At 71.6% G+C, this 114339-nt stretch carries 100 protein-coding genes (2 of these 100 running past the window's edge); 58 read left to right on the top strand and 42 right to left on the bottom strand.

The features are described 5' to 3' along the window. Together WMF14_RS32045 and WMF14_RS32040 are read left to right on the top strand one after the other, a co-directional pair. On the top strand, positions 1–1419 hold the 3' portion of the coding sequence (locus WMF14_RS32045) for a sigma-54-dependent transcriptional regulator (protein ID WP_437792401.1). The gene continues 9 nt to the left of window position 1, outside the view; 1419 of the gene's 1428 nt are visible here — the last part of the coding sequence; its start codon lies beyond the left edge, outside the window; the stop codon is at positions 1417–1419. Next, positions 1416–2423, top strand: a complete 1008-nt coding sequence (locus WMF14_RS32040; protein WP_437792398.1) for an ABC transporter ATP-binding protein — start codon at positions 1416–1418, stop codon at positions 2421–2423. The genes WMF14_RS32045 and WMF14_RS32040 overlap by 4 nt, the downstream gene beginning before the upstream one ends. An 87-nt stretch (positions 2424–2510) precedes the next feature. Here the strand turns inward: WMF14_RS32040 and glmM are convergent, their stop codons facing one another. The 6 genes from glmM to WMF14_RS32010 all read right to left on the bottom strand — a co-directional run bounded on the left by glmM (position 2511) and on the right by WMF14_RS32010 (position 9019). After that, positions 2511–3953 (bottom strand): phosphoglucosamine mutase, encoded by a 1443-nt coding sequence (gene glmM, locus WMF14_RS32035; protein ID WP_437792396.1) that lies wholly within the window; start codon positions 3951–3953, stop codon positions 2511–2513. A gap of 306 nt (positions 3954–4259) precedes the next feature. Next, positions 4260–5285, bottom strand: coding sequence for an SDR family NAD(P)-dependent oxidoreductase (locus WMF14_RS32030; RefSeq protein WP_437792394.1), 1026 nt, complete (start codon positions 5283–5285; stop codon positions 4260–4262). 111 nt (positions 5286–5396) lie between these two features. Next, complete coding sequence (locus WMF14_RS32025) at positions 5397–6710, bottom strand: bifunctional folylpolyglutamate synthase/dihydrofolate synthase (protein ID WP_437792392.1); 1314 nt, start codon at positions 6708–6710, stop codon at positions 5397–5399. Continuing rightward, entirely contained in the window at positions 6707–7564 is an 858-nt protein-coding gene (accD, locus tag WMF14_RS32020; protein ID WP_272094709.1) for an acetyl-CoA carboxylase, carboxyltransferase subunit beta, read from the bottom strand. Before accD ends, WMF14_RS32025 begins: the two co-directional genes overlap by 4 nt. 10 nt (positions 7565–7574) lie before the next feature. Next, on the bottom strand, positions 7575–8240 hold the full coding sequence (locus WMF14_RS32015; RefSeq protein WP_272094708.1) for a CoA transferase subunit B: 666 nt from the start codon (positions 8238–8240) through the stop codon (positions 7575–7577). Positions 8241–8260: 20 nt separating this feature from the next. Next, the gene (locus WMF14_RS32010) at positions 8261–9019 is read right to left on the bottom strand and encodes a CoA transferase subunit A (RefSeq protein ID WP_272094707.1); all 759 of its coding nucleotides are present in this window, start codon (positions 9017–9019) and stop codon (positions 8261–8263) included. Positions 9020–9370: 351 nt separating this feature from the next. Here WMF14_RS32010 and WMF14_RS32005 point away from each other — a divergent pair, with 351 nt between their 5' ends. Both WMF14_RS32005 and WMF14_RS32000 read left to right on the top strand, forming a co-directional pair. Further along, positions 9371–10696: a penicillin-insensitive murein endopeptidase gene (locus WMF14_RS32005; protein WP_437792389.1), complete on the top strand. Its 1326-nt coding sequence runs from the start codon at positions 9371–9373 to the stop codon at positions 10694–10696. A gap of 150 nt (positions 10697–10846) precedes the next feature. Continuing rightward, entirely contained in the window at positions 10847–11473 is a 627-nt protein-coding gene (locus tag WMF14_RS32000; RefSeq protein WP_437792387.1) for a hypothetical protein, read from the top strand. Between the two features lie 15 nt (positions 11474–11488). Here WMF14_RS32000 and WMF14_RS31995 read toward each other — a convergent pair whose 3' ends face one another. Next, on the bottom strand, positions 11489–12664 hold the full coding sequence (locus WMF14_RS31995) for a hypothetical protein (RefSeq protein WP_437792385.1): 1176 nt from the start codon (positions 12662–12664) through the stop codon (positions 11489–11491). Positions 12665–12706: 42 nt separating this feature from the next. Here WMF14_RS31995 and WMF14_RS31990 point away from each other — a divergent pair, with 42 nt between their 5' ends. Beyond that, positions 12707–15559 (top strand): ATP-binding protein, encoded by a 2853-nt coding sequence (locus WMF14_RS31990; RefSeq protein WP_437792384.1) that lies wholly within the window; start codon positions 12707–12709, stop codon positions 15557–15559. Positions 15560–15624: 65 nt separating this feature from the next. Continuing rightward, positions 15625–16113: an acyl-CoA thioesterase gene (locus tag WMF14_RS31985; protein ID WP_272094701.1), complete on the top strand. Its 489-nt coding sequence runs from the start codon at positions 15625–15627 to the stop codon at positions 16111–16113. Between the two features lie 10 nt (positions 16114–16123). Here WMF14_RS31985 and WMF14_RS31980 read toward each other — a convergent pair whose 3' ends face one another. After that, entirely contained in the window at positions 16124–16861 is a 738-nt protein-coding gene (locus WMF14_RS31980; protein WP_437323789.1) for a M15 family metallopeptidase, read from the bottom strand. A 195-nt stretch (positions 16862–17056) separates the two neighbouring features. Then, positions 17057–17452, bottom strand: coding sequence for a VOC family protein (locus WMF14_RS31975; RefSeq protein WP_272094699.1), 396 nt, complete (start codon positions 17450–17452; stop codon positions 17057–17059). Positions 17453–18452: 1000 nt separating this feature from the next. Between WMF14_RS31975 and WMF14_RS31970 the strand changes: the two genes are divergently transcribed. The 3 genes from WMF14_RS31970 (at position 18453) to WMF14_RS31960 (ending at position 22239) form a co-directional block, all read left to right on the top strand. After that, on the top strand, positions 18453–19037 hold the full coding sequence (locus tag WMF14_RS31970; RefSeq protein WP_437792381.1) for a DUF2378 family protein: 585 nt from the start codon (positions 18453–18455) through the stop codon (positions 19035–19037). An 838-nt stretch (positions 19038–19875) separates the two neighbouring features. Next, the gene (locus WMF14_RS31965) at positions 19876–20319 is read left to right on the top strand and encodes a gamma-glutamylcyclotransferase family protein (protein WP_437792378.1); all 444 of its coding nucleotides are present in this window, start codon (positions 19876–19878) and stop codon (positions 20317–20319) included. 180 nt (positions 20320–20499) lie between these two features. Further along, entirely contained in the window at positions 20500–22239 is a 1740-nt protein-coding gene (locus tag WMF14_RS31960; RefSeq protein WP_437792376.1) for an ATP-binding protein, read from the top strand. Between the two features lie 66 nt (positions 22240–22305). Here WMF14_RS31960 and WMF14_RS31955 read toward each other — a convergent pair whose 3' ends face one another. Continuing rightward, complete coding sequence (locus WMF14_RS31955) at positions 22306–23337, bottom strand: isocitrate/isopropylmalate dehydrogenase family protein (RefSeq protein ID WP_437792374.1); 1032 nt, start codon at positions 23335–23337, stop codon at positions 22306–22308. Positions 23338–23501: 164 nt separating this feature from the next. On the opposite strand from WMF14_RS31955, the gene WMF14_RS31950 reads away from it, so the two are divergent. Then, positions 23502–24557 (top strand): serine/threonine-protein kinase, encoded by a 1056-nt coding sequence (locus WMF14_RS31950; RefSeq protein ID WP_272094694.1) that lies wholly within the window; start codon positions 23502–23504, stop codon positions 24555–24557. 63 nt (positions 24558–24620) lie between these two features. Here WMF14_RS31950 and WMF14_RS31945 read toward each other — a convergent pair whose 3' ends face one another. Further along, on the bottom strand, positions 24621–25487 hold the full coding sequence (locus tag WMF14_RS31945) for an oxygenase MpaB family protein (RefSeq protein ID WP_437792370.1): 867 nt from the start codon (positions 25485–25487) through the stop codon (positions 24621–24623). A gap of 348 nt (positions 25488–25835) precedes the next feature. Here WMF14_RS31945 and WMF14_RS31940 point away from each other — a divergent pair, with 348 nt between their 5' ends. From WMF14_RS31940 to WMF14_RS31895, 10 genes are all read left to right on the top strand, one after another. Continuing rightward, a complete protein-coding gene (locus tag WMF14_RS31940) occupies positions 25836–26180 on the top strand; it encodes a sigma-70 domain-containing protein (RefSeq protein WP_272094692.1) in 345 nt (114 codons plus the stop codon). Positions 26181–26460: 280 nt separating this feature from the next. Further along, positions 26461–26829 carry a ribosome hibernation-promoting factor, HPF/YfiA family gene (gene hpf, locus WMF14_RS31935; protein ID WP_272094691.1) on the top strand — a complete coding sequence of 123 codons (369 nt, stop codon included), beginning with the start codon at positions 26461–26463 and terminating at the stop codon, positions 26827–26829. A gap of 478 nt (positions 26830–27307) precedes the next feature. Next, entirely contained in the window at positions 27308–27787 is a 480-nt protein-coding gene (locus tag WMF14_RS31930) for a PTS sugar transporter subunit IIA (RefSeq protein ID WP_272094690.1), read from the top strand. A 44-nt stretch (positions 27788–27831) separates the two neighbouring features. Further along, positions 27832–29079 (top strand): HPr(Ser) kinase/phosphatase, encoded by a 1248-nt coding sequence (gene hprK / locus WMF14_RS31925; protein ID WP_437792367.1) that lies wholly within the window; start codon positions 27832–27834, stop codon positions 29077–29079. Further along, positions 29076–30137 (top strand): RNase adapter RapZ, encoded by a 1062-nt coding sequence (gene rapZ, locus WMF14_RS31920; protein WP_272094688.1) that lies wholly within the window; start codon positions 29076–29078, stop codon positions 30135–30137. Before hprK ends, rapZ begins: the two co-directional genes overlap by 4 nt. Then, a complete protein-coding gene (locus WMF14_RS31915; RefSeq protein ID WP_437792365.1) occupies positions 30134–30418 on the top strand; it encodes an HPr family phosphocarrier protein in 285 nt (94 codons plus the stop codon). Before rapZ ends, WMF14_RS31915 begins: the two co-directional genes overlap by 4 nt. After that, positions 30415–32385 (top strand): phosphoenolpyruvate--protein phosphotransferase, encoded by a 1971-nt coding sequence (ptsP, locus tag WMF14_RS31910; protein WP_437792362.1) that lies wholly within the window; start codon positions 30415–30417, stop codon positions 32383–32385. Before WMF14_RS31915 ends, ptsP begins: the two co-directional genes overlap by 4 nt. A 5-nt stretch (positions 32386–32390) precedes the next feature. Then, the gene (locus tag WMF14_RS31905) at positions 32391–34601 is read left to right on the top strand and encodes a bifunctional metallophosphatase/5'-nucleotidase (RefSeq protein ID WP_437792359.1); all 2211 of its coding nucleotides are present in this window, start codon (positions 32391–32393) and stop codon (positions 34599–34601) included. After that, the gene (locus WMF14_RS31900; RefSeq protein WP_437792356.1) at positions 34598–36043 is read left to right on the top strand and encodes a hypothetical protein; all 1446 of its coding nucleotides are present in this window, start codon (positions 34598–34600) and stop codon (positions 36041–36043) included. The genes WMF14_RS31905 and WMF14_RS31900 overlap by 4 nt, the downstream gene beginning before the upstream one ends. A 73-nt stretch (positions 36044–36116) precedes the next feature. Further along, on the top strand, positions 36117–37931 hold the full coding sequence (locus WMF14_RS31895) for a hypothetical protein (protein ID WP_437792354.1): 1815 nt from the start codon (positions 36117–36119) through the stop codon (positions 37929–37931). An 85-nt stretch (positions 37932–38016) separates the two neighbouring features. On the opposite strand, the gene WMF14_RS31890 is transcribed toward WMF14_RS31895, so the two are convergent. Continuing rightward, positions 38017–38823, bottom strand: a complete 807-nt coding sequence (locus tag WMF14_RS31890; RefSeq protein ID WP_437792351.1) for a helix-turn-helix domain-containing protein — start codon at positions 38821–38823, stop codon at positions 38017–38019. A gap of 498 nt (positions 38824–39321) precedes the next feature. Then, the gene (locus WMF14_RS31885; protein WP_272094679.1) at positions 39322–41010 is read right to left on the bottom strand and encodes an acyl-CoA dehydrogenase family protein; all 1689 of its coding nucleotides are present in this window, start codon (positions 41008–41010) and stop codon (positions 39322–39324) included. A 296-nt stretch (positions 41011–41306) separates the two neighbouring features. On the opposite strand from WMF14_RS31885, the gene WMF14_RS31880 reads away from it, so the two are divergent. The 9 genes from WMF14_RS31880 to WMF14_RS31840 all read left to right on the top strand — a co-directional run bounded on the left by WMF14_RS31880 (position 41307) and on the right by WMF14_RS31840 (position 49286). Continuing rightward, positions 41307–41786 carry an RrF2 family transcriptional regulator gene (locus WMF14_RS31880; RefSeq protein WP_272094678.1) on the top strand — a complete coding sequence of 160 codons (480 nt, stop codon included), beginning with the start codon at positions 41307–41309 and terminating at the stop codon, positions 41784–41786. Between the two features lie 9 nt (positions 41787–41795). Then, a complete protein-coding gene (gene cysK, locus WMF14_RS31875; RefSeq protein ID WP_437792349.1) occupies positions 41796–42857 on the top strand; it encodes a cysteine synthase A in 1062 nt (353 codons plus the stop codon). Continuing rightward, positions 42854–43852 carry a HesA/MoeB/ThiF family protein gene (locus WMF14_RS31870; protein WP_437792347.1) on the top strand — a complete coding sequence of 333 codons (999 nt, stop codon included), beginning with the start codon at positions 42854–42856 and terminating at the stop codon, positions 43850–43852. Before cysK ends, WMF14_RS31870 begins: the two co-directional genes overlap by 4 nt. Continuing rightward, entirely contained in the window at positions 43845–44123 is a 279-nt protein-coding gene (locus WMF14_RS31865) for a MoaD/ThiS family protein (protein ID WP_012238383.1), read from the top strand. Before WMF14_RS31870 ends, WMF14_RS31865 begins: the two co-directional genes overlap by 8 nt. Position 44124: 1 nt before the next feature. After that, positions 44125–44484, top strand: a complete 360-nt coding sequence (locus WMF14_RS31860; protein WP_437792345.1) for a hypothetical protein — start codon at positions 44125–44127, stop codon at positions 44482–44484. Beyond that, positions 44481–45431, top strand: coding sequence for a PLP-dependent cysteine synthase family protein (locus WMF14_RS31855; protein ID WP_437792343.1), 951 nt, complete (start codon positions 44481–44483; stop codon positions 45429–45431). Before WMF14_RS31860 ends, WMF14_RS31855 begins: the two co-directional genes overlap by 4 nt. After that, positions 45425–45997, top strand: coding sequence for a Mov34/MPN/PAD-1 family protein (locus WMF14_RS31850; RefSeq protein ID WP_272094673.1), 573 nt, complete (start codon positions 45425–45427; stop codon positions 45995–45997). Before WMF14_RS31855 ends, WMF14_RS31850 begins: the two co-directional genes overlap by 7 nt. Before the next feature lie 129 nt (positions 45998–46126). After that, positions 46127–47872 (top strand): sulfate adenylyltransferase, encoded by a 1746-nt coding sequence (sat, locus tag WMF14_RS31845; RefSeq protein ID WP_272094672.1) that lies wholly within the window; start codon positions 46127–46129, stop codon positions 47870–47872. Between the two features lie 70 nt (positions 47873–47942). Continuing rightward, positions 47943–49286, top strand: a complete 1344-nt coding sequence (locus WMF14_RS31840; RefSeq protein ID WP_437792340.1) for a hypothetical protein — start codon at positions 47943–47945, stop codon at positions 49284–49286. A gap of 7 nt (positions 49287–49293) precedes the next feature. Here WMF14_RS31840 and WMF14_RS31835 read toward each other — a convergent pair whose 3' ends face one another. The 5 genes from WMF14_RS31835 to WMF14_RS31815 form a co-directional block, all read right to left on the bottom strand. After that, positions 49294–51267, bottom strand: a complete 1974-nt coding sequence (locus WMF14_RS31835) for a serine/threonine protein kinase (RefSeq protein ID WP_437792339.1) — start codon at positions 51265–51267, stop codon at positions 49294–49296. A 430-nt stretch (positions 51268–51697) separates the two neighbouring features. Further along, a complete protein-coding gene (gene trxA, locus WMF14_RS31830; RefSeq protein WP_272094669.1) occupies positions 51698–52024 on the bottom strand; it encodes a thioredoxin in 327 nt (108 codons plus the stop codon). A gap of 224 nt (positions 52025–52248) precedes the next feature. After that, on the bottom strand, positions 52249–52695 hold the full coding sequence (locus WMF14_RS31825; RefSeq protein WP_437792337.1) for an Rrf2 family transcriptional regulator: 447 nt from the start codon (positions 52693–52695) through the stop codon (positions 52249–52251). Between the two features lie 118 nt (positions 52696–52813). Next, complete coding sequence (locus tag WMF14_RS31820; RefSeq protein ID WP_437792335.1) at positions 52814–54535, bottom strand: hypothetical protein; 1722 nt, start codon at positions 54533–54535, stop codon at positions 52814–52816. A 106-nt stretch (positions 54536–54641) separates the two neighbouring features. After that, positions 54642–56102 (bottom strand): PLP-dependent aminotransferase family protein, encoded by a 1461-nt coding sequence (locus WMF14_RS31815; RefSeq protein WP_437792333.1) that lies wholly within the window; start codon positions 56100–56102, stop codon positions 54642–54644. 154 nt (positions 56103–56256) lie between these two features. Here WMF14_RS31815 and yedA point away from each other — a divergent pair, with 154 nt between their 5' ends. Together yedA and WMF14_RS31805 are read left to right on the top strand one after the other, a co-directional pair. Then, complete coding sequence (gene yedA, locus WMF14_RS31810; RefSeq protein ID WP_437792331.1) at positions 56257–57441, top strand: drug/metabolite exporter YedA; 1185 nt, start codon at positions 56257–56259, stop codon at positions 57439–57441. Positions 57442–57579: 138 nt separating this feature from the next. After that, complete coding sequence (locus WMF14_RS31805) at positions 57580–58671, top strand: SMP-30/gluconolactonase/LRE family protein (protein WP_437792330.1); 1092 nt, start codon at positions 57580–57582, stop codon at positions 58669–58671. 34 nt (positions 58672–58705) lie between these two features. On the opposite strand, the gene WMF14_RS31800 is transcribed toward WMF14_RS31805, so the two are convergent. Continuing rightward, positions 58706–58990: a hypothetical protein gene (locus WMF14_RS31800; protein ID WP_437792329.1), complete on the bottom strand. Its 285-nt coding sequence runs from the start codon at positions 58988–58990 to the stop codon at positions 58706–58708. Positions 58991–59373: 383 nt separating this feature from the next. On the opposite strand from WMF14_RS31800, the gene WMF14_RS31795 reads away from it, so the two are divergent. Continuing rightward, a complete protein-coding gene (locus WMF14_RS31795; RefSeq protein WP_437792327.1) occupies positions 59374–61599 on the top strand; it encodes a hypothetical protein in 2226 nt (741 codons plus the stop codon). Between the two features lie 15 nt (positions 61600–61614). Further along, positions 61615–63906, top strand: coding sequence for a M20/M25/M40 family metallo-hydrolase (locus tag WMF14_RS31790; RefSeq protein WP_437792326.1), 2292 nt, complete (start codon positions 61615–61617; stop codon positions 63904–63906). A gap of 86 nt (positions 63907–63992) precedes the next feature. On the opposite strand, the gene WMF14_RS31785 is transcribed toward WMF14_RS31790, so the two are convergent. The 6 genes from WMF14_RS31785 to WMF14_RS31760 form a co-directional block, all read right to left on the bottom strand. Continuing rightward, positions 63993–64853: a fibro-slime domain-containing protein gene (locus WMF14_RS31785; protein WP_437792324.1), complete on the bottom strand. Its 861-nt coding sequence runs from the start codon at positions 64851–64853 to the stop codon at positions 63993–63995. A gap of 274 nt (positions 64854–65127) precedes the next feature. Further along, positions 65128–66192 carry a 1-aminocyclopropane-1-carboxylate deaminase/D-cysteine desulfhydrase gene (locus WMF14_RS31780; protein WP_437792321.1) on the bottom strand — a complete coding sequence of 355 codons (1065 nt, stop codon included), beginning with the start codon at positions 66190–66192 and terminating at the stop codon, positions 65128–65130. Between the two features lie 140 nt (positions 66193–66332). Further along, positions 66333–66794 (bottom strand): PaaI family thioesterase, encoded by a 462-nt coding sequence (locus WMF14_RS31775; protein WP_437792319.1) that lies wholly within the window; start codon positions 66792–66794, stop codon positions 66333–66335. Positions 66795–66859: 65 nt separating this feature from the next. Continuing rightward, positions 66860–68506, bottom strand: coding sequence for a long-chain fatty acid--CoA ligase (locus WMF14_RS31770; RefSeq protein WP_437792318.1), 1647 nt, complete (start codon positions 68504–68506; stop codon positions 66860–66862). A 111-nt stretch (positions 68507–68617) separates the two neighbouring features. Further along, the gene (locus tag WMF14_RS31765) at positions 68618–69307 is read right to left on the bottom strand and encodes a hypothetical protein (protein WP_437792315.1); all 690 of its coding nucleotides are present in this window, start codon (positions 69305–69307) and stop codon (positions 68618–68620) included. A 51-nt stretch (positions 69308–69358) separates the two neighbouring features. Then, the gene (locus WMF14_RS31760; protein WP_437792313.1) at positions 69359–70420 is read right to left on the bottom strand and encodes a GH12 family glycosyl hydrolase domain-containing protein; all 1062 of its coding nucleotides are present in this window, start codon (positions 70418–70420) and stop codon (positions 69359–69361) included. 530 nt (positions 70421–70950) lie between these two features. On the opposite strand from WMF14_RS31760, the gene WMF14_RS31755 reads away from it, so the two are divergent. The 11 genes from WMF14_RS31755 to WMF14_RS31705 all read left to right on the top strand — a co-directional run bounded on the left by WMF14_RS31755 (position 70951) and on the right by WMF14_RS31705 (position 82721). Then, complete coding sequence (locus tag WMF14_RS31755; RefSeq protein ID WP_272094652.1) at positions 70951–71640, top strand: RibD family protein; 690 nt, start codon at positions 70951–70953, stop codon at positions 71638–71640. Between the two features lie 136 nt (positions 71641–71776). After that, complete coding sequence (locus WMF14_RS31750) at positions 71777–72700, top strand: zinc-dependent alcohol dehydrogenase (protein WP_437792309.1); 924 nt, start codon at positions 71777–71779, stop codon at positions 72698–72700. Positions 72701–72722: 22 nt separating this feature from the next. After that, complete coding sequence (locus tag WMF14_RS31745; protein WP_437323747.1) at positions 72723–73121, top strand: 6-pyruvoyl trahydropterin synthase family protein; 399 nt, start codon at positions 72723–72725, stop codon at positions 73119–73121. Positions 73122–73853: 732 nt separating this feature from the next. After that, entirely contained in the window at positions 73854–76301 is a 2448-nt protein-coding gene (nirB, locus tag WMF14_RS31740; RefSeq protein WP_437792306.1) for a nitrite reductase large subunit NirB, read from the top strand. 104 nt (positions 76302–76405) lie between these two features. Beyond that, the gene (locus WMF14_RS31735; RefSeq protein WP_437792305.1) at positions 76406–76828 is read left to right on the top strand and encodes a Rieske (2Fe-2S) protein; all 423 of its coding nucleotides are present in this window, start codon (positions 76406–76408) and stop codon (positions 76826–76828) included. Next, entirely contained in the window at positions 76825–77910 is a 1086-nt protein-coding gene (locus tag WMF14_RS31730; protein ID WP_437792303.1) for an MFS transporter, read from the top strand. The genes WMF14_RS31735 and WMF14_RS31730 overlap by 4 nt, the downstream gene beginning before the upstream one ends. A gap of 24 nt (positions 77911–77934) precedes the next feature. After that, positions 77935–80160, top strand: coding sequence for a molybdopterin oxidoreductase family protein (locus tag WMF14_RS31725; protein WP_437792301.1), 2226 nt, complete (start codon positions 77935–77937; stop codon positions 80158–80160). Further along, a complete protein-coding gene (locus WMF14_RS31720; RefSeq protein ID WP_437323742.1) occupies positions 80157–80825 on the top strand; it encodes a 4Fe-4S dicluster domain-containing protein in 669 nt (222 codons plus the stop codon). The genes WMF14_RS31725 and WMF14_RS31720 overlap by 4 nt, the downstream gene beginning before the upstream one ends. Next, entirely contained in the window at positions 80825–81340 is a 516-nt protein-coding gene (locus WMF14_RS31715) for a ubiquinol-cytochrome c reductase iron-sulfur subunit (protein ID WP_437792299.1), read from the top strand. Before WMF14_RS31720 ends, WMF14_RS31715 begins: the two co-directional genes overlap by 1 nt. 8 nt (positions 81341–81348) lie before the next feature. Next, complete coding sequence (locus tag WMF14_RS31710; protein ID WP_437792297.1) at positions 81349–81612, top strand: DUF6755 family protein; 264 nt, start codon at positions 81349–81351, stop codon at positions 81610–81612. Positions 81613–81677: 65 nt separating this feature from the next. Then, a complete protein-coding gene (locus WMF14_RS31705; RefSeq protein ID WP_437792295.1) occupies positions 81678–82721 on the top strand; it encodes a glycosyltransferase family 4 protein in 1044 nt (347 codons plus the stop codon). 72 nt (positions 82722–82793) lie between these two features. On the opposite strand, the gene WMF14_RS31700 is transcribed toward WMF14_RS31705, so the two are convergent. Further along, a complete protein-coding gene (locus tag WMF14_RS31700) occupies positions 82794–83672 on the bottom strand; it encodes a 1-acyl-sn-glycerol-3-phosphate acyltransferase (protein ID WP_437792293.1) in 879 nt (292 codons plus the stop codon). A 185-nt stretch (positions 83673–83857) separates the two neighbouring features. On the opposite strand from WMF14_RS31700, the gene WMF14_RS31695 reads away from it, so the two are divergent. Next, positions 83858–85327, top strand: a complete 1470-nt coding sequence (locus WMF14_RS31695; RefSeq protein WP_437792290.1) for a cytochrome P450 — start codon at positions 83858–83860, stop codon at positions 85325–85327. Positions 85328–85375: 48 nt separating this feature from the next. Here WMF14_RS31695 and tpx read toward each other — a convergent pair whose 3' ends face one another. The 5 genes from tpx to WMF14_RS31670 all read right to left on the bottom strand — a co-directional run bounded on the left by tpx (position 85376) and on the right by WMF14_RS31670 (position 91131). Beyond that, on the bottom strand, positions 85376–85870 hold the full coding sequence (gene tpx, locus WMF14_RS31690) for a thiol peroxidase (protein WP_437323736.1): 495 nt from the start codon (positions 85868–85870) through the stop codon (positions 85376–85378). Between the two features lie 193 nt (positions 85871–86063). Beyond that, the gene (locus WMF14_RS31685) at positions 86064–86435 is read right to left on the bottom strand and encodes a hypothetical protein (RefSeq protein ID WP_272094637.1); all 372 of its coding nucleotides are present in this window, start codon (positions 86433–86435) and stop codon (positions 86064–86066) included. Positions 86436–86687: 252 nt separating this feature from the next. Further along, entirely contained in the window at positions 86688–87986 is a 1299-nt protein-coding gene (locus tag WMF14_RS31680; RefSeq protein ID WP_437792287.1) for an SGNH/GDSL hydrolase family protein, read from the bottom strand. 106 nt (positions 87987–88092) lie between these two features. Next, positions 88093–89433 carry a hypothetical protein gene (locus WMF14_RS31675; protein WP_437792284.1) on the bottom strand — a complete coding sequence of 447 codons (1341 nt, stop codon included), beginning with the start codon at positions 89431–89433 and terminating at the stop codon, positions 88093–88095. 357 nt (positions 89434–89790) lie between these two features. Then, entirely contained in the window at positions 89791–91131 is a 1341-nt protein-coding gene (locus WMF14_RS31670; RefSeq protein WP_437792281.1) for an endo-1,4-beta-glucanase, read from the bottom strand. On the opposite strand from WMF14_RS31670, the gene WMF14_RS31665 reads away from it, so the two are divergent. Continuing rightward, entirely contained in the window at positions 91130–91258 is a 129-nt protein-coding gene (locus WMF14_RS31665) for a hypothetical protein (RefSeq protein WP_437792279.1), read from the top strand. The genes WMF14_RS31670 and WMF14_RS31665 overlap by 2 nt on opposite strands. A 29-nt stretch (positions 91259–91287) precedes the next feature. Here WMF14_RS31665 and WMF14_RS31660 read toward each other — a convergent pair whose 3' ends face one another. Next, positions 91288–91827, bottom strand: coding sequence for a hypothetical protein (locus tag WMF14_RS31660; protein ID WP_437792277.1), 540 nt, complete (start codon positions 91825–91827; stop codon positions 91288–91290). Between the two features lie 361 nt (positions 91828–92188). On the opposite strand from WMF14_RS31660, the gene WMF14_RS31655 reads away from it, so the two are divergent. The 3 genes from WMF14_RS31655 to WMF14_RS31645 all read left to right on the top strand — a co-directional run bounded on the left by WMF14_RS31655 (position 92189) and on the right by WMF14_RS31645 (position 93446). Further along, positions 92189–92491 carry a hypothetical protein gene (locus WMF14_RS31655; protein ID WP_437792274.1) on the top strand — a complete coding sequence of 101 codons (303 nt, stop codon included), beginning with the start codon at positions 92189–92191 and terminating at the stop codon, positions 92489–92491. Positions 92492–92535: 44 nt separating this feature from the next. After that, a complete protein-coding gene (locus tag WMF14_RS31650; RefSeq protein WP_437792272.1) occupies positions 92536–92895 on the top strand; it encodes an immunity 8 family protein in 360 nt (119 codons plus the stop codon). Positions 92896–93056: 161 nt separating this feature from the next. After that, the gene (locus tag WMF14_RS31645; protein WP_437792270.1) at positions 93057–93446 is read left to right on the top strand and encodes a hypothetical protein; all 390 of its coding nucleotides are present in this window, start codon (positions 93057–93059) and stop codon (positions 93444–93446) included. A 656-nt stretch (positions 93447–94102) separates the two neighbouring features. Here the strand turns inward: WMF14_RS31645 and WMF14_RS31640 are convergent. Both WMF14_RS31640 and WMF14_RS31635 read right to left on the bottom strand, forming a co-directional pair. After that, positions 94103–94876 (bottom strand): SRPBCC domain-containing protein, encoded by a 774-nt coding sequence (locus tag WMF14_RS31640; protein ID WP_272094626.1) that lies wholly within the window; start codon positions 94874–94876, stop codon positions 94103–94105. After that, positions 94873–95193, bottom strand: a complete 321-nt coding sequence (locus WMF14_RS31635; protein ID WP_272094624.1) for an ArsR/SmtB family transcription factor — start codon at positions 95191–95193, stop codon at positions 94873–94875. Before WMF14_RS31635 ends, WMF14_RS31640 begins: the two co-directional genes overlap by 4 nt. A 563-nt stretch (positions 95194–95756) precedes the next feature. Between WMF14_RS31635 and WMF14_RS31630 the strand changes: the two genes are divergently transcribed. The 6 genes from WMF14_RS31630 to WMF14_RS31605 all read left to right on the top strand — a co-directional run bounded on the left by WMF14_RS31630 (position 95757) and on the right by WMF14_RS31605 (position 100133). Beyond that, positions 95757–96218 (top strand): hypothetical protein, encoded by a 462-nt coding sequence (locus tag WMF14_RS31630; RefSeq protein WP_437792267.1) that lies wholly within the window; start codon positions 95757–95759, stop codon positions 96216–96218. A 91-nt stretch (positions 96219–96309) separates the two neighbouring features. Next, positions 96310–96810 (top strand): hypothetical protein, encoded by a 501-nt coding sequence (locus WMF14_RS31625; RefSeq protein WP_437792264.1) that lies wholly within the window; start codon positions 96310–96312, stop codon positions 96808–96810. A 309-nt stretch (positions 96811–97119) separates the two neighbouring features. After that, positions 97120–97461, top strand: a complete 342-nt coding sequence (locus WMF14_RS31620) for an alpha-ketoglutarate-dependent dioxygenase AlkB (RefSeq protein WP_437792261.1) — start codon at positions 97120–97122, stop codon at positions 97459–97461. A 95-nt stretch (positions 97462–97556) separates the two neighbouring features. Further along, on the top strand, positions 97557–98198 hold the full coding sequence (locus tag WMF14_RS31615; protein ID WP_437792259.1) for a hypothetical protein: 642 nt from the start codon (positions 97557–97559) through the stop codon (positions 98196–98198). A 160-nt stretch (positions 98199–98358) separates the two neighbouring features. Beyond that, positions 98359–99129 carry a hypothetical protein gene (locus WMF14_RS31610; RefSeq protein ID WP_437792257.1) on the top strand — a complete coding sequence of 257 codons (771 nt, stop codon included), beginning with the start codon at positions 98359–98361 and terminating at the stop codon, positions 99127–99129. Positions 99130–99275: 146 nt separating this feature from the next. After that, the gene (locus WMF14_RS31605) at positions 99276–100133 is read left to right on the top strand and encodes a class I SAM-dependent methyltransferase (RefSeq protein ID WP_437792255.1); all 858 of its coding nucleotides are present in this window, start codon (positions 99276–99278) and stop codon (positions 100131–100133) included. 128 nt (positions 100134–100261) lie between these two features. Here WMF14_RS31605 and WMF14_RS31600 read toward each other — a convergent pair whose 3' ends face one another. Continuing rightward, on the bottom strand, positions 100262–100849 hold the full coding sequence (locus WMF14_RS31600) for a DUF6368 family protein (RefSeq protein WP_437792253.1): 588 nt from the start codon (positions 100847–100849) through the stop codon (positions 100262–100264). A gap of 65 nt (positions 100850–100914) precedes the next feature. Here WMF14_RS31600 and WMF14_RS31595 point away from each other — a divergent pair, with 65 nt between their 5' ends. Together WMF14_RS31595 and WMF14_RS31590 are read left to right on the top strand one after the other, a co-directional pair. Next, positions 100915–101091, top strand: coding sequence for a hypothetical protein (locus tag WMF14_RS31595; protein ID WP_272094615.1), 177 nt, complete (start codon positions 100915–100917; stop codon positions 101089–101091). A 331-nt stretch (positions 101092–101422) separates the two neighbouring features. Then, positions 101423–103162: a hypothetical protein gene (locus WMF14_RS31590; RefSeq protein ID WP_437792252.1), complete on the top strand. Its 1740-nt coding sequence runs from the start codon at positions 101423–101425 to the stop codon at positions 103160–103162. 178 nt (positions 103163–103340) lie between these two features. Here WMF14_RS31590 and WMF14_RS31585 read toward each other — a convergent pair whose 3' ends face one another. The 3 genes from WMF14_RS31585 to WMF14_RS31575 form a co-directional block, all read right to left on the bottom strand. Beyond that, positions 103341–104825, bottom strand: a complete 1485-nt coding sequence (locus tag WMF14_RS31585; protein ID WP_437792250.1) for an IS4 family transposase — start codon at positions 104823–104825, stop codon at positions 103341–103343. 223 nt (positions 104826–105048) lie between these two features. Continuing rightward, positions 105049–106473, bottom strand: coding sequence for a proteinase inhibitor (locus WMF14_RS31580; protein WP_437792247.1), 1425 nt, complete (start codon positions 106471–106473; stop codon positions 105049–105051). Positions 106474–106719: 246 nt separating this feature from the next. After that, the gene (locus tag WMF14_RS31575; protein ID WP_437792244.1) at positions 106720–107853 is read right to left on the bottom strand and encodes a hypothetical protein; all 1134 of its coding nucleotides are present in this window, start codon (positions 107851–107853) and stop codon (positions 106720–106722) included. A gap of 492 nt (positions 107854–108345) precedes the next feature. On the opposite strand from WMF14_RS31575, the gene WMF14_RS31570 reads away from it, so the two are divergent. Continuing rightward, a complete protein-coding gene (locus WMF14_RS31570) occupies positions 108346–109770 on the top strand; it encodes a peptide MFS transporter (RefSeq protein WP_276596403.1) in 1425 nt (474 codons plus the stop codon). A gap of 55 nt (positions 109771–109825) precedes the next feature. Here the strand turns inward: WMF14_RS31570 and WMF14_RS31565 are convergent, their stop codons facing one another. The 4 genes from WMF14_RS31565 to WMF14_RS31550 form a co-directional block, all read right to left on the bottom strand. Then, positions 109826–110185 carry an S-adenosylmethionine decarboxylase family protein gene (locus WMF14_RS31565; protein ID WP_437792241.1) on the bottom strand — a complete coding sequence of 120 codons (360 nt, stop codon included), beginning with the start codon at positions 110183–110185 and terminating at the stop codon, positions 109826–109828. 457 nt (positions 110186–110642) lie between these two features. Next, a complete protein-coding gene (locus tag WMF14_RS31560) occupies positions 110643–111365 on the bottom strand; it encodes a hypothetical protein (RefSeq protein WP_437792240.1) in 723 nt (240 codons plus the stop codon). A gap of 225 nt (positions 111366–111590) precedes the next feature. Further along, positions 111591–112061: a PaaI family thioesterase gene (locus tag WMF14_RS31555; RefSeq protein WP_437792238.1), complete on the bottom strand. Its 471-nt coding sequence runs from the start codon at positions 112059–112061 to the stop codon at positions 111591–111593. Next, a protein-coding gene (locus WMF14_RS31550; RefSeq protein ID WP_437792237.1) for a 2-oxoglutarate dehydrogenase E1 component crosses the window boundary here: on the bottom strand, positions 112058–114339 show its 3' portion. 658 nt of this gene lie beyond the right edge of the window; only the last 2282 of its 2940 coding nucleotides appear in the window; its start codon lies off the right edge, out of view; the stop codon is at positions 112058–112060. The genes WMF14_RS31555 and WMF14_RS31550 overlap by 4 nt, the downstream gene beginning before the upstream one ends.

Here is a 114339-nt window from a genome sequence, read left to right as displayed (position 1 = left end):
CGGGGGCGCATCCTGATCGTCGACGACGAGGCCAACGCGCGCGCGGCGCTCTCCGAGATCCTCCGCGAGGAGGGGTACACGACCGAGACCGCGGCCGACGGCTTCAAGGCGCTCGGCAAGCTCGAGGAGTTCGCGCCCGACGTGGTCCTGACCGATCTGAAGATGCCCGGGCTCGACGGCATCCGGATGATGGAGAAGGCGCAGCTCGCGCTGCCGGACGCGACCTTCGTCGTGATGACGGCGTTCGGCACCATCTCGAGCGCGGTCGAGGCGGTGAAGAAGGGCGCGTACAACTACCTGACGAAGCCGCTCGATTTCTCGGTGCTCGCGGTCGTGGTCGAGCGCGCGGTGGAGCGGGCGCGGCTGCTCCAGGAGAACTCGCGCCTGCGCGAGCGGCTGCGCGAGCGCAACGCGTTCGGGCACGTGATCGCGAGCCACCCGAGCATGGCGAAGGTCCTCCGGCTGGTCGAGCAGGTGGCCCCGAGCCGCGCGAGCGTGCTGATCGTGGGCGAGACGGGCACGGGCAAGGAGCTCATCGCCGAGATGATCCACCGCGCCAGCCCGCGGGCGAAGGCGCCGCTCGTCCGGCTGAACTGCGCCGCGCTGAGCGAGTCGCTCCTCGAGAGCGAGCTGTTCGGCCACGAGCGCGGGGCCTTCACCGGCGCCGTCGGCCGCCGCGAGGGCCGCTTCGAGCAGGCGAGCGGCGGCACCCTGTTCCTGGACGAGGTGAGCGAGATCCCGCTCGCCACGCAGGTGAAGCTCCTGCGCTTCCTGCAGGAGCGGACGCTCGAGCGGGTGGGCGGCAACGAGACGCTCAAGGTCGACGTGCGGATCCTCGCCGCGTCGAACCGCGATCTGCGCCAGCGCATCGCCGAGGGTCTGTTCCGCGAGGACCTCTATTACCGGCTCAACGTCGTCACCCTGGAGATCCCGCCGCTCCGCGAGCGCCGGAGCGACATCCCCGAGCTCGCGACGTTCTTCCTCGGCCGCTATGCGCAGGAGAACGGCAAGCGGATCGAGGGCTTCACCGACGAGGCGCTGTCGGCGCTGACGTCCTACTCGTTCCCCGGCAACGTCCGCGAGCTGGAGAACGCGATCGAGCGGGCGGCGGTGCTCTGCGACGGCGCGCGGATCGAGCTCCGGCACCTGCCGGCGCAGATGTCGTCCGAGCCGACCGAGGCCGTCGACGCGATGCCGCGCGTCCCCGGGAGCACCATCTACGACCTGGAGCGCTACGCGATCTTGCGCACGCTCGAGGCGTGCAAGGGCTCGACCTCGAAGGCGGCGACGATCCTCGGGATCAGCCCGCGCAAGATCCAGTACAAGCTGCACGAGTACAGCGCGGCGAACGCGCGTGGCCGGGCGCGGCCGGGGGACGGTGCGCCCGGCGAGATCCCCGAGGGGGAGGAGGGCGCATGAGCAACGCAGCCGAGCGCATCGTCGAGCCGAGCGACCGGGGTGCCGCGCCGGCCAGCTCCGTCGAGGAAGGGGCGCCGGACGGCGAGCTGCTGATCGACGTCCGCGGCCTCCTGAAGACGTTCCAGGTGGGGTTCCTGCGCCGGAAGGCGGTCGAGGCCGTCAAGGGGGTGAGCTTCGGCGTACGGCGCGGCGAGATCTTCGGCTTCCTCGGGCCGAACGGGGCCGGCAAGACGACGACGATCAAGATGCTGACGGGCCTCATCGCCCCGACCGGCGGCGAGGCGTACCTGTTCGGCGCGCGCGTGCCGTCGCCCGAGGCGCGCCGGAAGATCGGCTTTCTTCCGGAGAACCCGTACGTCTACCCCTACCTCACCCCGCGCGAGTTCGTGGAGCTCTGCGGCCGCCTCTCCGGGATGCGCGGCGCGGCGCTGCGCAGGCGGGCGATGGAGGTGCTCGATCAGGTGAAGATCGGGTACGCCGCGGATCGTCAGGTGCGCCGGCTGTCGAAGGGGATGCTGCAGCGCACGGGGCTGGCGGCCGCGCTGGTCGCCGATCCGGAGATGCTGATCCTGGACGAGCCCATGAGCGGCCTCGATCCGGTCGGCCGCAAGGAGGTGCGCGATCTCATCTTCGCCGAGCGCGATCAGGGCCGGACGATCTTCTTCTCGACGCACATCCTGAGCGACGTCGAGGCGATGTGCGATCGCGTGGCGATCCTGCGCGAGGGCCAGGTGGTGGTGAGCGGCGCGATCCGCCAGCTGCTGCGGGGCGACGTGCTGCGCACCGAGGTCACGCTGGCGGGCGCGAGCGAACGCCTCCTGGCCGATCTCGGCGCGAAGGGCTTCGCGACCACGCGCCGGGGCGACGTCGTGGTGGTCGATGTGGAGGGCGAGGCGCGCGTGCGCGACGTGCTGCAGGCGTCGCTCGCGGCGGGCGCGCAGGTCGTCGAGGTGGCGCCGCGCCGCGAGACGCTGGAAGACCTCTTCATGCGCCGCGCGCTTTAGCCAGCGCCGTGGCCTCCGTCAGACAGCCGTAGGCCCCCGCAGAGGACACCCTCTCCGGGGGCCGGTCAGCCCCAGCCACGCCCCTGGCTACGCCGATGCCCCAGCGACGTCCTGCTTCGCGGCCTCGATGATCTCGAGCGCGTACGCCCCGATGGTCGAAGCGTCCTCGCCCTCGACCATGACGCGGAGCTTCGGCTCCGTCCCGCTCCAGCGCACGAGGATGCGCCCCTTGTCGCCCAGCGTCTTCTCGATGCGATCCACGGTGACCCGCGTCCGCTGCATGCTGTCGAGCGGAAGCCGCGTCGCGAACGTCGCGTTCTCCAGGACCTGAGGCACCCGCTGCATCGCCTTCGAGGCGAGCTCGCTCAGCGGCTTGTCCTCCTCCATCATGATGGCGAGCACCTGCAGCGCCGCCACGATGCCGTCGCCCGTCGTCGCGTGATCCAGGAAGATGAGGTGCCCCGACTGCTCGCCGCCGAACGAGTAGCCGCCGTTCCGCATGGCCTCGACGACGTAGCGATCCCCGACCGCCGTGCGGACGACGTGCCCGCTATGGGCCTTGAGCGCCCGCTCGAGCCCGAGGTTCGACATCACCGTCGTCACGATCGTGTTCCGCGGCAGCTTGCCGGTGCGCAGCATCCGGAGCGCGCAGAGCGCCATGATTGCGTCGCCGTCCACGACCTCGCCGCGCTCGTCGACCATGATCACCCGGTCCGCGTCGCCGTCGAGCGCGATGCCGATGGCCGCGCCGCGCTTCAGCACCTCGGCCTTCACGTGCTCCGGGTGCAGGGCGCCGGTCTCGCGGTTGATGTTGCGGCCGTTCGGCTTCACGCCGAGCGCCGTCACGTTCGCGCCGAGCTCGGTGAACACCGAGGGCGCCACGCGGTACGCCGCCCCGTGCGCCGCGTCGACGACGACCTTCACGCCGTCGAGCGAGAGCGCCGTGGGGAACGTGCTCTTGCAGAACACGACGTACCGACCGCGCGCGTCGTCGAGCTTCACCGCGCTGCCGATCGCCGCCCCGACCACCCGCGCCTCGTCGAGCTCGTGGCTCTCCATGAGCCGCTCGATCTCCTCCTCCGCGGTGTCGGGCAGCTTGTAGCCGTCGGGGCCGAAGATCTTGATGCCGTTGTCCTGATACGGGTTATGGCTCGCGCTGATCACGACCCCGGCGTCTGCCCGCATGCTCTGCGTGAGCTGCGCGACCGCCGGCGTGGGGATCGGCCCGCTCAGCATCACGCGCCCGCCCATGGCGCACACGCCCGACGCGATCGCGGTCTCGAGCATGTAGCCGGACAGGCGCGTGTCCTTCCCGATCACCACCCGCACCTGCCGCGACTTCCCGTGGCTCGCGACGAACGCGATCGCGCGCCCGAGCCGCAGCGCCATCTCGGGCGTCATCGGCGGCTGGTTCGCCACGCCGCGCACCCCGTCGGTGCCGAAGAGCTTGCGGCCTGTGGCCTGCTTCTGCGGTTCGCCCGTCGCCGACGGAGCGCCCTCCCTAGGATCCTTCTTGGTGTGCTTCGGCACGGTCCCTCTCTGTGGTGTGGGGCTGAGGAGACCACCCTTAGCAACCTTTGCCAAGACAGCCTACGGCCAATCGCCGCCGCGGCGACGGTGACGCAGCCTTCATCGCGCGTCTTTTGTGGCGTGGCCGCTATCGTGCCGCGTCTGCGCCGCTTTTGCGCGGCGGTCGCTATCGAGCCGCTGTTACAGCGCGGTCGCTATCGCACTGCTGTTACAGCGCGGTCGCTATCGAGCCGCTGTTACAGCGCGGTCGCTATCGCGCCGCTGTTACAGCGCGGTCGCTATCGCGCCGCTGTTACAGCGCGGTCGCTATCGCGCCGCTTCCGGCGGCGCCTCGTTGTTGCGCCGAGCGGCCTCGTTGCTCAGGCGCAGCAAGACCGACCCCTGCGCCGGCGTGCGCAGGTCTCGGCCCCTCGTCGTGCCCTCGCCGCCGCCGGGCGGCGGAAGGAGCGCGTTGATGAGGCCCATCAGCCTCACCGTCGCCTGTGGCGCGATGCCGTGCGCCCAGCTCAGCAGGTGCGACGACAGCCCGAGCTTCACCTCGGCGCGCCCCTCGCGCGCCGCCGCCACAACCCGCCGCGCCGCGCGCCGCGCGTCGATCGTCGCGATCGGCAGGGACGAGGCCAGGCCGAACCAGCCGAACTCGTGCTGCGGGCTGCCGCCGAACGTGGCGTTGTAGATCGACCCCGTGCGCATCGGCCCCGGGATCACCGTCGTGACGCGCGGGCCCCTCGCGCCGCCGTGCGTGAGCTCCGCCTGCACGCTCTCCGAGAAGCCCATCATCGCGAACTTCGACGCGTTGTACCCGAGCAGGTGCGGCACGGCGACGCGCCCGCCGATGGACACCACGTTCACGATGCGCGCCGCGCGCCCCTGCCGCCTCAGGTGCGGCAGCGCGCGCAGCGTCGTGTGGACCGCGCTCCAGAAGTTCGAGCGCATCGCCTCGTCGAGCTCCTCCACCCGGAGGTCCTGCATCGGCGCGACCTGGATCACGCCGGCGTTGTTGACGAGCACGTCGATCCGGCCGAACGCCCTCGCCACGCCGTCGATGAACGCCTCGGCCGCGGCGCGGTCGCCGAGATCGCACGCCGCCGCGTGCACCTCGACGCCGAGTGCCTGCAGCCGCTGCTCCGCCCGGTAGAGCGCCTCCGCGTCGCGGCCGGCGATCGCCACCCGGGCGCCGTGCCGGCCGAACTCCTCGGCCAGCAGCAGCCCCAGGCCGCGAGAGCCGCCCGTGATGACCACGACCCGGCCGCGCAGATCGAGCTGCCGCAGGGCGCGGAACGCCGTCCGCGCGAGCGCGGCCGCCACGAGGGCCGCCGCAGAGAAGAGCACCGGAGAACGCCGTTTCCTGAACGCCATGCCGCGGAGGACGGCATCGCCCGTGCCACGCTGCGCGCGCCGGCGGCAGCGACGCGCCTGCACATCGCGCTGCTCGAGCCCGCTTCAGAGCGTGACGACCGGATCCGCCGCGATGCCGAGCAGCGCCGAGCGCACCTCGCCGACCAGGTAGATCGAGCCGGCCACGACGACGAGCCCGCCCGGCCCGGCGGTCTCGATCGCGCGCGCCACCGCGGCGCGCGGATCGCCGATCGCCTCGCCCGGCGCGACCTCGCGCAGCGCATCGAGCGGGGCGGCCGCGCGGCCCTTCGGCGTCACATAGAGCCGACGGTGCGCTCGTGGCGCGAGCATCTGTAGCATTTCGCCCCACCCCTTGTCGGCCATCGCGCCGAACACGAGCGTGGTGAGCGCTGCCCCCGGACCCTCCTCGTCGAGCCACGCCGCGAGCGCCTGCGCGCCGTGCGGGTTGTGCGCACAGTCGAGCAGGACACGGGCGCCGCCCGCGTCGATCCGCTCCAGGCGACCGGGCCAGCGGGCCGCGGCGAGCCCACCCGCGAGCGCCCGCTCGACCTCGGGCCACCGCTCGGCGAGCTGCCACGCGATGCCGCATGCCACGCCCGCGTTCTCGGCCTGGTGCGCGCCGCGGAGGCCGAGCTCCACCTCGATCTCGCGGCGCCCCGGCCCGGCGACGCGCGCCCCGCGACCGCCGCGCCCCACCGCGATCTCGCCCGCGCTCCCGACGCGCTCCGCCCGCGCGACGCGGAGGCGAGGCCCGGCGCCGATCGCCTGTGCCGCCGCCTCGATCGCGGCGTCGGCCTCCGGATCGAGCGGGCCGAGCACCGCGGGCGCGCCCGGCTTGAGGATGCCCGCCTTCTCCCGGGCGATGTCCGCCAGCGTCGGGCCGAGCACGGCCTGGTGGTCGAGCGCGATCGACGTGATCGCCGTGCAGAGCGGCGCCGAGATCACGTTCGTCGCGTCGAGCCGCCCGCCGAGGCCCACCTCGAGGATCGCGAGGTCGACGTCCGCCTCGCGGAAGGCCACGAACGCGGCCACCGTCAGCGCCTCGAAGAACGTGAGCGGCGAGGGGACACGCTCGAGCGCGGCGGCGAGCGCGCGCTCGAGCGCCGCGTCGCCGATCGTCTCTCCCTCGACGCGGATGCGCTCGGCGAAGCGGGACAGGTGCGGCGACGTGTAAAGGCCGGTCCGCAGCCCGGCCTTGCGCGCGATCGACTCGACCATCGCGCACACGCTGCCCTTGCCGTTCGTGCCGGCGACGTGCACCGCGGGGAGGCCTTCGTGGGGATCGCCGAGCGCGGAGAGCGCCTCGCGGACCCGGCCGAGCCCGAGCTCCATCCCCCGCGGCGCCCGCTGCCCGAGCGCCTCGATCAGCGCGGGCAGCCGCGGCGCCGCCGAGGTCATCGCCGCGCCCGGCGGTTGGACGTGAGGTGCTGGAGCAGCGTCCCGATGTACGCCTTCATCTCGGGGCGCGGGACGATGGCGTCGACCATCCCGTGGTCGAGCAGGAACTCGGATCGCTGGAAGCCCGCCGGCAGCGTCTGCCGGATCGTGTTCTCGATGACCCGCGGGCCGGCGAAGCCGATGAGCGCCTTGGGCTCGGCGATGTTCGCGTCGCCCAGGAAGGCGAAGCTCGCCGCGACGCCGCCCGTCGTCGGGTGGAGCAGCACCGACAGGAACGGCAGCCGCGCCTTTCGGTACCGCTCGAGCGCGGCGACGCTCTTCGCCATCTGCATCAGCGAGAGGATGCCCTCCTGCATCCGCGCGCCGCCCGACGCCTGGAGGAGCACCACGGGGAGCTCCTCGCGCGTCGCGCGCTCGAACAGGCGGGTGATCTTCTCGCCGACGACCGAGCCCATGCTCCCGCCCATGAAGGCGAAGACGAACGCGCCGTAGGCGATGTCGCGGCCGCCCAGCCTGCCGCGGCCGATCTCGATCGCCTCCTTCGCGCGGCCCTTCTTGTGGAGCGCCGCGACGCGGTCCCTGTAGCTCTTGCCGTCGCTGAACCGGAGCGGGTCGTTCGGGACGAGGTGCTCGTCCCACGCGGCGAGCTCGCCGTCGTCGAGCAAGAGCCTCCGCCAGCCGTCGGCGTCGAGCTTGTGGTGGTGGCCGCACTGCGAGCACACCTCGAAGGTGCGCGCGAGCTCGGCGGCGTCGTGCGTGTGCGAGCAGCCGTCGCAGCGACGGAACACGCCCGCTCCCAGCGAGCGCTTCTCGCTCGCGTCGGTCGTCGGCAGGGTCTTTTCAGGCCAGGTCATCGGCGAGCCCTCAGGCGCTCCGCAGGTCCATCTCCTTCACGTCGGAGGGGACCCGGAGCGTTGGTTGTGTCTTCTCCTGCACCTCTCGGGCGCTCACGCCGGGCGCGAGCTCGCGCAGCACGAGCCCCTCGGGCGTCACATCGAGCACGGCGAGATCGGTGATGATCCGGTGGACGACGCCCCGCCCGGTGAGGGGCAGCGAGCACTCGTCCAGGATCTTCGGCGCGCCGTTCTTCGCCGCGTGATCCATGATCACGACGACGCGCTTCGCGCTCACCACGAGATCCATCGCCCCGCCCATCCCCTTCACCATCTTGCCGGGGATCATCCAGTTGGCGAGATCGCCCTTCTCGGAGACCTCCATGGCCCCGAGGATCGCGAGATCGATGTGGCCGCCCCGGATCTGCGCGAAGGACTCGGCGCTCGAGAAGATCGCGGAGCCGGCGAGCATCGTCACGGTCTCCTTGCCGGCGTTGATGAGATCCGGGTCCTCCGCGCCCTCGATCGGGTAGGGGCCGATGCCGAGCAGCCCGTTCTCGCTCTGGAGCACCACCTCGATCCCCGCGGGGATGTAGTTGGCGACGAGCGTCGGCATCCCGATGCCGAGGTTGACGTAGTAGCCGTCCCTGAGCTCCAGCGCGGCGCGCTGCGCGATCTGTTCCCGCGTGAGTCCCATCGTGTCCCCTGTCCCCGCGCCTAGGCGGCCGACGCCTTGCGCACCGTCCGCCGCTCGATCCGCTTCTCGTAGCGCTCGCCCTGGAAGATCCGGTGCACGAAGATCCCGGGCGTGTGGATGTGGTCCGGGTCGAGCGAGCCGACGTCGACGAGCTCCTCCACCTCGGCGATCGTCACCTTCGCGGCCATCGCCATCATCGGGTTGAAGTTCATGGCCGTGTGGCGGTAGACGAGGTTGCCGAACCGGTCGCCCTTCCAGGCCTTCACGAGCGCGTAGTCGCCGCGGATGGCGGGCTCGAGCACGTAGTCGCGGCCGTCGAACTGGCGCACTTCCTTCTTCTCGGAGTACCTCTTCACCGCGCCGCCCGGGCCATAGAGCACGGGCAGCCCGCCCTCGCTGATGGCCGTGCCCGCCCCGGTCGGGGTGTAGAACGCAGGGATCCCGGCGCCTCCGGCGCGGATGCGCTCGGCCAGCGTGCCCTGCGGCGTGAGCTCGACCTCGAGCTCGCCGCTCAGGTACTGGCGCTCGAACTCCTTGTTCTCGCCGACGTACGACGAGATCATCTTCCGGATCTGCCGGTTCTGAAGGAGGATCCCGAGGCCGAAGGCGTCGACTCCGCAGTTGTTGGACACGACCACGAGATCCTTCGTGCCGAGCTCCCGGAGCGCCGCGATGCAGTGCTCCGGGATGCCGCAGAGGCCGAAGCCGCCCGAGAGGATCGTGGCGCCGCCCGGGATGTCCCCCACGGCATCCAGCGCGCTCTTGTAGACCTTGTCCATGGCCGACCGAGAGGTAGCCCAACTGGCCGCGAGGCAAAAGCCTCCGCTGCCGCCGCGGTATGCCGTGGCGCCGGCGCCGCAGCGCGGCACAGGGGCCGGGCGGCGCCGGCCGCGACGCGGCGCCGCGCGGTGATCCGCGCTTCCGGCGAACGACGGAAGCTCGCGTGTGTCCCGGGTGCATGAGGCTCTCGTCGCGTCCGCCAGCGCTCATTCAGCCAGCGCTCGTTCAGCGCTCGTTCAGCGCACATTCGGCGCACGCTCGGTGCACGTTTCAGGAGCGGCCCTCGGAGGGCGCGGCCAGGCGGCGCCGGCTTCTTGGCCCGGCCCACCGAAACCCCGTAACGCACCGGTGTGCCTCGACCGCTCTCCGTGCTGTTCACGATCCTGGCGCTCTCCCTCTCCGGCTCCCGGGCGGCCGCCGCGGCGCCGGATGCGCCGGCGCGCTCGCACGCGCGCCCCACCGCGGAAGCAAAGCCGCGGGACGCCGCCGCCGCCGCCGGGGCGCGCGGGGCGACGAAGCGCGCGCCGCGCGCGCGGCTCGCGAAGGACGACGTCAAGGGCCACCGCCCCCGCGCCGGCGACGCGGGCCCGCGCTCGCCCGAGCCGGCCACGAAGAAGGCCGCGCCCCAGGCGCCCGCCTCGTCGGTCGGCCATCCCAACGAAGGGCGCCTCGAGGGCGGCGTGCGGCTCGACACCTCGCGCAAGGACATCCGCGTCGTGCCCGCCTACGCCGGCGCCGACGTCCGCTGGGGGCTGCCGGCGCTCGTCGGCATGATCGAGCGCGCGGCGCGCGGCGTGGCCAAGCGCTTCCCGGGCGCCGTGCTCGGCGTCGGCGATCTGTCGCGCCAGCGCGGCGGCGACGTCCACCGCCACAACTCCCACGAGAGCGGCCGCGACGTCGACCTCGGCTTCTACGCGCTCGACGCGCGCGGCAAGCAGGTCCACGCGCCGGTCTTCCTGCGGTTCGACGCCCGGCTCGTCTCGACCAACGTGCCCGGGGCGCGCTTCGACCTGCCGCGCAACTGGCTGCTCGTGCAGCACCTGCTCACCGATCCCCGCGCCCGCGTGAGCCACATCTTCATCTCCGATCCGCTCCGGTCCGCGCTGATCGCCCACGCCAAGCGGATCGGCGTCTCCCGCGCGCTGCTCGTCCGCGCGCAGCTCGCGATGATGCAGCCCACGGGCGCCGAGGCGCACGACGACCACATGCACGTCCGCATCTCCTGCCCCGCGGCCATGCGCGGCAGCTGCATCGAGCTCGCGAAGAACGCTCCCTCCCACGCCCGCGCGCGCATGGCGAGGAAGACGGACAGGGCGCTCCGGACGCCGTCACCGCCCGCGCGCGCGGAGGCCGCGCGCCCCTCGAAGGCCGCCGCGGCGCCCGCGCCCGAGCGGCCCCGCGAGGCCGGCGCCGGCCGGCGCGACCCGGCGCAGCCCTCGCGCCGCGACGACAGGCGACCTGAACGGGAAGCCCGCCGCGCCGCCCCGCGCGCCGCTGCCGACGCCGAGGCGCTGCCGCTCGCCGCCTCGCGCGCGGCGGCGCAGCAGCCGATGGGCGGCCTCGATCTGTCGTTCCTGCGTCCTGCTGCGTCCGAGGTGGAGATCGAGGCCGATTCGGACGGCGCCGACGCGAGCGGCGCGCTCGACGACAGCGGGGTGCTCAAGATCACGGACTGAGATCTGCCGGGTGCCGTTCACTACAAAAGCGGCAAAGAGTAGGTAACGCAATGCATTGCAGGAAGTTCCGCAATCTCTGACCTGGGCGCCGTCGCGCCTGGACCCGGAGAGAAGTCCTCGGGCAGACTGGGGCGGATCAAGGGGGTGTTCATGCCGCAAGAGGACTCCCACACCTCGATTCCCACGCTGCCGTCCGCGGCATCGCTCATCGCCAGCGATCACGATCGCCGCGCGCTGCTCGCGGCGCTCACGTTCGTCGGCAGGCCCCCCCGGAGCGCGGAGGCGCTCTCGACCTGGTTCGAGAAGCACCTCGTGGCAGCCGGGAGGATGCAGCCGCCGGCCTACGTGACCGAGGGCTTCTCCAAGCAGGTAGCGCTCGGCCCTCAGGTCCCGGCGGCCCCCGATGCATCGGAGATAGAGCAGCTCGTCGACGCGGCGCGGCTCCGGGTGCTCGCCTCGCTTCGCGCCTTCATGCCGCCCGTCGCAGACGATCGCTTCCTCGCCGCGGCCATCGACGGCGGGCGCGTGCGCCGCGCCGGAGGCGTCGCGCCGTGGGAGCCGTGCCCGTGCGAGGAAGACCTGCTCAGCGACATCGTCCTGAGCCTCTTCGCCGCGGACATCCTCAACTTCCGCGAGTTCCACGACGCCTATCTCTGCGTCTGCAAGACCTGCTTTCGCATCGACTTCGACCCGAGCCAGTCCGGTCGCACCGGCTGCCCCGAGCACGAGCCGACCGTCACCGTCAACGTGATGCGCCGCAGCCGTCCGTCGCTCTGACGCGTCTCCCTGGGCTCAGAGGCAGCCGAGGCGGCACTTGGACGCCTGCTCCAGGCAATCCGACAGGCAGCCCTGATAACGCTGGTACTGCGTGCTCTGCGTGGGCTCTCTACCGCACTGCGTCGCCCTGCACGCCTGGTGTCGCCGCTCGCACGCACCCAGGCACCCGGTATTGCCGCCGGCGGGCGCAAGGCCAGCCGCGGCCGCCGCACGGGGCACCGCCCCCGGAGACGCCGGCGGCGCGCCCGGCGCCTGCGCGGCAGGCGGATCGCTCCGCTGCGCCGGGGTGGTCCGGTACCCCGCCGAGGCAGGCGACGGCCCGCAGCGCTCGAAGGCGCGGCGCATCACGTCCTCCGCCGAGCCGGGCTGGATCTCGCACGCGCGCGCGAGGCTCTCGATCCTGCGGTCGATCGCGGCGGCCGCGCGCGACGCGACCCCGTCCGGCCGCGTCGCCGGCGGTGGGGCGCCCCTCTGCGTGGCGCTCGCGGACGCGGTGATCCCGCGCACAGCGTCGTCCCCCGTCGCGCTCGACGCCCTGCCGATGAGGAAGGCCACGATGAGGCTCACCGCCACGAGCCCCAGGGCGGCGAGCGCGAGCCGCGAATCGATGCGGCGCGGCCCGCGCGCCGGCGCGCCGGCGCGCGGGGGGCCGGCCGGGAGATGCGCCGGCCCCGCGGCGCCGGGCTGCGGCGCCTTTTCGGGCTGCGGCCCGGTGACGTTCGGCGTCCGCGGGGTAGGCGCGATCGCCGGCGGCGCCAGCGTCGCGACCTCCAGGGGAGGCGATGGGGCCACCATCGGCGAGAGGTTCGGCAGCGGCGCCGGCCGGGGGATGTCCGTGTGCGCCGGTTCGCTCGACGCAGCGGACGGCACCGTCGGCGTGTCGGGCCACTCCACGAGCGGCCTCGCCGCGCGGAGCCTGTCGACGAGCGGCCCGAGCTCGCGCCGCTGCTCGAAGCGCCGGACGAGCTCGTACGCCGCTCCCTGGATCCCCCGCTCCCAGGGGATGTCCGGCACGCCGAGCTCCTCCGCGAAGCGGCGCAGCTCGGCCAGGCTGAAGCAAGCCGTGATACGCCCGCGGATCTCCGCGGCGCTGCGCGCCGTGCTCCCCGACGTCCCCGTGCCCTCGCCGTCCACGCTCGGCAGCTTACCGCACACGCCACCGAAGCCGAACCTGGTATAGGCTCCGGACATCGTGTCCGGCGCTGCGGCACCCGGGGACGTGGAGGCCAGGAGATGAGCCGAGAGGACAGTGCAATTGGCGCGGCGCCGCCCGCCCTCGCGCCGCTGATCGGGCGCGAGGCGGAGCTGTCGGCCCTGGCCCGCGCGCTCGACGCGGTGGAGAGGGAGCGCTCCACGCGGACCGTGACGCTCGTCGGCCCGCCGGGCATCGGCAAGAGCAGGCTCGTGCGCGAGTTCCTCGAGCGGCGGCGCCAGGGCTCCGCCGCGCTGCGCGTCACCTCGGGCAGCGCGGGCGACATGGCGTCCGCGTACGGCGTCTTCACCCGGCTCCTGCGCGCCCGCTTCGGCCTCTCCGACGGCATGGACAAGGACGCGGCCCGCGCCGAGGTCCGCTCGCAGGTCGCGCACGTGATGGGCGACCGCAAGGTCGGCGACGTCATCTACTTCCTCGGCCAGTTCATCGGGCTCGCGTTCGGCGACAGCCCGCTCACCCGCGCGGTGCAGGACGATCCCGCGCAGGCCGACCTCATCCGCCGCGCCGTCCTGAAGGCGTTCCTCGAGGCGGACGCAGTCCACGGCCCCCTGTGCCTCGTCTTCGAGGACCTCCACGCGGCCCACGACGACTCCCTCGCGCTCCTGCGCTACCTCATCGAGTACCTCACAGGCCCGGTCCTGATCGTCTGCGCCGCCCGCCCCGAGCTGCTCACCCGCCAGGACGACTGGGGCAAGGTCGGCGACCGGCGCCACGCGCTCCTGGAGCTCACGCCGCTCGGCGAGGCCGCCGCGGCGGAGCTGGCGAGGGCGCTGCTCGCGCCCTGCGCGCCGCGCGGGAGCGACGACCTCGTCATCATCGACGTCGTCGACGTCGTCGACGCGAAGCGCCCCGACTCGCAGCCCCAGCCGGGCGTGCCGTCGGAGCTCGTCGAGGCGGCCTGCTCCTTCGCGAACGGCAACCCGGCGCTGCTCGAGCAGATGGTCCGCATCTGCCACGAGCAGGGCGTGATCGAGGAGCTCTCGCCCGACTCCGCGGGCGGGCCGCGCTGGCGCGTGCACCTCGGGAAGCTGTCGACGGCGCGCCTGCCGATGACGGTCGAGGACGCCGTGAACGTCCGCCTCGCCGCGCTCGATCACGACGGCCGGCAGCTGCTCGAGCAGGCCGCGACGATCGGCCCGGTGTTCTGGAGCGGCGCGCTGTTCGTCCTCGGCAGGGCCGGCTGTCAGGCCCCCGAGCTGTGGGGGGAGGAGCAGAGCGACAAGGATCTCGACCGGATCAACGCCGCGCTGCGCTCGCTGTGCGACCGCGGCTACCTGCGCAAGCAGAGCGAGTCGAGCTTCGCGGGCTCGGACGAGTATGTGTTCGTGCACGCCAAGGAGCGCGAGGCGCTCCAGAAGCGGATGAGCGCCGCGGCCCAGCGGCGGTACCACCACGCGATCGCCGAGTGGCTGGAGCAGCAGGTGGCGGTGCGCGCGAGCGAGGAGTTCCTCGCCGAGCTCGCGACGCACCGCGAGCGCATCGGCGACGCGGTGCGGGCGGGGCTCTCGCTGCTCGACGCCGGGGACGTGGCGCGCGGGCGCTACTCGAACGCGAAGGCGGCGGAGTACTACGCGCGCGGGCTCTCGCTGCTCGGCGACGCGCACGTCGCGCGGCGCATCGACGCGCTCCACGACTACGGCGACGTCCTCCAGCTCGCCGGGCGCATCGACGACGCGCTCGCCGCGTTCCGCGAGATGCTGACGCTCGCCTACCGGCTCGACAACCGGCGCAAGGGCGGGGCCGCGCACAACCGCATCGGGCGCCTCTACCGCGAGAGCGGCTCGCTCGACGAGGCCGGCAAGCACCTCACGACCGCGCTCCGCCTCTTCGAGGGCGCGCGGGACGAGCGGGGGATCGCCTCGACGATCGACGACATCGGCAAGCTGCACTGGCTCCGGGGCGAGTACCAGGAGGCGCTGAAATGGCTGCGCGACGCGCTCGCCCGCCGCGAGCGGATGGGGGATCGCCGCTCGATCGCGCTGTCGCTGAACAACCTCGGCCTCGCCCTGCAGGACTCCGGCGAGTTCAAGCAGGCGCTCAACACGTTCGAGCGGTCGCTCGCGATCCGGCGCGAGATATCGGACCTGCTCGGCGTCATGATGAGCCTGAACAACCTCGGCATGATCGCGCAGGACCAGCGCGATCACCGCCACGCCCTCGAGCTCTTCGAGGAGGCGCTGGAGGTGGCGCGGCAGGTCGGCGATCGCAACCGCACGGCGCTGATCCTGACGAACATCGGCGGGACGCTCTACCGGAGCGGCGATCCCGACGAGGCGGTGCGCGTGCTGCAGCAGGCCGAGGAGCTCTGCGACGGGCTCGGCGACCGGCTCGGCCTGGCCGAGGTGCGGCGCGCCCTCGGGAAGGCCTACATGCTCCGGGGCGATCTGGAGAAGGCGCGCGACTCGATCAGCCGGGCGGTGGACCTGTTCGCGTCGGTCCGGAGCAAGGTGCACCTCGGCATCGCGCTCCGGACGCTCGGCGAGATCACGGCGGCGGGCGGCTGGGGCAGCGCGCACACGAAGAGCGCGCGCGCGTATTTCGCGCGCTCGGTGAGCATCTTCGAGGAGACGGGGAACGAACTCGAGCTCGCGCGCACGTTCCAGGCCTACGCGCGGTTCCTGACGACCGACCGCAGCTTCGTGGCGAACATGGCGGCGCGGCGCGAGGCGGTGGCGATGAACGAGAAGGCCGAGGCGATCTTCGGGCGGCTGAAGGTCACGTCGGTGCGCCTGGAGGACGAGCCCACGCTCCCGACGGGCCCGCCGGGCCAGTCGGCCCCCACGAAGTCGTCGGTCAACGCGAGCCCTGGCCGCTCGCCCACCTCCGAAGAGCCGTCGTTCCCGAGCCCGGGCAGGGCCTCGACCTCCAGCTGAGGCCGGGTGATCCGGGCGGGCCGGCGTGCTCTGGCGCGGGGGGGCGCCCGTGATACGCATGCCGGGTGAAGGCCCTGCACGAGAAGCGCGTCTCCGAGTCGGTCACGACGATGACCGAGTACGTCCTGCCGACGCACGCGAACGCGCTCGGCTCGATCTTCGGCGGGCAGGTGCTCGCGTGGATCGACCTGTGCGCCGCCATCTGCGCGCAGCGGCACACCGGCAGCGCGGTCGTCACCGCGGGCATCGACGACCTCTCGTTCGATCATGGGATCAAGGTCGGTCAGGTCGTCCGCCTGGCCGCGCGGGTGACGGCGACCTTCCGCACGTCGCTCGAGATCCTGGTGTCGGTCGAGGGAGAGGAGGCGATGACGGGCGCCATCTGGCCCATGGTCACGGCCTTCGTGACGTTCGTGGCGGTCGACGCGTCGCTCAGGCCGACCGCGGTGCCGCCGATCGTCCTCGAGACGGACGACGATCGCCGCCTCGCCGAGGCCGCGGCGGAGCGGCGCGCGCGGCGGCTCTCGCGGCGCGGGGGCGGCCGCGGCGCGTGATGGCCGCGCGCTACTTCTTCTTGATCCGGTCGGGATCCCCGAGGAACTCGAAGTGCATCGTGTCCTCGAGGTCGTCGTGTCCCAGCCAGTCGAAGCCGTAGCGCTCGAACGCCTTGATCCAGCAGCGGGACAGGGCCGTGCGCTCGTAGGCAGTGCGCTTCTTCTCCTGGCACAGCGGGCTCGTGGGCCACGGGTCGACGCAGCCGCAGCACGGGTTCCGGTCGGGATCGATGTCGATGGCGATGCCGAAGAGGTGGTTCGAGATCTCGGCGCCGCGGTAGCTGTTCGCCGTGCGGAACCCGCCGACCGCGCGCGGCGTGTAGCGGCGGGACTTGCGGGTGCACGTCGAGCGGATCCGCTTCTCGACGCAGTGGAGCGCGGGCGCGATCTTCTCGTGGATGGAGAGCGGGAGGCCCATGAACTGCACGGTCGTCGCCTGGGAGTGGGCGCTCTCGGAGTTGTGGCGCCGCGTCTCGTCGGTCTCGACGTGGCCGTAGTGCTCGGCGAGGTAGCGGACCGCTTTGGCGTGCTTCGTCGGGTTGAGCATCCCCTTCTGGACGAAGGTGCGCCGCTTCAGGAACTTCTGCGGGCTCTGCACGCGGCACTCGTAGCTCTTCGCCTTTTTTCCCCGGGCCGGCTCCTTGGCCTCCGCGACGGGCCCGCCGCCGAGCCCCGAGGGGCCGGCCGCGAGCAGGGCGATCGCTGCTGCCACGAGCAGGTGCACCCGTGTCCGTCCGTTCGCGTTCACGGCCGGAGGTTAAGCAGGCCGTGTCAGGCGCGGCAAGGACTTGCCGTAAAAGCCTGTCAGGAGAACCACCGTCAGGGAGACGAGCGCATTCTTGCAGCGGGCAGCAGACGGCGCGCTGCATCGCTCGCGGCCGCACGGTCCGTGCGAGCTCATGAGGTGAGCTGCGGCGAGCTCATGAGGTGAGCTGCGGCGAGCTCATGGAGAGGTCCACGGCGAGCAGATCTCCACGAGGACGCCGTTCAGGTCGCGAACGTAGGAGACGCGCTGTCCCCACGGCTTGTCATGGGGCTCCGATACAGGCGCTGCGCCGGCCTTCACGGCGCGCGCGAACGCCGCGTCGACGTCCTCGCTCGTGACGATGATCTCGAGCCCGGCGGGGCGCTCCCCTGGCCGGTTCTTCGCGAGCTCGGGGAGGCTCTTCTGAGCGAAGTCCTCCTGCACGAACCCGAGCGGCACCTTGCCCTTCAGCTCGCAGTATTCTTTGCCGCTGGAGACGAAGCTGCGCTCGAAGCCAAACGCGCGCTCGTAGAACGCGGCAGCTTCCACCGCATCGGGCACATAGACGATCACGCCACCCAGTCCTGTGTTCATGAAGTCCTCCTCGGGGGTCCAGCCCCACGCGCCGGCATCCTAGGGCGGCGCTGCTGACAGCGTCCGGTCAGCAGCCTCGCTCCATGCACGGGCGCGAGCGAGGCGCGAAACGCTCGCGCATGAACCCCCTCACCACGCTTCGATCGATGGCAGAGCACGACGCCCGGTCGAACCAGAGGCTCCCCACGCTCGACGCCGAGGTGCAGCTTCTGCGCGGCCGAAGTGCGGCTTCTGCGCGGCCGAAGTGCGGCTTCTGCACGCGGACCACGTCCAGGTCGAGCGCGTGGGGAGCGCGCAGGTCCACCTCGTCGTCCACCAGATTCATCGTGGGCAGGCGCACGCGATGCTCGCCGGTGCTCGCGTGAAACCGCCGCCGCTCGACGGTTCTTCAGGGCCGAGGAGCTTCCGCGGCGCGAGCGGAGCTCCGCGAGATCGGCACTCCCGGTGCGTCAACGCGACGCCTCACGGCGCGTCGAGGCGAGTCTCCGGGCGTATCGATGCGAATTTCAAGGCACGTCGAGGCGAGCCTCGAGGCAACTTGACGCGAGCCTCACGGCGCGTTGACGCGCTGTTCCTTCGGCTCGGCACGCTGGCGGGTGTGTGCCGCCGCAGACGCGTGCGCCGGCGGGAGCGGAGAACAACACCGTCCCGGTCATCTCCACGCGGTTGCACCGCTGAACCAGCGTTTCATCCATGCAAGGGAAATCTGGCATGAACCCCGGGTTCACGCGGTGACTCGTTCAGTGAGTGGTCGGCATGGCCGTTGCTAGATGGGTCGTGTGCCCTTCGCTGCGGCGGTTGCCGCAAGCGGCCTTTGTGTTGAGTCTTTTTTTGCGGCGAGCTCCCTATGAAAGAGGTCCGCAGCGACCAGCGCCGGCAAGCGAACGAGACGCCCATTCCCAAGAGCGGTGTCATGCGCGCCGTGCCCCGAAGCGTCGCGCCGCCGAGCGCACCGTCCACAGAGGGGCTGCTTGTCGGGCCGAACGGAGCTTCGTTCGAGGTGCGTCCTTCCGATCCGCTCCTCGGCAACATCGACATCGACGCCGTGGTGGCGGGGGTCCCCGAGTCCTACGCGATGAAGGGGATGTTCTTCAACGCGCTGGCGGCGACGCTCGGGGAGCGTTTCGCTCAGGTGGTGACGACGTTGTCGAGCCCGCCGAGGGGGGGGCTCTACCTGCCGTTCTCGGACTATCCGACGCGCGACTTCCTGCGCCTCTACGACGCGGCCGCGCGTCTCTCGCACCCGAACCGGAGCTCGCGGGAAGGCTACCGCCGCCTCGCGCGGCAGCAGGTCGGGGCGTTCAGGGAAAGCGCGCTCGGCAGGATCACGATGCACCTCGCGACCGACCCGGGCGCCGCGCTGATGCGCTACACGGGGAGCCTGGGCGCGCTCGTGAAGGGGCCGTTGGCCAGGGCGCGGCAGCTGGGGCCGTCGGAGGTGCAGATCGACATCAGCAGCCATCGCGGTACGCTGGAGTACCCGCTGGGGAACTTCGAGGCGCTCGTCATGGGGTACGGCGCCAAGCCGACCATCTCGGTCGAGGTGCGTGGGGCGGAGACGCTTCAGTTCCTCGTTAGCTGGTAACCCGCGGGCCGGTGGGCCGCGCCGGCGGGAGGGTCCACGCGGCGGGGGCGGGCGGGCGCTCGGCCATCCGCCAAGACGGGGACCGAGGCGCTTGCGCTGAGAACACCACCCGGCATGTCTCCCTTCGGGCCATGCCTGCTGGGACGTTGTGTTGCGCGCCACACAAGGCGCGCCTGAGACGTAGAGCCCCCTGCGACCTTATGGCACCTCGGTCGGTGCTCGCCGCGCCCACCCGCCCCCGCCGCGTGGACCCTCCCGCCGGCGCTACGGCGGTAGGGGGGATCCGGTGGTGGAGAGGGGGCGACGGCGGTGAGCGGTTGCCGTGCGCGCTCGCGGTGAGGGCGGTGCTGGATCAGGGCGGGGTAGTCGAGACATAGAGAGTTGCGATGATTTGAGTCGGCTTGCGGCCGTTTTATCGAGCCTGGCGACGATAGATATCTTCGTTCAGCGCGAGTTGATCTTGAATCGATGGGGGGAGGGATCGAGGTCGCCTCCGAGAAGTGGATGTCGCCTTCCCAGATGGTGAATGCTTGGTCGAATGAGAGCCGCATTCGCGCTGAGCAGGAGAATTGGGGGCTGTGCGCAAGACTGCGCTCGAACTGCTGTCGAACGCGAGCGTCAAGCGAGCATGAGGCGCTGTAGGAACTGGTGGATGCTCCTTGGAACCGGCGAGTCGCTCGCGGAACCACGGCTCGCCGCAGGTGCGCAGGTGCAACATTCCTCTGGAGCTACATGACCATCACGGCCTCGCCAGCGTCGCTCCGACCAGCCTTGCGCTCGCGCCCTCCCTTTGCGAGCGTCGGAGGGGGGCCGCAGAGCCCGTCCGAGGACCACGCCAATGACTACCCACGAGATCGTCCTCTTCGTCTACGACAACCTCATGACGGGCGAGGACCAACACGAATGGCTCGCATCAGCTCGCCCGCTCGGTGTGGCGACCACGACACCGCAGTACGCGCTCGTCGACCTCGGCACCAGCGGCGCCCTCGTCCAGGGAGGGCTCATCGCCGTGACCGGCGAGCTCTATGCCATCGCTCCGGCTGCGCTGGCAGCGCTCGACGTGCACCGCGGACACCCGGTCTTGTACCGGAGAGCAGCCATCCGCCTCGCCGACGGCCGCGAAGCGCAGGCCTACCTCCTCTCCATGGAGCAGGCCGCCGGCTGCCGACGCGTCCGCGAGGGCGACTGGCGGAAACGCCGCGGCGCGCCCGGCGCTGTGCGGACCCGGGACAATAGCCCGCTCGTGAGCTGGGCGAAGCGCCGCTTCGACCCCTCCCGCTGACCAGTCTGCGCGCTCCTCTCTCCCCTTCGCATGGCGCTCGGCGCGAGTCGTCGCTGCGCAGGCACACAAGCCTTCCCTCGACGCACTGCGCATACTGTACCCTGGGAGCAGGCAGGGCGCGTCGCTCGTGGAACGGCGCGTGCCAGCGCAGGTGCTATGGGCATGGCGGCGAGGGAAAGCGTGGCGGGAATCTCAGCGCACGACCAACTCGGCGACAACGACGGCGAGCCTGAATCCGCCGCTGCCCAGCTCGCCGAGGTCGTCGTCGAGGCGGCCGCCGCGCTTTCAGGGAAGTTTCAGCCGCAAGCGCTCCGCGAGATCATCGCCGAGCAAGCCGCCCGGCTGCTCAACGCAGACCTCTCGCTCCTCTATGGCGCTGCAGTGGAGCACCACGCGCGGCCGATCCGGCTGGTCGCCTCCTCCAACCTGCCGAGCGCGGTCGCCGCGCAGCTCGCGGACCTCACAGGCACGTCGTCCCTCGTGCTGCGCGCCGCGGAGAGCCGCCGCATCGAGCATGCCGTGGTCGACCAGGCCGCCTGCGAGCGCTTCTCCGACCTGAGCGCGCTCGGGGCCAGCACGAGGCCCCACTGGGTCCTGTCTGCGCCCCTGCTCAGCGCAGACCGGCTCTTCGGCGTCCTCTTCTGCGCGTTCGGCAGCCGCAGCGCACCTTTGCAGGAGATCCTCCCGTGCGTGCGGGCCCTCTGCGCGCTGTTCGCGCTCGCGCTCGCGGGCGCCGAGCCCACCGCGGGCGCGCGAATGCGCTCCGGGGGCGCCGAGTACGTGCGGGGCGCGGACGCGCCGGGGCCCACCGAAGCTGCTTTGCACGAGGTCGAGTGGCGCCTCGCGGAGGAGCGGCGATGGCTGCGCAGCGTCATCGAAGACTTCCCTGTCGCCATCGCCATCCTGGACGAGCGCGGCGGCCCCTCGCTCCTCGCGAGCCGCCGCTGCCAGGAGCTCTGCGGCGGGCCACACCCGCTCGAGGCGCTACATATGGGGCGAGGTGCGCTTTTGTGTGAACCAGGGGGGCGGCCGCTCCTGCTGCCTGAAATGCCCCTCGTTCGCGCGGCGCGTGGCGAGGGGACGATGTGTAAGGAACTGTGGTTTCGAAGGACGGACGGGAGCTACGTCCCCGTCGTGGTGAGCGCTGGGCCCATCCGGGGCGAGGGCGGCGCGATCCATGGGGCCATCGCGAGCTACGAGGACGTCACCAATTTCAGGGAGATCCAGCGGCTCCGCGAGGAGTGGACCTCCCTCGTGGCGCACGACCTCAAGCAACCGCTCTCCGCGATCTCCGCCTACGCGGGCATGCTGTCGCGGCTGCCCGAGTCCGCCGGTGCGACGGCGTGGACCCAGAAGATCCTGTCGAACGTCCGCCGCCTCGATCGGATGGCCGAAGACCTGCTCGACGCCTCCAAGATCGAGGCGAGGCACCTCTCCCTCGAGCGGCAGCCGACGGACGTGCGCGCCCTGCTCCAGGCGAACGTCGAGCTCGCAGCCGCTGAGAGGCCCGATCGGGCGATCGTGCTGACAGCGGACGAGGCCGTGCCGCTCGTCCTCGTGGACGCGGCGCGCATGGATCAGGTGCTCGGGAACCTCCTTCTCAACGCCGCCAAGTACGGCGATCCCGACGCGCCGACCCGCGTGACGCTCTCTCTCCGCGACGCCGAGGTCGAGGTCGCGATCGAGAACCGCGGGCCGGGCATCCCCCCGGACGAGCTGCCAAGGCTGTTCCAGCGCTTCCAGCGGCTCTCGTCACCCCCGTCCCGGGGCCGACCGCCCGGCACCGGCCTCGGGCTCTACATCTGCAAGGGCATCGTCGAGGCGCACGGCGGCCGGATCTGGGCGCAGAGCGAGCTGGACAAGGTGACGTCCTTCCACTTCACGCTCCCCCTCCCGGAAGCGCCCTCGGGCCGCGGCTGACCCCGCGGGCCACCGCGGCCTGCGCCGCGGCGATGGGGCGAGATCCGCCGTGCTGACGTCGCCCGCTCAGCCGTTCTTGATGCGCGCCACGATGGCGTCGGTGAGCGTCTTCGTGTCCGCCTTGCCGCCGAGATCGCGGGTGCGGACCCCGTCCAGGTTCAGCGCCCCGTCGATCCCGGCGCGCAGGCGGCCGGCGAGCTCCCGGTGGTCCACGTGATCGAGCATCATCGCGGCGGCGAGCATGAGCGCGATCGGGTTCGCCACGCCCTTGCCGGCGATGTCCGGCGCCGAGCCGTGCACCGCCTCGAAGATCGCGGCGTGCTGGCCGATGTTCGCCCCCGGCGCCATGCCGAGGCCGCCGACGAGGCCCGCGATCTCGTCCGAGAGGATGTCCCCGAAGAGGTTCGTCGTGACGATGACATCGAACTGCCACGGGTTCAGCACGAGCTGCATCGCGCATGCGTCCACGATCCGCTCGTCGGTCGCCACGCGTCCCTCGTAGCCCTTGCTCACCTCGCGCGACGTCTCCAGGAAGATGCCCGTGAGCGCCTTCATGATGTTCGCCTTGTGGACGATGGTGACCTTCTTGCGGCCGTGCTTCTCCGCGTAGTCGTAGGCGAACTCGGCGATGCGGCGCGAGCCGACCCGGGTGTTCACGCCGGAGCCGATCGCCACCGCCTGCTCGTCGCTGCCGATCGGGATGTAGTGCTCGAAGCCCACGTAGAGACCCTCGAGGTTCTCCCGCACGAGCACGATGTCGATGTTCTCGTAGCGACCGCCCGGGATGAGCGTCCGCGCGGGGCGCACGTTGGCGAAGAGCTTGAACTCCTGCCGCAGGCGCACGTTCGAGGAGCGGTACCCGCCGCCGATCGGCGTCTCGAGCGGCCCCTTGAGCGCGAGCTTCGTGCGGTGAATGCTGTCGAGCGTGGCCCGCGGCAGCGGGTCGCCGGCGTCCTTGACGCCGGCCATGCCGGCCACGCACGTCTCCCATTCAAAAGGCGCGCCGAGCGTGTCGAGGGCGCGCAGCGTCGCGTCCACGATCTCGGGGCCGATGCCGTCGCCGGGGATGAGGGTCGCAGGGTGCTTCTGTGAGGTCACGGGCTGTCTCTCGATCTCGGGGTGAGTCGTCGCGTCGACGAGGAAAGGCGCACGCATAGCCGAGGTGCGCGCCGCGATCCACCTCGCCGGAGCTGCGCCGCGCGCCGCCCGCCCGCAAGTCCCTTGAGGATCCCCGCCCCCGCCGCCATCATGACGCGGGTCCCATGATTTGCCCGCGCTGCCACCGCGCGTACACCGATCGCTCGTACGGCTTCTGCCCCGACGACGGCGCGCGCCTCGTCCAGTCGCTGTCGGCCGCGCCGCCCGCGCAGCCGACGCGGCAGTTCGGCGCCATCCTCGAGGATCGCTATGTGATCCAGGGCTTCATCGGCGCCGGCGGCATGTCGCGCGTGTACCTCGCGGCGGACAGCCGCACGAAGGAGCAGGTCGCGATCAAGATCCTGAACCGCAGCTTCGCCGCCGATCGGGCCCAGCGCGAGCGGTTCCTCCGCGAGCTCGAGGTGGCGGCCGAGCTCGGGCACCCCAACATCGTCCGGGTCCTCGACGCGGGCGAGCGCAAGGACGGGTCCCCGTTCATCGTGCTCGAGCTGCTCACCGGCGAGTCGCTCGGCGTCCTGCTCCGCCGCGAGGTGGCCGTGAGCGAGGCCGTCGCGCTTCCGCTGATACGGCAGGCGGCGTCGGCGCTCGCCCTGGCGCACGCGGCCGGCGTCATCCACCGCGACGTGAAGCCGGACAACCTGTTCCTCGTCCGCTCCCCGGGCGGCCCGCGCGTGCTCAAGATGATGGATTTCGGCTTCGCGAAGCTGAAGACGGGCCCCACCACCGCCGCCGGTCTCGTGCTGGGCACCGTCCCCTACATGGCCCCGGAGCAGGCCCTCGCCGATCCCATCGACGGCCGCACCGACGTCTATGCCCTCGGCGTCACCATGTTCCGCATGCTCGCCGGCCTGCTGCCGTTCTCCTCGCCGGACGACGTGGTGGTCGTCGCCCAGCACGCCTGCACCCCGGCCCCCCGGCTCAGCACGATCCGGCCCGGCATCGATCGGCGCATCGAGGCGCTGGTCGCCACCGCGCTCCGCAAGGCCCCCGAGAACCGCTACGACTCGATGCAATCGCTCCTGGAGGACGTCGAGCGCATCCTCGGCGTCCGCCCCGGCGAGCCGATCGGCGTGCCGCTCAGGAAGACCCCGGACGTCTACGAGCCGGTGAACCGCGCCGCCCGGGAGGCGCTCAAGTTCCTGCGGCGCCAGCTGCCCTGAGCCGGCAGGCGCCCGCGCGCCCGGCGCAGCGGCCGGGCTCGCCGGCCCGTGGAGCTGCGCTGGTCACCGCGCGCCGAGATCCTCGATACGGTAGCCGTCCGGGTACGTGCGGTTCCTCAGCCGAGTGAGCAGGCGCGGCGAGCGCCGGCGCGGCATGGCCCGCAAGAGCGGGCCGCGCGCGCGGAGCGCCGCCTGCACGAGGCCGCGCAGCCCGGGCGGAGGCCGCGGCAGCCCGACGGCGTCGAGCATGCGATCGTCGATCATCGCGTGGAGGACCGGCGCCCCGAGCGGCCATAGCGCTCTCGGCAGCGCCCAGCCCAGCACGAGGTCCCGCGTCGCGACGGCGAGCCTCCGGTTGTCCTCCGAGAACCGCAGGTGCTCCGCCTCGTAATCGAGGTTGAACCGCTCGAACGCCTCGTAGCTCGGCGGGATATCCTTGATGTTCATCAGCCCCCCGACCTGCTTCCAGTAGTGGTACGCCGCGAGCTTCTCCTTTTCGAGCAGCGCGCGCCAGGCGAAGCGCTCGTTCCAGCGGATGGGCTCGAAGATGAACGTCGACAACGTGTACAGGTACTCGTCGTTCGGGATGGCGTAACGCCCGTGCTGCCGGTTCATGCGCCGCAGCGCCGCCCGGCCGCGGTCGCTGTCGTATCCGTTCTCCAGCATCTCGGAGAGGATGAGGACCGTGTCGTCGTAGCGCTTCTGGGTGCGCTGGAGGAGCTCCCCTGTCTGCACCAGGAGCGGTGTGCCCTTGGCGATCCCGAACACACGGAACAGCGCGAGCTCGAGGGCGTGCTGCGTGTCCCAAGGGAAATCATAGCACGTCGAGAGAAATGCAATCTCCTGATGATCCTTGACCGGATCCAGGTTTGCTTCGATATGGTCGCGGATCGCATAACGCGATCGCGATTCGGGAGGGGCCCAGCGCATGGAAGATCTCCTGATGTGTATCCGCCCGATGACGCGTCCATTTCTATCATGCCTCACGCATCCTGGCGGAAACATCGCTGAACAGATGAAGACGTCGGTCGTGGCGAGCGTGGCGAGACGAGGTGAGGTGCGGTTCACCGTGGAGCGCCGTGATCATGAGCCGTGATGCGGCGGCGGGCCCGCGGCGGGCGAGCCGGCTGGCCAGGCTCCGCGCGGCGAGGCCGCGGGGAGGGCCGCGGAGCGCGGCGCCGAGACGCTCGATCAGCTCGGTCTCGCGCTCGGCTTTCGGGCCTGCTTTCGCGCGCGCAGGCGCGTGCGCGGCCTGCGCGAAGGTGGCACGCTAGCGCCGTGCCGCCTGTCATCGACGACATGATCCAGGAGCTCCTTACACGCCATAGGTCGACCGGTCGGGTGGACCTCAACGACATCGCCGAAGTCGTCGACCGGCGGGCGGTCTCGTACGAGGAGGTGGAGTACATCATCGACCGGCTGGAGTCGGAGGGCCTCCGCGTCGCCGAGCCGCTCGATCCGGGCGATGTCGAGGTGCTCCGGGCCGTCCTCGCGAGCGCGAGGCGGCTCGCGGCCGAGCTCGGGCGCACACCCACGATCGGCGAGATCGCGCTGGCCTCGGGCCAGGCCCCGCACACGGTGCGCCGGGCGCTGGAACAAGCGGGGCGTGCCAAGGCTTGTTGAGAGGAGGCGCGCTCGCCGCGCAGGACGCAGCGCGGCAAGCCATGGTGACGCGTGGGCACGACCAGGTGCGCGAGAGGTGGCGAGCGGCGCCAAGCCGCGACAATTCCCGGCAAGTTGGGGCAAGACCCGCAGAAACGGAACGACGCCAAACAAAACGAAAGCGCTGCGCCGTTGAGTGCAGACTGGAGCTCTACATCAGTGTTACTATGGAGATGGAGGGGTGCTCTGTAGCCGTAGTCGATTGTTTCATCTACGCATCAGGGAAGGAAGGCTGGACCCGATGAACATCACGATCACGTTCCGGCATATGGTGGGTACCGACGCCGTGAAGAAGTACGCCCACGAGAAGGTGGCCAAGCTCCAGAAGTTTCTTAGGCAGGCGATGACGGCGCAGGTCACCCTCTCCGTAGAGGGTCTGACGCATGTCGCCGACGTTCGCATCTCCTCCGGCAGTCTAGCCTTCCATGCGACCGAACGGGGTGAGGACATGTACGCGTCGATCGACACGGTCCACGACAAGCTCGAGCGGCAGATCCGCGATGGAAAGGGACACACCATGGCGCGGAAGCGCGGCGCGACGAGCGCCGGCGAGTACGCCGTGGAGGTGGAGCGCGAAGCGGTGGCCTCGGCGGGGCGCACCCGATCGTAAACCACCGGGCGCTCCGCCGAGGCGCGGCGCGCGAACCGGAGCGAGGGCCGCCGCGCCCGCTGGCGCGGCGCGCTCCCGCCCCGTGAGCCGCCGCTCGCGGGCGAGGCGGCGCGCTCCCCCCTGTGAGCCGCCGCTCGCGGGCGAGGCGGCGCGCTCCCCCTGTGAGCCGCCGCGGCGGCGCGCTCCCTCCGCGTGAGCCGCAGCCCTCGCCGCGGCGGCGAAGGGCGCTCGTCTCTATCGGCTCGCCCCCAGCGCACGCACGACCTGCCCGGAGCGCCGCGGCGGTCGCCCAGCGACCGCGGCGCGAAGATCGCTCCCTCCGGGACGCTCGCCGCGATAGCGTCCTTGAGTCGCGTACCCGAGGTCCCCAGGGTACGATGGCCACATCGGCTCGCTTGGCCCTGGCCGAGCGCCGCGCCGACCGTGCCACGTGCGCCGTTCCAGAGCCCTCTCACCTCGCCCGAGCGCCGAAATCAGCATGCAAGTCCGCGACATCTTGACCGCGCACCAGGTATCCGTCGCCAGCGAGCAGGAGGGGGTCGTCCGCTCGAAGGCGGACGCGCTCCGCCGGCTCGCCGCCCTGCTCGCGACAGGACAGCCGGGGGTCAAGGCCGACGACATCGAGCGGGTGCTCGGCGAGCGCGAGCGCCTGCAGTCCACCGGCGTCGGCAGCGGCGTGGCCATCCCCCACGGCGCGATGGAGGGCGTCGATCGGCTGATCGGCGCGGTCCTGATCTGCCCGAAGCCGATCGACTTCGACGCGATCGACGGGGCGCCGGTGTCGATCCTCGTGGCCGTGATCGGGCCGAAGCGCGCCACGGGCGAGCACCTGAAGACGCTGGCGCGCATCTCCCGTCTGCTGCGGGACGAAAGCTTCAGGCGGCGGCTGCTCGGCGCCTCGACCGGGCGCGCGGCGTTCGAGCTCATCGCCGCCGAGGAAGGGAGGTCGGTGTCATGAGCGGCCCGCGCAGCAGCGGACAGGAAGGGGAAGGAGGCGGCCGGATGCCCCCCTCGACCGGCGGAGGGCGCGCGGACCGCCCCGTCATCGCGGTGCGGAGCCTGATGGCCGACGAGGGGCTCGGCATCGATCTCACGCTCATCGCCGGCGCCGCGGGCCTCGATCGGCCCATCATGAACACCCGCATCCAGAAGTCCGGGCTCGCGCTCGTCGGCCACTTCCACGGCATCGTGCCGACGCGGGTGCAGATCCTCGGGCAGACAGAGCTCTCGTTCCTCCACAAGCTCTCCCGCGAAGACCGGCTCCTGTCGCTGCGCGGCTTCTTCGAGCTCGGCCTGTGCTGCGTCATCGTCACGCAGGGCGATCAGCCGTTCGAGGCGAACGGCTCCGGCATCGGGTTCGTCCCTGTGCCTGAGCTCGCGCAGTGCGCCGAGGAGACCGGGACGCCGCTCCTCGTCTCGGCCGTGCGATCGAGCGCCACGATCACCGCGCTGCACGCGCTGCTCGACGATCGCCTGGCGCCGCGACTGCGCCTGCACGGCGTGCTCGTCGACGTCTTCGGCGTGGGCCTCCTTCTCATGGGGTCGAGCGCGATCGGCAAGAGCGAGTGCGCGCTCGATCTCGTGATGCGCGGCCACCGGCTCGTGGCCGACGACGCCGTGGAGTGCGATTACCGCCCGCCCGGCATGGTCTTCGGGGCCCCGGCGGAGCTCCTCCGGTACCACCTCGAGGTGCGTGGCCTCGGCATCCTCAACGTGAAGGACCTCTTCGGCGTCACGTCGATCCGCGAGCGCAAGCGGATCGACGTCGTGGTGAAGCTGGTCGAGTGGTCGAAGGACACCGAGTACGATCGGCTCGGGCTGGACGAGCGGTACCACACCATCCTCGGCGTGAAGATCCGGGAGCTCGTCATCCCCGTGCGCCCGGGCCGCGACATGGCGTCGATCCTCGAGGTCGCCGCCCGCAACGAGCTCCTGAAGAACGCCGGGTTCCACGCGGCCCGCGAGTTCTTCGGCAACGTCGAGGGCGAGCTGCTCCGCGAGCGTTCGCCGGAGGAGTCGTCCATCCCCCCGCCGACGAGGCTCGCCGAGGAGGGCGCCTCGCGGAGCGCCGCGCCGCCCGGCCCGCCCCGGCCACCGCCGCCCGGCCGCGGCGTGGACGCGCCGAACCCCCCGAGCAGCGCCTTCCGGCCGCCCGCGGATCGGGGCAGGCCGCCCCCCGATCGCCCGAGCTCCGGGTTCAGCCCCACGGAGTCGTCCGTGAGCCTGCCGCGGCCGAGGAGGCGAGGGTGAGCAACGCAGGCGATCAGCAGCAGCACGGCCTGCACGGGCCCGACGGCGCGCCGGGGCGCGTCGTCGTCGTCACGGGCCTCTCCGGCGCGGGCAAGTCGACGGCGCTCCACGCCCTGGAGGACCTCGGCTTCTTCTGCGTCGACAACCTGCCCACGTCGCTCGTGCAGCCGGCAGTCGAGGCGTGCGAGTCGGGCGGGATCACCCGGATCGGGCTCGGCATCGACGTCCGGGTGGGCTCCTTCCTGGCGGGCGCCACGGCGGCGCTCGACTCCATCCGGAACGGACGGGACGTGGTGATCCTCTTCCTCGACGCCTCGGACGAGACGCTGCTCCGGCGCTTCAGCGAGACGCGGCGCCCGCACCCGCTGACGACCGGCGGCAGCGGCGCCATCGCGATGCTCGACGGCGTCCTCCTCGAGCGCGAGCGGCTCGCGTCGTTGCGGGCCAGGGCGACCATCGAGCTCGACACGACCCGGCTGTCGACGCACGACCTGCGCCGCGTCGTCATCGAGCGGCTGCGCCCCTCGAAGGTCGAGGTGCCCCGGATGTCCACCCGGTTCGTCTCGTTCGGTTACAAGTACGGCATCCCGCTCGACGCCGATCTGCTCTTCGACGTCCGCTTCCTCGACAACCCGTATTTCGTCCACGGCCTCCGCGAGCTCACGGGGAACGACGAGCCGGTGCGGGAGTACATCCTGAAGAACGCGGATGCCCTCGAGTTCATCTGCAGGACAGAGCAGCTCCTCTCGTTCTGCATGCCGCGCTACGCCAGCGAAGGAAAGAGCTACCTCACCGTCGGCATCGGGTGCACCGGCGGTCGGCACCGCTCCGTCGTGCTCACCAACGCGCTCAGCGACAGCCTGCGGCGGAAGACGGGGCTGCCCATCACGGTCGTGCACCGGGACGTCGCCCGGGTGAGCGCGAGTGGTGTACCCTCGGGGGTGGGAGAGGGCATGGCCGGGGCGCCCGGCGTGGATCTCCGGCTGGCGCAGCCGGGAGCGACCCCGTCGGAGCCTCGCCCGGCGTCGGACACGAGCGTGACGGGGGGCGAGCGGTGACGACCGAGGCGGTAACGAGGCGGTTCACCATCATCAATGTGCGCGGGCTCCACGCGCGCGCCGCGACGAAGCTCGTGCAGCTCGCGGGGCGCTACGACTGCGAGATCTCGCTGGCCGGGCCGGACGGGCAGTCGGCCAACGCGAAGAGCGTGATGGGCGTGCTGCTGCTCTGCGGCTCGATGGGCACGCAGATCGAGGTCAGCGCGACGGGCGATCAGGCCGCCGACGCCGTCTCCGCCATCGGCGAGCTGATCGCCGCGCGCTTCGGAGAGCACGAGTGACGCGCGGCCCGAGCGCGCTCTCGTCGGACGCCCCGGACGAGCACCCCGCCCCGGCGGACGCGGTCCGGAGCGACTCGGCGGCGCCCGGCGCCCGGGTCGACTCGATGCCGCCCGGCGCCCGGACGGAGACGCTGCGGGGCATCGCCGGGTCGCCCGGCGTCGCCATCGGCGCGGCCGTCGTGATGGGCGGGCATCGGACGAACCACCCGCGCCGCCGCGTCGGCTCCAGCGAGATCACGGCGGAGCTCGAGCGCTTCGAGGCCGCGGTCGAGCGCGCGCAGGACGAGCTGCGCGACATGGCGAAGCGCGTCGGCGATCACCGCGCCGAGGCGTCGATCCTCGAAGCCTACCTGCTGATGCTCGGCGACGAGGCGCTCGCCGACGCCGTGAAGCGCCAGGTCACCGAGGAGCGCCGCTGCGCCGAGTGGGCGGTGGCGGCCGCGTGCGAGGCGATCGCGGGCCGCTTCGCCGCGCTCGACGACCCGTACCTGCGCGAGCGCAGCCACGACGTCATGTTCGTCGGCGAGCGCCTCCTGCGCGCCTTCAGCCTCCCGCCCCAGGAGCCGCCGTCCTCGCGCGACACCTCGCCGCTCTCCACGCGCAGCCTGATCGAGCTGCAGAACTCGATCGCCATGCCGGCGACGTTCGGCGCGGCGCTCCCGCGCTTCTCCGGGCCGACGATCCTGATCGCGCACGACCTGTCGCCGGCCGACACCGCGGCGATGGTCGACGAGCCGGTCGTCGGCTTCGTCACCGAGGTCGGCACCCGCACGAGCCACACCTCGATCATGGCGCGCGCGCTGGAGATCCCGGCCGTTGTCGGCGTCAGCGACGTGCTGCAGCGCGTGATCACGGGCGACGTCGTGGTGATCGACGGGCTGCGCGGCACGGTCGTCGTTCGCCCCGGCCCCGCCGAGCTCGCGGACGCGCGCGCCCGCGCCGAACGCTACGTCGCGCTCGGCAAGGAGCTCTCGGAGTCCAGGCACCGGGCCGCCCAGTCGAAGGACGGCGTCAAGGTGTCGCTCCGGGCGAACGTCGAGCTCCCTGCCGAGGCGATCCTCGCGCGCGACCAGGGCGCCGACGGCATCGGCCTCTACCGGACCGAGTTCCTCTACATCGACCGCTCGTCCCCGCCCTCGGAGGACCAGCAGTTCGAGATCTTCCGCGCCGTCGTCGAGGCGCTCCGCCCGAAGCCGGTCACGCTGCGCACCTTCGACATCGGCGGCGACAAGTTCGTCTCCACGTTCCAGGTGCCGCCCGAGATGAACCCGATGCTCGGCCTCCGCGCGGTCCGGCTCGCGCTCTCGCGCCCCGACGTCTTCCTCGAGCACCTCCGCGCCATGGTGCGCGCCTCCGCCTACGGCGACGTGCGGATCATGATCCCCATGGTCGCTGGCCTCGGCGAGCTCCGGCAGGTGCGCGCGCTGCTGCACCGCGCGCAGGAGCAGGTGCGCGCCCGAGGCCAGCCGTGCGCCGACGAGATCCCGCTCGGCGTGATGATCGAGGTGCCCTCGGCGGCGGTCATGGTCGACCATTTCGCGCGCGAGGCCGCGTTCCTGAGCCTCGGGACGAACGACCTGATCCAGTACGCGCTCGCGGTCGACCGGACCAGCCGCTCGCTCGCCTACCTGGCCTCGCCCTTCGATCCGTCGATCCTTCGGCTGATCACGAAGGTGATCCAGGCAGGCCAGGACTTCGGCAGGCCGGTCTCCCTCTGCGGCGCGATGGCGAGCGATCCGCTCGCCGCCCTGCTGCTGCTCGGCCTCGGCCTCCGCGACTTCTCGATGGAGGCGGCGGCGATCCCGGAGATCAAGGAGACGCTCCGGCGCATCACGGTCGCCGAGGCCGAGGCGGTCGCGGCGGAGGCGCTCGCCTGCGCGACGGCGGAGGAGGTCGAGTGCTGCGTCGCCGCCGCGTTCGCGCCGGACCTCTACGACCTGCTCACGGGAGAGCGCGCCACGCGGTGAGCGGCGTGCTCGGTGCGGTTGAGCCGACGCCTGCGGCGCCGGTCGCGTCCGGCGTGGCGCGCGCGCTGGCCGCCTGCGCGGTGGCGCTCGGCCTGTGCGCGGCGGGCTGCGAGGAGGAGGCGCCGCCGACGCGGCTCGTCGGCCAGGTGCACCTGACGCTGCTCCACACGTCGGACATCCACTCGCGGCTCTTCCCGTACAACCTGCAGCTCGGCCAGGTGGACGCGGGGCTCGGCCTCGGCGCGGCCGCCTCGATCGCCAACGTCGGCGGCGCCGCGCGCATGTCCCATCTCCTCGGCCGCGAGCGCGCCCGGTCGTCGCGCGCGCTGCACCTCGACGGAGGAGACTGCTTCCAGGGGGCGCCGATCTTCAATTTCTACTCCGGAGAGGCCGAGATCCGCGCCCTCGGCGCGATGGGCGTCGACGCCATGATCGTCGCCAACCACGAGTTCGACCGCGGCGCGCTGAACCTCGGCATCCAGCTCCAGCAGAACGCCGGCTTCCCCGTCCTCGCGGCGAACTACCAGCTCGAGGACCCCGCGCAGCCCGGCGCCTCTCCGCTCGGCGCCATCCTGCAGCCGTTCACGGTCTTCGACCTCGAGGGCCTCAAGGTCGGCGTCGTCGGGATGGGCAACCTCTCCAGCCTGACATCGATCTTCGAGGCGCCGAACCGGCTCGGCGTCACCCCGCTGAACACGACCGAGGTCGCCCAGTTCTACGTCGATCTGCTCCGCCCCACGGTGGACGTCATCGTCTTCGTCACCCACCTCGGCCTCGACGGCGACGAGCGGATGATCGAGACCACGACGGGCATCGACGTCGTTCTCGGCGGGCACAACCACATCGTCCTCCAGCCGCCGAAGCGCGTCCGCGACTGCTCGCGGTACTACGACGAGGAGCGGCAGAGCCATTACATCCTCCTGAACGACGAGCGTTCCCCCGGGGAGGGCGCGAAGCGCCGGCGTTACTGTACGCCGCGCGACGTGGTGCTCGCGCACTCCGGCGCGTTCGCGAAGTTCGTCGGCCGGCTCGACCTCGTGCTGTCCAGGGACGCCTCCGAGCTCGGGGGCGGCTACGACCCGCTGAACGGCTTCGAGGTGCTGTCGGATCGGTACGAGCTCTTCCCGGTGACCGAGGGCGTGCCCGCCGATCCGATCGTCGCCTCGGCGCTCGAGCCGTACGCGCAGGGGCTCGACGCGCTCGCGAACCTCGATCTCCTGGTCGGCTACGCGCCGGGCGGCTCCCGCGGCGCCTCGACGAGCGGCGGCGACTCGCCCCTCGGCAACCTCATCGCCGGGGCGATGTGGCTGCGCCTCGGCATCCAGACCGACTTCGCGCTCACGAACACGACAGGCATCCGCGCCGACCTCGCGCCCGGCCCGGTGACGGTCGAGCAGATGTTCAATGTCTTCCCCTTCGACAACTCGATCTCGAAGATGCAGCTCTCCGGCCTCGAGGTGCAGGAGCTCTTCGACTTCGTGGCGCGCCGATCGAGCGGCCGCGGGTGCGTCTCGCAGGCGCAGATCGCGGGCGCGCGGGTCGTCATCGACTGCGCCGCGCGCTCCGGAGGCGGCGCCGCGCCGGGCGTCGCGACCCACGTGTACATCGGCGCGCGCCAGCCGACGATCGCGTGCCCGAACGGCGACGCCGACTGTCCGGGCGGCGAGGTGGGCAGCTGCGACGTCGAGGCGAGGCGGTGCTGGCAGCCGATCGATCCGATCGCGACCTACGAGCTCGCGACGTCGAGCTACCTCGCCCAGGGCGGCAGCGGGTTCCGCGTGCTCCAGCGCAACACGACGCAGCTCGACACGCAGGTGCAGCAGCGCGACGCGCTGATCGACCACCTCCGCGCGGGCAGCCCGTGCGGCGCGGACAAGCGCGGAGAGCTCGCGTCGTGCCGGCAGGACGCCGACTGCGCGGGCGTGGGCGAGGGCTTCGTCTGCGCGTGCCCCGAGTCGGTGGTCGAGGGGCAGGCGTGCACGACAGGCGCCGCGCCGTGCTCCCGGGGCGCGTGTGTGCTCGCGCGTTGCCGCGACGACGTCGCCGCCCACCAGCGGGACGTCTGCGCCGAGGCCCCGACCGACTGGGTGCGGGAGCGGTGCGAGAGCGCGCTCGCCCCGTGCAGCGCCGCGGGCGAGCAGTGCAAGTACCTGGCGTGCGTCGACCGGCGGCTCGGCAACTTCTCCGACGGCCGCTTGCGGATGGTGGGCCAGTGACGCCGCGGGCGCGGCATCGAGCGGCGCTCGCGGCCGCCGCGCTCGCCGGGTGCAGCAGCGACTTCGAGCCGCCCCGGGGCGGCTCGAGCTTCTGGGTCCAGGTCGAGCAGGTGAACGGGGAAGCGCCGCCCTCCGCCGAGGCGCCGTTGCCGGCCAACCGCGGCGACACCGTGGACGCCTGGTCGTTCAGGATCGAGGCGCGCGACGCTGCCGGCCGCCGGGCGCCCTTCGACGGCATGGTCAGGCTCAGCATCGAGCCCGGGGCGGTGCTCGACGTCGAGGCCGAGGACGAGGGCATCGCGGTCGGCCGCAACATCCGCCTGCGGGGCGGCGTCGCCAAGGGGATCGCCCACGTGACGGCCGTCTACGGACCCACCCGGCTGTGGGTCGAGGACGTCGGCTACCGGCCCGCGTCCCGGGGAGACCGGCCCGCGTGCGCCAACGGTGTCGACGATGACGCGCCGGGCGACGTGCTCGTCGATTTCCCTGCCGATCCCGGGTGCGCCTTCGCGGACGACGACACCGAGGAGGGCGGCTCCTTCAGCGCCGGTGTCTCGAAGCCGGTCGCTTACGCCGTGCCGCGCATCGCCGACGTGCAGGGCGGCGGCCCGGCGACGCCCTACCCGACCGAAGCGATGCAGATCAACACCGCGGCTCCTCAGCAGGTCGTCGTCACGCGTGTCTCGAGCGACGGCTTCTACGTCACCGATCTGACGGGCCAGGGGAGCGGCTTCAACCACCTCTTCGCGTACAATTTCAGCACACCTGCCAACATGCGTGTCTGCGATCGGCTCGAGTACCTCGCCGGCACCGTCGACGAGTTCTTCGGCTTCACCGAGCTCTCGTTCCCTTCGTACGAGATCGCGCGCGTGCAGGGAGGAGCGGAGTGCCTGGTCCCGGAGCCGACGGTGCTCGACGGGCCGACGCTCGCCGGCGCCTCGGCCATGGAGCGCCTCGAGAGCGGGCTCGTGCGCGTCGAGGGGTTCCACGTGAGCGAGCGCTTCGGTCCGAGGCCCGCGAGGGACAACGTCTTCGCCGCGGAGCAATCGAACTGCGATCTGAACGGCGACGGGCGGGTCGATTTCGACAGCCAGGCCGAGCGGAGCTGCGCGAACGCGTGCTCGGACGACCCCGAGTGCAGCGAGTGGACGAGCTACGCCGCGCGCGGCAACTACAAGATCACAGACGGATCGAGCATGATCCAGATCCAGACGGGCACGGTGAGCGCCTTCGATCCGACGTCCCGCCGGGGCGAGGTGATCGACGCGGTGACTGGCACGCTCCGGAACTTCTCGGGCGGCTCGCTGCACTGGACGATCGAAGCCCGCTGCCCGGACGACCTCGTCTGCGCGGCGCCCGGCTGCGCGCCCGCAACGAAGCCCTCGAAGGAGGCCTGTGTCCGGACGCGCAGCCTCGACGACAACGACGCCGAGACCAACTAGCCACCTCCTCACCTTCGCCGCGGTCGCGCTGCGCCCGCCGGATCCCCCAGGCCCAGGAAAGCCACCGCCCGCCATGCTCCGAAGCGCGCTCCTCGCCCCCGCTGTCTCCGGGGCCTTGCTGTTCACGCTCGCGCCGCCGGCGCTAGGGCAGCCGCAGCCGCCGCCCGGTCCTGCTGCGCCTTCGGTACCGGCGCCAGCGCCGGGGGCGCCGAGCCCGGACCAGGTCGCGCCGGCACCGGCGCCCGCCGCGCCGGCCCCAGCGGCCGCCGCGCCGTCTCCGACCTCGCAGCCCGCACCCGCGCCCGTCGTCCCCACCCTCCCACGGCGCGAGCCCTACCTGCCGCCGGCGGCCGAGGAGCCGCCCGTCCGCCTGGGGGACGCGATGGACACGCGCCTCACGTGGACGCTCGGGGACGACGATCTGCTCCACGACACCGGCCAGGCCCAGCCGCTCTCGCCGAACCTCAGCGTCGGTGATCGGAAGCAATACCGGCTCTTCTTCGACAACCTCAACTCCCGCTTCACCGGGCGCGAGAACCTGACGCACCTCGCGCTCTACAAGAGAATGCCGGGGTTCATCGAGCGGCTCGACACCGAGGCTTCGCTCGTCCTGCGCATCGACCTCGCCGCGCTGTCCAGGAACGACAACAACGTCAATCAGGCGCTTTACGACGCCGGATCGTTCATTCGCGCCTTCTATCACACCGACGGCAAGGCAGAGGGGAAGACGGGTATCGGCGTCACGCTCTGGCCCATCGACACGGACCGGCTTCGACTGGGCTACCTCTACGACATCTCGTGGGGCGGGACGAACGCCTCCGCCAACCAGTCCATCTTCCCGCGCATCATCGGAACCGCGCCTGGCGCGAAGGTCCAGTTCGATTCCGACCGGTTCAGCGTGTACGCGGGGTTCAAGGTCGCGAGCCTCACCCAGCTCCAGCATGTGCTCACCCCCGGCACGAGCGAGACTGAGGAGATCCGGATCGCTCAGACCAACTGGGGCTTTCTCCTTGGCGGGGGCGCCGATCTCCACCCCTACGTCCACGTCGACCTCGGCGCCGGCTACTTTCAGCAGGGCCGCTTCGACTTGCCCGACGTCGTCGGCGACCCGGTCTACACCTACGGCGGCTCGGCCCGGGTCGTCGCGCACGCGAAGAACGAGCCCATCCCGCAGTCGGTCGACTTCCTCCTCTATCGCAACGATCCAAACAAGCCGCAGATCCTCTTCAAGCCCGAGTTCTACACGCCGGGCAAGACGACATGGGCGGTGAGCCTCGAAGCGACGAACCTCTTCCAGAACCTCAAGGACTTCGAGTCTGCCGGTGTCACCACCCATCAGCCGGCACGCGCCGGCGCCCTCCAGGCGGTCGTCAAGTCCGGATACGCGCGCGCGAGCGTCACGGGCGTCTACCGGGATCTGCCGTTCGTGCTGCGCAACCAGCCGAGCTTCATCCCATTCCAGACGATCCCGAAGACCGCCCAGACGTCGACGGCCGACGAGCTGTTCTTCGCGCTCGCCGCCGACTATTACCTCGCGTCCGTGCGGCTTACCCCTGGCCTTGGCGTGGGCTTGCAGTTCCCCGCCGCGTTCAGGACGATGTCCATCGACACCATGAGCGCGGTGATCGCGCGCACGTCCGTCGTCCGAGAGCAGGGCAATGTGTCGATCCTCCCCTTCAACGCCTCGGCTGTGCCCATCTTCCAGGCCCGCGTGAGCCTCAAGTGGGATATCAGCAAGATCCTCTCCGCGGTGGCGTGGGCTCAGGTTGTGCGTGACAACAACGGCACGTTCATGGAGCGCGATCCCTCCGAGGGAACCGTGGCCCTGCGCACCTTCGTGAACCCCGATTTCTTCGGTCTCGGCACGAGCTTCCAGGCCCGCTTCTGACCCGACGCCCGCGATGCGCGCTGACCGCGTCGCCCGCTCGCCGCGCCCGCGTTTCCCCCGCTCACCGCGCCTCCGCCGCCGCCGCTCATCGCGGCTCGAAATCCTTGAACGCCGCCACGGCCCGCTGCGACGTGCTCACCGTCTCGACGATGCGGAAGCCGCCGCGCAGGTAGAACCCCTCGAAGTGCAGCACGCTCTCGCCGTCGGCGGGCTCGATCTCCCAGTAGCGCGAGCGGTCCTTCGACGTGCCCAGCACCGCGATCCGCCGCCACCCCGCCGGGATCATGCCCGTCCACTCCGGGCCGCGCTTCTCCGTCAGCTCGAAGTCGTCGCGGCTGTGCTTCACCCGGAAGCTCGCGTCCGGCCCCGAGCCGATGCGCGCGTCGAGCGCGGCCCCGGGCGGTCCCTTCGCCATCTGGTCCTGGCGCCGCGGTCCCCGCTTGCTCACCCGGTAGCCCGCCACCGACTGCGGATCGAGGTAGTAGGTGCCCCCTTCCTTGCTCGCGCGCAGCCGCCCCGCGTAGATCGCCTGGCGCACAGCGCTCTCCGAGATGCCGAGCTGCTGCGCGGCGTCCGGCACCGTCATCGTGAAGCGCGTCCGCGGCGTGAGGACCGCCGAATCGGGCGGCAGGCGCTTCCGCGCGACGCAGTCGAGCATCACGTGGAAGGTCGGGTCGCGGTACACGTCGGCGGTCGCGATGCTCCGGCCCGCGACGGCGGTCCTGTCCAGCAACGGGTTCTCCTGGCCGAGCACGAGATCCAGCAGCTCGACGTCGGACACCGACGGATCCCTGGCCGCCGCAAGGACCCGGGACAGAAAGGCGCCGAGCTCGCCCGCCGGCGTCGGGAACTCGACCGTCTCGCCGGACAGCAGCGTGTATTGCGTCTTCATCTCGCCTCTTCGCAGCTCGTCGTGTGCGCTCGCCCACACCGCGCGCCGCACGCGTGCCCGGGGCCACGCGAGCCCGATCCGTCCAGGAGGCGGACGAAGTCCCACGCACGCGCCGGAGGCACGCGCAGGCGGATCTCACCCCACCGGGGGCGCCGCGCCGGCGGAGCCCGCCTCGATGGACGGGCCCGCCCGCACGTCGCCCGCGTCGGGCACGCGTTCAGCGCCGCAGCTACGCATTACTGTAAGCCCGTTCAGGTTGTCCCGTCTAGTGCCTTCGCAAGCCGCTAGGACAAATGCCGTCCGCTTCCAGGACGAACAGGCATTCGCAACCGTCCGAAACCAAACGTTAATTCCGTACGATCAGAATGCAGCGCGACCCCGGAAAAATCGTCGAGGCGCGCGGATGGGGCGCGGATCACGACGCCACGCCGGCCTCGCGCCGTCGCCGCACCCGGGTTGCCGGATGGATTTGTTCAGTGGGTGGACCCCACCATTTGTTCAGGTGTCGGGTCGCTGTCGCGTCTCGGCGAGGGCCTCGATCGTGTCGCGATCGTGGTCCCGGATGCAGTCGACGCCGTTGCGCTCGAACTGGACGGCGGCGGCCAGCGCGGTCCGGCTGCGCTCGCGGTCGATGGCCCACGCGGCGTGTCGCACGAGCAGGGCGAGCTGCAGCGCCCGGCCCAGCGTGATCGCGACCCGGCGGGCGCCCGCCTCGAGGCCGGGGCGGTCGGCGGAGGCCATCTCCTTGATCCACGCGCGGGCGTGCGACACCGCGCGCGACGCGGACGTCTCGGCCTCGGCGAGCTTCGGCTCGACCACGCCGGTCAGGAGGCGCGCCACCTCGGCCGCGAGGATGTCGAGCGAGCCGTCCTTCAGGATCACCCGCAGCGCGTCGAGGGCGAGCACGTTGGTCGTGCCCTCCCAGATCGTGAGGACCTGCGCGTCCCGGAGCAGGCGCGGCAGGCCCGTGTCCTCGACGTAGCCGGCCCCGCCGAACGCCTCGAGCACCTCGCTCAGCACCGACACCGCCTGCTTGGCGGTCGTGAGCTTCGCGAGCGGGATGATCAGCCGCAGCAGCTTGGCCTCCGAGTCGGTGAGCGAGCCCGTCTCCTCGCGCCCGAGCAGCTCGATCGCGCGGAAGGTCAGGTGGAAGGCGCCCTCGAACTCGGCCTGGAGCTCGGCGAGCGTGTCCATGTGCAGCGGCTTCTCCGCCAGCGTCGTGCCGAACTGGACTCGGCTCTGGGCGTACGAGCGCGCCAGCGCGAGCCCCCGGCGCATCCCGGCGATGGCGCCGATCGCGTTCCATGTGCGCGTCACGTTGAGCATCGGCGCGATCGCCCGGACGCCGTTCGAGAGGCCCGCCACCGGCGTGGCGAGGACCCCGTCGAGCGTGAGCTCGGCGGTCGGCACCTTGCGCGTCCCGAGCTTGTCCTTCAGCCGGTTGATCAGCACGCCCTCGCGGCGGCCCGCCTCGCCCGCGAGCTCCACGTAGAAGAGTGCGAGGCCGCGGCTGCCCTCGGGGTTGCCCTCGGGGCGCGCGAGCGTGAGCGCCATCTCCGACGTGGTGGACGAGGCGAACCACTTCGTCCCGTGGAGCCGGTAGGCCCCGTCGGGGCCGAGGCGCGCCGCCGTCTCGCTCCGCCCCACGTCCGAGCCGCCGGTGCGCTCGGTCATCCACTGGCCCGAGGTCCACGCGGCGGCGGGGTCGCGGCTCGTCAGCCGGGGCACGGCGCGGTCGATGAGCGCGTGGTTGCCGCTCGCGAGGAGCGTCCGCGCGGCGCCGTCGGTCATCGCGAGCGGGCACGTGTACACGTCGCTCGACGCGTCGAAGAGGTACGCCAGCGCGAACTGATGGACGCGCGAGAACGCGCCGTGCGCCCGCTCGTAGGCCGTCGCGACGACCCCCCGCTCGCACGCGATCCGGGCCGCCTCCTTCCAGAGCTGGGTCACCTCGACCTGGTCGACGCGCCTTCCCCAGGCGTCCCACGACGTGAGCTTCGGCTCGTTCGCGCGATCGGCGAGCTGCAGCTGGTACAGGCGGCCGCCGGCGAGCTCGCCCATCTCCCGCAGCGAAGGCGTTATCGACGCGGCCACCTCGCGCGGCAGGGCCCGCGCGAGATAGGACCGCAGCACGCGGTCGTCGTCGTACTGGTTCCCGAGTGTGGGGGGGTCTTGATAGAAAGCCACCGGCCGACTCCTAGGTTGGTGCGCCGCAACCCGAACCGTGCGACGCCCGCGCGCCGATCACGTTCCGCGCGCCCCTCCGTGCACGCGCGGCGACTCGCAGCCTCGATAGAGCTCGAAGCTACTGAACCCGTCCCATCCGGTTCAACAGGAAGCCGAGGCCGCGTCGCGGCGACGCGGCGAACGGTGAACCTCTGCTGGTAATTTCGCCGCGACCGCCGGTTTTTGTGCGCTGTTCGGGTGCTGTGTCGCACGGAAAGAAGGGGAAGTCGCTGAATGTGCCGTTCTTGACTTCTCCGATGCACCAATGCATATGGCTGGCGGTGAAGCTCTCGAACAAGGGTCGCTACGGTGTGCGCGCATTGTTCGATATCGCATTCCACAACGACGGGCGGCCGACGCAGATCCGCGAGATCTCGGAGCGTGAGGTCATCCCTGCGCGCTTCCTGGAGCAGATCTTCCAGGACCTGAAGAAGGCCGGGCTCATCAGCTCGAAGCGGGGGCCGCGCGGCGGTTATCACCTCGCGCGGCCCGCGAGCGAGATCAGCCTGGGCGACGTCGTCCGCGCCCTGGAGGGGCCGGTCGCCGTGATCGCGCCGGATGACGACGGCAGGCCGGAGGGCTCGCCGCTCGACCCGCCCACGGCGGTGTTCCACGATCTGGCGCTCGCGATCGAGCGCTGCTTCGACTCGGTCTCGATCGCCGACGTCTGCGAGCGCGGCGTCGAGCTCGGCGTGCGCCGCAAGGGGCGGCCAGAGCGCTCGACCTACGTGATCTGAACCGACACCATGAGCAGCCCCGAACGATCCGCACAATCCACCGGCGCACCGGGCGCACCCGGCGCACCCGCGGAGCGCGCAGCGCAGCTCCCGCCGCTGCCGTCGCACCCGCGCGTCGTCGACAGCCTCCTCGACCTCGTCGGCGACACGCCGCTCTACGAGATCCGCCGCGTCGACGCGGCGACGCCCCGGGGGCGCGTCTTCGGGAAGGCCGAGCAGCAGAACCCGGGCGGCTCGCTGAAGGACCGGATCTGCCTCGCGATGATCGAGGGCGCCGAGGCGCGCGGGCTGCTCGGCGCGGGCGGCGTGGTCATCGAGCCGACGTCGGGGAACACCGGGATCGGGCTCGCGATCGTGTGCGCGGCGAAGGGGTACCGCTGCATCCTGACGATGCCGGCGAGCATGAGCCTGGAGCGGCGCCAGCTGCTCGAGGCCTACGGGGCGGAGGTCGTCCTGACCGAGCCCGAGCTGCAGATGGAGGGGGCCATCGCCCGGGCGCGCGAGCTCGCGGCGGACATCCCGGGGGCGCTCATCCTCAGCCAGTTCGACAACCCCGACAACCCGCGCGTCCACGCGGAGACGACCGCGCGGGAGATCCTGCACGCGATGGCCGGCCTCGACGCGCCGGGGCGGCCCGGTCCCCGGCAGTCGCTGACGATCGACGCGTTCGTCGCCGGCGTGGGGACGGGCGGGTCGGTGAGCGGCGTCGGGCGCGTGCTCAAGCGGCTCCGCCGGGCGACGCGCGTCATCGCGGTCGAGCCCGAGTCGTGCGCGACGATCTCGCGCGGCGAGCGCGGGCCCACCAAGATCCAGGGGCTCGCCGCCGGGTTCGTCCCCGAGAACTACGATCCGAGCGTGGTGGACGAGGTGCGGACGGTCAGCGATCGCGCCGCGTACGACACGAAGGCGGCGCTGGCCCGTCAGGAGGGGCTGCTCGTCGGCATCAGCGCTGGCGCCGCGGTGCGCGTCGCGCTCGACGTCGCCCGCGAGCTCGGCCCCGACGCCAACGTGGTGACCGTCCTCTGCGACACCGGCGAGCGCTACTTCAGCCTGGACGAGTATTTCCGATGAGCGGCGGCGGCGAGGCGATCCGCGGGTGCGTCCTCCTCGTCGGGGCGGGGGGGATCGCCGCGCCCGCCGCGCTCGCGCTCGCCGCTGCCGGGGTGCGGGAGCTCCGGGTCGTGGACGACGACCAGGTCGAGCTGACGAACTTGCATCGTCAGATCCTGTTCGACGACGACGACGTCGGGCGGCCGAAGCTCGACGCGTTCGCGGAGGCCCTGCGCCGCCGCTTCCCCGGGCTCCGCGTCGATCGCCGTTACGGCCGCTTCGCGCCGAGCGCGGCGGCGGGGCTGATGCCGGGCGTCTCCGTGGTGGTCGACGCGACCGACAACTTCGCGTCGCGGTTCCTGATCGCCGACGTGTGCCGCCTGACGAGGACGCCGGTGGTCCATGCCGCCGCGATCCGCTGGCGCGCGACGGTGATGGCGGTCGCGGGGGAGGGGGCGCCCTGCTACCGCTGCCTCTTCGAGGACCTGCCGACCGGGGACGCGCCGGATTGCGCCACGGCCGGCGTGGCTGGCCCGGTGTGCGGCGTGGCCGGCGCGATCGCGGCGGATCGCGCGCTGGCGATCCTCGCGGGCGACGCGTCGATCTTCGGCCGGATCGCGACGTACGACGGCCTCACGGACACGCTGCGCAGCGTCCCTGTCTCCGCGCGGCCCGCCTGCGACCTCTGCGGGGCGCGCGCCGCGATCGCGACGATCGACGCATCCCGCTACGTCGTCGCGTGCACGGCGGAGAGCGGATCCCCGACCCCTGCTGAAGGGGACCGCGAGAGCGGATCCCCGACCCACGTTGAAGGGGACCGCGAGAGCGGATCCCCGACCGCTGCTGAAGGGGACCGCGAAGGCGGATCCCCGACCGCTGCTGAAGGGGACCGCGAAGGCGGATCCCCGACCCACGTTGAAGGGGACCGCGAAGGCGGATCCCCGACCCCTGCTGTAAAGGACCGCGAGAGCGGATCCTCGACCCACCTCAAGACTGGAGAGCAAGACCATGGCTGACACCGCGACCGTCCGCATCCCGACCCCCCTCCGCACGCTCACCGGGGGGCAGGACGAGGTCAAAGCCGCTGGCGGCACCGTCGGCGAGCTGATCGAGAACCTCGAGAAGAGCTACCCCGGCATCCGCGACCGACTCCTCGACGAGAAGGGCGTGCGGCGCTTCGTGAACATCTTCGTGGGCGACGAGGACATCCGCTTCCTCGACGGGCTGAAGACGCCCGTGAAGGGCGGCGACCAGGTGGCAATCGTCCCCGCGATCGCCGGGGGCTGAGGTGGACGACCCGCGCTATCTCCGCCAGGTGTTGCTCGCGGAGATCGGTCCAGAGGGACAGGCGAGGCTCAAGGCGGCGACGGCGCGCGTGCTCGGCGGCGGCAGCGACGCGCCGCCGCTCGCGCACGAGGTGGCGGAGCGCTACGCGCGCGGCGCCGGCTTCGGCGCGCTCGCGGAGGGCGCGATCGACCTCGCCGCGCTCGCGCCCGCGGAGCTCGTCGCCTCGCCCGCCGCGCGCGCCGTGCTCGCGGGCGCGCGCGCGGCGCTCGCCGCGATGCGCGCCGCGCTGGCTCAGGGCAGCGCCGCGGGGAGCGCGGGGAGCGCGGGGCAGGGGAGCGCGGGGGAGGTCGACCCGTCATGAGGCACTCGCTCGCCCGCTCCCGGCGCCTGGGGTCGGTCGTCGACGCCGTGGGCGACACGCCGCTGTTGCGCCTCTCGCGCGTCGGCCGCGAGACGCCGTCGGTCGAGGTCTACGCCAAGCTCGAGTTCGCGAACCCCGGCGGCTCGGTGAAGGATCGCGCCGCGCTGCGGATGATGACCCGCGCCGCCGCGGACGGCCGCCTCACCAGCCAGAAGACGCTCATCGACTCGACGAGCGGCAACACCGGGGTCGCCTACTCGCTCTTCGGCGCGGCGATGGGCTTCAAGGTGGCGCTCGTCATGCCGTCGAACGTGTCGAAGGCGCGCAAGGACATCGCGCGCGCGTTCGGCACGGAGCTCATCTTCAGCGACCCGATGGAGGGCTCCGACGGCGCCATCCGCCTCGTGCGCTCGCTGGTCGAGAAGGATCCGGAGCGGTACTTCTACCCGGATCAGTACTCGAACGAGGACAACCCGCTCGCCCACTACCACGGTACGGCGCGCGAGATCCTGGAGGCGGTCGGCGACAGGATCACGCACTTCGTGGCCGGCATCGGCACGAGCGGCACCATCGTCGGGACGAGCCGGCGGCTGCGCGAGCACCACCGCCCGATCCGCTGCATCGCCGTGGAGCCCACGGAGGCGCTCCATGGGCTGGAGGGGCTCAAGCACCTGCCGAGCTCGCTCGTGCCCGCCATCCACGACGAGGGCGCGTACCACGAGACGATGCGCATCACGACGGAGGACGGCTGGGACATGTCCGATCGCCTCGCGCGCGAGGAGGCGCTGCACGTGGGGCACTCGGGCGGCGCGGCGATCTTCGCGGCCTTCGAGATCGCGAAGCGCCTGCACCGCGAACAGCAAGGAGGGTGCGTCGTGGCGATTGTCCCCGACCGGGGCGACCGCTATTTTGCGCCCATGAAATGGGAGAAGCGTTACTTATGGTGATGTCTCCACAGCCGTGGACCGCCGGTGGGGTGGTCCTCAAGGCGAGCGTGCTCAAGGCGGTCGAGGACGAGGCGCTCGCGGGCTACGCGCGCGACGAGGAGGCCTGCGGGTACCTGAAGGGGCCCGCGGACGAGCCGCTGCTCTGTGACGAGCACGTCCGGATGGACAACATCGCGAACAAGCTCCACGCCGTCGATCCGGAGCGGTACTTCCGGACGGCGCGGACGTTCTTCGATTTCAACGGCAAGCGCTTCTCCGACGCCGTCGAGAAGGGCGCCTCGGCGGGGCGCCCGGTGAAGGTGCTCTATCACTCTCACCTCGACGCCGGCGCCTACTTCAGCCCGACGGACGCTGCCATGATGAGCGGCGGCGAGCCGCCGGCCGAGGAAGGGGCCCCGATCGTGATGGGGCCCGGGCCGGCGTTCCCGCTCGCGTTCCTCGTCACCAGCGTGCGCGGCGGCTCCGGCGAAGGGCGTCCGGAGGAGGCGCCCCGCATCGCCGAGCACCGCCTCTTCGTGTGGGACGGCGCCGCGTTCGTCGCGTCGACGTTCTCCGTCGTCGATTGAGCTCATCGCGCCGGGGCGCGCGTCCGCGCGCTCTCGCGCAGCCCTCCTCCGCTCGTCGAGGGGTCCGCACCCGAGGCCCGGAGCGGCCGAGTCCGTAGTCGTCACTTGATCATCGAAGGAGTTGCCTAAATGTCAGGTTTTGTTGTCTGGTTCACCGGTTTGAGCGGCGCTGGCAAGAGCACGCTCGCGGCGATGCTCTCGGCCGAGCTCCGCGCCCGCTCCGTCCACGTGGAGGTGCTCGACGGCGACGAGGTGCGCACCAACCTCTCGAAGGGCCTCGGGTTCTCGAAGGAGGACCGCGATACGAACATCCGGCGAATCGGATACGTGGCGAAGCTCATCGCCCGGTCGGGCGCGTGCGCGATGACGGCCGCCATCAGCCCTTACAAGGCGATCCGTGACGAGCAGCGGGCCCAGATCCCCCACTTCGTCGAGGTGTTCTGCTCCTGCGCGATCCCCGTGCTCGCCGAGCGCGACGCGAAGGGGCTCTACAAGAAGGCGCTCGCGGGCGAGATCAAGAACTTCACGGGCATCGACGATCCGTACGAGGCGCCCGAGAGCCCCGAGGTGGTCGTCGACACTGGCAAGGAGACGAAGGAGGAGAGCCTCGCCAAGATCCTCGCCAAGCTCGAGGAGCTCGGCTACGTCCCGCGCCGCGGCGCCGCGGTCGCCGTGTCCGGCGCGGCCGCCGCGGGGGCGGCCGCGGGCGGCGCGCGCGGGCTCATCGCGCCGCACGGCGGCGAGCTCGTGAACCGGTGGGTCGAGGGCGCGGCGAAGGCGTCGCTCGCGGAGCGGGCGAAGGGGCTGCCGGTCATCGAGCTCGACGAGCGGACCGAGAGCGACGTCGAGATGATCGCGGTCGGGGCGTTCTCCCCGCTGCGCGGCTTCATGAACTCGAAGGACTACCTGCGCGTCGTGCGCGAGATGCGGCTCGAGAGCGGCCTTCCGTGGTCGATGCCGATCACGCTCGCCGTCTCCGAGCAGGCGGCCGAGGGGCTCCGCGTGGGCTCCGAGGCGGCGCTCCGCGCGCGCGACGGCCGCATCGTCGCGGTCATCGAGCTGAGCGACAAGTGGCGGCCCAACAAGGAGCTCGAGGCGCAGGAGGTGTTCCGGACGACCGAGACGAAGCACCCGGGCGTCGCCTACCTGATGAGCACGGGCCCCGTGTACGTCGGCGGCGAGATCCGCGTGCTGGAGCGGCCCGTCGACTCGGCGTTCCCGGCGTACGACCGGAGCCCGGCGACGACGCGGGCGTACTTCGCCGAGAAGGGCTGGCGCCGCATCGTCGGGTTCCAGACGCGGAACCCGATCCACCGGGCGCACGAGTTCATCACCAAGACGGCGCTGGAGATCTGCGACGGCCTGATGATCCACCCGCTCGTCGGCGCGACCAAGTCGGACGACATCCCGGCGGACGTGCGGATGCGTTGCTACGAGGAGCTCATCGCGAAGTACTATGTGAAGGACCGCGTGCTGCTCTCGATCTACCCGGCGGCGATGCGCTACGCGGGGCCGCGCGAGGCGATCTTCCACGCGCTGGCGCGGAAGAACTACGGCTGCTCCCACTTCATCGTGGGGCGCGATCACGCCGGCGTCGGCAGCTACTACGGCACGTACGACGCGCAGGAGATCTTCAATGCCTTCAGCCCCGGAGAGCTCGGCATCACCACGCTCAACTTCGAGAACGCGTTCTACTCGACCGTGGTCGGCGCGATGGCCACGGCAAAGACGGCGCCTGGCGATGCGTCGACGCAGGTCAATCTGTCCGGGACGAAGGTGCGCGAGCTGCTCCAGCGCGGCGAGCTGCCGCCGCCGGAGTTCTCCCGTCCGGAGGTCGCGCGCATCCTCATCGAGTCGATGCGCAGCTCGTCGTAGCCCCGGGCGCCTGAGGGCCGCGGCGGGCGGCGCCGTCGAGCGGGGCCGCGCGGCCCCTCACGTGGCGCGCGTGGCACGCGCGGCGCGCGCCGCGGTCATCTCGCTCCTCGCCGCGCTCGCCGGCGTCTCCGCGGGGACGCCGGCGCGCGCGGATCTCAGCGACGACGCCGCGCGCGTCGCGCGGATGTGGTCGCTCTCGGGCGCGCGCGTCGCGCGCCTCCCCCCCATGTTCCTCGAGCACGGTCGCGCCCGGATCGTGGCGATCGATCCGCCCGCCGGCCCGGCCCGCGTGGCAGGCGCGGCCGGCGCGGCGGCGGACGAGTGCCTCACCGCCGCGTTCCTCGCGCCGCGCACGGCGGAGTTCACGCTCTCGCCGGAGGGGCCGTCGGGCGGCGTCCCCGCGCTCGAGGGCCTCATCCACCGGCTGCGCGGCGCGGAGCCCGAGGACGACCGCCGCGTCGCCAGCGTCACCGGGGTCGCGGCGATCACGCTGTGCGGGGCCGAGCGCGAGGGGCTGCGCCGCCTGGCGGTCGAGGTGCTCTCGACGCGCAGCGCGTTCGATGTCGTCGTCGCCGCGTCGAGCGGGCCGCTGGAGCGCGTCGAGGCCATCCTGCCGGAGCGCGCGTCCGGGCCCGTCGCGCCGCGCGGCGACCCTGGGCGGCCCTCCGAGCCGGGGCCGCTCGACGCCCGGGTCGCGCGGGCCGCGCGGCGCGCGCAGGCGGAAGGGGCGCCGCGCGTCGCTCCGACCGACATGCGCGCCTCGTCGATCGGGACGGGGCAGTTCTCGGTCAGGCTCCCCGAGGGCTGCCACCGCCTCGACCTGATGGCCGAGGTGCCGAGCGCCACGCTGCGCCGCGCGACCGACCTCGACGCCGAGGCGCGCGAGGAGACCACGGGCAGGGTGCTCGATCGCGACAGGTCCGACGCGCCCGACGCGCGGCTCGATTTCTGTCTGGGCGAGCAGGGGGTCGTCGAGGTGCCTTTCCTCGGGGCCGCGGGGCCGGTGAAGGTCGTGCTGTCCGACGCGCAGTGGCCGATGTCCGCGTTCGTGCCGGGGCACTTCGGCGCGCGCGCCCGGGGCAACCTGGCCGCCGCCCTGCGCCGCCGCCACGCGCCCGCGCCGCGCGCGCAGGCGATCGCCGAGGCGATCGGCGCGCAGGGCGACACGCTCGTCCCGGTCCAGGTCGAGCCGGGCCGCTGCTACTTCGCGGGGGCGGCGCTGGCCCGGGGCGAGCTGCGCGCGCTCCGGATCTCCGTCGAGCTCGGCGACCGCGCCGGGCGCGACGACGCCGGCGAGGACGGCGAGAGCGCCGGCGTCGCGTTCTGCTCCGAGATCGAGGAGAGCGCCGCCCTCCGCGTGTCCGCGCGCGGCGGCTCGCCGGTCTGGGTCGTCGCGGTCTGGCCGATGGACTGACCCCCGCTCACACCGGGGCGCCGGGGCGCCTCGGGCGGCGGCGCGGGGCCTGCTCCGGGCCCGGGTTGGTCACGGCGCCGGGCTGGGCCCGCTCCGGCAGCAGCTGGCGGAGCTGCCAGGCCTGCAGGAACGCGCGTCGCTCCGCGGCGCGCAGCGCGTGCTGGTGCTGGCCCATCATGAACGCCGGCACGACCAGCATGAACAGCGTCGTCAGCGTCAGCGCCGTCATCGTCGCGATCTTCGAGTGCTCGACGGCCTGGGGCAGGATGACCATCGCGCCGCCCGCGAACTCGTACGAGCGGGGCAGGACGCCCGAGTACTCGATCCACGCGGCGGCCAGCACCGCGACGCAGCTCGTCACGACGACGGCAAAGCGGTAGGCCGTCCGGTACGTGAACGAGTTGCCGTACGTGAGGATGACGAGCAGCATCGGCATGAAGAGCAGCGGGCCGAAGCCGCGGCCGATGCACAGGAAGCTGAGCACGTTGAAGACGAAGCCGGCGTAGGCGTACCACTCCGCGGACGGGCGGTGGACGACGCGCGCGGCGAGGAACTTCATCAGCGCCGCGAGGGCGGTGAAGCCCAGGATGAAGGCGAAGACCTGCCACTCCCGGATGCCCAGCCACACGGCGGCGACCAGCGTCGCGATCGCCGTGGCGAGCAGCTCGGCGCGCATGCCCGCGCGCAGCTGCAGCCGGTGCCGTGCCGCCGCGGCCGCGTCCAGCTCGGCGAGCACCTCCGCCGGCATCTCGCGCGGCGGCTCGGTCAGGACGCGCCGGAGCGTCTCCAGGGCGCGCTCGTTGGACGGATCGAAGGCGAGCGCCTGGCCGACCTCGCTGAGCAGCGCCTTCCGGGCGCCCTCGGCTTCCTTGCCGCCGGCGAGCGCCTCCGTCACGCGCTCCTCGGCCAGCCCCGCGTGCCGCGCCGCGAGGTCGCGGCGGAGCTCCACGTCCTTGTCGCCGTCGAGGAACCGCTCGACCGCCTCGTAGAGCGCGCGGGCGGACGGGTAGCGCTCGGAGGGCTCGCGCCGCGTCGCCGTCACGCAGATCGCGTCGAGCTCCGGCGGCACCTCGCGCTCGGGCGCGCGCACCGACGCCCGGGCGTCGGCGCCGTGGATGAGCGAGTCGAGCATCTCGGTGCGGTCCTTCTTCGGGTGCAGCGGCTTGAGCGTGAGGAGCTCGAAGAGGATCGCGCCGAGCGAGTAGACGTCGCTGCGCACGTCGAGCGTGTCGACGCACCCCTGCGCCTGCTCCGGCGACATGTACCCCAGGGTCCCGAGCACGTCGCCCGGGATGGTCCGCGTGCTCATGGGATCTTCGCCCATGTCGATGGTCTGGAGCGGCGTGTCGATGAGCTTAGCGACGCCCCAGTCGAGCAGGTACACCTCGCCGAAATCGCCGAGCATGATGTTGGCGGGCTTGAGGTCGCGGTGGAGCACGCCGCGCGAGTGCGCGAAGTCGACGGCGATGCAGACCGACGAGAAGGCGGTGAGCAGCCTGCGGCGCGAGAAGCTCTGGAGCGCCGTCGCGTCGCCCTCGCGGAGCTCGTTCAGGATCCTCGCCAGCGTGAGGCCCCGGAGGCGCTTCATCGTGAAGTAGGCCGAGCCCTTGCTGTCCACGCCGAGGTCGTAGACGGGCACGATCGACGGGTGCTCGAGCTGGCCCTGCACCCGGGCCTCGCGGAGGAACCGGTGGCGCAGCGTCGTGTCGCCCTGGTGCTCGGCGCGGATGACCTTCATGGCCACGTCGCGGCCGATGCGGCGGTCCCTGCAGAAGTGGACCTCGCCCATCCCCCCGACGCCGAGCAGCGACCGCATCTCGTAGCGGGGACCGTCGCTCGACAGATCCGTGAGCTCCGCGCGGGCGCGCCCGAGGCTCACGGGGGTGGGGCTCTGGCCGTGCGAATCTCCGCCCTTCCCGCGAGATTTTCGCATCTCGGGGAGCTGCTCGAGCGTCTCGAAATCGTCGTCGAACAGGGCCATGGCGTCCGGGAAGCCAGGCTCGGTCGCGCCGTGCCAGAAAAACCCACACCGGCAGGGATCCGCGTGGCGACCCTCGACCGCCTCGACAGGCGGCAGCGAGCGGCGTTGCGGAGTGCTGGGCTTCCTCGGACGAGAAAATCTCGTATCGGGTGGTCGTGTCAACGGGATGCTGCGTCCGTAGAAGACGGCCGACGCGCAATGCGACGGCCGCGCGCCGCGCACATCCCGTGCGGCCGGGGTGAAGGCGGGGGCCGCTCGCGAAATGAAGGTCGATGTCGGGCGTTCGGCGGTCCTGGCGCGAGCTGTGGTGGCGTCTCCGTCGCGCGGGGGGCGCGATGTGGGGCGCGTCACCGCGCGGGCGATCGCCGGCGGGTTCTCGATGCGCGCAAGGCGCTCGGCGCGCTCGATGCCCTCGGCGTGCTCAGCGTGCTCAACGTCCGAGGAGCGCGAGCAGCGTCTTCTTGTTCGTGAGGCCGATGTGGCGCCCGACGGGCTCGCCCTTCTGGAAGGCGACGACCGTCGGCAGACCTCGGATGCCGAAGCGCTGCGCGGCCGCGGGCGACTGGTCGACGTCGAGCTTGACCACCTTGACCTGGCCCGCCGTCTCGGCGGCGATCTCGTCGACGATCGGCGCGAGCCGCTTGCAGGGGGCGCACCACGATGCCGAGAAGTCCACGAGCACCGGCGTGTCCGTCTGCAGGACCTCCTGAGCGAAATTCTGGTCGTTGACTTCGATGACATTGCTGCTGCTGCCCATGGCGCTGTCCTTTCGGTCTTCTCTGGATTGAGCGGGACCTGGCTGCGATGCGCCGGCGCGATGCCGGCCCGATCCTCGACAGCCACGCTCGCTCCAACTGTTATATGCACGGTTTCAGTTTCTGCCAGGGGCGAGGCTTGGCCGCCCGCAGGCGTGGCGCCGTCGCGTGCGTCCGCGGCAGGGGGTCGGGCGCGGCGTCGCCGCGCGGCCAGGCGCCCGAGAGATCAGCCGGCCTTGACCGACGCAGACGCTGGGCGGCCGAGGTGCTGCGCCCGGAGCGCGATGTCCGCGACGGTCTTCTGCGCGAGGCCGCGCAGCAGCCCTGCGTTGGCCGCCTCCGCGACCTCATCGAACGCCCGCTGGATCCCCGACCCGATCGGGCACCTCGCGTTCGGCTCGCACGGGCTCGGCGCGATGGCGCCTTCCGGCTCGACGGCGGCGTACACCTCGCTCAGCCGGATCTTCTTCGCCGGCCTCGCCAGGCGATAGCCGCCCGAGCGGCCCTCCCGCGCCTCGATGAGCCCGGCCTGCGACAGCCGCGCGAGGATGCGCCGCAGGAAGGCCGGGTTCGTGTTGATGCTCGCCGACAGCGCGTCGCTCGCGCAGCTCTCGTCGGACTGGGCGAGCAGCGCGAGGGCGTGCGTGGCGATGGCGAAGCGACCCGAGGACATCGAACGGCCCCTCGGCCGTTATCTGAGGGCTCCGGGGGCTCCGCTGTCAAGGCGCGGCGGGCGGTCGAGCGTTCGCGCGTTCGCGCGCTCGCGCGCTCGCGCCTCGGCGCCTGCTCGTTCAGCGCGACCTGGGCGAGGTGCGGATCAGCACGAGGGCCTCTCCCTTGCCGTCCGCGAGGCGCAGCTCGATCGACGCGGGGATGGCCGCCGGGCCGGCGCAGCGGCTGTCGGACACGACGTGCCGCGCCCTGGCGAGCGAGCTCTCCCCCGTCGAGGTGTCGACGAGCCGCAGATCGACGCCCGCGCCGTCGGCGTCGAGCGCCGCGATCACCTCGGCGCACGTGTTGGCCGGGATCGCGAGCGGGAGGATCTTGAGGCGCGCGGCGTCGAGCGCCACCGCCTGCGCGCCGGTCGCCCCCGCGGCGTCGGCGGGGCCGGCGGCGCTCATGCGCCCGAGCAGCCTCGCGGCGGCGAGCGGATGGGCGACGAGCGCCGGCGGGGCCTCGGGCTCCTTGCGGACCTCCACGGCGAACGGGCCGGGCTGCGCCATCGACTCGACGTCGACGCGGGCGGGGCCGCCGCGCCCGCAGGTGAAGAGCGTCGCCCGGGCGCCGCCCCGGGCGCGGCCGAGGAGGGCGTGGCCGTCGCTCCAGAGCTCCGCGAGCACGTCGGCGAGCGGCTTGCCGGCCAGCACGTCGATCCGGGCGCAGCCGGCCGGCAGCTCGATCGGCAGCGTCGTCCGGCTGCCGAGCCGCGCGGCCCCGGTCGACACGCGCGGCGCGCCGTAGCCCCGGCCAGCGAGCGCGCGGCCGTGGTCCGCCCGCGCCTCGGCGAGGTCGCGGCCCTCGGTCACGCGCTCGATCGGCGTGGCGCCGGAGATCTCCGCCTCGGCGCCCGGCTGCGAGCGGCCCACGACCACGGCCACGAGGCCCTGCGTGCCGCGCGAGCGGATCGCGATCGAGAGCTCGACGGAGACCGCAGAGCAGAGGAGCAGCGAGCGATCCTGGCCCCGCTCGCGCGCGCGCGCGACGACCCTGCCGGTCTCGTCCTCCGCGACCACCTCGAGCGAGGCGACCTCGTCGCTCGGGGAGACGAGCACGTCGAGGCAGCGGCCGCCGTCGAGGGTGGCCCCGATCCGGCTCGCGGCCCTGGAGCCGACGGGCAGCGCGACGCGCCGGACGTCGTCCCAGCGCGCGCCGACGGCGGCGCGGCGCGCCCTGATCTTCGCCTCCAGGCCGGGCCACGACTCGAGGCGCCCGCTCTCGTCGCCGGACCTGCCACGCGCGCCCACGGCGCGGGCGACCGCGTCGGCCGTCTTGACCGGGACGCTCTGCACGCCGACGCTCACCGCCCCGGCGCCCGACATCACGCGCGCCATGATGTAGAGCCTCCGCGGGTGCGGCGGGCAGACGAGGATGGAGGCGCGCGCGTCGGCGGCCTCGTCGGTGGAGAAGGCGCTGCCGTCGTCCTCGAAGGCGAACAGGTCGACGTCGCTGATCGTCGGCGAGACCCGCGCCATCGCGAGCATGCACTCGCCGGCGGGCACCTCGACGAAGGCGCCGAGCCGATCGCCGTCGGACGCCATGTCCGCGCCGATCACCCGGAGCGCGCTCGCGCCCGCCTGCGCTGCGCGCTGCGCGTCCGCGCCGAGGAGGGTGCTGCCGTCGATTCGATCGGGCAGCGCGCGGAGCGTCTCCGGCGCCGGCGCGCCCTGGGAGGCGCTCGTCCCGGCGCGGCACGCGGGCAGGACAGCGAGCGAGGCCGCGAGCGCCCAGGCGGCGCGGGCGGGCGTCGGCGGGGGCGCGGGCGAAGGAAGGGACGCGGGATGTCGGGGGCGCAAGGGCGTGGGCTCGTCGGGGCGGGCGCTCGATCGAGAGAGAAGGTTCTACTTCAGCGCGGGTACGGCATCCAGGGCGCGCCGGCCGCGGCCGCGGCCGTCCACCGCGTCATCCCTCGGCGGCCTCGGCGCAGATCCGTCCGAGCGTCCGGACCGCGTGCTCGCTGAGCTCCGTGAACGGATAGCCGCAGTTCACCCGGATGTAGTTCGAGAAACGGTGCTTGGCCGAGAAGATCGGCCCCGGCGCGACGCTGATGCCGTGCTCGAGCGCGCGCTCGTTCACGTCGAGCGCGCTCGTGCCGGGGGGCAGCTCGACCCAGAGCACGAAGCCGCCGGCGGGGCGCGAGATGCGGGTGCCGGGCGGGAAGTGCTCGGCGATCGCCTCGCTCATGCGCGCGACCTGGGCGGCCAGGCGGCGCCGGAGCGTCCGCAGGTGGTGATCGTACCCGCCGATCTCGAGGAACTCGGCGATGGCCATCTGCGGCAGCGTCGCGGTCGCCACGCTCTGCGCGAACTTGAGCTGCTCGACCTCGTCGAGGAAGCGGCCGGGCGCCGTCCAGCCGACCCGGTAGCCCGGCGCCACCGTCTTCGTGAACGACGAGCAGAGCATCACGAGGCCCTTCTTGTCGAACGCCTTGGCGGGGCGGGGGCGGACGTCGCCGAAGTGCAGGTCGCCGTAGATGTCGTCCTCGATGAGCGGCACCTCGCGGCGCGCGAGCATCGCGACGAGGCGCTCCTTCGCCTCGTCGGGCATGGCGCTGCCGAGGGGGTTGTTGAAGTTCGGGATCGCGAGGCACGCCTTGATGCGGTGGCGGGCCAGCATCTCCTCGAGGACGTCGAGGTCCATGCCGGCGCGGGGATGCGAGGGGACCTCGAGCGCCTTGATGCCGAGGCTCTCGATGAGCTGGAGGAGCCCGTAGTACGCCGGCGACTCCAGCGCGACCGTGTCGCCCCGGCGGGCGACCGCGCGCAGGCAGAGGTGGAGCGCCTCCATGGCGCCGACCGTCGTCACGATGTCGTCGGGGGAGAGCACGACGCCCCACTCGACCGAGCGCCGGGCGATCTGCCGCCGCAGCGCCGGCAGGCCGGGCGGCGGATCGTACGAGACGCCGGCGCCGCCCGCGCTCCGCGCGATCGCGCTGAGGATCCGGTTCAGCTTGTCGGTCGGCAGGAGCTCCGGGCTCGGGCACGCGGCGCCGAACGGGACGATGTGCGGGTCTCGACACGCCCGGTAGACCTTGGAGACGAGGCTCTTCACGCTGACCCGCGTGGCGGTGGTGCAGGCGCGCGCGGCCCGGGGCTCGGGCAGCGCCGTGCCCCGGCGGGCGCGGACGTAGTGCCCCGACTGCGGGCGCGCCTCGATGAGCCCGCGGTTCTCGAGCTGCATGTACGCCTGCAGCACCGTCGCGACGCTGACCCCCTGCTGCCGGCTGAGCCGCCGCACCGACGGGATCCGGTCGCCCGGCCGCAGCGTGCCGCGCGCGATCAGATCCGCGATGTGCGCGGCCACGCGGTCGTAGAGGTGGGCCTCGTCATCCGCTTCCGCTTCGATGGGCGCCTGCACCTGCACGAGACGAAGTGTACAGCCGGGCGGGCGCTGCGGTACCGGTACAGCTGCCAGGCGTGAGGACCAGCACAGTCGCCTGTTCCGAAAACTGTACCGGCCTCAATTACCGACCGACTGCCTCTGTACCGGTCGCTCGCTTGACCCCACCCTTCAGGCCATGAAATTGACCTCACTTGTTTCGGAGCCGCCATCGCGCCTCCTGGAGGCGTCGCGGATCGATCTGGGGAAGGGGGGCCTGTGGACGCACCGCCTGCGGGGCGGCCCGCTGCGCCTGAGCTGTACCGCCGGCGCGGTCTGGATCACCCGCGAGGGGGAGCCGGACGACGTGGTGCTGGAGGCCGGCGCCAGCTATGGAGGCGAGGGGCGCGGGCTCCTCGTGGTGGAGGCGCTCGAGCCGGCGCAGATCGCGGTGGCGAGGGGCGAGGCAGCGAAGACGGCGCGCGCCGTGCTGGCGAGGGCGCGGGGGAGCTGGCTGGTGCTGCTCTCGCTCCTCGCGCTGTACGTGATCTGGGGCTCGACGTACCTGGCGGTCTCGGTCGCGCTCGAGACGCTGCCGCCCTTCCTGCTGGCGGGGACGCGCTTCATGACGGCGGGCGCGCTGCTGTACGGCGTGCTCCGGCTGCGCGGCGCCCCTCGCCCGACGCTGCGGCAGTGGGGCGCGGCGGCGCGGGTCGGGGTGCTGCTGCTCGTCTTCGGCAACGGGCTCGTCGTCGTCTCGCAGCAGTGGGTGAGCTCGGGCGTCGCCGCGGTCGTGGTGTCCACGATGCCGCTCTGGCTGGCGCTCTTCGCCACCGCGCGAGGCCGGGGCGCCGCCGGCGGCGCGGCCGCCGGCGCACCGGAGGTCTCCCGGCGCGAGTGGATCGGGCTCCTCGTCGGGTTCGCGGGCGCGGCGCTGCTCCACCTCGGCGGCGATCTGCGCGCGGCGCACGCCGGGGCCCTGCTCATCTTGCTGGCCCCCGTGTCGTGGGCGCTCGGCTCGCTGTACAGCCGCTCGCTGCCGCTCCCGGAAGGGCCGATGGCTGTCGCGGCGGAGATGCTCGCGGGCGGCGCGGTGATGCTCGGGGTGAGCGCGCTCTCGGGTGAGCACCTCGCGGCGGCGCCCTCGTCGCGGTCGCTCCTCGCGCTCGCCTATCTGGCGGTGTTCGGATCGATCGTGGCCCTCAGCGCGTACACGTACCTGCTCCGGAGCACGCGCCCGGCGATCGCGACGAGCTACGCGTACGTGAACCCGATCGTCGCCATCGCGCTCGGCGTCCTGCTCGGCGGCGAGCGGGCCTCCGCGACGACCTGGGCCGCCGCGGCCATCGTCGGCGCCGGCGTCGTCATCGTCTCGCGGCGCTAGGCGCGCTGCGCTCGCGGACCACCCCGCCCCGCTCCGACGGCGCGTCGCGCCGACCGCCTTCGCGCCCCGCGCGCGCGCCGTCGACCGTAGGCAATGCGGGGGGCGGCGTGTAGTGTGCGCAGCGAGGAGGCGAGGTAGATGAAGCGAGGGTACCGGCTGCTCGGCTGGGCGCTGCTCCTGTCCGGGGCGCCGTCGGCGTGCAGCGGCGGCCACGTCGGCGCTGCGTCGAGCAACGGGGCGAGCGCGACGTCGGGCGCGAGCGCAGGCGGCGGCGAAGGCGGCGGCGCGGCCACGAGCACCGGGGAGGGCGACGGCGCGGCGGTGGGCGCCGGTGAAGGCGGCAGCGCGGCGGTCGGCGCGGGCGCGGGCGCGGGGCCGAGCGGCGAGTGCGCGGCGCTCGCGTCCGGCCCCTTCGAGCCGGCGCTGGTCACGGCCGTGTTCAGCGGCAGCGAGGACTTCGCGTTCGACGGCCGGGGCTACCTCGTCGCCAAGCAGGGGTCGAACCTCGTTCGCTTCGACGCCACGGGCAGGACCTCGAACTTCGCGTCACTGCCGGGCCCCCAGGGCCCCGTGCCCGGGCTCCGATACCGGCCCGACGGGACCCTCGTGGCGGCGCTGCCGGCCCGGGGCGCCGTCGTCCAGATCTCGGCGACCGGAAGGGTCGACGACTACGTGACAGGCCTCACGGACCCGAACGGCCTCGCTCCGGACGCGCAGGGCAACGTCTGGGCGACCGACCTCGCGGGCGATCGGGTGATCCGCCTCAACCCCCATGCCACGATCGACGAGATCGCGAGCGGCGCCCCCGAGGTGAGCGAGCCGAACGGAATCGCCTTCGACCCGGCGCGGCGGGCGGTTTTCTACACCAACTCCTCTGCCGGCGAGATCCGCAGGATCGACCTGAACAACCCTGGCGAACGTCCCTCGCTCGTGGCGACGGTCGCCTCGTCCGTGCTCGACGGACTCGCTCTCGATACGTGTGGTCACCTCTACACGGTCGATAGCGAGAACCGGACGCTCTATCGGGTGAGGCTCGACGCGGGCGGCGTCGCCCTGGGGGAGGCCGAGCTCCTGGCGCGCTTCCCGACCGGGGTGGCCAATGCGCAGTTCGGAGCGGGCCCGGGGTTCGATGCGAGGACCCTTTACGTCGGGGGCGCAGCCGGCTCGATCTATGCTGTTGCCGTCGGCATCGCCGGCGCGCCGGTCCCCGCGCCGCCAGAAGCGCCGTGATGGACGCTCCTCGGCAGCGCGCTGGAGGGGAGGCTCAGCGGGCGCCTTCCGCGGCCACTTCGCCCTTCTTGAGCTTCTCTTGAAGCTCGCCGAGCTTCCCCGCCGACCGCTCGAGGGCGCGCGCAGCGCCCTCCAGCGCGATCCGCCCGTAACCGATGGCCACCCCTGCCCAGGAGGTGCCCAGCTCGCGCAGCGTCTCGACGAACGGCGGCTTGATCGCCGGCGCCCCGGCGCTGGCGTCCGACGCCTGCCCGTGCCCGGCGCTCCCGTTCACGCTGTTCTCGGCCTTCGGCTCCGTGATGCTCTGGGTCTCACTCATGGTCTGCCTCCCACTTCGGTATGTCCCCCCGCGACGACCGCGGGCGCACAGAAATGATGAATCAAGCGTTGACCCCCGTGCCCCGCGCGTCGCCCGCTCTCGCGGGCTCGCAAGACGCGATGTGCACTGGAGCGAGGGGAGCCCCGCCGCACGGCCGTGCCCGCGAACAGAGCCACCTTGTGGCTTCGTCGGAGGCACAATCGCGACGCCACGACACTGCGACGCGACGCGTTAACTGTCAAGGCCTCATGTCGATTTTGTTGCCGTCGTTTTTCCCTAGGTTGTTTGATGAGGACGCTGCGGCGGCCATCGCGTTCGCTCGGCAGGTCTAGGAAGGGAGTCACCCTATGTCGCTCGCGCGCTGGAACAAGGCCACGCCACCAATGCTGTTGTGGCTTCTCGTGGTGCTGTCGCTGCTCGCCGTTCCGTCGCTCTCGATGGGGCAGGCGCCTGACGCGCCGACGGCGGCGCCTGCCGCGGGCGCGGCGCCATCAGCGCCCGCGGCGAAGGGCGCCGCGGCGCAGGCGCAGGCGCACGGGCCTCCGCCGGATTCGTGGGCTGGACAGCTGGAGACGCTCTCTCGCTGGGTCGATCAGCGCGGCGGCTCGGGGGGATGCGAGGAGCGATGTTACGCGCTCGATCGGCTGCGCATCACCGGCGCGGTGGGCGAGGGGCCGCTCCAGTTCGAGCTCTCGGGCGGGGTGCTCACGGACCGCCCCGTGGCCGTGCCGCTCTTCGGGCCGCCGGCGCACCTCCGCATCGAGGCCACGCTCGACGATGGACGCCCCGCGTCGCGCCGCGAGGCCGCGCCGATCAGCTTCGAGGACGACCACTACTACCTCTGGACGGCCGCGCGCCGCTTCGTGCTCCGGGGCACCCTGTGGCTCGAGGGCGACCTCACGCTCCTGGTCGCCGGCCCGCTCAACACGTTCGAGGCCGACATCACCGGCGGGTCCGTCGCCGAGGGCGCGCAGCTCTCGGGGCTCCGCGGGGCGACGCTCCACTTCACCCCCGACGGGGGCGCGGGGTCGCAGAGCGCGGGCCCCACGGTCTTTCAGCTGTCGCGCGCGGTGCGGGTCGGTCGGGAGATCGGCTTCGAGTACCGGCTCGTCATGCGGTCGGGCAGCGACCTGGGCGTCGTGCGCCTCCCGCTCGCGTTCGGGGAGAAGGTGCTCGACGTCGCGGGCGCGAGCGGCTTCCGGGTCGAGGGCGGGGAGCTCGTGCTGCCCACCTCGGGCCGCGCCGCGGAGATGAAGATCTCGGGCACGCTCCCGACGGTCGGCGCCTTCTCCCCCGATCCGCGCTCCGCCTACGAGTGGTGGCTGTTCGAGTCCGACGCGGAGCACCGCCTCACCGTGAAGGGCGACGCGCGCCAGGTCGACGCCGCCGAGTCGCCGATCCCGCGGACCCAGGCGACGTCGCGGCTCCTGCTCGTGCAGCGAGGGCAGCGCGTCGAGGTCGCGGTCGAGCCGCTCTCGGGCGTCGAGGTCCTCGCCGCGGTGGTGCGCGACCACCGCCGCACCCTGGTCCTGACCGAGCGCGGAGACCTCGTGGCCGACGACGCGCTCACCTACGAGAACAACGGCATCGATTACCTGACCTACGCGCCAGGCGGGCGGCCGATCTACCTCGCCACCGACGGGAAGGCCCAGCGGATCATGCACCAGGGCAAGGCCGCGGAGGAGGTCCTCGTGCCGCTGCAGACGGGGAGCCACACGATCCAGGTGCAGTCGCTGGCGCAGGCGGCGGTGCACTCGCTCGGAGGGACCCTGGAGCTGCCGATGCCGAGCTACCCGCTCACCGCGAGCGAGGTGGCGCTGACGGTCGGGCTGCCCGATCGCGTGGTGCCGCTCGCGCTGCTCGGCGGCGACCGCCCGGTGTGGTTCGCGGACGCGGGCGACGCCTTCGCGGTGGCGATCGGCTTCGTGGCCGCGTGGATCGCCGTGCGCCCCGGCGGGGCGACGAGCCGCGGGCGCGTTCGCGCGCTGCGCGCGCTGGGCGGGCTCCTCATGGCGGGCCTGTGGTTCCTGGCGCCCGCCACGTTCGTGGCGCTCGTGGTCGGCATCGCGACGGCCATGGCGGCGTGGCTCGCGGGGCGGCTCCTCGGAGGCCGTGGCCGCGCCGCCGCGATGGTGGTGCTGCTGGGCATGGGCGGCCTGGCGCTCCTGGTCGGGCTCTTCGCCGTCTCGGCGAGGAGCTACAGGGCGGAGCGCTGGAACTCCGCGTACAGCGAGTCGGCGGCGCCGGCGCCCGCCGCCATGCGCAGGGCGAAGGACGACGATCTGGCCAAGGGCGGAGGCGCGCTCGCCCCTGGAGGCGCGGTGCTGGAGGGGGTGACGCCGGTCGCGCTGTCGCTCCCGGACTACGAGCGGTCCGTTCAAGCGCGCCGTGAGCTCGTCACGCGCGAGCGCGCCTTCCGCCCCGTGCTCGTCTACACGACCTCGTCGGCGCTCGTGCCGCTCGTGCTCCTGTGGCTGGCCGGGGTGACGGTGCTCCTCGCCGCGCACCGCGCGCCGCTCATGGCGCTCTACCGGCGGGCGGCCGCGCGCCTCGCGCGCAGGCCCGAGGACGACCTCGCCCAGGGAGAGCCCCCGGCGCCGGTGCGCTGAGGTCGACCGATCGCCATGGCGTGGTCTCCTCGCCTCGCCGCGGCCCTCGCGCTGGTCGCCCTGGTCGCGCTCCGCATCGCACAGCTGAGCCCCCCCGACGTCGTCCCGGCGAGCGCGCCGCCCGAGGTGTTCTCGGCCGAGCGGGCCAGGGCGCACCTCGCGCAGATCGCCGCCGAGCCGCGCCCCACCGGCTCGGCGGGCCACCGGCGGGCGCGCGACTACTTGCTCGGGGAGCTCTCGAAGCTCGGCGTGCAGCCCCAGGTCCAGCGCGCCTCGGTCCTCAGCCGGCAGTGGGGCCTGCCGTACGACGCGGCGCACGTCGAGAACATCGTGGCGCGGCTGCCGGGCGCGGACAGCACCCGGGCGGTCGCGCTCGTCGCGCACTACGACTCGGTGCCCGGCAGCCCGGGCGCCGCCGACGACGGCAGCGGGGTGGCGGCGCTCCTGGAGGCGCTGCGCGCCCTGAAGAGCGGCCCCCCGCTGCGCAACGACGTGCTGCTCCTGTTCACCGACGCGGAGGAGGGAGGCGTCCTCGGCGGCAAGGCGTTCATGGACGAGCACCCGCTGCGCGGCGAGGTGGGGATCGCGCTCAACTTCGACGCCCGCGGGGCCGGCGGCGTGGTCGCGATGTTCGACACCGGGCCCGGCGACGCCTTCCCCGTCCGCGAGCTCGCCAGCGCCGCCGCCTACCCGGTGGCGTCGTCGCTCTTCCCCGAGGTCGCGCGGCGCATGGGCCACAGCACCGATCTCAGCGTCTTCAAGCGGGCCGGGATCCCCGGGCTGAACTTCGCCTTCAGCGACGCCGCTGCGCACTACCACGCCCCGTCCGACACCGTGGGCAACCTCGACCTCCGGAGCGTGCAGCACGCCGGCGACTACGCGCTCTCGCTCGCGCGGCGCTTCGGCGCGCTCGACCTGCGGGATCCCGGGCGCGGGGATGCTGTGTACTTCAACACGTGGGGCGCCCACCTCGTCTCGCACCCGATCGGCTGGACGCTCCCGATCGCCGCGCTGGTCACCTGCCTGTTCGCGGGCGTGGTGCTCCACGCGGCGCGGCGGCGGGCCGCTTCGCCGGGCCGGATCGCCGCGGGGCTGCTCGCCTTCCTGGCGCTGCTCCTCGGCGTCGCCGCGGCCGTGGGCGGGCTCGCGTGGATCGTCCGCCGCGTGCACCCGGCCCTCCGGGTGATGCCGTTCGAGCCGTACAACGCGCCCGCGTACCGGCTCGCGCTCGCGCTCGCCGCGCTCGCGGCCTCAGCGGCGGGCTACCGGTTCTTCCGGCGGCGCCTCGGCGCCTGCGAGCTCGCCCTCGGCGCGCTGCTCCTGTGGCTGTTGCTCCTCGCCGCGGCGAGCCTCTTCATGCCGGGCGCGAGCTTCTACTTCGCCTGGCCGCTCGCGTTCGCCCTGCTCGGGCTCGCGGCGGTGACGATCCGGCGCGGCGACGCCCCGCCCACGCTCGCGGACGCCGCGATCCTCGTCGCGGCCGCGGTGCCGGCGGTCGCGCTCGCCGTGCCCGGCCCGTACCTGTTCTTCGTCGCGCTGGGCCTGCCGAAGGCGGCGGTCCCGGCCCTCGCCGTCGCGCTCGTCTTCGGGCTCTTCCTGCCGCACGCCGAGCTGCTCGGCGGCGGCCGCTCGACGCGGCTCTCGCTCGCGTTCGCCCTCCCGGGCCTCGCGGCGCTCCTCGTCGCCTGCGCCACCACGGGCTTCACCGAGGCGCGGCCCCGGCCGGCGAGCCTCGCCTACGCGGTCGACGCCGCCGCCGGGAAGGCCCACTGGCTCTCGGCCGACCGCGACCTCGACCCGTGGACCGCCGCGTACTTCCCCGACGATCGCGGGCAGGCGCCCTCGTTCGCCGTGCCGTTCGTGCGCGTGACGCGCCAGGCCGAGGCGCCGGCCCTCGCCCTCCCGGCGCCGTCGCTCACGGTGCTCGGTGATGTGCGGCGCGACGGCGTGCGGGCGCTCCGGCTCCGCGTCGCCTCATCCCGGGGAGCCCCCTGGCTGTTCGCCGAGGTGACGTCCCCGAACCGGGTGATCCGCGCCGAGGTGGACGGCCAGGGCGTGGACGAGCCGGTGCGCGGGGCCGACGCGAAGCCGGATGTCCGCTGGGGGTTCACCTACATGGGTTTGCCGTCGGGAGGTATCGAGTGGTCGCTGGAGGTCGAGGACTCCGGGCCGATCGAGATCCGGCTGATGGACCAGACCTACGAGCTCCCAAGCGAGCTCGTGCGCGGGCAGAGGCCCAGCGAGCTCATGGGCGTGCCGTACCGCCTCGCCGATTCGACGTTCGTCAGCGGGTCGTTCCGGCCTTAGCACCGGCGGGCTCGCTGAAGCGGGCCCGCCGCCCTCGCTGCGCGGGATAGGTCGAGCGGATCCGTCGAGCCGCTCAGTCGAGCCGCTCAGTCGACAAAGATGGGCTCGCAGTTCGTGAACGCGAGCGTCGACTGGATGGTGAAGTTCGACTCGCTCGTGTGCCGCTCGGCGTGGAAGAAGTCGAGTGCGTACTCCTGCCCGGGCGTGATCCCCAGCTCGTTCGCCATCGCGTCGAGGTCGAGCCTGTCGTCCTGCGGGCCGTGGAGGCCGCCCAGATCGATGGCGAGCCGGTTGTTGATGAACACCCAGAGATCGTCGTCGCCGGAGAACCTGAACTCCTCGCCGCCGTTGTACACGAACGTCATGTGGAGCTCGAACGTGAAGTGGTAGTTGTGCTGCCTCCCTTCGTTCCCGAAGCCCTGTTCGTCGATCGGGAAGAAGGCCCGGTTCTCGTAGGTGGCGATGCCGTCGGCGCCGACCACGGGCGTGATCGTGAACTGGATCGGCATGTTCACGCCGTCGACGTCGCGGTACCACTGGTTGAACTCGTCTGGCCCGGTCGTGTGCTCGGTGCCCCCCGGGTGCGCATAGACGGGCTTCTGATCCGGGCCCAGCTCGCGCTCGACGATGCCTTTCAGGCCCTGGCCCGTGAACGTCTCGAAGTCGGGGTGCCCCTTGCCGCCGTCGTAGGCGCGGAAGTCGCGCACGATGCCCGTGAGGCTCGCGTTGCAGCCGTCGCCGCTGCCGCTGCTGCCGTTCCCGTTGCCCGCGCCCGCCGACACGCCGGACCCGAAGTCGCCGCCGCTGCTCGTGCCCGCGCCAGCGCCGGCGCCGGAGGTGTTGCTGGAGTCGCTCGCTCCATCGGTGCTGCCCCCACACGCGACCCCGGCCAGCACCAGCATTGTCGCGAGCGGAGCACACCAGTTCAACTGTAGCGGCCTAAGCATGTGAAGACTCCTTCTGTGGGGGACATCGCGCGTGGTCTGCGCGTCCGTTGTGCGTGGTCTGCGCATGTTTTGCGCGTCGTTCGTGCGCGGCGCGCGGGGCGCGGCGCTTCCGGCGGTCGCCGAGGACGCAAGCGAGACAGCAATTCTATCTCGTCGCAATGGCGGCGCGATCCAGAAAATTGCCGCCGTACGCTGCAGCGCGAGGCCGAAGCGGAGAAATGTGCAGCTGAGCGACAGCGCCCGAGCGCCGGGGAGGCGCCGAGATGTAGGTCGTTTATCGAGATCCGACGCCGCAGTGGGCGCCGAGGCGCCGCGCCAGCGCGGCCGGGAGCCGCTCGCAGAAACCGTCGCTCCGGGGCAGGGGCTCGCGCCGCGCGGTTTGCCAGAACAGCACCGGGCCGAGCCGGCGCTCCCGCGCGTGCGCCATGAGCGCGGCCATGGCCTTGCCGGTGTAGACCGGCTCCAGCGAGAGCCCCTCGGCCGCGAGGGCGTCGCAGGCGGCGAGCGACGCGGGCGTGGGCGAGCCATACCCGCGGCCCAGGTAGCCGTGCACGACGTCGATCGGCGCCGCGGGGGGCACGGGCGCGACGCCCCGCTGCGCGAGCGCGGCGCGGAGCTCGCCGGTGAGGGCGCGGAGGCGGAAGCGCGAGGCGAGGAGGCGCTCGACCACGGCGACGGCCACGACCCGCGACCGCAGGCCGCCGAGCGCGAGCCCGACGGCGAGCCCGGCGGCGGTGCCGCCGGAGCCGAGCGGCACGTAGACGCGCGCGGGCTCGGGGAGCTCGCCGGCCCGGATCTGCGCGCCGAGCTCGAGCGCCGCGCGCGCGGCGCCCACCATGCCGAGCGCCGACGTGGCGCCGAGCGGCACGATCGCCGCGCCGTCGTCGTCCCTCGCGCGGAGCGGCAGGAAGAGCGAAGGGCGCGCGAGCGCGAGCGCGGCGCGCGACGGGTAGAAGCGGATCGAGGTCGGGCCCGAGGCGGTGAACGCGAGGTTGTCGAGCACGCCCCTGGAGAGGTCGGTCCAGAAGAGGTGCGCGTGCACCCTCCGGCCGAGCCGCTGGGCCGCGGCGACGAGCGCAGCCACGTTGCCCGAGCCGATGCCGCCGGCCGCGGACCACGCCGCCGCGGTCGAGAAGGGGGGCGCGGCGAGCACGTAGTCGAGCTTCCGCATCTTCATCCCGCCGTGGAGGGGCTCGCAGAGGTCGTCGCGCTTGACGCCGAGGAACTCGATGCCCAGCGCGGAGGCGAGCCGCGGCAGCACCGTGACCGGCGAGGGCGCGCCGACCCAGCCGAGCCGGGGAATGTCGTCGATCATCCGGAGGGCGGCTGCGTCGCGCAACGAGGGGACCTCGTGAAGGGTGTAAGGCGATCGGGCGAGCGGGCAATCGGGCGAGCGGGCAATCCGGGGGTCAGGCGAGCCGGCGATCGGGCCATCAGGGGTCGGGCGAGGTGGCGCTCAGGCGCACGCGCGGTCGGCGATCACCCGGGCGTGCCGGCGCGCTGCCCAGCGAGCGTCGCGTCCGGCTCCAGGACGAGCAGGCGCACGCGCCTCGAGGCGCAGAGCCGGCCCTCCTCGTCGTAGACCGAGCCTTCCCAGACCTGGGTGCGCCGCCCGCGGTCGAGCGGGCGCGCGGTGGCGCGCAGCCGCCCCGACCGGACCGCGCGCAGGAAGCTCGTGTGGTTCTCGAGCCCGACGACCGAGCGGCCGTCCGGCAGGGCATGGAGCGCGGCCCCGATCGACGCCAGCGTCTCCACGATGCCCGCGTGGACGCCGCCGTGGACGATGCCATAGGCCTGCCGGTGCTGCGGCCCGATGTCGAGCTCGGCCTCCACCTCGTCGCGCGTGGCGCGGATCAGCCGGAGACCCATGGCGCTGATCCAGCCGTCGATGGCCGCGTCGTTCAGCGCGGCGGCGAAATCCTCGGGTTCCCCTTCGGCCATGGCGGCAGCGTAGTACACGCCTTGCCGGGAGCTTCCGGCGATTTCTCCGCGGGCGCGTCAGCGCGTCATCCGGATACCTTCCTCTCCAGGAGATCGGCGAACTCCTCGCGCAGCTTCGATTTGAGGAACTTGCCGGTCGAGGTGCGCGGGATCCGCTCGAGGAAGAGGTACTCGTCCGGGAGCCAGAACTTCGCGAAGCGCGGCTCGAGGAGGGCGTGGAGCTGCTCTTTCGAGGCGCTCTGGCCCTGCCGCAGGACGATCGCGGCGAGTGGGCGCTCGCCCCAGAGGGGGTGCCGCGCCGCGAACACCGCGGCCTCCAGGACGGCCGGGTGGCTCATGAGCGCGTTCTCGAGCGCGACCGAGCTGATCCACTCGCCGCCCGACTTGATCACGTCCTTCGTGCGATCCGCGATGCGCATGTAGCCCTCGCCGTCGATCGTCACGACGTCGCCGGTCTTGAACCAGCCGTCCTTCGTGAAGCGGTCCTCGCCCTCGCCGCCGAAGTACGATGAGGCGACCCAGGGGCCCCGCACCTCGAGCTCGCCCATCGTCCTGCCGTCCCAGGGCAGCGGCCGGTCGCCCGCGTCGACGTGGCGCTGATCGATGAACGGGACCGGGTAGCCCTGCGACGCGCGCGTCTGCAGCGAGGCGGCCGGGTCCTCGCGGAGGCGGCCAAGGCTGCTCCGGACGTGGGCGACGGTGCCGAGCGGGTTGGTCTCGGTCATCCCCCAGGCGTGGAGGACCACGAGCCCGTGCCGCGCGCGGAAGCCGTCGATGAGCGCGGGCGGCGCCGCCGAGCCGCCGATCACCATGGCGCGCATCGACGAGAGATCCCAGCGCTTCGGGTGCTCGTCGAGGAGCGCGAGGATGCCGAGCCAGATCGTGGGGACGCCCGCGGCGAACGTGACGCGCTCCCTGGCCATGAGGTCGAGCAGCGACGAGGCGTCGAGGTGCGGGCCGGGGAGCACGAGGCTCGCGCCGGTCGCGATCGCCGCGTACGGCAGCCCCCAGGCCATCGCGTGGAACATGGGCACCACCGGAAGGACGATGTCGCGGTCGCGGAAGCCGAGCGCGTCGTGCATGCAGGAGACCAGCGTGTGGAGCACGATCGAGCGGTGGCTGTAGGCCACGCCCTTGGGATTGCCGGTCGTCCCCGACGTGTAGCAGAGCATGGCGGCGGAGCGCTCATCCAGGCTCGGGAAGTCGAAGTGATCCGGCTCGGGCGCGAGCAGCGCCTCGTAGTCGAGCCCGTCGCCCGCCGCCGGATCCACGGGCCCGTCGTCGTCGAGGACCAGCACGCGCTGGATGCTGCGGACCTCCGGCGCGAACTTGCGGAAGAGCGGGAGGAGCGAGCGGTCGACGACGACGACCTTGTCCTCGGCGTGCGAGGCGATGTACCCGAGCTCGCTCGGGTGGAGGCGCAGGTTCAGGGTGTGGAGGACCGCGCCCATGGCCGGGACGCCGAGGTAGAGCTCCAGGTGCCGGGCGTGGTTCCAGCAGAGCGTCGCGACGCGGTCGCCCGCGCGGACGCCGAGCCGCGTGAGCGCGTGCGCGAGCTTCGACGCGCGGCGGTGGAGATCGGCGTACGTGGAGCGGGAGACCGTCCTGTCCGGGTTCTGGGTCACGATCTCGCAGCGCGCGTGGTACGTCCGCGCCCGGTCGAGGAAGTGGGTCAGCGTGAGCGGGTAATCCATCATGCGGCCGGCGAGCATGGGCGGTGCCTCCTCGTCCCGCGCGAGGCGCGGGGATCCGTCGAGTCAGGAGGGCTGTTCCAGGCGCCGCGAGACAGCGGCCCCGCCCCCCGAAACCGAGACTACCTCTGTCTAGCCGCCCGTGCTCGACATCGCGCGCCGGAACGCGCGCATGTGGAACTCGCGCTGCTCGTCGGGATAAATGTGCTCCTGTCCGATCGGGCAGGCGCGGCGCGACAGGCACCCTCCCGTCATGCACGTCGCGCCTGGCCCGGCGTGGAGGTGGCCGACGCACGCGGCGACATCGTAGCTGCCAGGGGAGAACGCGGAAACGGGGCAGGCGCTCAAACAGGGCTGGCCGGCGCACGAGGCGCAGGGGCTCGCCAGGTCCTCGCGCGGCGGGAGCGACAGCCGCTCCGCGAAGACGAGGGCGGCGCGGTACCCGTGCCAGAGGCCGAATCGCGGGTGGATGAGGATGGCGAGGGGCGACGGGGACAGCGCCTCGGCCTGCTGCGCCCAGCGCTGGAACGGCCAGTAGGGAGGGCCGGTGAAGGGAAACAGGGCAGTCGCGCCGAGCTCCGCCGCGAGCGGGGAGACGACCGCGACGGTCCAGTCGTCGAGCGCGAGATCGGGGGCGTCCTTGCGGGCGCGCGAGAACGCGCGCCACATCGACGGGCCGGCGTTGCCGAGAAGGACGAGCGTCCCCGCGGGGAGGTCGCCTGCCGCAGGCACGCCGTCGCCCTCGCGCGGGTGGAAGCCGCCGCGGAGCGGGAGGCCAGCGCGCTCGCAACGCGAGGAGAGATCCGGCCAGCTGATGGGCATCGCGCCCCGCGATAGGGCGCCTGGGCCGGCGCGGCAAGCGAGCGGCGGCGCTCAGTTCACGTCGACGTAGAAGTCGAGGCTCTTCAGGTTCGTGATCGGGCCTTCCCAGATCTCGAACCCGACGGCGACCGCGTTGACCGTGTCGCCGGGGACGCTGAGGCCGCGCGTCTCCGCGTCGCGCACGAAGTCCATCACATCGAACTCGATCTCCGAGCTGTCTTGCCCCTCGGCGCGCACCCAGTTCACGATCGGCAGGCCGTTCACCATGCCGTTCCAGATGTTCCACTTGCCGGGGACGTTCGCGACCGTCACGCCCTGGTGCGCGGCGTTCGGCTGCCCGGCGGGCTGATAGCGCGTCGGATCGCGCAGCCACACCATGAGGTAGCCGCGGAGCTGCGTGCCGTTGCCCATCCAGATGTCGTACGCGGCGTTGTACTGGCCCTCGTTGCCATTTTTCGCCCAGCGCCAGCCCGTGCGCAGGCTCTTGATGGAGCTGCTCGGCGCCGGCAAGCCGCAATCCGGCACCTCCTTCACCGAGTATCGGCCGCAAAAGACGGTCGGATACGAGGCGGGTTGCCCCATCGAGCCGGCCGAGCCGCTCATGCTCTCCACCGTGAACGACGTGCCCTCCCACGAGACGGTGTGGTTGCCGAAGCCGGGGCCCCAGCCGTTGGTGATGAGCACGTACGGCGTGCCGTCGCGCGAGACGAGGCCCGTTTCGTACCGCTCGCTCGATTTGCCGGAGCCCTCCATGGCGCCGTTGCCGAGCTCGGAGCCCGGGGTCGCGGCGCCGCCCGTTCCTGCCGTGGTGCTGCTCGCGTCGCCGCTGCCTCCGGTACCTGCCGCGGCGCCGCCCGTTCCCGCCGTGGTGCTGCCGCCGGTGCTGCCCGCGCCGCCGGCGCCGCTGGTGACGCCGGCGCCGCTGGTGACGCCGTTGCTGCTCGAGATCGAGCCGCCGCTGCCGCTCGCAGCGTCGCCCGTCGAGGCGCTCGCGCTCGGTAGCCCGCCAGAGCTCGCCGCAGCGCCGGTGTCTCCGTCGTCAGCGTCAGAAGATCCAGAGCAACCGGCGGCGAGAGTCGCCGTCAGCGTGAGAAGCGCAAGAGATTCGGCCAAGGAATGCGCGTGCATGGCGCGCAACATACACCTGCACACAGGCGCACGGCGGTGCGCGGCACGGCCGTGCGCAAAAAAGCAACCCGCGACTTGAACAATTGTAGCAACAGCGATGGCATCACCGCTCGACTCGAAAAATGCGGCGTGCCCCGCGTCACGCGCTTCACGGACTTGATGTCGTCGCTCCGGCGACCTCGACGCTTTGCGTGTTCGCGTGGGAGCGCCGGTCGACATCGCTCTTGCCCCCATCGAGGGTTGGAGTTGCCAGAGGGACGCTCGAACCGTGCCTCGCTGATCTTCATCGATGCTCCGAGTCGCTCGATGACGGATGAGGCCGTTGGTTGCGGAGATGAACGCGTTCCCAGAAAGCGTGAAACTGGGGGCCGGGTGCTTGCGCTCCTCCCCGGTTCCCACGTTCTGGTCTAGAGTGCCGTCGTGCCATCGAGGCTCCACTGCCGGCTCGGGACGGAGGCAAAGTCCCCTCTCACCCGCGCGTTGGCTCGCGCCGGACGCGCACCAGCGAGCGCGCCATGAGCCTGCCGCGCCCGCGGGTCACGCTCCACTTCGCCCAGACGCTCGACGGCCGCATCGCGGCCCAGGACCAGCGCGTCATGCTCAGCACGCCCGCAGGGATGGTGTGCGCCCATCGGGCGCGCGCGGAGCACGACGCGGTGCTCGTGGGGATCCGCACCGTCGTGATCGACGATCCGCTGCTGACCCTGCGCGGGTGCGAGGGGCGCCAGCCGACGCGCGTGGTGCTGGCGAGCGCCCTCGGCGTGCCGGAAGGGGCGCGCCTGCTGCAGCCGTCCGGCAGCGGGCAGCCGTCCGGCGGGCGCGTTGTCGTCTTCGGCGCGGCGGGGCGCGCGCCGCACGCGGCGCGGGCGCGGCTCGAGGAGCGCGGCGCAGAGGTGGTCGTCGTGCCCGCGGACGACCAGGGTCTCGTCTCGCTTCCGCACGCGCTGGCCGAGCTCCACGCGCGCGGCGTGCGGCGGCTGCTCGTCGAGGGGGGCGGCGCCGTGCTCACCTCGTTCCTGCGCGCGCGCCTCGCTGACCGCGCGGAGGTGGAGATCGCGCCGCGCTTCCTCGGCGACACGGCGATCCCCGCGGTCGGCGCGCTGGGAGAGGCGCCGCTCGCGTCGGCGATCGACCTGCGCGAGCCCGCGGTCGAGCTGCTCGGGGGCAACGTGCTCTTGCGAGGGGAGGTGCGTTATCCCGACTGACGCGCCCGCGCCGCCCGGGGCCGTCGCGCCGAGCGACGCCGCCCCGCCCCTCGCCCGCGAGCTCTGGTTCGTCCGGCCGGGGCTCGTCGAGGTGCGTCCGGGGGCCCCGCCGCGCGCACCCGGGCCTGGCGAGGTCGTGGCGCGCGCGCTCGCGTCGGGCGTGAGCCAGGGGACGGAGCTGCTGCTCTTCCGCGGCGAGGGGCCGACGCCGTTCGACCCGTCGCTCGACGCGCCCGACGCTGAAGGCGCGCCGACGTACCCGCGCCGCTACGGCTACGCGTGGGTCGGCGAGGTCGTCGCCCGCGGCGAGGGCGCGGCGCTCGGGCCGGGCGACCGCGTCTTCGCGCTCGCGCCCCACGGCGATCTCCACCTGCTCGGGCCGGGCGCGGCGCGCGGCCTTCCACGCTCGATCCCGGCCGAGCGCGCGGTGCTGGCCGCGAACCTCGAGACGGCGATCACGTGCGTGTGGGACGCGGGGCTGGGGCTCGGGGACGCCGTGGTGGTGCTCGGCGGCGGGATCGTCGGGCTCCTCATCGTGGCGCTCGCGCGGCGCGCCGGGGCCGTGGTCCGGCTCGTCGAGCCGAGCGAGCGGCGGCGCCAGGCCGGCCTCGCGCTCGGCGCCGCCGCGGCGCTCCGGCCGGAGGACGACCGGCCGCGCGGCGACGCGGACGCCGTCATCGCCGCGACCGGCCATCCGGAGGAGCTCGACCGCGCGATCGCGCACGCGGCGCGCGAGGCGACGGTGACGGTCGCGTCGTTCTACGGGGCGCGGATGAGCCCGGTCGCGCTCGGCGCGGACTTCCACCGCCGGCGCCTGCGCCTGCGGGCGAGCCAGGTCTCGACCCTCCCGCCGGAGCGCGCGCCCCGCTGGGACCACGCGCGGCGCTTCGCGCTCGTCCGCGCCGTCCTCGAAGATCCGGCGCTCGACGCGCTGCTGGACCCGCCCGTCCCGCTCGACGCGGCGCCGTCGGTGTACGCAGAGCTCGCGGCCGAGCCCGGGGCGCGGCTGCAGACGGTCTTCCGGTACGGCGCACGATCGGCTACGCGAGAGGCAACCTAGAGGGTAGAGGCCCACCACCGCCATGTTCCTCCTCGGCGTCAGCGATCACGTGATGATCGCGCACAGCTTCTCCGATCCGTTCTTCGGCCCTGCGACCCGGATGCACGGCGCGACGTACTCCGTCGAGATCGAGATCCGCGCGAAGGCGCTCGGCCCGCACCACGTCGTGATGGACATCGGCGCGCTGCACGCGTCGCTGCGCCGGGCGCTCGACACGATCGACTACCAGAACCTCGACGAGCACCCGGCCTTCCCCGGGCGCACCTCCACGACCGAGCGCGTGGCCGAGCACGTGGCCGGGCTCCTCGCCGCGGACATCGCGAAGCTGCCCGCGGACGAGGCGCCTTGCTCGGGCGCGACGCTGCGGGTGCTCGTCCGCGAGTCGCCCACGGCCTACGCGGGCTTCGAACGCGACCTCTAGGCTCCGTCTGACGAGCTGCTGCGTCGTCCGAACGGTCGGCCGAGCCCGCTCCAGGACCTGCTGGCTTTCTCGCGTGCTCTCCCCGGCCTCAGGCCGCTCGCGACGCTCGTCCGGCAGAGCCGAGCGCCCCTGAGCCCGGCGAGGCGCGCCTGTCCGTCCGAGGCCGAGCGGCCAGCTGCTCTGCGCCTGCTCCGGCGCTCGCGCGGGACCAGGGCAGTCGACTCCGCCGCATAACAAGGCGGAGACACCCTTATTCCTCTGACGAAGCGATCTTCACAGAGACGCCACGTAGCCCGGCCGGGGGCGCCCGGAGGAGACCCGTGGTGTCTCGCTGTATGCGATCGGAACCTCATAATTCGTCGCGACGCCCGGAACCCGGCACCCCCCCGTTCCGTCTTCTGGGCCACAAAGGCGGAACACATCAAGGCGACCCGCGCGGGGCTGGATCGATTTTTGTATTCCTGTTGCATCAGCAACTCGATGCGAGAACGCGACCGAGCCTGCTCCGCCGCGTCCTCGTGACGTCGAGGGCCGCTGTACTGGATGACCCGACGAGCGCTCGCGTAGGACCGCGGGCGATAGCGCTCGGGGACGCGCGCAGCGCGCGTCGGACGGTTGCCTGGGCAAGGAGGACTGGATCTCATGAGCGATGAACCTGGATCTGCCGTCGTCGAGGGAGGCACAACCGGCAGGAGCGGGCAGGCGGTCCCAAAACGGGAGAGGGAGCGCCTCGTGGTGATCGGCAATGGGATGGCCGGCGCGCGGTTCGTGGAGGAGCTCGTCGCGCGGGGGGGCAGAAACCGCTTCGAAATCGTGATGTTCGGCGATGAGCCGTACGGCAATTACAACCGTATCCTGCTGTCGAACGTTCTCGCGGGAATCCAGGACCCGAAGGACATCTTCATCAACCCTCTGTCCTGGTACGAGGACAACGGCGTCCGCCTCCACGCCGGGGTCCGGGTCGCCTCGATCGACCGCAGGAGCAAGATTGTCCGCGGCGCCTCGGGCGTCGCCGAGGCCTACGACAAGCTCGTCATCGCCACGGGGAGCCGCGCCTTCGTGCCGAGGATCGAGGGGCTGGAGCGGGAGGGGGGAGGGTACAAGAGCGGGGTCTTCGTGTTCAGGACGCTCGATGACTGCAGCGGCATCCTCGAGCACGCGAAGCGCTCGCGGCGGGCCGCCGTGATCGGCGGCGGGCTCCTCGGCCTCGAGGCCGCGCGGGGCCTGCTCGGGCTCGGCCTGGAGGTGCACGTGGTGCACCTGATGAAGCACCTCATGGAGGTCCAGCTCGACGCGGCCGGCGGAGCCGTGCTCCGGCGCGCGCTGGAGGACATGGGGCTCGCCGTCCACCTCGAGAAATCCACCCGGGAGATCCTCGGAGACGAGCGGGTCGAGGGGCTCCGCTTCGAGGACGGGAGCGAGCTCGCGTGCGATCTCGTGGTGATCTCCGCCGGCATCCGCCCGAACGCAGAGCTCGCGCGCGACGCGGGGCTCACCGTCGAGCGGGGGATCGTCGTGGGAGACGACCTCTGCTCGCCCGACGATCCGGACATCCATGCGCTCGGCGAGTGCGTCCAGCACCGCGGGCGCACCTACGGGCTCGTGGCTCCCCTGTGGGAACAGGCGCAGATCCTGGCCGATCGGCTCACGGAGCGCCGGCCCGACGCGGCGTATGCGGGCTCGAAGGTCTCCACCAAGCTCAAGGTGATGGGCGTCGATCTCCTGGTGATGGGGGAGCAGCGCGCCGCGACCGACGCGGAGGAAGAGGTCGCCTACGCCGAGCCGTCGCGCGGGATTTACCGGAAGCTCGTGATCCGGGACGGGACCCTCGCGGGCGCCATCCTGCTCGGCGGCGGGGCGCCGGGCGGGAGGCTGCTCCAGGCGTTCGAGCGTGGCCTCAAGATCCCCGAGGATCGCGCGGCTCTCCTCTCCGCAGGGGCCCACGCCGGCGCGGGCGAGCCCAGCGTGGGGGACATGCCGGACGAGGCGCAGGTATGCAACTGCAACGGCGTCTCGAAGGGCCAGATCGCCGCGGCGGCGCGGGGCGGGTGCCGCACCCTCCGGCAGGCGTGCGCCGCGACGCGCGCCGGGTCGGGCTGCGGGGCGTGCAAGCCGCAGGTGCAGGCCGTCCTCGAGCTGGTCCTCGGGAGCGGCGCGGCGGAGGACCCCTCGGCCCATTACTACGTGCCCGGCGTGCCCTACGCGAAGCCGGAGCTCGTCCGGCTCATCAAGGAGCGCGGGCTGCGCAGCGTCTCGTCGGTGTTCCGGGAGCTCGCGGGCGGGCAGGAGGACCTGGCGAGCAAGCCGGGGCTCGCCTCGCTGCTCAAGAGCATCTGGGGGAGAGAGTACGAGGACGAGCGCGACGCGCGCTTCATCAACGATCGGGTGCACGCGAACATCCAGCGCGACGGGACGTTCAGCGTCATCCCGCGCATCTATGGAGGCGTCACGACGCCCGCCCAGCTCCGGAAGATCGCCGACGTGGCCGAGCGCTACGAGGCGAGGATGGTGAAGATCACGGGCGGCCAGCGGATCGACCTCCTCGGCATCGAGAAGGAGCGGCTGCCGGACGTGTGGCGCGACCTGGGCATGCCGTCCGGTCACGCTTACACCAAGGGATTCCGCACCTGCAAGACGTGCGTCGGCAGCGAGTTCTGCCGTTACGGGGTCGGAGACAGCACGGCGCTCGGCATCGCGATCGAGCGCCGATTCCAGGGGTTCGAGGCGCCCCATAAGCTGAAGCTCGCCATCGCCGGCTGCCCTCGCAACTGCTCGGAGGCGACGACCAAGGACGTGGGCGCCGTCGCCATCGAGGGAGGCCGTTGGGAGATCTACGTGGGAGGCGGGGCCGGCTCGCGCGTCAGGAAGGGAGATCTGCTTTGCGTGGTTGACACGCAGGAGGAGGTCATCAGGTACGCGGGCCGCTTCATGCAGTATTACCGAGAGCAGGCCAGGTACATGGAGCGCTCGTACGATTTCGTCGAGCGGGTCGGGATCGAGAGAGTGCGGCGGGTGATCGTGGACGACGCCGAAGGGGTTGCGGCGCGCCTCGACGCGGAGGTCCAGGCTTCGGTCGACGCCTACGCGGACCCCTGGAGCGAGGCCGACAGCCCGATCCATCCGTCCCAGTTCACGACCCTGCTCCCGCCGCCGAGCGGCGCGCCCGCGCAGGCGGAGTAGGCCGTGGATCGGCGGAGAGGCGCGCCGGGCCAGCGCCCGGCGCCCTCGGAGGCGAGGGGTGTCATCCGGCCGGCACACGCGCCGGCCGGGGAGGAGTTCGTGTGATGAGCGAGGTCGCGCTGAAGGAGATGGCTGTCTTCAACCTTGGCCCCCTGGGCCAGATACCCGAAGGAGAAGGGAAGGCGTTTCATGTCGACGGCTACGAGGTGGCCGTGTTCCGGACGCGAGCAGGGGAGCTGTTCGCCGTGCAGGCGCGCTGCCCTCACCGGGGAGGGCAGCTCGCGGACGGGCTCCTCGGGGGCAACGTCGTCCAGTGCCCTCTTCACGGGCTCGCCTTCGACCTGTCGACCGGTCACCCGATCGGCGCCGAGTGCAGCGCGCTCGCGTGCTTCGAGGTGGAGCTGAGCGCGTCGGGGGAGATCCTCGTCCGCCTCTCGCGTCCCGAGGCGGGCAGCTCCCCCTTTCCGCGCGAGGAGCGACCCGCGCTGGCGCCGCTGCGGAGCGAGCGCGGAGCTTGCGGCGCATGATCGACGGCACGGTACAAGCCATCCTCGCGCCGCAGCGCGCCCCGCTCGCGCACTGGGGCGCGGTCCGCAACGGGACCGTCGCCGCCGCCGCGCTCGCGGCGCTCATCGTCCTCGGCAGCCGCGATCTCGCGGACTTCGACTCCGCGCTCGTGGGCTACACCTTCGCGTGCCTCTTCATGACCTTCGGGGTCGTTTACCGGTACTCCGTCTGGCTCAGCAAGCCGCCGACCCGCAAGTTCTGGGTCCGCGGCGTAGAGGTGCTCTTCTCGCCGCGCCGCTGGCCGCGCCTCCGCCGCCCGACGCTCATCGTCAAGGCGCTGTGGTCGAAGATCATCGCGCAGGATTTCATCCTGCGCCGCGGCCTGACCCGGTGGATCGCGCACATGCTCATCGCGTGGGGTTGCGCGCTCGCCGCGGCCGTGACGTTCCCGCTCGTGTTCGGCTGGCTTCACTTCGAGTCCGGCGCGGGCGCGGTCTATCGCGTGGTGCTCTTCGGATACCCCGTTTCGGAGATCCCGGTCCACGGCGTCGTGGGGTGGGCGGTCTTTCACGCGCTCGTCGTCAGCGGTCTCATGGTCATGCCGGGGGTGATGCTCGCCATGCTCCGCCGCATGCGGGAGGGCGGCGCGGTGGCGGCACAGCGCTTCGAGCGCGACCTCCTGCCGCTCCTCCTGCTCTTCGCCGTGAGCGCGAGCGGGCTCTTGCTCTGGGTGAGCTACGAGTGGCTGCACGGGTATTTCTACGGCGCGCTCGCCCAGCTCCACGCGCTGACCGTGATCGTGACGCTCGTTTACCTGCCGTTCGGCAAGCTCTTCCACGTGTTCCAGCGCCCCGCGTCGGTGGGCGTCACGTTCTACAAGGAGGCGGGCGACCGGGGCGAGAAGGCGGTCTGTCCGGTCACGCGCGAGGCGTTCGCGGCGAAGCTCCAGACCGACGATCTCAAAGGGGTGCTCGAGGAGGTGGGGTTCGACTACGCGGCGCGGACGGGGACCGGACCTGCGTGGAGCGAGATCTCCCCGCGGGGCCGGCGGATGCTCATCGGCCGCGCGCACCACCGCGCGCGCGGCGGCCGCTTCTCGTGAGTAACGGAGCGGAGGAGACGACATATGGCTCACCTGAGATTGCCTATTTCCGACTACATTCGTGAGTACGGACCGCACGTCTCGGACTCGCCCGTGACCGGGTGGGGGCCGAAGCCCGAGCCCGACAGGCTGGTCGAGACGCACTGCTGCTTCTGCGGAATGCAGTGCGGCGTGAAGCTGCAGGTCAAGAGCGGCCGTGTCATCGGCATCGAGCCGTGGGAGGAGTTCCCGTTCAACGAGGGGCGGCTCTGTCCGAAGGGGGTCAAACGGTACATGCAGACGCACCACCCCGACCGCCTGACCGACCCGCTGATCCGCGAGGGGGCCGGGTTCAGGAAGGCGGGCTGGGACGAGGCGCTCGATCTCGTCGCGTCGAAGGCGCGCGCGATCCAGGCGAAGCGGGGCAAGGACGCGTTCGCGATGCTGAGCGGGGTCTCGCTGAGCAACGAGAAGAGCTACCTCGTGGGCAAGTTCGCGCGCCTCGCGCTCGGCACCGCCAACCTGGACTATAACGGCCGGTTCTGCATGGTCTCCGCGGGCGCGGGCAACAAGAAGGCGTTCGGGATCGACCGCGTCGCGAACCCGTGGGACGACATCCCCGAGGCCGGCGTCGTGCTGCTCGCGGGCACCAACGTGAGCGAGTGCTTCCCGACGCTGACGCACTACATCTGGAAGGCGCGCGACCGGGGAGCGAAGCTCATCGTGGTCGATCCGCGCGAGACGCCCATCGCCCGCACCGCCGACCACCACGTCGCGCTTCGCCCGGGGACCGACAGCGCGCTCAACCAGGCGCTGCTCCATGAGCTCGTCGCCAACGGCTGGTTCGACCGGGAGTTCGTCGAGCAGCGCTGCACGGGCTGGGCCGAGCTCCGCGCCTCGGTGGAGCGCTGCACGCCCGAGTGGGCCGGCGAGATCTGCGGCGTCCCGGCGGCGCTCATCCGCGAGGTCGCCGCGGCGTGGGGGCAGGCGAAGACGAGCTTCCTCCTGCACGCGCGCGGCGTGGAGCAGCACACGAAGGGTGTCGAGAACGTCCTCGGCCTGATCAACCTCGTGCTCGCCACCGGCAGGATCGGCCGCAGGGGCTGCGGCTACGGGACCATCACCGGGCAGGGCAACGGGCAGGGCGGGCGCGAGCACGGGCACAAGTGCGATCAGCTCCCCGGCAACCGCGACATCGAGAACCCGGAGCACCGCAAGCACATCTGCGATGTCTGGCGGATCTCCGACGCCGAGCTGCCGCGCAAGGGCAAGACGACCGTGGAGATCGTCGAGGCGATCCACGCGGGCGGGATCCGCGGGCTCCTCAACATCTGCTTCAACCCGATGGTCAGCCACCCCGACACGGGCTTCACCCGCGAGGCGCTCGAGAGGCTCGAGTTCTTCTGCGTCATCGACTTCTTCATGAGCGAGACGGCCCGCTACGCCGATGTCGTGCTGCCGGGCTCGCTGCACGAGGAGGAAGAGGGCACCTCGACGACGGCGGAGGCCCGCGTGGTGCGCATCCGCGCCGCCGTGGAGCCGCCCGGCAACGCGCGGCGGGACACGTGGATCCTCCTCGAGCTCGCGAGGCGGCTCGGGAAGGAGGAACACTTCCGCTTCTCGAGCAGCGAGGACATCTTCAACGAGCTGCGCCGCGCGAGCGCGGGAGGGACCGCCGATTACGCGGGCATCACGTACGAGCGCGTGGAGCGGGAGATGGGGGTGTTTTGGCCCTGCCCGTCGGAAGGGCACCCGGGCACCCCGAGGCTCTTCGAGGACGGGAGGAGCTACCACCCCGACGGCAAGTTCAAGCTGCTCCCCACGCCTTACCGCCCGAGCGCGGAGGTGCCCGACGCGGAGTTTCCGCTGTACATGACCTCGGGCCGGAGCGTGTTTCATTACCTCAGCGGGACGCAGACGCGGCGGATCAAGTTCCTTGTCGAGAAGAGCCCCGGGCCGATCTGCGAGATGCACCCCGCGCTCGCGACGCGGCTCGGCCTCGCCGATCGGCAGCTGGTCACGGTCGAGACCCGGCGCGGCGGGATAACGGTCCCGCTCCGGATCGTCGAGACGATCCGCCCGGATACGGTGTTCCTCCCGTACCACTGGCCCGAGAAGCTCGCCGCCAACCAGCTCACGGTCCGCGCGCTGGATCCCGTGAGCAAGATGCCGGAGTTCAAGGTCGCGGCGTGCAGGGTGCGCGCCGCCACGCGCGGCGAGGCCGAGCTGGCGCGGTCGCTGTTCGCCGAGCTCAAGCTGGAGGCCTCATGAGCGCTGTGGTGCGTGATTTCTTCATCGATTTTCAGCGGTGCATCGGCTGCCAGGCGTGCGCCGCGGCGTGCTCGGAGTGCCACACGCACCGGGGGTTGCCGATGGTGCACGTGGACCTGGTCGCGCCGGGCGTGTCGCTCCAGACCGCGCCGATGGTCTGCATGCATTGCGCCGATCCGACCTGCGCGTCGGTCTGTCCCGCGGACGCTATCAAGGTCGACGAGCACGGGATCGTGCACTCGAGCCTCAAGCCCCGGTGCATCTCGTGCGGCAATTGCGAGCTCGCGTGTCCGTTCGGAGTCCCGATCATCAAGATGGAGATCCAGCAAATGCAGAAGTGCGACATGTGCTTCGACCGGACGAGCGCAGGGAAGAAGCCGATGTGCGCGACGGTCTGCCCCACGGGCGCGCTGTTCTACGGGACGCGCGAGGAGATCGCGCAGCAGCGGCCGGCGAGCAAGCCGATCAACCGCTGGCGCTTCGGCAAGCAGCGGATCGCGACGCGCGTGCACGTGATGGTGCCGCACGACGTGGACGAGATGGCGGTCGACCTGCCCGCCTTCGACGAGGGCGGCGGCCCCGCGGCGCTCGCGGTCGCGCAGGCGGCGGGCGCGCGCGACGGGCGAGCGCCGGAGGAGGCGGGGCCGGAGGCGGAGTTTCTGTGATGGGCGCGGAGGATCTGCCCAAGTGGCGAGAGGACTTCCCCTACGAGTCCGAGGGCGATGACCACGTGACCCGCCGCGACTTCGCCCGCTTCCTCGTGCTGCTGAGCGGCGGGCTCGCGACCGGCAACGCCGTGGTGTACCTCCGCTCGCGCCGGCCGCCCGCGGAGCCGTCCGGCCGCATGGAGATCGCGCGGGTCGGCGATCTCGCGCCCGGGAGCGCCGTGGTCTTTCGCTACCCGGACGAGACGACGCCGGCGCTGCTGATCCGCCGCGAGAACGGCGAGCTCCTGGCGTTCGAGCAGAAGTGCTCCCACCTCGGATGTCCGGTCTCCTATGCGCGGCAGGGCGGGGAAGAGTGCCTCCGGTGCTACTGCCACAACGGCCGCTTCGACGTGGCCTCGGGCGAGGGCACGTCCGGTCCGCCGCGCGACCTGCGGCCGCTCGGGCGCATCGCGCTGGAGGTCGAGGGCGGCAAGGTGTTCGCGGTAGGCCTCTCGCGGCGGCGTGCGACGTGAGGTGAGCGATGCCGATCCCTGGACCGAAACACGATCTGCGCCCCGGGGCGAAGGGCGCGATGGGCGCGAGGCTGCTCGCCGTGGCGATGCTCTGCGCGTTCCAGTACTGGCTCCTGACGTCCACGGTCGAGGCGTACAACGGCGGCGATCGCGACATCCCGCTGCCCGCGCTCGCGACCTCGCTGGTGTGCTTCGCGCTGGGCGCCGGCCTTGTCGCGGCGGGGGAGCTGTCGGCGTGGAGGGCGCGCCGGTGGCCGCCGCGCGACGCGTGACGCCCGGGCGAGGCGCCTGGCCGTCCGCGCGGGGCTGGCCAGGTCCCGTGGTACTGGGTTGACGCATGCGCATCGCCTGGATCGTCTACGGCGCCCTCGACCAGACCACGGGCGGCTACATCTACGATCGGCTCGTCGTCGAGCGGCTGCGCGCCCGGGGCGACGCCGTGGAGGTCGTGTCCCTCGATCCGGCGCCGCGGTCGCGGGCGCTCGCCGGCCTCGCGCTCGCGCGGCGCCTCGCCCGGCTCGACCCCGCCGTGGTGGTCGGCGACGAGCTCTGCTTCCCGGAGCTCGGGCCGGCGTTCGCGGTGCTGCCGCGGCGGATCGCGCGCGCGCTCCTCGTGCACCACCTGAGCGCGTGGGAGCTCCCGCCCGGCCCGCGGCGCGCGGCGCTCTCGCTCGCGGAGGCGGCGGTGATCCGCCTGTGCGACGCGCACCTCGCGACGAGCGCGACGACCGCGGCGCGGCTCCGGCGCGAGCTCGGGCTCGCCCGGGTCGACGTGGCGACGCCGGGCGCGGACCGGCTCCCCTTGCTCGCCCGCGCCCGGCGGGACGGCGGCCCGCTGCGGCTCCTGTTCGTGGGGAGCTTCATCCCGCGCAAGCGGCTGCTGGAGCTCCTCGCGGCGTTCGAGCGGGTCGGGAGCGCGCATGCCACGCTCGTGCTCATCGGGGACGCGGCGCGCGACCCGGCCTACGCCGGGCGGGTGGGCCGCGCGATCGCCGGCTCCGCGTTCCTGCAGGCGCGCGTCTCGGCGCCCGGCGTGCTCGGGGACGAGGCGCTCGCGGCCGCGCTCGCGGCGGCGGACGCGCTCGTCCTGCCCTCGTCGCTGGAGGGCTACGGCATGGTGCTCACGGAGGCGGTCCGGGCCGGCGTCCCGGTGCTCGCCGCCCGCGCCGGCGCGATCGCGGAGGCGGTCCAGGACGGCGCGGAGGCGCTGCTCTGGGACGACGTCGAGGGCCCCGCGCCGGCGCTCGCCCGCTTCCTCGAGGACGGCGCCCTCCGGGCGAGCATGAGCCGCGCGGCGGCCGTCCGGGCCGCCTCGCTGCCCACCTGGGACGGCACCGCGGCCGCGGTGCGCGCGGCGCTCGCGCGCGCGACGGGCGGATGAGCGGATGAGCGGATGAGCCGATGACCGGCTCGGCGAGGAACGGGCAGGAGCGCGCGCCGGGGCGCCGGGCCGTCACGCCCCCGCGAGCAGCGCCGCCGCTTCGTCCTTCAGCCATCGCGTGAGCGCCGCGTCGTCGCGGGCCCCGCGCGCCACCTCCGCCGCGTCCCGCGCCTCGCCCAGGCGCACCCGCACGTCGACGTCGTCGAAGCCCGGCAGCGCCGCCTGCAGGAGCGGCGCCAGCGTGGTGATCCCGCGGCGCTCGGCCCACCGCGTGATGGCCAGCCGCTTCGCCCGCGGCGAGTGCACCCCCGAGACGATCGCCACGGCGGCGCGCCCCCCTGCCGCCGCGGCCGCGCGCAGCAGCGCGCCGGCGCTCGGCTGCCACTCCGCGAGCAGCGCGTCGCCCTTGCCCGCGAACGCCGGATCCGCCTCGATGCGCCCCGCGGGGAAGTGCAGCAGCGCGCCCCCGCGGCGCAGGTGCCGCAGCGCGCGGCGCACGCCGGCCGACCGCGCGGCGAGCGCGGGCGCGCCATCCTCGTCGATCGGCACGAAGAGCAGCCGCCGGCTCACGTGGGGCAGCGCCCGCAGGAACCGCCGCTCGGCCGCGACGATCATGAGGTCTTCCCGGCCGAGCGCCGCCATCAGCGCGAGCGCGTCGTAGGCGCCGGGGTGGTTGGACACGACGAGCAGCGCCCCGCGCGACGGCGGCGCCGCGTCGGCCCTCCAGCGCGCCCCGAAGCCGGCGAGCGCCTCCCGCGCCGCGACGTGGAGCCCGGCCTCGCCGGTGCGCCGATCGAAGCGCGCGAGCACGCGCCCGAGCGGCCACGAAGGGACGGCGAAGGCGGCACGCCCGGCGCGGCGCACCCACGCCGGCGCCCCGCCGAGGCCGAGCGCCGCCACCATCTCCGCGCCGGACAGGTTCGCGAGCTCTCTCTCCAGCGGCTCCGTCATGTCGGCGTCTTACTCCGTGTCGACGCCACCTCGCCAGCGCCGGCGCTCCGCCCGCCCGACATCGTCCAGCGCGATGGGCAGCGCGATGGGACGCGACCTGTGTCGCCTGTCCAGCGCGATGGGGCGCGACCTGTGTCGCCTGTTGGGTTTGCGTCGGGGCGCGCCGCCTCTGTATGAAGGGGGCCATGAACGCCACGCCCCCTGCCATGGATGAGCCGATCGGCCGCGGCGACGCGGCTGCGCGTCCTCGGCGGACGCTCGCGGATCTCCCTGGGCCGCCGGGCTTGCCTGTGATCGGCAATCTGCTCGCGCTCCACCCCGACCGCTGGCACCTCGAGTTCGAGCGGTGGTGGCGCGCCCACGGCGACCTGTTCGTCGTGCGGATGGGCCGACAGCCGGTCCTCGTCGTCGTCGACGGCGAGCTCGTGCGCGACGTGCTCCAGCGCCGCCCCGCGGTGTTCCGGCGGGTGCGCGCCATCGAGGCCGTGTCGCGCGAGGCGAACATGGTCGGCCTGTTCTCGGCGGATGGCGACGCGTGGCGGAAGCAGCGGCAGCTCATCCACCCGACGTTCCACCCGAGGCACGTCGAGGGCTTCTTCCCGAGCATCCGCGACATCACGGGCCGGCTGCGCGAGCTCTGGGCGCGGGCGGCCGACGAGCGCGCCGCCCGCGACGTGCTCGGCGATCTCATGCGCTACTCGGTCGACGTCACCTCGTCCGTCGCCTTCGGCCGCGATCTCAACACGCTCGAGCGCGGCGCGGACGCGCTCCAGGAGCACCTCCAGCGCGTGTTCCTCGGGCTCAACCGGCGGATGCTCGCGCCGCTGCCCTACTGGCGCTACCTGGGCCTCCCCGCCGACCGCGCCTACGACCGCGCCCTTGTCGCGGTGAAGCGGCTCATCCTCGAGCTCGTGACCGCCGCGCGGCGCGAGCTCGAGGGCGGCGCGGACCGGCCCGCGCGCCCGCGGACGCTGCTGGAGCTCATGATCGCCGCGCGGGACGGCGAGGACCCGAGGGCGCGCCTCTCGGACGCCGAGGTCTACGCGAACGTGCTCACGATGCTGCTCGCGGGCGAGGACACCACAGCGAACACCCTCGCGTGGATCCTCTATTACCTGGGCTCGCGCCCCGACGTGCAGGCGCGCGCCCGCGAGGAGGCCGATCGCGTGCTCGGCGGCGGGCTGATCCCGACGCTGGAGCAGTGCAAGCGCCTCGAGTACACGGGCGCCGTCACGCAGGAGACGCTGCGCCTGCGCTCCGCCGCCCCGCTGCTCTTCCTCGAGGCGAACCACGACACCGCCGTGGGTGACGTGGCCGTGCCCGCCGGCGCCGGCGTCGTCGCGCTCACGCGCGCGACGGGGCGGAAACCCGAGTATTTCGGCGATCCGGAGTCGTTCCGCCCCGAGCGCTGGCTCGGGGGCGCGCCCGCGACGCTGCCCCACGAGCCGAGGATGGCGCTCGCGTTCGGCGGCGGGCCGCGCGTCTGCCCGGGGCGCGCGATGGCGCTGCTGGAGTGCGCGGTGACGGTCGGCATGGTGCTCCGGAGCTTCACGGTGCACCTCGCGGATCACACAGCGCCGGTGCGGGAGCGGATGGCGTTCGCGATGCAGCCGGAGGGGCTGCGCATCCGGTTCACGAGGCGCGCGAGCGCGTGAGATCACGAGGCGCTCGCGCGCGCGGCGGGGAAGCGCCGGCGCTCCGGCTCACTGCACCTTGGCGAGGGCCGCGTCGTAATCGGGCTCCTGCGCGATCTCCGGGACGAGCTCGACGTGGAGCACCTTGTTCTGCTCGTCGAGCACGAGGACCGAGCGCGCGAGCAGGCCGGCGAGCGGCCCGTCGACGAGCGTGACCCCGTACTTCTGGCCGAAATCTCCCCGGAACGTCGAGAGGCCTTCCGCGTTGGAGATCCCCTCGGACGCGCAGAAGCGGGTGTGCGCGAACGGCAGGTCCGCCGAGATGTTGAGCACCGTCACGCCCGGGAGCTTCTCGGCGCGCTCGTGGAACGTGCGCACGGATCTCGCGCAGACCGGGGTGTCGACGCTCGGGAAGATGTTGAGGATCTTCTTGCCGGAGTACGACGAGAGCTTGCGCTCGGAGAGGTCGGTCTTCACGAGCGTGAAATCGGGGGCGGTCGCGCCGACGGACGGCAGCTCGCCGGCGGTGTGGATGGGGCTTCCCTTGAACTTGGTCTGAGCCATGGTCGCGTCCTCCTCTGTGCAGCTGTGCGGCAGCGCCTCTCGTAGGCGCGCCGGGGGCGGACGCCAAGCAGAACCAGCCAGACCGCCTCGGCCAGAGCTCCGCTCGTCCGGCGTGCGGACGCTGCGCTGGCCGGGCGGTCTTGCCCGCGCGAGCGTGCGCGATCGTGCGGGAACGTCGATCGTCCGCGCGCGATCAGCGGAGGGGCGAGCGATGGACCAGCGGAAACGGCTCGACCTCGCCGTCATCGGGGTTGGTCGAGTCCCTGCTGTACCCGATCTCCTGCTCGGCCGTCGTGATGACGAAGGGGCCCCCGATCTCCTCCGGCTCCACCCTGTCTTCGTAGTCTTCGGTGGTGTCGCCCCTGCCCGATGTCGCCGAGGCGACGTACTGCTCGGCGATCTGCTCGGCGAGCTCGTCGAGCACCTCGGGGGGGCCGTCGCCGGGGTCGGGGATGAACGCATCGCGGCTCTCCGCGCGACCGGCGCTCCTGCGCGCCGCCTCCACGAACTCATGGCTGTGGCTCCTGCTCGTGGCCCGCAGGGTGCTGTCTCGCTTGGTCTGCATGGATGATCTCCTCGCTCGGCGGCGGGCTCTCACGCGCTCTCGGAGCCGCCGCCCTTCCGCTGTTCTGATGGCGAGAGATGCACTGCGTGTACCATGACGCTGGATGGCCGATCCGCGCGCGCCACGGCGAGCAGATGGGACCGGCGCTCGCTCTTTGCGAGACGCGCGCTGCGCTGGCGTGGGATCGGTGGTGCGTCGTGCCACAGCGGTCGCGGCGGGCCGGTGGCACGATGCCCCGGCCCCGCGCGGCCCTTACCAGTCGAGCTCTTCGCGGATGGCCTCCGCGAGCTGCTGGGCCATGAGGGCGTTCGTCTTGACGCTCGGGTGGTAGTCGCAGCCGAGCCCGTTCGCCGCGCCGTCCTGCGCGGGGAACTCGAGGACGCGCACCTTGTCATCGCCATCGTCGTTCCGGTCCTCCACCACCTGGCCGATGTAGGCGCGCGCCCTGGTGAGCGCCTCGGCGCCTTCCGGGTACGAGTCGCTCAGCATGGGCCCGATGGTGCAGAAGATGAACGCGTCCGGATAGTTCGTTCTGACCGTCTCGACGAGGCCCGCGTAGGCCTCGGTGAACGGTCCACGGAACTGGGCGTCGCCCGGGACGTTGATGCTGAAGTCGTTCGTGCCCAGGTTGATCACCACGACCTGCGGCACCCAGGACGAGAAGTTCCATGCGGGCTGCTCCTCGTCGGCGATCGTCCGGCCATAGATCGCGGGCATGGTGGGCGCGACTTCACCGTCGTAGTTCCGGTACACGCCTCTGCCGGACCACGCGACGATCGTGGTGTCGGCCCCGACGAGCCGCCCTGTCAGCGCGCTGTAGGCGAGGTAGTTGTTCTCCGTATCGCTCGTGAACGGGCAAGTCTCGTTGGCCCCATCGACGCCGTAGCCGGCGGAGATCGAGTCGCCGATCACCTCGATCCGGCGCGCGGGCGCCGCCGGGACCGGCAGGAGCGCCTCGCCCTGCTCCGGGACGAACTCGAGGAACTGCGACACGCCGACCAGCGGCTCGGTGCGGCGGTGGAGCACGAGGTCGTGCTCGCCGTCGGGCAGCCCGTCTGCGACCGTGTAGAGCTCCTTCTCGCTGTTGACCTTGAGGACGCCCTTCGCCTCGCCGTCGATCACCACCTGGAAGAAGTTGGATTGAGCCGCGGTCGACTCGTCGTTGAAGCGGACGCCGAGCGACGTCCCCGAGAACCGCGTGACGATCGCGCTGCCTGCCCAGGAGAAGCGGGGGCCCTCGGCGTTCGTCGTATCGAAGCGCCCGATGAAGCGGATGGTGTCGCTGGAGGGGTCTCCGCCGCCCGCGCCGCCCGCGCTCGACGAGGTCGTGCCGGGATCCGCGCCGCCGCCGCCTCCTCCTCCTCCTCCGCCTTCGTCCGTGCCGCCGCCGCCCGTGCTGGCGGCGCTGCTCGAGGTGGATGAGCCGCCGCCGGAGCCCGTCGTTCCAGTCGTTCCATTGGAGTCGTCGTCACCGCAGCCGGCCAGCGCCGACCAGGCGATGCAGCAGACGGAAGCGAGCTTCGGGAGGGTGGAGTAAGCTTGTCGTTTCATGCGCGCGAGGATGCTCTAGCTCCGTGGCGCGGACAACTCCAATCTCCTCCTGCGCGCCGGCGCAGACACCGCGGCGCAGGCGTCGAGCTGCGGAGATCGGTTGATCTCAGTTCCAGGTCCGGTCCTGGCTCTGGACTCTGGAGCGGCCGCCGTCCTCGGCGGGGGAGCGCTCGCGGTCGCGGCCTTGCGAGGCGCGCACGTCGTCGCGCTCGTGGACGCGGGTCGAGTACCCCTGCGGGATCTCGTCGCCCATGAAGCGGCCGAACCCGGGCCGGCGCTCCGGGCGATTGTACGTGTCGCCATATCCGCGGAGCTCCTGGCTGCGGCCGCGGTCTCCGCGTTCCTCGCCGCGGCCCTGGTATCCGCCACCGTGGTCGCGTCGGCCGTCGTGGTGGCCAGGAGCGTTTCGCTCGTCGCCGCCTCGATATCGATCCTGGTCATCGCCGCGCCCGTAGCCGTCGCTGCGATACCGATCCTCGCGGCCCTGGTAGTCGTCTCTTGTGGCGTCGCGGCCCTGGTAGCGCTCGCGGCCCTGGTAGTCGTCTCGCGTGGAGTCGCGGCCCTGGTAGTCGTCTCTTGTGGCGTCGCGGCCCTGGTAGCGCTCGCGGTTCTGGTAGTCGTCTCGCGTGGAGTCGCGGCCCTGGTAGTCGCCTCGCGTGGAGTCGCGGCCCTGGTAGTCGCCTCGCGTGGAGTCGCGGCCCTGGTAGCGCTCGCGGTTCTGGTAGTCGTCTCGCGTGTCGCTGCGGCCCTGGTAGTCGTTTCGCGTGGTGCCGCGGCCCTGGTAGTCGTCTCGCCCGTCGCCGTAGCCCTGGTAGCGCCGGCTCTGGCCCCCCTCGTCGCGGCCGTGGTCGCGGCGCCCGTAGGTCCCGCGGCCATGATCCTCGTCCGGCCCGGAGAAGCCGCGGGCCGCGTCGCGGCCGTAGTACGCCTCGCGCCCGTAGTAGCCGCGGTTCTCCTCCCGCCCTCGCTGCGCCGAGCCGAACCCTCTTCGCTCGTCCTCGGCGCCCCGCCCGCTGAAGTGGTCGTCGCGCCCACCGATCCGCTCCCACGAGGGGCTGTCCTGTCCGTAGGCGCGGCGCTCCTCGGGCTCGCGGTAGCCGCGCGCGCCGGCCCCGCCCTGCTCCTGCCAGCGCCGCTCGGATCCGCCGCGATCGTCCTGTGCGTGCTGGCCGCCCGCCCTCCACGCGCCCCTGCCGTCTCCGCGCCCTTGCTGACCGTACGGCTGCGGCATCTGTCCCAGCTCGCCCTGCCGGCTGCCGCCGCTCTGGTTCGCGTAGTTGCCGCGGCTGTACGACCCTCGCTCGAACGCGTCGCGCTCCCCCTCGTGACCGCGGAATCCGCGCTGATCGTCGTCCCGTGGCGCGCGCCACCGATCGTCCCGGTGACGCCAGTCGTCGCGCGGCCCCTCGTCACGGAAGTCCCGGCCCTCGTAGCGATCTCGTGCCATCTCGCTCTCCCTCTGGGTGCTGGTGAACAACTGTCGAGGCTCACGCAGGTGGTCACCTCCGTGAGCAGCGGGCTCACCCCGGTCACCGACGGTCAGCAACCGACGTGCCCAGTTGAAACCCAGTTGAAATCCGGTCGAGAGGAGAAGGGCGCCGGCGCTCCGACAGACGGCCTCGCAGGCCGGATCGCGCCCCCGCGCGACAATGCGCCACACGCTGGGGCAAGCTGTCACGCAGGCGCGGCTCGTATCATCGAGGACGAGCTCGCCGGGCCTATACGGCGGCCCGGTTCGGATCCCGGGTGGGAAACAGGGAAACAGGGAGGAAGAGCGCCGCGTGCAGCGGCGCTCACCCGGCCCTCAGTAGCGCGTCTCGCAGGGGTGCTGATCGGCGAACGCCTTCACGGCGGTCTTGTTGGACGACCACGGGAAGTTCCGATCGGTGATCGACCACGAGAGCGCTCCCGCATACCCCATGTTGTAGAGGTCGCCCACGAACTTGTCGTAGCGCACGTCCATCTCCGCCATGTTGATGGGGAACTCGCCCATGACGACCGGCTTGTCCGTGAGGCCGTACTCGGAGAGGGGCTTGCTGTAAGGGAAGTAGTCGTTGACCCAGCCGTACATGTGGACCTGGTAGAAGTCGACGTCCGAGCGCGTCCACGCCTGACCCCACTTGATGGCGGCGCTGCCGACGCTCACGGGCGCGCCGGTCTCTCCCCTCAGCACGGCGGCCGATTCCTTGGCGAGCGCCTCCATCTGCTGGTGTGTGACGAGATCGAACTTGCTGGAGTCCCCCTCGAACGCCGGGTCGCCGCCGTAGAGGCTCGGCCCGGTCATCGCCCACTCGGGCTCGTTGATGACATCCCAGGCCAGCATCCGGTCGCTGTGCGGGCTCGACGCCACCGTCCGAGCGATGGGGCGGACGACGTTCTCGATGAGCTTGGCGCGCCGGCCCGCGTCCGCGACGATGGGCCCCATGCTCGCGACCGACAGGCCGTTCGGCGGATTGTAAGACGTCTTGTAGAAGCCATCGAAGGAGAACAGCGTGAACATCACGTTCACCTGCGCCTGGTCCGCGAGCTCGAGCGCCGCCAGGATGTCCTGCGTCGAGGTGCCGCCGAGCTCGGTCGGGTTGCCCTGTGCGTCGAAGTTGATCTGGTCGCCGTAGAAGCGGGGATAGATCCACCAGCGGACAACGTCCACGCCGTTGGCGCGCATGTCCTGCAGGTCGGCGAGCACCTGGCTCTTCTTGCCCGAGATGCCCGCCTGGCTCCACTTGGACTGACCGCCGAAATCGGCGCCGAAGTCGCGCCAGGCGTAGTTCACGCCGTACATGAAGCGGAGGCGGCAGGCGATCTCGACCCCTGCCTCGAACGGACACTCGTCCTCTTCGTCACCGGCGCAGGCGCTGGGCTCTCCTCCGCTGCTGGTGCTGCTGCCGGCCACGGGGTCGCCGCTGCCCGCGCTCGCAGGTCCGCCCGTGGGCTCGCCGGCGCCCGCGCCGGAGCCCGTGGGTGTGCCTGCGCCCGCGCCCGAGCTAGCGGGCGTGCCGGCGCCCGAGGAGCTGCTCCCGGTGACGCCGCTGTCCCCCGCTTCGCCGCCGGCGCCGCCGTCGCCGCCGCCATCCGATCCGTCGCCACAGCCGAATCCAGCCACGGAGAGCTGGAGAACCCCGACAAGAAGAAGCCAGTTGCGCATGCCCGATTATCACCAGAAACGCGCGCCGGACCAGCCCGAACTCTTAATCGGTTCAGTGACTCACTGCGCAACGTTCTGCTCTTGCTACAAGATCGTGGTCGCAGCGGCCCTGATGAAGATCAAGTGAACTCCGCGGGGCACCCGCGGTATCACCGCTTACCTGGACGGCCCGCGTGGCCTCGGGTGGATCCCCATGTACGCGGCCGCGCTCTTCGCGGAGGGATCGTCCGGGTAGCGCTCGATGAGGTCTTCCGCGAGGCTGCGGGCCTGGCCGATCCGGTCCAGGCGAACGAGCGCCCGCACGCGGAGCATGCCGCGCTCGGCGGCGCGGGGGCTGTCGCCGAGGTCGCGCGACGCCTCGTCGTCGAGCCGGAGCACCTCCTCGGGGTTGCTCGTCAAGGCGGCGCGCATGCGGTCGATGATGCTGCCCTCGGGGTCGGTGTCCGGCGCCGGCTCCGACTCCTGTGCTGCGGCGCTCACGGTGGCAGCGGCCGGCGGGGCAGCCGGGGGGACGACGGGCGCCTCCTCGCGTCGCTGCGGCCGGGGGGCTGCGCTGGAGTCCGCGCTCGGCGGGCGCGCGTCCGGTGCCGGGCGCTCGTCGCGAGCCACGAAGAGGAAGGCCGCCGCGGCGAGCGCGGCGACGGGGAGGCCGATGAGCAGCGCGCGACGAGCGCCGGACGGTCGGGGGGCGTCCACGGCGGCGAACGTAGCGCGGAGCAGCGGCCGGCGGTAGCGGACGGAGCGAGCGGACCGCGCAGGAGGGGGCGAGCCGCACAGGGGCGATGGCCGCCGCCATCCGCGCGATCTCGGGCCGGCCGCTCCGCGCGCCTCGCGGCGGTGCTGCCGACGGTGTTAGGCAGGTCTACCGTATGGCGCGGCGCTTGACGGCATTTGGACCTTGCCGCGCAGAGCCGATACGTGAGATTTTTTTGTGAGGGAAGATACAAAACGACAAGTATTGCTTGGAACGCCCAGGTCATGACCTCGTATCCGAGCTTGGATGGCTCCGCCCAGCTGGCCGCTGAGTCGTTTGGCAGCCGCTGCGAGGTACCGGCAAATGAATCCGACGGAGCTTCGCGAAGAAGATCTCTGGCTCGCTTTGGACGAGCGTCGCACCGATGCGGAGCGCGCCTTCATCACGGAGATGTCGCGTCGAGCTTTGGCGTGGCGCAGCTTGGGGGCTCCCAGCGACCATCTCCTCGGCACGGTCGAACCGTTCGTCATGCTGCTACTCGACGTATCCGCGGACGGAAAAGTCCTCCGAACGCTCCGGGTCGATTTTCACGAATCGCGCGTCGTGGTTGGAGAGGATGAAACGATGCACGTCGAGTCGAGCGCCTCACCGGCGAACCACGTGTGACGCCCTTGACGTGCGGGTCGGTTTGCTCTTCGCTTTCCCAGGCCATGAAGCTCGTCATCCGCTCCGCTGGCGTCTGGGGGCATGCCAATCTCCGGACGTGGGCGCCCGACGAGCCCGACGCGTTCGCCGAGCTCGTGATGCTGGACATCGGGCCCGGAAAGGGCGCGGGCGCGGATTCCTTCACCCTCAGGGTGGCCACGCCCGCGGGGCTCGACCGGCTGGAGGCACGCGATGGAATCCTGGCCACCCGCCCGCTGCTCGTGATGCGCCGGTACGACTTCGACGATCTCTGGCGCTGGCTCGAGCAGACCGTCGCGTCGTGCGAGGCCGAGACCTGGCCCGCCTGCCTCGAGAACCTCCGGCGTTACTTCGCCTGGGAATACGAGAGCTACCGGGAACCGTGACATGGCGCGTGCTCTCCTGTTCGCCCCCGCTCCTCGCCGCAGCGCAGGCGCGCGGCGCGTGCGGCGGCTCCTCCAGCTTGCCGCCCCGTCGGTGCTCGTGGCCGCCCCGGGGGGGTACCGCCTGAACGTCGAGGGGACCTTCGCCAAGAAGGAGAACGTCGATGGCAGACTCGCTCCACCCGTACCAGGATTTTGCCGCTTGCCACCCGAAGTTGCGGGAAGCGGTGTCCGAGGTCGTCGCCTACTGGGAGCCCGATGCGGTCCCTATCACGGTCGGCTTCGGCAGCATCGGTCGTGCTCTCGTCCAGCTCGAATCCGACCTCGATGACGCGACGCTCGATGAGGTCTCGCGACTCGTGGAGCGTTCGCTGTCAGGAAGCGGCCCGGAGGCGGATGCCGTGGCCACGGGGCTCCTGGAGGCGATCTGCGCCCAGAGTGTTCGTGACCCTGCCGCCGTTGCGCGCGTCGTCTCACGTCTGGGAGCGGATGCGCGAGCGTACATTCGGGCCTGGGATGCCTTCACTGGAACGACGACCCCTGGCATCACGTAGTCGTGCCGGTGGTCATGAAGGGAGTGTCTCGATGCGCACCGCGAAGCCCGTACGGGTTCTGATGTCCGCACCTTTCAACGCAGATCCGCTGAGCTTTGCGTCGGCTCGTTCGAGGAGAGAGAAATGAAATGGACGATCTTTCTGGAGGAGTACGCCAAGCACACGGCGCTCAACTTGGGGCAAGTGATGCAAGGCGTCCGATACTTCCATTCTCATCCGGACTGTGATGAGGTCGCGGCGCGTGGGACGTTGAAGCACTGTTGCTTGTCGATGTCCCTTCGGGCGAGGCGAGTCGCGAACGATCTCTTCTTTTCGGTGATCCCGCCTCACTGGCATCATACGCCAGACGAGCTCCACGGGATGCGAGCGATCCCGATCAAGAAGTGGTTCTTCTATGGCTATTCTGCCTGGCAATTCGACGAGTCCGGGGAGGTCAGGACCGATCTTGACGGAAGAGAGGATCGACGATGGGATCCGCGATGCCGAAAGCCACAGACATGACGGGTGGAGCGCCTGACGCTCGGCTTGAAGCGGACATCGCTTCGCGCCGCCGCTGAAGCCGAGCGTCAGGCAGACGAGTTGCCCGGAGCGTCAGCCAGTTATATTCTGGTCAACCTTTCTGTCCGCGCCGCCGGAGTCCGCCATCGCGTGAGCCGTCAGTACACGGCCGTGAGCATGGGCAGCGCCTCGTACCGCAGCCCGATGTTTGACTTGATCGCGGGATCCTCGCTCTGGAATGTACGGAGCTCGGCTTCGTCGCGGACAGCAACGATGCCGACGCCCCATCCGCCCGCCGGGTCGGCGACGGGTCCGAAGGCGATCACGTGGCCCTCGGCGAGCTTGCCGCGCCAGTATTTGCCGTGCGCCTGCATGACCGCGAGCTCGTCAGCCGTCATGTCCTGCATGAAGGTCGCGCGCGACGGCAACAGCCGACAGAGAAAGAAGCTCCGCTCCGGCTGCGGCGCGACGTGGTTCGTGAGCCAACCCAGGACACGCTCCCAACCTGCCGCATGGCTCTCGCACGACGCCGCACGAGCGCCAAATCCAGCGTGTCGGACCGTGAGGCGCGTGCCCGCCTCAATCGGGTCGAGGAGATAGGAGACCGTCGTCGGGGGCGCGTCCGCATCCCATGACGGTTCCCACGTCTGGACGAGCCTTCGAGGCGGATCGAGCTCGATGACTTTGCCGCCGACATGGAATGCCTTCCCGTCTGCCCCCACGCCGTCGGTCCGCCAGGCCCCTCCGGCGCGAAGGTCGATCGTGAAGGCGGTCGTGCGATACATCTCCGCAGAACCCCACCACTTCGTCAGCTCGTCGGTCGTCAGCGCGCGGAAGACGCGCTCTGGTGGCGCGGCGATCTCGATGCGGGCGAGGATCGTCCCTTGCGCGACGTCGGCGATCGAACGGGCGTGGATGCTCTTGGCTGTCATGTATCCTCCAGGTAACGCTTCAGCGACTCGAGATTGCGACCCCAGAACGCGCGGTAGCCCTCGAGCCATGCCATCGCCTTCTGCAGCGGCGCGGGTCGCAGCGTGTACAGCCGCTCGCGCCCGACCTTCTCCTCGGTTACCAGCCGCGACGCCTTGAGCACGCGGAGGTGCTTCGAGATCGCGGGGCGGCTCTGAGAGAAGTCGGCCGCGATCTCGTTCACAGGGGCAGGACCCGCGCGCAAACGATCGAGGATCGCGCGACGGGTCGGATCGGCGATGACAAAAAACACATCGATGTCGGCTTTCGCGGGTGACATATCGGTAACCTGTGGGTTACCAGTATAGCGGTGGCCTGAGCTTGTCAAGCGCGTCGAAGCGGTGCGCGCACGCCGGTCGTGCGCTGCGCAACGTCGGCAGAGCTGACCCCATGCTTCCGCGCCCGTTCGCCTGGGGCTTCCAGAAATGGCCGCGGCTGGCGCCGTCGTTCGACGGAGCTTGCATATCCCCTCCGAACCGAAGCTACCCACCCCGTAGCGCTGGACAGCAATTGGGCCTTGCAGCGCAGAGCCGATCCGTGAGACTTTTTGTGGGGGAGGGCACGGAAGGCGACGATCGCGACAGACCTGGTCCGGCGGCTCTGGTTGAGCAATCGACTGACAGTTCGGCGGACAGAGGCGCGACGACTAGGAGGAGCGGATCGCATGGCCACGCGTGCCCCCTTGAACCGGAATCGCTCTGCGGAGGTGAGAGACATTTGACTGGCCGACGAGTACTCGCGGTATCTCTCGCGGTTGGAGGCGTTTGCTTTGCCGGACTGGCCTTCCTGGCCCTTTCGGGCCGCCTGCCCTCACTCGCGCCTGGCTCGGGCACGTACCACCCGGTGTCGGAGCAAGAGGCCGCGGTCTTCGGTCGGGCGACGCGGGATATTCATCCGGACGACGTCCGCGGCAATCCTGGCCGATACGACAAGACGCTGGTTGCCTGGGCGGGCGTCTTGCGATCGTACAAGGTGTCGAAGGAGAACGACGCCACGGTGCTGCGGTTCGACATCGAGCATCGGTACTTTGACTGGATCGAAGACTCTGGCCTTCAGCGGGCTCGCTACTTCCTCTCCCCAAGAGGGGAGGGGGCCATCAGGGCAGCATGGTCCATGCCCCTTGAAGCGTTCGAGTCCGTCTCCGAGCAGATCCATGATGGTGACATGTTCGTCGTGTACGGCTACCCTGCCGATGTGCGGGGGCAGATCGTAGGACTCTTCCCCACGGAATACGTGCGGTTGATTCAGGCGGATCTCTACACGGATCGGCAGCTCGACTACGGCCGACCGGACGCGGCGCCATGAGGGGTCACCAGGCGCGCCACCCACCGCCGCGACCTTGTACTTCCGCATCGACGCCGCTCAGGTGACCGCGTCACCGTTCGAGTAGAGGCCCATGATAACACTGGAGCAAGCCCACCGAATCGTCCAGGTCTATGTGGAGCAGCGCGAGGCAGCTTGGTTTGATCGCACGGTCCTCGATCGTGGTGGGTATTGGTTTTTTCGGGTCGGGTATGTCGGTTCTTGCGGGGTAATCGTGGACAAGGCCGACGGTCGTCTCAGCGTCATGGGCTCGGCATTGTCGCTCGACGATTGCTTCTGGGGGCACGAGCATGGTTTCTCGCCTGATCTCGTGCGCTTGCGCATTAAGAAAGTCCACGATGAGGGCCGCACCATCGAGTTCCTGCTCTACCTCGTGACGGCTGGGCCGCCGCGCCAGCCGAACCCGAACCCGAAGCGCGCCTGGCTTGCGGACCGACTTCGAGCGTTGCCGTGCGAGTTCGGTCCAGAGCGCCTCTGGTTATCCATTCCATCTTTCCGTGCGTCCTTGAATCAGGGGTGGTTCGAGTTCGATGTCCTTGAACCATGCGAGCAGGTCGGGCATGTGCGTCAATGAACCTCGTCGTTGGGGCTGAACCCGCGATCTCAGCTTGCGCCACCCCAGGTTTCGCGAGACGCTCCCGACGCCTCCGATCACCGTGGAGAATCCGATGCAAGCGGCAGCCAAGAATGAGCTTCTCCGTCGCATGACCATCTGGCACGACTTGGAACGCCGAGGCGGTCCGCGTCGTGTTCCACCGTCTCTGGTGTACGATCTCCGTATTGTTCGTGGTCAACAAGGTGTCTTCCGCGATCAGGAGCTCACCCGTGGCCTTTCCGGAGGCGGGTCCGGAGCGGCGGTAGGACTGCGGCACACTGGTTCGACGTGCAGGAGCTCGCGGCTCGCCTCGCCGGCGTGGTGGGGCACCGGATCAACAACTGCCTCGCCAACTTCTATGCCGACGGGACGGCGAAGAAGGGCTTTCACTCGGATTCCAGCGCCGGTCTCGTCGCTGCAACGACGACCTCGATCCTGTCGCTCGGCGCGCCTCGCGTCCTCACCTTCCGCCGGAACCTTCGCCGGGACGAGAGGCACGACATGGCCCTGGCGCCCGGCTCGCTCCTGATCATGCGCGCCAGCGTTCAGGAGGGGTGGCAGCATGCGGTCCTCGCCGTCGAAGCCGCGGGCCCGCGGATCAGCCTCACGTTCCGATCCCTATCTCGGTGAACGTGGCGGGCTTCGCTGGTAAGCTCCCGGCCGTTATCCGGACGAGAGGGCGCGACGGCGTCAGCCGCGGGGGCGCGCCCCCGGAGGAGGAAGACGTGGCGAGAGGACGAACGCAGCGAACCGCGACCGTCGGCGTCGCGGAGCACGGCAACTCGGCGGTGCTCGTCACCGTCGCGCCCGGTGGCGAGCTCCTCGATCGCCGGCGCGTCGACCTCACCGATGGCTTGCCGACGCACCCGCATCACCACGAAGGGTCGTGGGCGGTGGGCCGTTACCTCAACACGCCGGGAGCGCGAGCGCTCTCGCTCGCCGACGCCGTGGCGCTCGTCGAGCGCGTGCGAGCGTCCGCCGCGCGCGGCGCGCGCGAGGGCCTCGAGGCGCTGGCCGCGGCGGTGGCCCTGCCGATCGCGAGCATCGCGATCCGCGTGTGCCCCGAGCTCCCGCCGACGACCGAGCAGCGCATCGCCGACAATCGCGCGCAGACCTTCGCCGACTCCGTGATGTATCGCGAGGCGCTCGCGGCCGCAGCCGAGGCGCGCGGCTGGTCCGTGCGCTGGTACGACCGCGAGCGCGTGTTTCGCGACGCTGCAACGGCCCTCGCCCGCGACGACGTGAACGATCTTCTGCACGCGATGGGCCGATCGATCGGGCCACCTTGGCAGGCCATCCACAAGCTCGCGGCAGCTGCGGCGCTCGCAGCCACAGGGCATCCAGCGCCGCGGTCAACCATCGGATAACATGCAGTTGCAGCGGGCGGTAATACGATATTCACACGACACCTTGTTGAGCCGCCGCTGAACTGCGGCCCGGCCCCGGTGAACGCCGAACCGTCAGGCCCGCGGAGCGCGAAAAATACTCGTCGTCGCATCGGAAAAGATGCCGGCCGGAGGTCGCCAGATGAACGAGACGGAATGGCTGGTGTGTGATCGGACCAAACCCATGCTCCGCTTCCTGCTCGGACTCGGGCCGAATGAGGTGCGGGTTACGGACATCAAGACGTTTTTGGCGTGCAGGGGGAGTGACCGCAAGCTGCGGCTGTTCGCCTGTGAATGTTATTACCGCGTGCGCGGCCTGCTCCCCGATGAGCTCGCAGAGGCGGCAGTGGAAACAGCGAGCCGTCACGCCGATGGCCTGGCCACGCTGGAAGAACTTCAGGCGGCCGAGGCGCTGGTCCGGCAGGCGCTCGACTCCCTGGAGGGTAGGTGGCGGGCGTCCGGTGGGGCCGAGCGTATCTCGCTCCAGCCGACGCACGACGCGCTGGCCCTGAGCTTCCAGGTGGTTCAGCCACAGGCTCCGAAGGGCGCGTATTACGCCTCGTCCAACGCTCATCTGGCAGCTGCTGCCATGGCCAATCCAGGCGCCGCGCCTGGGGATGCTTCATTCCTCGCCAGCAGTGCCGCTGAAGAGCACGCGCAGGCCGACGTACTCCGCGACATCTTTGGCAACCCGTTCCGCGTGGTGGCATTCGACCCGGGTTGGCGGACCTCGACGGCCGTCGGGTTGGCCCGGCAGATGTACGAAAGCCGAGTGTTCGGGTCGATGTCGATCCTGGCGAACGCCCTGCTGGAGGCCAGGTGCGACGACGCCGACGTGCTGGCCCACTGCCGCGGCCGCGGGCCGCACGTCCGCGGCTGCTGGGTGATCGATCTGCTGCTCGGGAAGGAATAGGCTGAGCCTGACTCACGGCTGCTGCCGATGGTCGAGCTCCGCCCGTCCGCGTCAGGCCCGCACGCTGGGCGGGCCGGGCGGGGGGCGTTGCGCGGCGGCAAGGATCTGCGTACCGTGAGCGAAGGAGGAGCATAGGAGAGAACGTCATGCAAGATAGACAAGTTGCCGCGGCGGACGACACGGCGGTTCGGGTCGCCTTGTGGCGTGCGCTGCACGTGGAAGCCGATGCGCCGCCGCACGTGTTCGAAGACGACGTTGGCTTGAAGCTGGCGGCTCCTGACGACGGATGGCGCAGCCGTCCGGACATGAGCCCGTTCACGCGGCCCTTCCGCGCATCTATCCTGGCCCGCGCCCGCTTCGTCGAGGATCTCGTCGCGGAGCAGGCTGCCCGTGGCGTCGGGCAGTACGTCATCCTCGGAGCGGGCCTGGACACCTTCGCCCAGCGTCGGCCGGAGCTCGCCGCCCGCCTGGTCGTGTTCGAGATCGATCGGCCCAGCCCCCAGGCATGGAAGCGCCAGCGCCTCATCGACCTCGGCCTCGGCGTCCCATCGTTCCTGCGGCTCGTGCCGGTCGACTTCGAGGCGGGCGATGCGTGGTGGGAGCGGCTGGCCGCGTCCGGCTTCGACTCGGGGCGGCCGGCTGTGGTGGCGTCCACCGGTGTCAGCATGTACCTGACCAGGGACGCGATCGCGGCGACGCTGCGCCATGTCGCGGCGCTCGCTCCGGGCTCCACGCTCGCCATGTCGTTCATGCTCCCGATCGAGCTGGCGGACCCGGAGGTGCGCCCCGGGATCGAGCGCGCGGCAGCGGGGGCCAGGGCCAACGGCACGCCCTTCATCAGCTTCTTCACGCCGGCAGAGATGCTGGCGCTGGCCCGAGATGCCGGCTTCATAGAGGTCCAGCATGTATCGGCCGCTGCGCTCGCCGAACGCTACTTCGCGGGCAGGACGGATGGCCTTCGTCCGCCGAACAACTCAGAGGAGCTGCTGGTGGCGACGACCTGAATCAAGCGGTCCAGCTCGACTCGTGAAGCTGACCTGGCCCTCGCTGCGCCTGGGGCAACGCCGCCTGATGCCAGTCGTTGGTTAGATCTGTCGCTCGCCCGCGGACGTTGGACCGACCCGAGTTGCATCTACTTCACCATGCGGAAGCTCGCGTGCCGTAGCCAGGAGCGCGCGAACGCCACGTCTCCGTAGTGGGAGCGCATCGTTGCGAACAGCACGCCCGTGACCCCACCTGGATTCTCGACCCTGACGGGCTTGTCGTCTCGAAGGCCGTCCAGCGGTGGACCGATCGCCAGCTGCCCGCAGAAGTCGATGACTCCACCTTCCGCCTCGGCCAGGTCGATGCACAGCCTGGCGAGCAACCGATGATCTTCGTCGTCGTTGCACATCGCAGCGAATGAAACGACGTCTTCTGGCGACCATCCGAGCATCTCCGGGAGGCCCGCCTCGAGGATCTCGGATATCGCCTCAGGGTATTCGGGCCCAACGGTCAGAATGAACGGGCGTTGGTCGAGCCAGAAGTCATCCCCACGGACGTCGTTGGCAATGCGCGAGATTCCACTTCGAAGCGCGGCGACTCGCTCAACGCTCATCTTCGCGGGCAGCAAAACGGACGCCACTGGCCCCGCCATTCCGGGAGCGTACGCTTTCGAATCATGGCAGTCCACCAAGGCCTCGCAGCCGCCGAGCTTCGAAGCTTCTTCCGGCTGGATCACGGCCGCCTCTCGGGGTGATCGGCGAGGGCGGGAAGGGACGCCTTGTCGAAGGCGCGAAGGCAGCGGTGAAAGGCGGCGAGGGGAGGCTCACCATCGACGCCACGCTGCCAACCTCGGCGTTGCCCCCAGCGTCGTCGGCCCCCATCGACAGCTTCCGGCTCTTCGCGCGGGCGGCGGAAGCGCTACGCCCGCCAGCGCTGGCGGACGAGGAGTGGGTCTGGTGGGAGATCCGGAGCCGGTGAGCTACGAGCCCTTCGCAAACCTCCGCGGAGCGATCGACGGCGCACGCCGGGAGCCCGGGGCGATCCGCGACCCGATGGATCGACGCCGCGTCGCGGCGTTGGCACACAAGGACGAAGCTCCTCGACAGGTGTGCCAGGCTCTGACCCTCGTGTCATGAGGGGGCTCCGGCGGCGCACCCACGCCCCGCGGGACGGACGGCTCGAGCTCCTCAACAAACTCGCCGGATCCGCAGGCTCGACCTGTCTCCAGGGCACCGACACCGACGCGTCAGAATTCCGCCATAAACGGTACGTTATTTGCACTGGGCGTGAAGCGGAAAGGTTGCGCTTCATGTCCAATCAGCTGCCGTCGTCTTCCTCTGCTCGATCATGGTCATCTCGCACGCGAGCCATCTCGCTGCTCGCCCTGCTTGCCCTCCCGTCTGTCGTCGTCGCGGCGGGGTGCGCTGACAAGCCGGACAACATCTACAACTACTACTACACGAACGGGGAGGGCGGCGCGGGGGGCGCCGGAGGTGCCGTAGGTGCCGGGGGCGCTGGCGGCGCCGGCGGCGCACCCCAGGAGTACCCGGGAGCGCCTGTCGTGGACACCGAGGTGGCCGAGCATGAGCTCGACCTCTTCGGCACCATCGGCAACCGCTACTGGTTCGCCGTCTCGGAGGAGCAGCTCGAGCTCATGAACGAAGGGCTCGGCGGCATCGGGGGCCCCATCAAGAGGGATATGTTCGGAGATATCTACTCCCCGACAGGGGAGGACGCGACCTTCGTGGATCACCTGTGGGTGACGACGGCCGGCGCCAAGGGCAAGACGGCCGACTACGGCAAGGTCCAGGTGGGGATCGCCGGCCAGTCGACGCAGCGGCCCTGGACGAAGCGAACCATCCCCAACCTCAACGTCGACGCCGACGAGTTCGTCGAGAAGCAACGGCTCGGCGGCTTCGAGCACGTGCGCTTCAACAACGGCCAGGTCGGCAGCATCTTCCGCGAGCGCCTCACGCTCGATCTCTATGCTCGCCTCGATTATGCGGCCCCCCTGACCAACTACGCCTGGCTGTCGAGCAACGTCTGGGGCGAGGAGGTGTCCATCCCCTACATCGTGGTCGAGCGCTACAAGAAGGCGTTCTGCACCCGCCTCGAGGGCAAGTTCGGCGGCGGCTGCGCCAACATCTGGGAGTTCGCCGGAGACTTCGCTGGCAACATTCCGGGAGGCGGCGGGATCCCGCTCCCGGTCGACATGGTGCCGTTCGGCGGGAGCGCCTTCGACGAGCCGGAGAACTGTCAGCTCAAGGAGTGTGACAGCACCCGCGCGAAGGAGCTCGAAGAGGCGATCGCCGAGACGCCGCCAGGCGATGGCTTCAAGGCCGCGCTCGCGGGCTGGATCGACTGGCCGGCGTTCCATCGGTTCCAGTGCCTGTCGTGGGTGCTCGCCACCGGCGACGACGCGCTCCACAACAGCAACAACGTCGTGCTGGTCGAGCGGGCCGATGGTCTGTTCCAGTACCTGCCGTACTCGGTCGACATCAGCCTGGGGCAGAGCTGGTATCCGGTGGTTCCCCTGGCCGGCACGAACACGCTGGCGCGCGGGTGCCAGAGCGAGCCGGCCTGCTGGGCCGACACGATCGCGGCGTGCGAGCAGGTGATCGAGGAGTTCACCGCGCTGGACCCGAACGCGGTGCTGAAGGGTATCTACGAGCAGCTGTCGGACGAGGGCATGCTCCGGCCGGGCGACGAGCAGCGATACAAGGAGCTGGACGCCTGGCTCACCCAGCAGATCGAGGTCCTGCCGGTGGAGCTTGAGAGGAACCGCGAGCAGCCGCAGCTCTGCATGCCTCCCCAGATCGATTGCGGCGGCTACTGCGGCTTTCCCCAGGACTGCGGCATCTGCGTTCCTCCCCTGGTCGATTGCGGCGGCTACTGCGCCTATCCCAAGGAGTGCGGCGGCGGCGTCGGAGCGGGCGTCGGAGCGGGCGGCGGCGAAACGCCCGTCGGAGCGGGCGGCGGCGAAGCGCCTGTCGGAGCGGGTGGCGGCGACGGGGGTGCTGGCGGCGCTGGCGGTAAAGCAGCGGAGTGACGCTGGCTGAACCCCGAGGGAGGGGCCCATAAGCGTTAATTAGGCTTCGCGCCGCATTCTCCTACATCCGAACGTTTACGTGGTCGTGGTCGTGGTCGTCAACGGTAGGCCGTGAACGACCACGACTACGTAATCGTTTACGTGGTCGTGGTCGTGGTCGTGGTCGTCTGAGGATTGATCACATTTCCCCCTTAGTTTTCGCTGCGTTGGCAAGGGCGGCGTTCCAGCCCGTCTCCAGCATGAGCAAGGTCTGCATTCCGCGCGCGAGCGTCAGCCAGCCGGGGGGACCGTTGCGCTTCAGATGTCCACCAAGACCGGCAACGGCGTAGAGCGCATCGACTACCGTCGCCCCCTGAGCCGGCAACTTCTTGGGCTGGTGCTGGTGCAGCAGCTTCAGCTGCGTGGGGTTCAGGGCTCGTTCCGCAGGCGCGTTGGGCTCAAGGCGTGACAGCGAGCGCAGCAGCAGCATCTGCCACGCGATCGGGGCGAACAGCGCCAGCGCGTTCGTCAGGCTCTGGAAGCTCTCGAGCTGGCGCGTCTCGAGGGCGCAGCCGGTCTTGAGCGCCTTGAAGAACTCCTCGATGAGCCACCGTGCCCGATAATGGTCGACGATCGCTCCGATCTGGTCGGGCGTGTCGACGGGCTCGTTGGTGGCCAGCACCCACGCCACCGGCTCTTCGCCCGCTGGCGGGTCGATCTCCTGCACAACCACGACGTTGACCGCGAGCTCTTCGGCCAGCTCGGGCAGGTAGTAGGGACGGCGCAGCGCCACGCGCCGCGCGCCGACGCCCAGCGTGGCCATCCGCTCCGAGCGCTCGGGGTGCGCGCGTTTGCTCGCCGGTACAGGGCCGGCGCGGCGTTGGGTGAGCACGACCTCGCGACTGAGCCGGATCGGCAGCTCGACCAGCGCCTCGCTCAGCCGCAGCCGTGCGCTGTCGTCGAGCGATTCTTCCTCGTCCTCGGCCAGTTCCGACACGTTTCGATCCCGCGCCATGCGCACGACGAAGCGGTGGCCCTGCTCGACCATGGCGCACAGAAGCGGGTAGGCGTCGGCCTCGCGGTCCATGATGTGCAGCAGCGACGTGCGGTCGCCCACGGCCTGCTCGGCCGCCTCCACCTGCCGCAGCCAGCGCGTCGACTCCTTGTCGGCCACGCGCGCATAGTCGCTGCCCGTCCTGTTTTTCTTGCGTGGGCTCTTGGAGAGGGCGGAGGCTTTGCGGGCCCAGCAGGCAAGGCCCAGCAGTCCAAGCGGCTGGTTGATCGCGTCGGTGGCCACGGCGAGCGTCGCGTGCGCCAAAAAGCCCTGGGTGTCCTTGCCGTTGAGCGGACCGAGCCCTTTGCGTGCTCCGTCGCCGTCGAAGGCGACCGCGGTGGTGTCATGCACCGCACGAACCGTGTCGTGACCGGCCATCCGCCCGAGGGTCTGCTCGCTGTGGGCTTGCACCAGCGCACCATACGACACGCGCTTGTTGCCAAGGAGCCGGTAGAAGCCCTCCAGCTCGGCTTCTGTCTTCAGCGAGTCCGGGAAACTCTCGCCCGGCGCCACGCTCAGCCGCGCCACCACAGCCCGGACCCGCTGATGCAGGCGCGCGTCGCCCAGCTGCACCGTCTCGAACTCGCGCACGATCGACGGCATCGCTTCCGGTACATCGGGATTTCCCATGATATTTCAGACGCTTGGCGCGTCCGAAACGGATCAAAAATGTGCGGGATCCTCAGTCGTGGTCGTGGTCGTGGTCGTCAACGGTAGGCCGTGAACGACCACGACCACGTAAACGTTCACGTAAACGTTCACGTAAACGTTTACGTTCACGTAAACGTGAACGTAAACGTTCGCGTTGGTGACCGATGGTGGGATGGAGGGAGCTCCGCCGTGGAGCTCCCTCTCAGGGCGAAACCTCGAACAGGCACCGCGTGATCGGGATACCGACGTCTTCCCAGACGTACAGGTAGTATTTCGTGCCCGGGACGAGCTCCTCGGGGCTCCCCTCGGCCGGATAGCCCTGCTTCGTGTTCGGCGGGACCTCGCCGTAGAGGATACCGCTCTTGACGGGCTCGGCGCTCGAGGGCACGTCGAGCCGCCAGATCGTCCCCTCGGGCAGGTCGAGGTTCGGCGGAGCGCCCGGGTTCTCGGCGTTCGCCGACAGGACGTAAACGTAGCGGGCGTCGCCGCCGGTCCAGGTGATCTTGCCTGCGGCGTCCACGCCTTCCCCCGCCGCGCAGTCGCCGGGCACGTAGAGGCTCTGTTCATGGAGCGGCCCGCCGAACGGGGGCTCGTCCGCGAAATCCTCCTTCGTGTATCCGCGGCGCAGGAGCTCGCCCTCGAAGAACGCGACCATGCGCGCCGGGTCCGTGGAGGGCAGGCCGCTGACGTCACGGGAGAATCCGTTGTTCTGGTCCGGCGGATACGCGCCGAGCGCCGCCGAGGAGACCCAGCCGGCGGCCAGCGCGAGGCCCGTTGGATAGAAGCTGTCGGTCCAGACCGGTCCGGCCTCGATGTACCAGTTCGACGGCCCGGTGGCCGGCGCGGCCTTCTCCGAGTGACAGCACACGCACCCGCACGCCTCGGTCTGCTCCGTGACCCAGGCGAGCTCGCCGAGCCATTGCGGATCCGAGAGGCGTGGATCGTCGCTCGGGGTCCTGTAATCCGAGGGAGGCGCGGGCCAGTACGGGCGCTGCGTGAGGACCGGCTCGCACGACGCATAGTCGGTGAACAGGCGGCCGGGCTCGGTGCAGCCCGAGATCGCGCCGAACGTGCAGACCTTCCCGCCGCTCTGCCCTGCCGGCTCGCCGGCCTGCGGGTCGACGCAGACCTGCGCGGGCCACTGGAAGACGGCGCCGCCCGTGCCGACGCCGCTGCCGGGCTCCTCGGCCGCGCCCTCGCAGGCGTCGGGCTCGAACCGGCCGCCGCCGAACATCTCGCAGCCGCGCTGGGTCGAGGCGCACTGGCTCGTGTCGCCGCCGGGGAGGACGAGGCTGACCTCGTCGTCGGTCCCGCCGCCGAGCACGCATCGGCCGAGCGTCTGCGGGTACGCGCAGCGCTCGGCCCTGGTGAAGGTGGAGCCCTGGAGCGCCTTGCAGTCGGCCTCCGCGGCCTCTGCGGTCCAGCCTGCGCCCGTGTACTCGCGGCACTCCTCGGCCTGGCTGAAGGCGCTCGTATAGACGCAACGATCGGGCGTCACGGAGGCCCCTGGAGCCCCCGATGCGGCATCTTCCTCGGTCCGTTGACAGGCGCCCTGTCCTCCCAGGGCCGAGACGAGGAGCGCTGCGCCCAGCATCACGTGCGGTGAACGGAGGAGCTCTTGCTTCACGGTCGAATCTCCTGAACGTCGTCTTCGGACGAAGTCGTTTGTGATTTTCCTCACATGGATGCCCTGTGAGCGTTCGTCGATATACCGTTTGTTCATGGTTGTTCAATCGTCGTCCAATCTTTTCTCCAAAAATATGTATGCAAGAACACGTTCTTGCTCATGGCGCCATTCGCTTGGAGGAGGCGGAGGCGTGTCCAGGGGCGTTGGCCCGCGCCCTGCGTGCGGATCAGGCGGCGACGGAGCTCCTCACCGGAGCGCGCCGAGGCCGAGCGAGATGCAGGGCTCCCCGTCGTGCAGCGAGATCCCCGCCACCTGCTTCTCCGGCGGGTACATGTACCCGAACAGCATGCACATCTCGTTGTCCCCGTAGCCGAACGTGAGATCGTGGTCCGACGTGTTCCGGAACCTGCACGCGTACCGGAGGGAGTCGCCTTCGCCGAGCGCGAGCGCCGGCCGGTAGACCTCGATGTCGCTCTCCAGATCGAACGCCCCTCCCTCGTAGACGCGCGCCTCGCCGCCGTCCGCGCGGACGACGTCGACGTCGAAGGCATCGGCGTACCGGTGCGTGTGCGGCATCAGAGACACGATGTTCCCGCCGAACGTCGAGCACGTCGTGCCGACGGTCCGGGTGGCGCGCGGCGGGACGAGGAAGTCGTTGACGCTCAAGACGAACGGCGCGAGCTCTTCCTTTCGCTCCGAGAGAGGCATCGTGAAGAAGTCGTAGGCGAGCTCGACGACCGCGGGCTCGGGCGACGTGTTGAGCAGGTGCACGCTCGCGGCGATCTCGCGGGACGTATCGAGGGTGAAGCCCATCCCCTCCGGGAACACGAGCGTCTCCTCGCCGACGATCTGCGTGGAGCTCGCGAAGAGGACGTCCGGGATGGCCGCCGGCAGCGTCCCGAAGGGATCCTCGGCGCCAGGATGGCAGCCCGGGTAAGGGTTCGGCCCGAACGATGGATTGACCGGCTTGGCGATCACGTTGCTGTGATGCAACCCGCCCGTCGCGTAGACGCGCGCCGCGTGGACGGCCGTGTTCTCGATCGCAGGGAAAGGCCATGACACGCAGAAGGTCACCTCCTCGCCGGGCGCCATGAGCCGCGGCGGCGCGATGATCCTGAAGCCGCTGCGCGGCGGCTCCGGGAGCGCGAGCCGGGTGAGCTCGGCGCCGAAGGCGACGACGTTGTCCCGGTCGATGCGCTCCTCAGGCTCGTAGCGGGCGGCGGGCTGGACGCACCGCCCGCGAAAGCGCTCCTCGCCAGGAGAGCACGCCTCCGGCGGCGACGGCTCGACGCCCGCGCAGGCAGGGAGAAGGAGAATCCAAAGGAGACCCGTCGAACATGCTCTGTCCCTCGGGACATAGCGAGTTTTGGGATGTTGCATCACAAAGCATCTGCAGCCGACAGCTTCTCACCGGAAGCCTCGACTGTGGATCTCCCCTGCGGAGGGAGCGGGCCTCGCGCGGCCAGGGCGGAGCCGGCGGCGAAGGGGACGCTCCCGGCACAACCGAGGATGGCGTGGGCTTACGCGGTCCATCTGCGGCGGCCGTCGTCGCCAGGCGGCGTCGGTGCGGCGGCTGTTCCCCAGCACCAGCGCCCGCTCCGCGCGCAGCGCAGCAGCGGCCGCTCGCCGGCCGCGGCCGCTTCGCCGACCGCAGAGCCGACCGGAGCGTCCCGCCCACCTGTCCGCCTGCGGGGGTAGAAGGGCCGCCCACGTGGACACCCTGTTCACCCGGCTCGACGCTGTGCGCAACAAGCGCGTGACGTGGGCGCCGCGGATCGTCTAGGATCCGCGTGCCGAGGGGCAGCGCGCCCCACGATCCCCCGCATCGCCCGACCACCACGCAGCGTGGTCCCAGCTCGTGGAGAGACAGCATTGAGCGTGCAAGCAATCGAGCCGGCCCTGCCCGTCACCGCTTTCGAGAGGCGCTTCAAGCACCCGCCGGGGCTCGTGATCCTCTTCTTCGCGGAGATGTGGGAGCGCTTTTCCTATTACGGCATGCGCGGCCTCCTCAAGCTGTATATGGCGAACTACCTGTTCGTCACCGCGCGAGAGGCCTACCAGGGGTGCCGGCAGCACGCGCAGCCATGCGATCTCGTCGCTGGCGATCCGACCACGGTGTTCGCCTGGCAGTTCATCAAGGGCCTCCTCCCGAGCGCGCCCAACGAGCAGGCGTCCATGCTCTACGGGCTGTACACGGGCCTCGTGTACCTCACGCCGTTCTTCGGCGGCATCCTCGCCGACAAGGTGTGGGGGCAGCGCAGGACGGTGGTGATCGGCGGCGTCTTGATGGCCGCCGGGCACTTCGTGATGGCGCTCGAGAACTCGTTCTTCATCGCGCTGCTCCTGCTCATCCTCGGCAACGGCGCGTTCAAGCCCAACATCTCGACCCAGGTCGGAAGCCTGTACCCGGCGGGTGATCCGCGCCGCGACGGCGCCTTCACCATCTTCTACATGGGCATCAACCTCGGCGCCTTCATCTGCAACTTCGTGTGCGGCACCCTGGCCGCCGTCTACGGCTGGCACTACGGCTTCGCCGCCGCGGGCGTCGGGATGTGCCTTGGGCTCGTCGTCTACCTGGCGGGGCAGAAGTACCTCGCCAAGGACAACCTGATGAAGACGGCGGAGGGCGCCGGCGAGCAGAAGCAGCCGCTCTCCAGCGACGAGTGGAAGCGCGTCGGCGCGCTCGTGGCGCTCTGCGCCCTCAACATCGTCTTCTGGGCGGTCTACGAGCAGCAGGGCAACACGATGCAGACCTGGGCCGACGAGAAGACGGTGTGGCCGAGCGTCCTCGGCTTCCAGATCCCGTCGACGTGGTTCCAGTCGGTGAACCCGCTCTGCATCATCCTGTTCGCGCCGCTCCTCGACGTCTTCTGGCGCTGGCAGGCGAAGCGGGGCTCCGAGCCGACGAGCGTCTCGAAGATGGCGATCGGCTGCACCATCCTCGGGCTGTCGTTCATCGTGATGATCCTCGGCGCGCAGGCCGTCGGCGACGGCAAGGGCAGCCTGTTCTGGCCGGTCTTCTGCACGCTGCTGCTCACGATCGGCGAGCTCTACCTGTCGCCCATCGGCCTGTCGCTCGTGACCAAGGTCTCGCCGGTGCGGATCGTGTCGATGATGATGGGCATGTGGTTCGTCTCGAGCTTCCTCGGCAACACGCTGAGCGGCTACATCGGCATCTTCTACACGCGCTGGTCGAAGGACATGTTCTTCCTGATGCTCACCGTGCTCGGCGTGGGCGCGGGCGCCGCGATGTTCGCGTTCAACAAGCCGCTCCGCCGCGTGCTCGGCCACCACTGATCCACACCGCGCCCGGCGCGGCCCCGCGCCCTCTCCGCGAGGGCGCGGCGCCGCGTCAGGGCGCCCGCGCGCCGGCGGGGTCGACGACCCGCTCGTCGAGGGTCGCGAGCCGCCCCTCGGGCAGCGCGCTCCCGATGGCGGCGACGGCGCGGCGGACGCTCTCCAGCGTGCTGCACGAGGCGACGTCGACGAAGAGCCGCCCCGACTCGGGCCAGGAGTGCAGCGCCACGTGCGACTCGCCGACGACGGCGCACGCGGTGATCCCTTGCGGAGAGAACGGGACGACCGCCATCTCGAGCAGCGTGAACGATCCCGCGGCGACGGCCGCCTCCAGCGCGCCGCGCAGCGCGGCCGGGCTGTTCAGGAAGTCGAAGGGGCAGCCCTCGAAGAGGGCGAGCGCGATGAACAGCTGCATCGATCGGGCAGGCGCGCGCGTCGGTCCGCGCCGCGCAGGCCGCATAGCGTAGCCGAGGCCGGGCGCTGCGGAGACGGAATCGGGAGGGCCGGGGCGGCGTCGTCCTCGTGCTCGTGCGGCGGTGGCGGTTCGAGGTGATTCCGAGCTGAGCGCGCCGGCGGGTGGCTCCGCGCGGCGCGGGCGGGCGGGCGCTCGGCCATCCGCCAAGACAGGGGCCGAGGAGCTTGCGCTGAGAACACCGCCCGGCATGTCTCCCTTCGGGCCTTGCCACCTGGGACGTCTCGTCGCGCGCCACACAAGGCGCGCCTGAGACCTCGAGCCACCTGAGACCTTATGGCACCTCGGTCGGTGCTCGCCGCGCCCGCCCGCCCGCGCCGCGCGGAGCCACCCGCCGGCGCTTGCGTCGTCCGGAAGGGGCGCGGCGTGCGGCCTCCACGATGACATCCCCGCGCCGCTCTCACCGCCGCCGCGCGACCTGGACGACCTCCCGCACGCGCTGCCCACCCAGGTCGAAGCGGCCCTCGAGGCCTGCGAACACAAAGCTGTTCACGCGCCCGCCCGGGACCTCCCAGCCGAGGCTCGACCCCTCGGCGTTCTCCCAGAGGAACAGGTTGAGCCCGCCGCCGATCGTGGGCCCCAGCGCGACGCTCTCGGACATGCGGACGTCGATCACCGCCTGGAGTCGCCCGAGCTCGATCCCGTGGGTCACCGTGCCGCCCCTCACCCCCGGCGGCGCCGCGGTCCACAGCGCCCGGTAGCCGCTGCCCAGCGAGATCACCGGATCGACGCGCTCGAACGGCGCCAGGTGAAAGCTCGCCTCCGCGCCCAGCGTCACGCCGCGCACGTCGGCCCCGCCCTGCTCCGCGCCCTGCGCCGTGTACTGCTCGTAGCGCGACGTCAGCCCGAGGCCGACCTTCGGCACCGCGCGGTAGACGAGCTTCACGCCCACGCCCGCCCCCGGCCCCGCCACGTCGCGCACGCGCCGCTCGCTCCCGATGTCGCCGAACCCCTGCGCGTACCCGAGGTTGAGGCCGAGCTCGAGCGCGTTGGCAGGCGCCCCCAGCGGAGAGCGCAGGTAGCTCGGCGGGACCTCGCCCTCGAAGTCCTGCGCAGCGGCGACGCTCCCGCAGAGCACGGCGACCGCTCCCGCGGCGATCGCGACCCCGGTGTTTGCCTTCATTGCGGATCCTCCTCGCTGCGCGGCGCCGCGAGGACGGCGGATCCGATCCACGCGCCACGCCGGGAACGCCGCGCGCCGGGGCGCGAGCATCGCGTGTGCCACGGAGGCGGCGAGCAACGCCTTCCCGGTCGCGGACGGGCCGCCCGCGCCGCGCGTCAGCCGGCGCGGGCGTGTGCGAGTGTCAACGAGCGGCGGCAGCCGCCCGCGCCGCGCGTCAGCCGGCGCCTACCAGCGGTGGAAGGCCGGGTGCCCTTCCTTCACCGCCACGAACGTCCCGCGGCACGTCGCCGTGACCCGCCCGCCCGCCTCCAGGGTCGCCTCGACCACGACGCGGTCGCCCTCCGCCTCGGCGACCTGCGCCCGCAGGTGCACCGGGCCGCCGAGCGGCGTCGGCTTCTTCAGCTTCACGTGGAAGTCCGCCGTCACCGTGCACGGCGGCGCGTCGGCCCCCCGCGCCTTCATCAGGTGGTAGGCCGCGGTCCAGTTCGAGTGGCAGTCGAGCAGCGCCCCGATGATGCCGCCGTTGAGCATCCCCGGGAACGCCTCGTGGTGCGGCTCCGGCGTGAAGTCGCAGACCACCGCGTCGCCCTCGACGCGGCTCTTCAGCCGGAGCCCCCTGTCGTTCGCCGGCCCGCAGCCGAAGCAGCGGCCTCGCGGCGAGTACCTGTCCTGCAGGCTCGCCGCGTCGCCGCTCACCGGGTGCCCCCGACGAACGCCTCGTCCATCAGCATCTTCTGCTCGAGGAGGTGGCTCGCGCGCGAGCCCGTCGCCGGGCTCGCGCTCGGCGCGCGGCTCACGCACGAGAGCGGCAGCCGGTCGCCGATGCGCTGCCGGAGCACCGCGAGGATGTAGTACCAGGCGCCGTAGTTGCGCGGCTCCTCCTGCACCCACACGAGCGGCGTGCCGTCCTTGTAGGGCGCGAGCGCGTTCACGATCTCGTCGTTCAGCGGGAACAGCTGCTCCAGCCGCAGGATCGCCACGTCCTTGAGCCCGCGCGTCTCCCGCGCGAGCGCGAGGTCGTAGTAGACCTTGCCCGAGCAGAGCAGCACCCGCTTCACGTCCGCCGGATCGACCCCGCTCGTGTCGGGCAGCACGCGGTGGAACTGGCCCTCGGAGAGATCCTTGATCGTCGACACGGGCCGGTGCGGGCCCTTCGACGTCGCCGGGACGCGCAGCAGGCTCTTCGGCGTCGCGATGATGAGCGGCTTGCGCCAGGGCCTGTGCACCTGCCGCCGCAGCACGTGGAACAGCTGCGCCGGCGTCGTCAGGTTGCACACCTGGATGTTGTCCTCGGCGCTGTTCTGCAGGCAGCGCTCGATGCGCGCGCTCGAGTGCTCCGGCCCCTGGCCCTCGTAGCCGTGCGGCAGCAAGAGCACGATGCCGCTCAGCCGGTGCCACTTGTCCTCGCTCGACGTGAGGAACTGATCGACGATGACCTGCGCGCCGTTCAGGAAGTCGCCGAACTGCGCCTCCCAGATGACGAGCCCGTCCGGGTAGTCGAGGCTGTAGCCGAAGTCGAAGCCGAGCACGCCCGCCTCGCTGAGCGGGCTGTTGTACGCCTCGAAGCGCGCCGGCCCCTCGGCCACGCGCGACAGCGGCGCGAAGCGCGCGCTCGTGTCGACGTCGCGCAGCACCGCGTGCCGGTGGCTGAAGGTGCCGCGCTGCACGTCCTGACCGGAGAGCCGCACCGGCGTCTTCTCGGCGAGCAGCGAGGCGTAGGCGAGCATCTCGCCCGTGCCCCAGTCGAACGGCTCGCCGGCGACGAGCTTGTCGTGCCGCTGCTGGAGCGTCGGCAGCACCTTCGGGTGCGCCTTGAAGCCCTCGGGCAGCTCGAGGAGCTTCTCCGACAGCGCGATGAGCTTCTCGGCCGGCACGCTCGTCGGCACCTCCGGCGTCGCCTGGTCGGCGCCGCCGCGGTAGTGCGACCACACGCCGCCCATCGAGTAGAGCACCGGCGCGAAGCCCTTCTGCTTCACCTCGTCGAGCGCCGCGGCGAGCGCCTCGCGGCGCCGCACGACGATCTCGTCGGCCTTCTCCTCGGTGACCTGCCCGAGCTCCATGAGGCGCCGGACGTACACCTGCCGGACGGTGGGCTTCTTGTCGATCGCGGCGTACATCCGCGGCTGGGTGTAGCGCGGCTCGTCGCCCTCGTTGTGGCCGTACCGCCGGTAGCAGTACATGTCGATGATCACGTCGGAGCCGAAGCGCGTGCGGTAGTCGATCGCGAGCTGCGCGACGTGGGCGACCGCCTCCGGGTCCTCGCCGTTCACGTGGAACACCGGGACCTTGAGCATCCGCGTGATGTCGGACGCATAGCGGGTCGAGCGCCCTTCCATCGGATCGGTCGTGAACCCGACCTGGTTGTTCACGATGACGTGGACCGTGCCGCTCGTCGTGTAGCCCGGCAGGTTCATCATGTTGAGCGTCTCGGCGACGACGCCCTGCCCGATGAACGCCGCGTCGCCGTGGATGAGCAGCGGCATCACGCGGCGGCGCGCGTCGGCGGCGCCGTCGGCGAGCCGCCGGTCCTGCTTCGCGCGGACGCGCCCCTGCACGACGGGGTTCACGAACTCGAGGTGGCTCGGGTTGAACGTGAGCGTGAGGTGGACGTTGCGCCCGTTCTCGAGCGTGCGATCGGTCGAGTAGCCGAGGTGGTACTTGACGTCGCCGCTGCCGAGGTGGCGCTCCGCGTTCTTGTCCTCGAAGGCCGCGAAGATCTCGCGCAGGCTCTTGTCCATGATGTTCGCGAGGACGTTCAGCCGGCCGCGGTGCGCCATGCCGACCACGATCTCGTCGACCTCGTGCGCCCCCGCGCGCTCGATGATGAGGTCGAGCAGCGGGATGAGGCTCTCGGCGCCCTCGAGCGAGAAGCGCTTCGTGCCCGCCTCGTAGGACTTGTGGATGAACTGCTCGAAGATCTCGGCGTCGGAGAGCTTCGTGAGGATCCGGAGCTGCTTCTGGCGGTCGAGCGTGA

The organism is Sorangium sp. So ce693, from assembly GCF_051521375.1.
Taxonomy (GTDB): domain Bacteria; phylum Myxococcota_A; class Polyangia; order Polyangiales; family Polyangiaceae; genus Sorangium; species Sorangium atrum.
This window is presented reverse-complemented; position numbering and strand designations above follow the sequence as displayed.

Excerpts from the sequence above, each read along its gene's own strand:
- WMF14_RS32040 (WP_437792398.1), top strand. The coding sequence starts at position 1,416 with ATGAGCAACGCAGCCGAGCGCATCGTCGAGCCGAGCGACCGGGGTGCC.
- WMF14_RS32025 (WP_437792392.1), bottom strand. The coding sequence starts at position 6,710 with ATGACCTCGGCGGCGCCGCGGCTGCCCGCGCTGATCGAGGCGCTCGGG.
- accD (WP_272094709.1), bottom strand. The coding sequence starts at position 7,564 with ATGACCTGGCCTGAAAAGACCCTGCCGACGACCGACGCGAGCGAGAAG.
- WMF14_RS32015 (WP_272094708.1), bottom strand. The coding sequence starts at position 8,240 with ATGGGACTCACGCGGGAACAGATCGCGCAGCGCGCCGCGCTGGAGCTC.
- WMF14_RS32010 (WP_272094707.1), bottom strand. The coding sequence starts at position 9,019 with ATGGACAAGGTCTACAAGAGCGCGCTGGATGCCGTGGGGGACATCCCG.
- WMF14_RS32000 (WP_437792387.1), top strand. The coding sequence starts at position 10,847 with ATGCCGCAAGAGGACTCCCACACCTCGATTCCCACGCTGCCGTCCGCG.
- WMF14_RS31995 (WP_437792385.1), bottom strand. The coding sequence starts at position 12,664 with ATGTCCGGAGCCTATACCAGGTTCGGCTTCGGTGGCGTGTGCGGTAAG.
- WMF14_RS31990 (WP_437792384.1), top strand. The coding sequence starts at position 12,707 with ATGAGCCGAGAGGACAGTGCAATTGGCGCGGCGCCGCCCGCCCTCGCG.
- WMF14_RS31975 (WP_272094699.1), bottom strand. The coding sequence starts at position 17,452 with ATGAACACAGGACTGGGTGGCGTGATCGTCTATGTGCCCGATGCGGTG.
- WMF14_RS31965 (WP_437792378.1), top strand. The coding sequence starts at position 19,876 with ATGACTACCCACGAGATCGTCCTCTTCGTCTACGACAACCTCATGACG.
- WMF14_RS31950 (WP_272094694.1), top strand. The coding sequence starts at position 23,502 with ATGATTTGCCCGCGCTGCCACCGCGCGTACACCGATCGCTCGTACGGC.
- WMF14_RS31945 (WP_437792370.1), bottom strand. The coding sequence starts at position 25,487 with ATGCGCTGGGCCCCTCCCGAATCGCGATCGCGTTATGCGATCCGCGAC.
- hpf (WP_272094691.1), top strand. The coding sequence starts at position 26,461 with ATGAACATCACGATCACGTTCCGGCATATGGTGGGTACCGACGCCGTG.
- WMF14_RS31930 (WP_272094690.1), top strand. The coding sequence starts at position 27,308 with ATGCAAGTCCGCGACATCTTGACCGCGCACCAGGTATCCGTCGCCAGC.
- hprK (WP_437792367.1), top strand. The coding sequence starts at position 27,832 with ATGCCCCCCTCGACCGGCGGAGGGCGCGCGGACCGCCCCGTCATCGCG.
- WMF14_RS31895 (WP_437792354.1), top strand. The coding sequence starts at position 36,117 with ATGCTCCGAAGCGCGCTCCTCGCCCCCGCTGTCTCCGGGGCCTTGCTG.
- WMF14_RS31890 (WP_437792351.1), bottom strand. The coding sequence starts at position 38,823 with ATGAAGACGCAATACACGCTGCTGTCCGGCGAGACGGTCGAGTTCCCG.
- WMF14_RS31880 (WP_272094678.1), top strand. The coding sequence starts at position 41,307 with ATGCACCAATGCATATGGCTGGCGGTGAAGCTCTCGAACAAGGGTCGC.
- cysK (WP_437792349.1), top strand. The coding sequence starts at position 41,796 with ATGAGCAGCCCCGAACGATCCGCACAATCCACCGGCGCACCGGGCGCA.
- WMF14_RS31870 (WP_437792347.1), top strand. The coding sequence starts at position 42,854 with ATGAGCGGCGGCGGCGAGGCGATCCGCGGGTGCGTCCTCCTCGTCGGG.
- WMF14_RS31865 (WP_012238383.1), top strand. The coding sequence starts at position 43,845 with ATGGCTGACACCGCGACCGTCCGCATCCCGACCCCCCTCCGCACGCTC.
- WMF14_RS31855 (WP_437792343.1), top strand. The coding sequence starts at position 44,481 with ATGAGGCACTCGCTCGCCCGCTCCCGGCGCCTGGGGTCGGTCGTCGAC.
- WMF14_RS31850 (WP_272094673.1), top strand. The coding sequence starts at position 45,425 with ATGGTGATGTCTCCACAGCCGTGGACCGCCGGTGGGGTGGTCCTCAAG.
- sat (WP_272094672.1), top strand. The coding sequence starts at position 46,127 with ATGTCAGGTTTTGTTGTCTGGTTCACCGGTTTGAGCGGCGCTGGCAAG.
- WMF14_RS31835 (WP_437792339.1), bottom strand. The coding sequence starts at position 51,267 with ATGGCCCTGTTCGACGACGATTTCGAGACGCTCGAGCAGCTCCCCGAG.
- trxA (WP_272094669.1), bottom strand. The coding sequence starts at position 52,024 with ATGGGCAGCAGCAGCAATGTCATCGAAGTCAACGACCAGAATTTCGCT.
- WMF14_RS31825 (WP_437792337.1), bottom strand. The coding sequence starts at position 52,695 with ATGTCCTCGGGTCGCTTCGCCATCGCCACGCACGCCCTCGCGCTGCTC.
- yedA (WP_437792331.1), top strand. The coding sequence starts at position 56,257 with ATGAAATTGACCTCACTTGTTTCGGAGCCGCCATCGCGCCTCCTGGAG.
- WMF14_RS31805 (WP_437792330.1), top strand. The coding sequence starts at position 57,580 with ATGAAGCGAGGGTACCGGCTGCTCGGCTGGGCGCTGCTCCTGTCCGGG.
- WMF14_RS31800 (WP_437792329.1), bottom strand. The coding sequence starts at position 58,990 with ATGAGTGAGACCCAGAGCATCACGGAGCCGAAGGCCGAGAACAGCGTG.
- WMF14_RS31795 (WP_437792327.1), top strand. The coding sequence starts at position 59,374 with ATGCTGTTGTGGCTTCTCGTGGTGCTGTCGCTGCTCGCCGTTCCGTCG.
- WMF14_RS31790 (WP_437792326.1), top strand. The coding sequence starts at position 61,615 with ATGGCGTGGTCTCCTCGCCTCGCCGCGGCCCTCGCGCTGGTCGCCCTG.
- WMF14_RS31785 (WP_437792324.1), bottom strand. The coding sequence starts at position 64,853 with ATGCTTAGGCCGCTACAGTTGAACTGGTGTGCTCCGCTCGCGACAATG.
- WMF14_RS31775 (WP_437792319.1), bottom strand. The coding sequence starts at position 66,794 with ATGGCCGAAGGGGAACCCGAGGATTTCGCCGCCGCGCTGAACGACGCG.
- WMF14_RS31770 (WP_437792318.1), bottom strand. The coding sequence starts at position 68,506 with ATGCTCGCCGGCCGCATGATGGATTACCCGCTCACGCTGACCCACTTC.
- WMF14_RS31765 (WP_437792315.1), bottom strand. The coding sequence starts at position 69,307 with ATGCCCATCAGCTGGCCGGATCTCTCCTCGCGTTGCGAGCGCGCTGGC.
- WMF14_RS31755 (WP_272094652.1), top strand. The coding sequence starts at position 70,951 with ATGAGCCTGCCGCGCCCGCGGGTCACGCTCCACTTCGCCCAGACGCTC.
- WMF14_RS31745 (WP_437323747.1), top strand. The coding sequence starts at position 72,723 with ATGTTCCTCCTCGGCGTCAGCGATCACGTGATGATCGCGCACAGCTTC.
- WMF14_RS31735 (WP_437792305.1), top strand. The coding sequence starts at position 76,406 with ATGAGCGAGGTCGCGCTGAAGGAGATGGCTGTCTTCAACCTTGGCCCC.
- WMF14_RS31730 (WP_437792303.1), top strand. The coding sequence starts at position 76,825 with ATGATCGACGGCACGGTACAAGCCATCCTCGCGCCGCAGCGCGCCCCG.
- WMF14_RS31725 (WP_437792301.1), top strand. The coding sequence starts at position 77,935 with ATGGCTCACCTGAGATTGCCTATTTCCGACTACATTCGTGAGTACGGA.
- WMF14_RS31720 (WP_437323742.1), top strand. The coding sequence starts at position 80,157 with ATGAGCGCTGTGGTGCGTGATTTCTTCATCGATTTTCAGCGGTGCATC.
- WMF14_RS31715 (WP_437792299.1), top strand. The coding sequence starts at position 80,825 with ATGGGCGCGGAGGATCTGCCCAAGTGGCGAGAGGACTTCCCCTACGAG.
- WMF14_RS31710 (WP_437792297.1), top strand. The coding sequence starts at position 81,349 with ATGCCGATCCCTGGACCGAAACACGATCTGCGCCCCGGGGCGAAGGGC.
- WMF14_RS31705 (WP_437792295.1), top strand. The coding sequence starts at position 81,678 with ATGCGCATCGCCTGGATCGTCTACGGCGCCCTCGACCAGACCACGGGC.
- WMF14_RS31700 (WP_437792293.1), bottom strand. The coding sequence starts at position 83,672 with ATGACGGAGCCGCTGGAGAGAGAGCTCGCGAACCTGTCCGGCGCGGAG.
- WMF14_RS31695 (WP_437792290.1), top strand. The coding sequence starts at position 83,858 with ATGAACGCCACGCCCCCTGCCATGGATGAGCCGATCGGCCGCGGCGAC.
- tpx (WP_437323736.1), bottom strand. The coding sequence starts at position 85,870 with ATGGCTCAGACCAAGTTCAAGGGAAGCCCCATCCACACCGCCGGCGAG.
- WMF14_RS31685 (WP_272094637.1), bottom strand. The coding sequence starts at position 86,435 with ATGCAGACCAAGCGAGACAGCACCCTGCGGGCCACGAGCAGGAGCCAC.
- WMF14_RS31680 (WP_437792287.1), bottom strand. The coding sequence starts at position 87,986 with ATGAAACGACAAGCTTACTCCACCCTCCCGAAGCTCGCTTCCGTCTGC.
- WMF14_RS31675 (WP_437792284.1), bottom strand. The coding sequence starts at position 89,433 with ATGGCACGAGATCGCTACGAGGGCCGGGACTTCCGTGACGAGGGGCCG.
- WMF14_RS31665 (WP_437792279.1), top strand. The coding sequence starts at position 91,130 with ATGCCCGATTATCACCAGAAACGCGCGCCGGACCAGCCCGAACTCTTA.
- WMF14_RS31670 (WP_437792281.1), bottom strand. The coding sequence starts at position 91,131 with ATGCGCAACTGGCTTCTTCTTGTCGGGGTTCTCCAGCTCTCCGTGGCT.
- WMF14_RS31655 (WP_437792274.1), top strand. The coding sequence starts at position 92,189 with ATGAATCCGACGGAGCTTCGCGAAGAAGATCTCTGGCTCGCTTTGGAC.
- WMF14_RS31650 (WP_437792272.1), top strand. The coding sequence starts at position 92,536 with ATGAAGCTCGTCATCCGCTCCGCTGGCGTCTGGGGGCATGCCAATCTC.
- WMF14_RS31645 (WP_437792270.1), top strand. The coding sequence starts at position 93,057 with ATGGCAGACTCGCTCCACCCGTACCAGGATTTTGCCGCTTGCCACCCG.
- WMF14_RS31640 (WP_272094626.1), bottom strand. The coding sequence starts at position 94,876 with ATGACAGCCAAGAGCATCCACGCCCGTTCGATCGCCGACGTCGCGCAA.
- WMF14_RS31635 (WP_272094624.1), bottom strand. The coding sequence starts at position 95,193 with ATGTCACCCGCGAAAGCCGACATCGATGTGTTTTTTGTCATCGCCGAT.
- WMF14_RS31625 (WP_437792264.1), top strand. The coding sequence starts at position 96,310 with ATGATAACACTGGAGCAAGCCCACCGAATCGTCCAGGTCTATGTGGAG.
- WMF14_RS31610 (WP_437792257.1), top strand. The coding sequence starts at position 98,359 with ATGAACGAGACGGAATGGCTGGTGTGTGATCGGACCAAACCCATGCTC.
- WMF14_RS31605 (WP_437792255.1), top strand. The coding sequence starts at position 99,276 with ATGCAAGATAGACAAGTTGCCGCGGCGGACGACACGGCGGTTCGGGTC.
- WMF14_RS31590 (WP_437792252.1), top strand. The coding sequence starts at position 101,423 with ATGTCCAATCAGCTGCCGTCGTCTTCCTCTGCTCGATCATGGTCATCT.
- WMF14_RS31585 (WP_437792250.1), bottom strand. The coding sequence starts at position 104,825 with ATGGGAAATCCCGATGTACCGGAAGCGATGCCGTCGATCGTGCGCGAG.
- WMF14_RS31575 (WP_437792244.1), bottom strand. The coding sequence starts at position 107,853 with ATGCAACATCCCAAAACTCGCTATGTCCCGAGGGACAGAGCATGTTCG.
- WMF14_RS31565 (WP_437792241.1), bottom strand. The coding sequence starts at position 110,185 with ATGCAGCTGTTCATCGCGCTCGCCCTCTTCGAGGGCTGCCCCTTCGAC.
- WMF14_RS31560 (WP_437792240.1), bottom strand. The coding sequence starts at position 111,365 with ATGAAGGCAAACACCGGGGTCGCGATCGCCGCGGGAGCGGTCGCCGTG.